Below are 86,428 nucleotides of genomic sequence, written 5' to 3'. Positions count from 1 at the left end.
GCGGGAGGCCGCGCAGGCCTCCCGGTATGATAACCACCCCGGAGATACCACATGATTAACCGTACTCCTAAGACCTCCATGTTGGCGTTGGGCCTGAGTCTGCTTGTTCTTTCAGGTTGCGACGCGGCTAGTGAATCCGCCCAGAAACTCTTCGACGACACTGTAGAGAAAACCACTGAAGCTGCCCGGCAGGTAGTGAATGATACTGTTGGTGATGTGATGGATGAGGTGAACAAGCAGGTCGATGTCGTGCAGAAGGGCATCAACGAGACCCTGGGCAAACCGGTCGAGGAGGCCGAAGCGGATCAGGGCACGACAGAGCAGGCGGCGGATGAGTCTGCGAATCTGGAAGAAAACCGGGGCTGAGCCCCGACTCAATGCATCACATTTTCTGGCGCTATCGATAACCTCGGCTATCTTTTACTGATACAAATCAGTTGTCGAGTCTGTAGATGCGGGCGATTCAGGTATTTGTTCTGGCAGTGGAAGCCATTACCCGGTTCGTGGGCCGGTGTTCGATGTACCTGATTTTCGTCATGATGGGCGTTCTGCTCTATTCCTCTCTTAGTAAATCCTTCTGGCAGCCCTCTGTCTGGACGCTGGAAACTGCTCAGTTTCTGATGGTCGCCTACTTCCTGCTCGGTGGCGGCTACTCCATGCAGCTTGACGCCCATGTGCGCATGGACCTGATCTACAGCCGCTGGGCACCACGTACCCGAGCGATGATCGATTCGGTCACCATCCTGCTGCTGATCTTCTTTCTCGTTTTTCTTCTCTATGGGGGCATTTCATCGACCAGCTATGCGCTGGAATACGGTGAGACCAGCTATTCTGCCTGGTCGCCGCCAATGGCTCCGATCAAGATCCTGATGTGTGTTGGTATCGGTCTGATGCTGTTGCAAACCCTCGCTACGCTCTGCCGCGACGTGGCTCAGGCCGTCGGGAGACCGTTGCGATGAGTCATAACGCCATCGCGTTGCTGATGTTCTCCAGCATGATGGTGTTGCTGCTGACCGGTAAACGGGTATTCGGCGCCATAGGTTTCGTCGCCGTGGCGTCGGCGTTGCTGTTGTGGGGCGATGGCGGTTCGGAGATGGCGTTCAGCGCGGCGATGAAGCTGATGAAGTGGTACCCACTGCTGACGCTGCCGCTGTTTATCTACATGGGTTACATGCTGTCCGAATCCGGCCTGGCTGAAGACCTGTATCGCATGTTCCATGTCTGGATGGGGCCGGTACATGGCGGCCTGGCGATTGGCACTATCGCGCTGATGGTTGCCATCTCGGCAATGAACGGCCTGAGTGTCGCCGGTATGGCGATCGGCGCGAGCATTGCGTTACCCGAGTTGCTGCGCCGTGGTTACGACAAGATCATGGTCACCGGCGTGATTCAGGCCGGAAGCTCCCTGGGTATTCTGATTCCGCCCAGCGTGGTGCTGGTGCTCTACGGCATGATTGCGCGCCAGCCGGTTGGCCAGTTGTGGCTGGCCGGTGTGTTCCCCGGCCTGCTTATGGCCGGGCTTTTCATACTCTATATCGCCGTACGCTGCAGGCTGCAGCCCGAACTCGGGCCGCCGTTACCGGAGGAGGAGCGCCGCCAGATCACCTGGGTGGAGAAACTGCGACTGCTGCAGGCGGGCGTCATTCCGCTGTTCATCTTCTTCGCCATGACGGGCCTGTTTCTGCTCGGTTATACCAGCCTGGTCGAGAGCTCTGCTGTGGGTGCCGCCGCCGCGACGTTTGCGGCGCTGGTCAAGGGACGATTGTCGCGCAAGGTATTCGAGGAGACGCTGCGCCGCACCCTGGCGATCAGTTGCATGTTCATGTGGATCATCCTGGCTGCCCTGTGTTTCGGCGCGGTATTCGATGGTCTGGGCGCGGTGCGCGCAATCGAAACCTTCTTTCTGGAAAATCTCGGGCTCGGCCCCTGGCAGGTACTGATTCTGATGCAGCTCTCGTTCATCGTTATGGGCATGTTCCTGGACGATACCGCGATGCTGGTAATCGTTGCGCCGCTGTATATACCGCTGGTGGCGGCTCTGGGTTTCGACCTGATCTGGTATGGCGTGCTCTATACCATCACCTGCCAGATCGCCTACATGACGCCACCCTTTGGCTACAACCTGTTCCTGATGCGCGCGATGGCGCCGCCGGAGGTGAGCCTGCGGGATATCTACGTCTCGGTGACGCCCTTCGTCTTGATAATGATGCTGGCACTGGTGCTGGTGATGGCTTTTCCGCAGATCGCGCTCTGGTTGCCCGAGTGGCACTACGGCGACTGATCTGATGCCTCTCGGGCGCCTTTCGGGGCAAGCCTGCGACGCTTATGTTGGATGAATTTGCGGCAGCGCAGGGCGTTGCCTGGCAAGGACACTGCATCGACCGTGCTGGCCGTTGCAGCGCAATGCGGTAGTACGACGTGGTTGTACGATCCCAAGACATCAATGGAGAGACCAGCATGACTTCGAGACGCAGTTTTCTGAAGAACGCAGCAATTGCCACCGGCGCCGTGGGCGCTTCCACCCTGGGCAGCGCCCACATCTATGCCCAGGAGCGCAAGAAAATTACCTGGCGCCTGCAGACCTACGCGGGGCCCGCCCTGGCGGAGCATGTGATCAAGCCGTCAATCGATGCCTTCAACAAGGCGGCCAACGGCGAGATGGAGATCGAGCTGTATTACGCGGATCAGCTGGTACCCACTGGCGAGTTGTTCCGGGCCATGCAACGCGGCACCATCGATGCGGTGCAGAGTGACGATGACTCGATCGCCGCGCCGGTCGATGTCTCGGTATTTGGCGGCTACTTCCCGTTTGCTTCGCGCTACAGCCTGGATGTGCCGACACTGTTCGAGCGCTACGGTCTGAACGAGATATGGGAGGAAGCCTATAGCGAGGTCAAGGGCGTTACCTGGTTGGGTGCGGGGGCCTGGGACCCGTGCAACTTCTCCACGGTCAAACCGATCAACTCGCTGGAGGATCTGAAGGGCAAGCGCATCTTTACCTTCCCGACTGCGGGCAAGTTCCTGACCCGTTTCGGCGTGGTACCAGTCACGCTGCCCTGGGAAGATGTGGAAGTGGCATTGCAGACCGGCGAACTGGACGGCATCGCCTGGTCTGGCATTACCGAGGCCTATACTGTTGGCTGGGCCGATGTGACCAACTATTTTCTGACCAACAATATTTCCGGTGCCTGGTGCGGTTCCTATTTCGCCAACGAGGAGAAATGGAACGAGGTGCCGGAGCATCTGAAGACATTGTTCAAGCTGTGCATGGACAGCTCCAACTATTATCGCCAGCACTGGTACTGGGGTGGCGAGGCGCAGTTGCGGGTAGAGGGCAGCAAATTGCAGCTGACCACTATTCCGGATGCCGAGTGGGCTACAGTCGAAGCAGAGGCGATGAAGTTCTGGGATGAGATCGCCAAGACCAGCCCGCGCTGCGCCAAGGTGGTGAATATCTTCAAGGAGTACAACGCGCTGATGGCCAAGGCGGGGACGCCATATCGTTGTTGAGAAAGATGCACTAGGCCATGCGCGGCCGTTGAAGCCGTGCGTGGCCATTGGATTGGAAAATGGATTCCCGCGTGCGCGGGAATGACGGTGTGGGTAGGGGGTGAATATGCTCGAGCCTAGGAATGTAAAAACGGCTGACGATGCCCGGCGCATCGTTGAGGAGCGTGGCATAAGCCATGTGAAGGTCGGTCTGTTTGATAACGATGGCGTCATGCGCGGCAAATACATGAGCCGCGAAAAGTTTTTCTCGTCGCTGGAGCATGGTTTTGCGTTTTGCGACGTGGTGCTGGGTTGGGATGTGAAGGACCAGCTGTATGACAATGCGCAGTACACCGGCTGGCATACGGGCTATCCAGATGCGCCGGTAAGGATCCTGCCGCACAGTTGTCGCGACATACCCTTTGAGGAGGGCATGCTGCTGTTTCTGGCCGAGTTCGACCACCAGGCCGAAGCGATTTGCCCACGCGGCACGCTGCGCCGGGTAATCGAGCGCTGCCAGGGGATGGGGTTCGAGCCCTTTGCCGCACTCGAGTACGAATTCTTCATGTTCAACGAAACACCCGAATCGGCCCGCGCCAAGGGCTACCGTGATCTGGTGCCCTTTACCCCGGACTGGTTCGGTTACTCGATGATTCGCAACTCGGTACATGCCGAGCTCTATCACGATATTCTCGCCATGGGCGAAACCATGGATTTTCCAATCGAGGGGCTGCATACCGAAACCGGCCCCGGGGTGCTGGAGGCAGCGATTGGTGTGGACGGTGCCGAGGCGGCTGCCGACAAGGCGGCGTTGTTCAAGACCTTCATGAAGGTGCTGGCCCAGCGCCGTGGCCTGATGGCTACCTTCATGGCCAAGTGGTCTGGCAAATACCCCGGCCAGAGCGGCCATATTCACGTTTCATTACGCGATATAAAGACTGAAAAATCAGCGTTTTATGACGCAAATGAGAAGTACTGTATGAGCAAGGTTCAGCGGCACTTTCTGGCCGGCCAGCAGCGCTTGATGCCGGAAATGCTGTGTATGGTGGCGCCTACCTTGAACAGTTATCGGAGGATGATTCCGGGGTTCTGGGCGCCGACGGATGCCACCTGGGGAGTAGAGAATCGTACCGCGGCGCTGCGGGTGATTCCCGGTAGTGATAAATCCCAGCGGCAGGAATACCGTTTGGGTTCGGCCGATGGCAACCCCTATCTGGCATTGTCGGTTGCCCTGGCCTCGGGTGTGTACGGGATCATGCAGGAGTGGGAGCCGAGCGATCCGGTGGAGGGCAATGCCTACGGCATGACCCACGCCCCGGAGCTCGCCCTGCCGCGCACGCTGTGGGATGCGGCACAACGATTGCGCCAGTCCGAGGCCGCGCGGGAGCTGTTTGGTGATGCCTTTGTCGAGCACTTCGCCGCCAGCCGCGAGTGGGAAGAGCGCGAATACCGGAGGCACGTGAGCGACTGGGAGCTCGACCGTTACTTTGAAATAATCTAGGAAAATCATCCAGGAGCCGAAGATGACCAAACATCTGCAAACCGTGTCGCCGATCGATGGCTCGGTATATGTCGAACGTGAACTGGCAACCGCGGAGGAAATCCATACCGCGCTGAATCTGGCGGTCAGTGCCCAGCGGCGCTGGCGCCGCGTACCTGTCGCCGAACGTGTGGCTATTGCCCGCCAGGCAGTGGATATCTTCAGTTCCTGGGAGACGGATCTGGCGACCGAGCTCAGCTGGATGATGGGCCGACCCATTCGCTTTGCCGCGGGTGAGATCAAGGGCTTTGTCGAGCGGGCGACCTACATGGCCGATATTGCCGAGCAGAGCCTGGCCGACATCCAGCTGCCGGAGAAACCTGGCTTCCGGCGTTTCATTCGCCGCGAGCCATTGGGCGTGTCACTGGTCATCGCGCCCTGGAATTTCCCCTACCTCACGGCAGTCAATGCGGTGGTGCCGGCGCTGCTGGCGGGCAACGCGGTGCTGCTCAAGCATTCAGCGCAGACGCCGCTGTGCGCAGAGCGCATGGTGGCGGCCTTTGACCAGGCAGGCCTGCCGAGGGGCGTATTCCAGTTTCTGCACATGGATCACGACGATACCGAGGTTCTGATCCAGTCGCCCAGGCTGGCACACGTTGCCTTCACCGGTTCGGTGGGCGGCGGCGAGAAGATCGAACGGGCGATGGCCGGGCGTTTTCTGTCCAGCGGCCTGGAGCTCGGCGGCAAGGACGCGGCCTATGTGCGTGCGGACGCCGACGTTAAACATGCGGTGGAAACCGCGATGGACGGTGCCTTTTTCAACTCCGGACAGTCCTGTTGCGGGATCGAGCGGATCTATGTGCACGATGATGTCTACGATGCGTTTCTCGAGCAGTCAATCGCTCTGGTCAATCAGTATCGCCTGGGGCGCTCGGATGATCCGGAAACCACTTTGGGGCCGGTAGTGCGACCCGAGTCGGCCGCATTCATCCGCAACCAGATAGCCGATGCGGTAGCTCAGGGCGCGACGCCACAGATCGACGAGGCGGATTTCCCGCTGGACGAGGCGGGCAGCGCCTATCTTGCTCCGCAGATTCTCACCGAGGTAAACCACGGCATGCGAATCATGACCGAGGAGTCTTTCGGTCCGGTGGTCGGAATCCAGCGGGTGAGCAGCGACGAAGAGGCCATCGCGCTGATGAACGACAGCGAATACGGGCTGACCGCCGCCATTTTCAGCCAGGACGTGGATACCGCATTGGCGCTTGCGGATCAGATTGATACCGGTACGGTGTTTCTCAACCGCTGCGATTATCTGGATCCGGCACTGGCCTGGACCGGTGTAAAGAACTCAGGTCGTGGCTGCACCCTGTCGAGTGTCGGCTATGAACATCTGACCCGACCGAAATCCTTCCACTTCAAGATACTTCCGTGAGGCGCGCGATGGACATGCAACAGTACAAGATGAACTGGAACTATCCGACCGCAATGCGTGTGGGTGCCGGGCGCGTTGCCGAGCTTGCCGATGCATGCCGTGGACTCGGTATGACGGCACCTTTACTGGTAACCGATCCCGGCCTGGCAGCGCTGCCGATGGTTGCCTCAACGCTGGAGCAATGCCGTGATGGCGGCATGAAAGTCGAGGTGTTTTCGAGGATCAAGGGCAACCCCACCGGCCAGAATGTGATGGATGGGGTGGTGGCCTATCGTCTGGGGCAGCACGATGGTGTAATCGCCTTTGGCGGCGGCTCGGCTCTGGATGCGGCCAAGGCAATCGCGCTGATGGCGGGACAAGATCGTCCATTGTGGGATTTCGAGGACGTCGGTGACAACTACCAGCGGGTAAACGTGGCTGGCATGGCACCGCTGATTGCGATACCGACGACCGCCGGCACCGGCTCGGAGGTCGGTCGTGCCTCGGTGATTACCGATGAGGCAGCCCAGCTCAAGCGCATCATCTTTCATCCGAAAATGCTTCCAGCGCTGGTTATCCTGGATCCGCAGCTGACTACCGGGTTGCCACCGGGCATTACTGCTGCCACCGGCATGGATGCGCTCTCGCATAATCTGGAAGCTTTCTGTTCGCCGCTGTTTCATCCCATGGCGGAGGCCATTGCGCTGGAGGGCATGCGTCTGATCAAGGAATATCTGCCAAGGGCTGTGGCCGATGGCAAGGATCTTGATGCGCGGCTCAAGATGCTGGTGGCGTCGAGCATGGGGGCTACCGCTTTCCAGCGCGGCCTGGGCGCAATGCACGCGCTGGCGCATCCGCTGGGCGCACTCTATGATGCGCACCACGGCACCCTCAATGCGGTGCTGATGCCTTACGTGCTGGTGGCCAACCGGCCGAGCATCGAAGGCCAGATGGATGTGCTGGCGCGCTATCTGCAACTGCCGACAGCGGGCTTTGACGGCGTGCTGAAGTGGGTGCTCAAGCTGCGCAGCGAGATGGGCATAGTGCATACGCTTGCCGAGCTGGAGATCGACGAAAGCCGCGCCGATCTGATCGCGCAGATGGCAATTGTCGATGGCGCTTCGGGGACCAATCCGATTGCGCATGACGAGAAAAAATACCGTGAAATATTCATAAACGCCGTGAGAGGTGAGTTGTAAGTACATGAAAATAGGTCTTTTACAGTGCGATGATGTGGCGCAGGATCTGCAACCTGTCCATGGTAATTACCCACAGATGTTCGAGGATCTGCTGCGCGCACAGGTGCCGGATCTGCAGATGGTCACATACCGCTGCATGGACGGTGAATACCCGTCGCAAGCGGACGAGTGTGAGGCCTATCTGACCACCGGCAGCAAGTTCGGAGTGAACGACGGCCTGGCCTGGGTCGATGTGCTCGAAGGCTTCGTACGCCAGTTATGGGAGCAACGTATTCCCCTGGTAGGCGTGTGTTTTGGTCATCAGCTGATGGCCAGGGCGCTTGGCGGTGAGGTCGGCAAATCAGAAAAAGGCTGGGGAGTCGGGGTGTCCTTCAACCAGGTAGTCTCGCGCAAGAGCTGGATGGAGCCTTGGCAGGACAAGCTTGATCTGGTCGTCAGCCATCAGGACCAGGTGATACGTCTGCCGGTCGACGTCAACGCCGATGTGCTGGTCAGCAGCATCTTCTGCCCCTACTACGTGGTGCAGTACGAGAGCCATTTTCTGAGCGTGCAGGGGCATCCGGAGTTCTGCAAGAGCTACTCGCGCGACCTGATGGAGATGCGCAAGGGCACGATACCGGACGCACGGCTGCGTGAGGGGCATGTTTCGCTCAACGCCGAGGTGGATGCCGATCTGATGATGCGCTGGATCCTGAATTTCATCAATCAGGCTGCAGGACAGGCGCCTACTGAATGAAATGCCTTGGCATCGGGCTGTGAGCCGTTAAACTTGAGGGATGATCAATTTAAGCCACGATGTTCAATTGGGTGACTGGGAGGTGGATATAACCGCCATCCGGTCCCAGGGCGCGGGCGGCCAGAACGTAAACAAGGTCGCCAGTGCCATTCACCTGCGGTTCGATATCAATACGTCCAGCCTGCCGCCCTTTTTCAAAGAGCGGCTTCTGGCGCTGTCGGATCAACGGATCACCAAGGAAGGGGTCATCATTATCAAGGCCCAGTCCTATCGTACTCAGGAGATGAACCGCGAGGATGCGATCAAGCGTTTGCAGGAACTGATCAACGGGGCGGTGGCGGTGCAGAAACGGCGTCGACCGACCCGACCTACCCGCGGCTCCCAGGAAAGACGCATCGAGGGCAAGAAAATCCGCGGCAAGGCCAAATCACTGCGGGGCAAGGTGGACCTCTAGCAGCGCCCGAGGTCACCAGCCTGCCTGGGTAGTCAGTCCTGCTCGTCTGCCTCGCGCAGACGCTCGCGCCGTTCCTGTTCTTCTTCCATTACCGCCTTGATTTCCTGCACCACGGAATCGACGTCGGCTTCTTCGTCGCTTTCCTCGAAGTAGCCGGTCAGTTCGGTGTCGGGGGTCAGTTCGCCTTCCTCGTAGAGCGCCCACATTTCCTTTGCATAGCGGGTTGCAAGCAGGTCCGGTGCGTATTGACCGTAATACTGGGTCATGTTGTTGACGTCGCGATCGAGCATGGATTGGGCGTTGTTGTTTGCCGCGGCGTCCACCGCCTGGGGCAGATCGATAATCACCGGGCCGTAGGCATCCACCAGTACATTGAACTCGGACAGATCGCCGTGCACCAGTCCGGTGCAGAGCATCAGCTTGACGTACTCCATCACCACTGCGTGATCTTCGCGGGCCTGCTCGGCGTCCATCGATACATCGTTCAGACGCGGGGCCACGCCGCCCTCGTCATCGGTGACCAGTTCCATGAGCAAGACGCCCTCGAAACAGCCATAGGGCTTGGGTACCCGCACTCCGGCGGCATCAAGTTTGTAGAGCGCATCGACCTCGGCGTTCTGCCAGGCTTCTTCCTGCTGGCCACGGCCGAACTTGGAGCCCTTTTCCATGGCTCGCGAGCGACGCGAATTGCGGACCTTGCGGCCCTCCTGATAAAGCACGGCCTGCTTGAAGCTGCGTTTGGCGGCCTCCTTGTAGACTTTCGCGCAGCGGATCTCCGAACCGCAACGCACGAGAAAGACCGCCGCTTCCTTGCCGCTCATCAGCGGACGGATCACTTCGTCGATCAGGCCATCTTCAACCAGGGGTTCTAAACGTTTTGGGATTTTCATAGCGCCCTTATACCTCAAATTGGCGGTCCTTGGGTACTCCGGGTGCTACTAGACGGACCATTTATACGAACCATTCGGCGATCGCTGCCTGGGTAATGGCATCGCGCTGGGCTGGGCGGGGCACCCAGTTGCGCCAGGATTGGCTGGCGGTGAGCAGGAACTCGAACAGCGGCAGATGTTGACGCAGTACCCGGCGCTTGCGGTGGGTGATGACCGGATTGAAGTAGCCGAAATAGTCGAGCATTTGCCGAGGGTTCTTGCGCACCCAGAGCCAGGAGCCCATCTCCAGCGTGAAAGGCAGGAATATGTTGTCAGGGTGCTGTTCGACCGATTCGTCGTACAGGTAGTCCCACAGGTCGCCGTGGGTGGTGTAATGCACCGACTGTGGCTCGATAATATACGGGTGGTGGTTTGGATAGGTGCTCTGGTACAGACGCTTGAGCGCAAGCACTTCGGCAATGTGCTGAATCGGCCGGTGGCTGCGTGCGTAGCTGCACCACAGCCGGTCCTGACGGCCAAAGCCGCTGTGGCAATCGACACTCATCGAGAAGGGCGCGCTGAGCAGCCGTTCGCGCACGGCGGTGACCAGTGCGGCAGACTCGGCCTGCATCGACTCGCCCTGTTTACCTCGATACCAGGGCAGGTGAGGGCTGATCCGGTGGCCACTGACCAGCCAGGGAGCCGGACCCTTGGCGTCGATAGGCGCATTGCGCATCAGGTCGACACCATTGAGGTTGCTGCGCTGACGATGCCAGATGCCACCGGGATTGATCATCGGCATGAACACCAGGCGCACCCGCTCAAGCTGGCGTCTCAGCTGGTCATCCCAGTCCAGGCGGTGAATCAGGCTGTGCAGCCAGGACAGCAAGACCTGGGTACCGATGCGCTCGACGCCATGCACACCGCCGAAGAAACCGATCACCGGCGCCTGCGGTGACCTGCTGCCCATTTCGATGACCCTGATCGGGATTTTGATTCCGTCGATATCCACCTGGTGCACGCTCTGCCAACGCAGATGCCTTGCGCCCAGCTGCAACAGGTTTTCCAGTTGCACATGTTCGGGCAGGTGACGCTGGATTTGCTGCTGAACCGACTCGGCTGTCTGTCTGGGCATGAATAACCGGTTACCACGGCGGATTGTGACCGCAGGATGACATTCGTGCGTTGCAGGCATATGACAGTTCTGCGCGCGATTGGCACCGGCACTTTTCTGAACCTGATAATGGATCCCGGCGTTTGCGAGGATGACGTTTGCAGAGAGTGCCGCACCCATCCCAGGAACGCCGAATCCTTCAGGAAACTCGTCATTCCCGCGCACGCGGGAATCCATTATGACTTTACGCTAAAGGCACCGGCGTTGGCCGAAAGCAAAACCGGGCTGCGCGTCAGATCAGTCGACAATCGCACCATTGATGATCGCGCGTAGCTCCTGACGGATCTGGTAGCTGGAGGAGGGGACGAGTTGGGTCATGAAAATCATCATCAGATCCTCTACCGGATCGATGAAGAAATTGGTGCTGGCCATGCCGCCCCAGCCGAACTCACCTACCGAGCCATTGGTGTGTGACTTGGCGACGTCGGTCTTGACCGAAAAGCCCAGTCCGAAACCGGAGCCCTCATAGGGCGTTTCGCTGAACGCACCCACGGATACGGCGGGGAGGTCCTGATTGTCCGGCAGATGGTTGAGCCGCATGAACTCCAATGTCTTGCGCCCGATGATGCGCGCCCCCTGATACTCGCCACCACTGGCCAGCGCTTGGGCGAAACGGTAATAGTCATCGACGGTCGACACCAGGCCGCCGCCGCCAGAAAGGTAGCCATGCTTTCTGGTGAACGAGGATTGCTCTGGATCATCCTGCAGGCTGAACTTGTCGCCGCTCTGGTACTGGTAACAGGCGGCAAAGCGTTCGATCTTGTCGGCGGGTACGGTGAAGAAGGTGTCCCGCATACCCAGCGGCTTGAAGATATGCTCGGAAAAATAGTCTTTCAGGCTCAGTCCAGAGAGCAATTGCACCAGATAGCCGACCACGTCGGTGGAGACCGAATAATTCCAGGCGGTGCCCGGAGAGAACTCCAGCGGCAGGCGCGAGAGCTCGTCTACCAGGCGCTCCAGGGTCAGGCCGGCGCCGCCATCGAGTTTCAGTTCACGGTAGGCGGCATCCACGTTGGTGCGATTCATGAAGCCATAGGTCAGTCCGGACTGGTGGGTGAGCAGGTCGCGGATGGTCATTGGCCGCTCGGTCGGCGTGGTCATGAACTGCGGATGCACACCCGCCTTGTAGACCCGCAGGTTGCGCCACGCGGGAATGTACTTGTGCACCGGATCGTCGAGCAGCAAACGCCCCTGCTCATACAACTGCATCAGCGCGATGGAGGTCATCGGTTTGGTCATCGAATAGACGCGAAACAGCGTATCGCGCTGTACCGGCTTGTTGCGCTCCACGTCCATCAGGCCCTGCGCCTGCAGCCAGCAGATTTCGCCCCGGCGGGCTACCAGTGTCAGGGCGCCGGGCAGCTTGCCGGTCTGAATGTAGGCCTGGTCGATATGGGTCGCGATACGGTTCAGGCGCTCGGTATGCATACCGGCGATGACAGCTGAATCAGACATGCGGATATCCGTTGGGTCACGTGGAAAGAGGAGTCGATGTTACCTTTTATCAGGCAGTTTTGGAGTAGGGACGTCATCGTGAATGACGTGGCAGAGGAGAAAATGATCTGTCTTTGACACGGGGCTGAAAAATACTTGCGAAACCGACCGCAGCCCCCTTGTGCTGTGGGCTGGGTACACTGTACAAATCGCACACCGAAGCCATATGAGTATTGCAATGTCATGAACACCCCCTCGCCCTGTCTGAATTGCGGCGCCTGTTGTGCCACTTTCAGGGTTTCCTTCTACTGGGGAGAGACCGACGCCACCGAAGGCGGTCTGGTACCCCAGCATCTGACGGAACAGATTTCCCCCCATCTCAGCTGTATGCAGGGCACCAATCAGCCCGAGCCCCGTTGTACCGCGTTGATGGGTACGGTGGGTGAGGGCGTGCGCTGCAATATCTACGAGCACCGTTCTTCAAGCTGCCGGGATTTTGCCTGGCATGGTGAGAACGGCCATGCCAACGCCGACTGTCAACGTGCCCGCGCCAAACATGGCTTACCGCCGCTGCCCGAGATACCGCTAGCGCCGGAGCGCATTCCGATCATCGCCGCCTGATCAGATCGGATTGGTGTGGTCAGCAACGACGCTGTGCACCATGTACAACTTGCGCAGGCTCGGCACGGTCAGCACGAAAGGATAGATATCCGACTGGCCCATGCTGCGCGCCAGTACATTGAGCACGCTGCTCAATTGCACCCAGCGGTTGATGAACGAGAGGAAGGCTTTCTGGTCGTCGTTGCCCCGGGCACAGCCATCGAGCTGGCTGGTGTTGAACTGGTCGGGTCTGAGTTCGAGTGTGTCGAGCTTGATGCCGAAATCCAGCGCTACATTGAGCGTGTCGGTCATGTGCAGGTAATGTGCCCAGGTTTCGGCCCAGTCTTCCCAAGGGTGGGAGGCGGCATAGCTGCTGATAAAGGCATTGTTCCAGTCGGCCGGAGGGCCTTCCTGGTAATGCCTCTGCAGTGATTGTTTGTAATCCTGACGCTCGTCGCCAAACAGGTCGCGAAAGGTCTGCAGCCATGGGCCACCCTGGACCAGTCGATCCCAGTAATAGTGTCCCGACTCATGGCGGAAATGACCGAGCAGTGTGCGGTAGGGCTCGTGCATGTTCTGCCGCACGCGTTCGCGGTATGCCGGATCAGCCTCGATGACATCAAGGGTGATCACGCCATCCATATGTCCGGTCATTACCGGTGGCCCGCCCTGCATCTGGCGTAGCAGCTTGAACCCCAGGCCCTGCTCCGGATCGAGCTCCCGGGAAACCGTCGGCAACCCGAGCATGATCAGTTGGGCAATCAGCCGACGTTTGGCTTCTTCGGTGCGGTGCCAGTATTCGGCGTTCTCCAGCAGGCTCAGGTCGGGCACGACCAGATTGAGTGAGCAGGCAGTGCAGTAGGGGGCAGTCTGCCGGTCGGTGACCAGCCAATTGCATTGGGCGGCGCTGGCCAGGTTCTGGCAGCGGTCAAACACCTTGCCCTTGAGGGGGCCGGCGGATTCCACTCGCCATTGCTGACTGTCCTTCTTGGCACCCAGCGCACAGAGCATACCCTGCTCGGGGTGGTAGCCGAGTTCTGCACCGCAGCGCAGGCAATGGATATTGTCGAAGAAGATTGCCTGGCCACATTGGCACCGCTGTACGTGGCCGTTTGGGTGGTAGTCAAAGAGCTGGTGCCCTTCGCTACGCCTGACCAACTGATCAAAATAGCTCATTGCGCTGCTGCTTCCGTATGGTCCGAGCTCTATCTGGACTGGCTCTGGGACTGGCTCTGGCCCGATGCTTGGGTCTGAGACTGACCGGCTTCGTCCTGCTGGTCGAAATAGGTCTTGCGGATTGCTTCGTGCAGTTCGTCAAAGTCGATCTGTATCTCATCGACGAACTCATGGAGCAGGTCAGGCTCGGCCGCCATGCGGATAATTTCCGCGTTGGCAATATGCGTCCTGCAGGTTTCGACTTCCTCCAGCGCGGCTTCATGCATTGGCAGACTTTTCAGGGCAATCGCCAGCCGCTCCAGACTGCAGGCCACGGCACGCGGGAAGCGCCGGTCCTGAAGCAGAAACTGCAGAACATCCGGGCCGCGTATACGCAGGCGCACATGCTGACGATACATCTGGAAGCCACTCAGGGATTTGAGCACGCTCATCCATTGCAGATTCTCGAATGGAGTCAGGTCGTCCGGGCTGCGAGGCAGCAGATTGGCCGAGCGCACATCGATGATTCGGGTGGTCATGTCTGCCCGTTCGAGCTGGCGCCCGAGCATCAGGAAGGTGCGTGCCTGGGTGTAGCTGAGCATTCCCTCGACCAGGCCGTTTACAGTCTGGCAGCTGCGGATGACCCGGCTAAGGAATGCGTCCCGACGACGTGGCGTGATGCCCGCTTCGACCTGTTCCTTGACGTTCAGATAGAGCTGATTGATCTCTTCCCAGATTTCCCGCGGAATGATCTCGCGTGTGGTGCGCAGGTTCTCACGGGCTGCAGCCAGGGAGCTGAGAATTGAACCGGAGTAGCGCACATCGCCACACATGAAAGAGAGTACATTGGCTTCGTCACGGGAGTCGTAGAGCTCATCGAACAACTCGTCGTTACCCGTTATCGCGATGATTTCGGACCAGCCCAGCTTGGTCGGCCGGGGGAGGTCGAGCAACAGATGACTGTTGACGCTCAGCAGGCGGGCGGTATCTTCGGCACGCTCGATATAGCGCGCCAGCCAGTAGATGTTTTCAGCCACTCTTGAAAGCATAATCAGTTCCCCGCCAGGTCGACGATCCAGGTGTCCTTGCTGCCGCCACCCTGAGATGAATTCACCACCAGGGAGCCCTTGGTCAGAGCAACCCGGGTGAGGCCGCCGGTAGTGACCCATGGACTTTCGCCGGACAGAATGAATGGCCGCAGATCAACGTGCCGCGGTTCCATGCCCTCGGCGCAGAGGGTGGGTGACGTCGACAGGCTCAGCGTTGGTTGTGCCATGTAATTGCGCGGGTCGGCCTTGATCAGTTCAGCGAACTTGTCGCGCTCCTTTTTGGTCGAGTGCGGGCCGATCAACATGCCGTAGCCGCCGGACTCGTTGGCGGGCTTGACCACCAGCTTGTCCAGGTTGGCCAATACGTATTCGCGATCCTTGTCGAACATGCACAGATGGCTGGGCACGTTTGGTAGTAGCGGCTCCTGGTCCAGATAGTATTTGATAATGGCCGGTACGAACGCATACACCACCTTGTCGTCTGCCACCCCAGCACCCGGGGCGTTGGCCAGCGCCACGTTGCCCTTGCGCCAGGCGCGCATCAGGCCGCGCACACCGAGCATCGACTCGGGATTGAAGACCTCGGGATCAATGAACATGTCGTCGACCCGGCGGTAGATCACATCGACACGGCTCAGTCCGTCGATACGCCGCATATACACGCAGTCGTCTTCGCCCACTACCAGGTCCGGTCCCTCGACGACTTCAATGCCCATCTGCTGCGCCAGATAGGCATGCTCGTAATAGGCCGAGTTGTAGATGCCCGGCGTGAGTATGACGATGCAGGGATCGTCACCGGGCCGCGGCGACATGGAAGCGAGCATGTCATAGAGTTGAGATGTGTAGTCGTCGACCGGTTGAATGCGACCGGTGGCGAACAGATCAGGCATGACCCGTTTGGTGACATTGCGATTTTCCAGCATGTATGACACGCCGGACGGGACACGCAGGTTGTCTTCGAGCACATAGAGGGTGCCGTCGTTGTCGCGAACCAGGTCCGAGCCGCAGATATGCGCCCAGACGTTATGCGGCGGATGCACGCCAACGCATTGCGGTCTGAAATTGACCGATTTGGCCAGTATTTCCGCCGGGAATACCTTGTCCTTGATGATCTTCTGGTCGTGATACAGATCATCAATGAACATGTTCAGCGCCTGGACTCGCTGCTTGAGCCCCGCCTCGGTCTTCTGCCATTCGCTCAGCGCGATGATCCGCGGCACGATATCGAAGGGCCAGGCCCGGTCGATCATGCTGCCTTCGGTATAGACGGTGAAGGTGATCCCCATCAGCTGGATGGCCACCTCGGCAGCCGTCTTGTGTTCGGTAATCTCGCGTGCGTCCAGCTCCGCCAGATATTGGCACAGCATGGCTGCTTCTGGTCGAGGTTTTCCAGGCGCAGCAATCAGCTCGTCGAAAAAGCCCTTGGAGGTATAGTTTTCCCAGTTAACTTTGCTCATTCGGCTACTCTGTCCGCTCCGGTGATTTTAGGTACAGAAGATGCAATTGCTATACCAGCGAGTGACCGGTAACGCCTGACGATCTTCCGACAGATACAGAAACGGTAACCTCTGGTTGATATCAGACTAGCACTGGTTCGCAACTTGCGTCCGGCATTCCTAATGCAAACAGGTTTTATCAGGCATTTGGCACAGGGGTTGCTATGCTTGAAGGGATAATTAATTCTGATTCGGGAAGCGATTCATGACCATCCGCGTTGCACTCAAGCACTCGACCCGTTATGACTTTGACAAGAAGGTTGCTGTTGCGCCACACCAGATCCGTCTGATGCCCGCGCCGCACTGCCGCACGCCGGTGGATGCTTACAGTCTAAAGATCAGCGGCGGTGAGCACTTCATCAACTGGCAACAGGATCCCTTTGGCAATCATGTTGCGCGGGTGGTTTTCCCGGACAAGATTGATCATCTGTACGTTGATGTTGAACTGATCGTGCCGATGACGGTGGTCAATCCATTTGACTTCTTCGTCGAGGAGTATGCCGAGGATTTTCCGTTCAAGTATCCCGAGGCGCTGCGCAAGGAGCTGGGCCCCTACCTCGAGAAAGAGCCCCCGGGCCCGCTGCTGAAGGCGTGGATGGAAACGCTTTCTATGGAAAAGCGACCGATCACCGATTTTCTGGTATCGATCAACCAGCGCCTGTCCGAGGATGTGGAGTACCTGATTCGCATGGAGCCCGGTGTGCAGACGGCAGAGGAAACGTTGCAGTTGAAGCGCGGCTCATGTCGGGATTCATCCTGGTTACTGGTTGAGATCTTCCGCCAACTGGGGCTCGCTGCGCGCTTTGTCTCAGGCTATCTGATCCAGCTCACCGCAGACGTCAAGGCGCTGGATGGTCCCTCGGGTACCGAGGTCGACTTCACCGACCTGCATGCCTGGACCGAGGTGTTCATTCCCGGTGCGGGCTGGGTGGGACTGGATCCCACCTCCGGTCTCTTCGCCGGAGAGGGCCATATCCCGTTGGCTGCGACCCCGGAACCTTCCAGCGCAGCGCCGATCACCGGTGCTTCGGAGCCCTGCGAGGTGTCCTTCGACTTCAAGATGAGCGTCACGCGCGTGCACGAAGACCCTCGTGTCACCAAGCCCTACAGTGACGAGCAATGGCAACGGATCGTATCGTTGGGTGACCAGGTCGATGAGCAGCTCAACGATCAGGATGTGCGTCTGACCATGGGTGGAGAGCCCACTTTTGTTGCAATCGACGACATGGACGCACCGGAATGGACCATTGCCGCGCAGGGTCCGACCAAGCGGGGTTTTGCCGAAAAGCTGCTTATGCGGCTGCGGCCACATTATGCACCGCAATCGCTTATTCATTACCAGCAGGGCAAGTGGTACCCGGGCGAGCCGTTGCCGCGCTGGGCGCTTGCCTGTTACTGGCGGCGGGACGGCAAGCCGATGTGGCAGGACGATCGCTGGTTGGCTGACGTCAATGCCGATTACAAGGTGGACGACAAGCAGACACAGGCCTTTGCCAGGGAGCTGGTCAAACGGCTCGGGCTGGACCAGCGCTATCTGATTCCCTGCTACGAGGATGCCTATTATTACCTCTGGCTGGAGCAGCAGCAGCCAAGCGATGTGGCACTCGCCGACAACGACCTCAAGGATGATGAAGCCCGCGCCCGTCTGGTGCGCCTGCTCGAGCGGGGGCTGGACGAGATGACCGGGCTGGCGCTTCCCCTGGCGCGCGATCCCAAAACCGACAAATGGCAGACCAGCAAATGGCCGGTACGCCGCGAGAATCTGTACCTGGTGCCGGGCGACTCGCCCATGGGGCTGCGTCTGCCACTCTCGGCGTTGCCGCTACGCAAACTCGAGGAGCCGCAGCCGCGCTCGCTGTTTGAGGCGCCGCCGGCGCTGGCTGATATCCACGGAGAGGTTGCCAGTCGCTATAGCGAGTCCCAGGCCGCAATGGTCGACAGCGATGGCCTGCATCACCAGGGACAGGGCCAGGACTGGCAGGAACAGATGCCGGAGCTGACAGAGCTGACGGAAGAGGAGGGCGTGATCGGGACCGCGTTATGTCTGGAGCCCCGCGATGGCAAGCTCTTCGTGTTTCTGCCGCCATTGACCCAGCTCGAGGAATACCTGCAGTTGCTGGCGACCATCGAACAGACCGCAGCCCATCTGGAGTTGCCGGTATGTATCGAGGGCTATGCACCGCCCGCCGACACACGTATCGAGAAGTTCATGATCACGCCTGATCCGGGTGTGATCGAAGTCAACGTGATGCCGGCGACCCACTGGCAGGACCTGGTGAAAAACACCCAGGTACTCTATGAAGAGGCCAGACTGACCCGGCTTGGCAGCGAAAAATTCATGCTCGACGGCCGACATACCGGCACCGGTGGCGGCAATCACGTGACTCTCGGCGGCAGCACGCCCACCGACTCACCGTTTCTGCGCCGCCCGGATCTGCTGGCCAGCATGTTGATCTTCTGGCAGCATCACCCGAGTCTTTCCTATCTGTTCTCAGGTCTGTTCATTGGCCCGACCAGCCAGGCGCCGCGGGTCGACGAAGCGCGGCACGAGGCTCTCTACGAGCTGGAAATCGCATTGTCGCAGATGCCCGAGGGCGAGGTGCCGCAGCCCTGGATTGTCGACCGTCTGTTGCGCCACCTGCTCACTGACATCACTGGCAATACCCACCGCGCCGAGTTCTGTATCGACAAGCTGTATTCGCCGGACACTTCGACCGGCCGCCTGGGACTGCTGGAATTGCGCGGCTTTGAAATGCCGCCGCATCCGCAAATGAGCCTGATGCAACAATTGCTGATCCGGGCGCTGGTTACGCGGTTCTGGGCCAAGCCCTATCGCAAACCGCTGGTACGCTGGGGTACCGCACTGCACGACCGCTGGATGATGCCGCATTTCATCTGGGAGGACTTGTGCGAGGTGCTGGCTGATCTCAACGATCATGGCTTTGCGTTCGAGCAGGAGTGGTTTGCGCCATTCCTCGAGTTTCGTTTTCCCCGTGTCGGAGAGGTCCGTTACCAGGGCGTGGGTATCGAGCTGCGCCAGGCCATCGAGCCTTGGCATGTGCTGGGCGAGGAGGTCAGCGGCGGCGGTACCGCGCGTTATGTGGATTCTTCCGTCGAGCGCATGGAAGTCCGGGTGCAGGATTTCAACCCGGCCCGGCATGTACTTACCTGCAATGGCTTCCAGGTGCCGCTGCAATCGACCGGCAAGCCCGGCGAAGCCGTGGCGGCTGTGCGCTATCGTGCCTGGCAGCCACCATCGGCGATGCATCCAATGATCCAGGTGCACGCGCCGCTGGTCTTCGACCTGGTGGACAGCTGGAACAACCGCTCGCTCGGTGGCTGCACCTACCATGTGGTGCATCCAGCGGGCCGCAATTACGAAACCTTCCCGGTGAACGCCAATGAGGCCGAGGCCCGGCGCATGACGCGTTTCTGGTCGCACGGTCATACCCAGGGCACCTTTGGTCGCATCGTGCAGGCGCCTGGCCAGGAATACCCGCATACTCTCGATCTACGCCGTGCCCGAGTACCCGCCACTGGTTTATAATCCCGGCGGACGGCGGCATGGAACCCGCACTATCTCTTCAGGAGGTGCCTGAGCCTGGCTCATGTGCGCCTCTGCTCAGCCGATACAGGGATGTTCGCTTGAGGAACTCTTTCAGGAAGCAGTCATGCAGCTATCGGGCAGTCTTGATCACGCATTGAAATCGCTGCTCGGCGACTATCCGGGTCATCCGGAGCATGACGAGTTACTCGATCGTGACAGGCAGCCCCGTGCCCACTGGCAGGGGCTGATGGACGAGTTCGCCGCGCTGGGTATCGAATCGCTGGTGGCACGCAGCGAGGAGGCCCAGAGTCTGCTGCACGAAAACGGCGTGACCTTCAATCCATATGAAGACGATCCGGGTCAGCTGCGCTCCTGGCAGCTTGATTGCCTGCCCTGGGTGATCGACACTGCTGAATGGGATGTGCTCGAAGCTGGTTTGAAACAGCGTAGCCGCCTGCTTGAGCATCTGTTGGATGATCTTTACGGCGAGCGCAAGGTGATCAACGAAGGACTGTTGCCGCCGGAGCTGGTGTTTACCCACCCAGGCTACCTGTTTGCTGCCGCCGACACGCCGACCCACCTCGACCGCCCATTACTGATATTTCATGGCACCGACGTGGTGCGTGATGAGAATGGTCGTTGGCAGGTTCTGGGTGACTCGACGCAATCGCCCGCGGGCGCCGGTTATGCGCTGGAAAACCGTATTACCCTGAGTCGCGCCTTACCCAGCATCTATCGTGATGCACCGATCAAGCGCCTGGCTGGATTCCTGCAGGCTCAGCACCGGTGTCTGGCGGGCATGGCCAGTGCCCAGAAAGAGCAGCCCAACATAGTACTGCTATCACCCGGCCCAGGAAGTTCCGGTTATTTCGAGCATGCCTGGCTGGCCAATTACATGAACTTTTCACTGGTCGAAGGGGACGACCTGGTTGTACGTGACGGCCAGGTGTCGATGCGCACACTCGGCGGCTTGACGCAGGTTGATGTGATTGTCAGACAGATCAACGATCCCTGGTGCGACCCACTGGAACTGCGCCCCGACTCCCTGTTGGGCGTTCCCGGGCTGCTGCAGGCCGCGCGCAACGGCGAGGTGCGTATCGCCAACGCCCTGGGTGCCGGCGTACTCGAACACCCGGCGCTGGCGGTATTTCTGCCTGGCCTGTGTCAGCGTCTACTGGGCGAAACGCTGCTGCTCCCGTGCCGGGAAACGCTGTGGTGTGGTGATCGTACGGCGCTGTATCAGGTCAACGGGTCGTTGGATGAGTGGATTCTGCGAGACATCTCCCAGCCGGGCAAACTGATCCGTGCGGACCAGATGTCGCTCAAGGATGTGCAGAGCCTGCGGCATGATCTCGAGCGTCGGCCCTATCTTTTTACCGCCCAACGACCTGTTGTTTCGGGTGTGACGCCAGGGTTCAATTCCGATGCCCGGGAAGTACAGCGCCAACATACAACGCTGCGGTTTTTCAGTCTGATCGAACCGGATGATCTCGCCAAACCAGTGTATGAACGCAGCTACCGCATCATGCCCGGCGGTCTGGCATGGGTGGGGGAGCCCGGCTCCCCCCTGATGCAGAGCCGCACAGTGAAGGACGTATGGGTGCTGGCACCGGTACCTCAGCCGCATATCAGCACCTTGCGCCAGGCGTCGGGCCCGATTGTGGTCACCCGCGATGGCAAGGACCTGCCATGTCGGGTTGCGGAAAGCATGTTCTGGCTGGGTCGTTACGGTGAGCGCCTGGATGCACGTGGCCGCCTGCTCCGCGAGGCGCTAGGCCGGCTGCTGCAGAATGACAGACAGGAGCATGGTGCCAATGTGCTGCCTGATTTGCTGTTGGCCCTGGGTGTCGCCCCCGATCCAGAAACGGAGCAAGCCGAACTGGCGGCGCTGGCGGACCACAAGCGGTTCTCCGCGGAATACCTGCTGGCGCGGGAGCGTCTGATGCAGCTGTTCGGTGAAGATCAGCCGGATGGCATGCCGGCTCTGTTCGGCCACTTTGTTCGTAACAGCAGAGCAGTACGCGATCATCTGGGAGACGACAGTTGGCGCGCAATCAACAGCATGCGGCAGCGGTTCAACAGCATGTCCCGGGCCAGGGGCATTGTTGCAGGGCAGCGACACCTGGAAGCCACGGTATTGGACCTGTCGGCCTTCTTTGGTTTGTGCAACGAGACCATGCCGCACCATTATGGCTGGCGTTTTCTCGATATGGGTCGTTTTATCGAGCGTACGCTGAGCAGTCTGGAACTGCTCAAGCTGGCCCTTCTGACGGCTGCGCAGCCGGGCATACCTCTATGGGAGGTGGTCCTGGCCACTACCGACAACTTCACCGTATACCGGCGTCGTTACCGCTCTCAGCTGCATCCGGCGGCGATTCTGGATCTGTTGCTGTTCGACGAAGCCAATCCGCGGTCGATCGGTTTCATGCTCAAGCGCCTGGAGCGGCAGGTGGAAAAGTTGCCATCGCCCGGCACCTCACCCTACCGCAACCTGGAGAAGCGACTCATTATTCAGGCAACCAGCCAGCTGCATCTGGTCGATATCGACATGCTGGCGGATCTGGAGCATTCGGAGACGGCCCGTGATGCATTGACCACGCTGCTCGATCAGTTGATCGAGCCCATGGCCGAATTGTCCAATGCGGTCTCACACAGTCATTTCAGCCATGTCGAGGCGCCTCGCCAGCTGGTAACCATGCATCACGGCAAAAATACCCGAATAGAGTAACGGTTCCATGAGATTTCAGCTGCGCCACACTACCCGCTATGAATACAGCAGCTCTGCCAGCCTGAGCCATAACGAGGCGCGCATTCTGCCACGCAACCTGCCGTGGCAGCACTGCAGCAATTCACAGGTGGAAATTGCGCCTGCGCCGGTGCGTATGCGCGAACGTACTGACTTCTTCGGCAACCGGGTTGTATATTTTTCGCTCGAGTCATTGCATGACGAGCTACAGGTAAGCGTCACCAGCGAGATAGAAACGCGTCCGCGCCCGACGCAGGATTTCTTCTCCACCATAGCCTGGGAACAGGCGGTAAAAGACACTACGGCGGATGCGCGCTTCAGCAACCGGGACACTCTGGATGCTCGCTTGTACGTGCTCGATTCACCCTTCGTACGCCAGCACGACAGTCTGGCGAATTATGCCCTCGGCAGTTTTCAGCCAGGTCGTAATCTGCTCGATGCTGTTCTGGATCTGAATCAGCGAATATTCAGCGAATTTTCCTACGATCCGGACTCCACCACTGTAGCCACACCGCTGAGCCACGTGCTCGCCAACCGCCGTGGCGTCTGCCAGGATTTTGCCCACCTGGCGATTGGCTGTCTGCGTTCACTGGGACTGGCTGCACGTTACGTCAGCGGCTATATGGAAACCCTGCCTCCACCCGGGCAGGAAAAACTGGTCGGCGCCGACGCCACCCACGCCTGGATCGCGGTATTCATTCCGGGTTGGGGCTGGCTCGAGATCGATCCCACCAATGGTTGCACGCCGGATGAGCGTTACATCATTCTCGGTTGGGGCCGCGATTTTGCCGACGTCACCCCGCTCAAGGGCGTGATGACCGGCGGTGGGGAGCACAAGCTGACGGTTGCGGTGGACGTGATTGCATTGAAGGATGAGCCCGAGCCGGTAGCGACCGGGTTTTGATTAGAGCACTGACACAACAAAAACCCGGCCATGGCCGGGTTTTTGTTGGTTCCTGAGACGCTTAACGCGGCTTACATATTGGGGTAGTTCGGGCCGCCGGTACCTTCGGGTGCTACCCAGTTGATGTTCTGCGAAGGGTCCTTGATGTCACAGGTCTTGCAGTGCACACAGTTCTGGGCGTTGATCTGGAAGCGCTTCTCACCATCGTCCTGGGTGACCACCTCGTACACGCCAGCAGGGCAGTAACGCTGCGCTGGCTCGTCGTATAACGGCAGGTTGGTGCCGATCGGGATGCTTGGATCCTTCAGGGTCAGGTGAACAGGCTGGTCTTCTTCGTGGTTGGTGTTGGAGATGAACACCGAGGACAGCTTGTCGAAGCTCAACACACCATCAGGCTTGGGATAGTTGATCTTTGGCGCTTCGGAGGCTTTCTTCATACATGCGTAATCGGGCGTCTTGTCGCGCAGGGTCATCGGGATCTTGCCACCGAAGATATTCTGGTCGACAAAGTTGAATGCACCACCCATCAGCGCGCCGAACTTGTGGATCGCCGGGCCGAAGTTACGTGAGCCAAACAGCTCTTCATACAACCAGCTGGACTTGAACTTCTCGGGGTAAGCAGTCAGTTCATCTCCGCCTTCACGACCGGACTTCAGCGCCTCAACGATGGCGTCAGCAGCGAGCATGCCGGACTTCATCGCGGTATGGTTGCCCTTGATCTTGGCAAAGTTCAGCGTGCCCAGGTCGCAACCGATCAGCGCACCACCGGGGAAGACCATCTTTGGCAGCGAGTTCAGGCCACCCTTGCAGATGGCGCGAGCGCCGTAGGAAACACGCTTGCCGCCCTCCAGATACTGCTTGACCACGGGGTGGTGCTTGAGACGCTGGAACTCGTCGAAGGGCGAGAGGTGCGGGTTGCTGTAGGAAAGATCGACAATCAAACCGACCAGCACCTGGTTGTTCTCTGTGTGATACAGGAACGAGCCGCCGGTGTTTTCGCTGCCGGTGACTTCCAGCGGCCAGCCGGCGGTATGCACGACGAGGCCTTCCTGATGCTTGGCCGGATCGATATCCCAGATTTCCTTGATACCGATGCCGTAATGCTGGGCATCGGCGTCGGAGTTCAGATCGTAGCGCTTGATCAGCTGCTTGCCGATGTGGCCACGGCAGCCTTCAGCGAACAGGGTGTATTTGGCACGCAGTTCCATACCAGGGGTATAGAAGCCTTCCTTCGGGTTACCTTCGCGATCAACGCCCAGGTCACCGGTCAGGATGCCGCGGACAACGCCATTTTCATCGATCAGCGCTTCCTGCGCGGCAAACCCGGGATACACTTCCACTCCCAGATTCTCGGCCTGCTCGGCCATCCAGCGGCACAGGTTGCCCAGGGAAATGATGTAGTTCCCTTCGTTGTGCATGGTCTTGGGCACCAGCATGTTCGGCAGCTTGACTGACTTTTCGGCGCTGGTGAGCATGTAGATGTCATCACCGGTGACTGGGACGTTCAGCGGCGCGCCAAGCTCTTTCCAGTCGGGGAACAGTTCGTTGAGCGCACGCGGCTCGAATACCGCGCCAGAGAGGATGTGAGCCCCCACTTCGGAACCCTTTTCTACTACGCACACGCTGACTTCCTGGCCGGTTTCGGCTGCTTGCTGCTTGATGCGACAAGCGGCGGCAAGGCCCGAAGGTCCTGCGCCCACGATGACAACGTCAAACTCCATGAATTCGCGTTCCACTATGTATCTCCTACTCTAGGCCAGATCTGAAATCGATTATGTGAGTGATCTTCCATGATCGGTTAGCCGAAAAGTATAACAGCCTGCCGTACCTGCTCCAAATGTGGAGTAAAGAGGGCCACTGTTAGGCAATACGACCTTCGGGTCATGTCAGAGGAAAAGACTCCAGGCGGTAGCCCTGTTCGTCGACTTCCAGCAGCCAGCCATCGCAATCCCAGTCGCCCAGCACGATACGCTGCGCTGGCTCACTGTCGATTACCAGTTGATGAATGGCGGGGCGGTGGGTGTGGCCGTGAATCAGAGTCCGCACATTATGCTCACGCATGGTCTCGGCTACCTGGCCGAGGTTTACGTCGGTGATATCGCCGGGTTTTTGTCTGGTTTGCTCACGACTTTCATTGCGCAGTTTGCGCCCGATTTTCCGGCGCTGGTTCAGTGAAAGGCTGCGCAGGATGAACAGGCTGAGCGGGTTGCGCAGCAGCCTGCGCATCTTCATGTAGGCCAGATCGTCGGTGCACAGACTGTCGCCGTGCATCAATAACACCCGCTCACCATTGAGTTTGACGACAGTGGGATCGGGCAGCAGTGTGCAGCCGGCAGCACGGCAAAAGCGCTTGCCCAGCAGGAAATCGCGGTTGCCATGCATCAGATAAATGCGGGTGCCGGCTGCCGAAAGCTCGGCAAGGGCAGTGATGACTTCGCTTGCCAGTGGGCTCTGTTCGTCGTCGCCTAGCCACACTTCGAAAAAATCGCCCAGAATGTATAGCTCATCCACTTGGCGAGCATGGGTGTTCAAGCAATACAGAAACGCCCGGGTGATATCCGGGCGTTCGGGCTGCAGGTGCAGGTCTGAAATGAACAGATAGCGCATCCAGGCGTTTACTCGACCAGTTCTGCGCGCTCGATGATCACGTCTTCGGCAGGCACGTCCTGGTGACCAGCACGCATCGTGGTTGGGACGGCCTTGATCTTCTCGACCACGTCCATGCCTTCGCTGACCTTGCCGAATACCGCGTAACCCCAGCCCTGAACGGTTTCGGCGCTGTGATTGAGGAAGTCGTTATCGGCCACATTGATGAAGAACTGGGCGCTGGCCGAGTGTGGCTCCATGGTGCGTGCCATCGCGACGGTACCGGCGTTGTTGCTGACGCCGTTATTAGCCTCGTTCTTGATCTGCGAGCGGGTGTCCTTCTGCTTCATTCCGGGTTCGAAACCGCCACCCTGGACCATGAAGTTGGGGATGACGCGATGGAAGATGGTGTTGTCGTAATGGCCTTCGCGGACATATTGCTTGAAGTTCTCGACTGTTTTCGGCGCCTTGTCTTCAAACAGTTCCAGGGTGATGACGCCGTAATTGGTGTGCAGCTTGACCATATGCTCAGTCCTCGGGCTAGATTTGCATTCTGCCTTGCGCCAACACGCATACTGCGTTCAGGCGCTTGACACTTTGCGGTATGATAAGCGTTTTGGCCGACATGGCCTAGCCAAAATCCGTGAAGCCCCGGCGGCTTCACCCGTATCGAGTCTTGCAAACCCTATGAACAAACCGGAAACCACCGCACCCGCACACTTCCTGCGCCAGCTTGTCCGCGCCGATCTGGAGAGCGGCAAACACGACAGGATCGTCACCCGTTTCCCGCCCGAGCCCAACGGCTACCTGCATATAGGCCACGCCAAGTCGATCTGTCTGAACTTCGGGCTGGCCGAAGAGTTTGGCGGCGACTGTCATCTGCGATTTGACGACACCAATCCGGCCAAGGAAGAGCAGGAATATATCGACGCGATCAAGCAGGACGTCGAGTGGCTGGGCTTTCAATGGAAGGGCAAGGTTCGTTACGCCTCGGACTACTTCGACCAGCTGCACGCCTGGGCTATCGAGCTTGTCCGTGCCGGCAAGGCCTATGTATGCGACCTGACACCCGAGCAGGCCCGCGAGTACCGCGGCAATCTGACCGAGCCGGGCAAGAACAGCCCGTTCCGCGACCGCAGCATTGAAGAGAATCTTGACCTTTTCGCGCGCATGACTGCCGGTGAGTTTCCCGATGGCGCCAAGGCGTTGCGGGCGAAGATCGACATGGCTGCGCCGAACATGAACCTGCGCGACCCGATCCTTTACCGTATTCGCCATGCCCACCATCACCAGACGGGCGACAAGTGGTGCGTGTATCCGAGCTACGACTTTACCCACGGCCAGTCCGATGCGATCGAGGGCGTAACCCACTCGATCTGTACCCTGGAGTTCGAGGATCATCGGCCGCTGTACGAATGGTTCCTGAACAACCTGCCGATCCAGGCGTTGCCCCGTCAGTACGAGTTCGCGCGGCTGAACCTCAATTACACGATCACCAGCAAGCGCAAGCTCAAGCAACTGGTCGACGAGGGGCACGTGGACGGCTGGGATGATCCTCGTATGTCCACGCTCAGCGCCTTCCGCCGCCGCGGTTATACCCCCGGCTCATTGCGTGATTTCTGTGAGCGGATCGGCGTGACCCGTTCCGATGCGGTGGTTGACATGGGCGTGCTCGAATTCTGTATCCGTGACGATCTGGACGCCAATGCGCCGCGGGCAATGTGCGTGCTGCGCCCACTCAAGGTGACCATCACCAACTACCCGGAAAATCAGACCGAAGAATTGCATCTGCCGCGGCATCCCAAGGCCGATATCGGTACCCGCAAGCTGCCCTTCAGCCGCGAAATCTATATCGACCAGGATGATTTCATGGTCGAGCCACCCAAGGGTTACAAACGCCTGGTTCCGGGCGGTGAAGTGCGCCTGCGCGGCAGTTACGTGATCCGCGCGGATGAAGCAGTAACCGATGCCGAGGGCAACATTGTCGAACTGCTGTGTTCCTACGATCCGGAAACATTGGGCAAGAACCCCGAAGGCCGGAAGGTCAAGGGTGTGGTTCACTGGGTGCCGGCGGCGCAGAGCCTGGAGTGCGAAGTGCGCCTGTACGATCGCCTGTTCCGCGCGCCCAATCCGGACAAGAGCGAGGAGGGCGGTACTTTCCTGGAGAACATCAATCCCGAATCCCTGGTTGTGCTGAACGGCTGCCGTGCGGAGCCGTCGCTAGCAACGGCAACAGCCGAGGAGCGCTTCCAGTTTGAGCGCGAAGGTTATTTCTGCGTCGACAGCAAGGATTCACGACCCGATCACCTGGTGTTCAACCGTACTGTGACTCTGCGCGATTCCTGGGGGCAATAATGGGGCTGTCGATCTACAACACGCTGACCAAGACCAAGGCGCCGCTCACGCCACTGGAAGAGAATCATGTGCGGCTGTACGTGTGCGGCATGACCGTGTACGACTACTGCCATATTGGCCATGCGCGGGTGATGGTGGCCTTTGATGTGGTCGCCCGCTGGTTACGTTTTCGCGGCTACAAGCTGACCTACGTGCGCAACATCACCGATATCGACGACAAGATCATCCGCCGCGCCAACGATAATGGTGAGACCTTCCAGGTGCTGACCAATCGTATGATCGACGCGATGCACGAAGACGAGACCCGGCTGAACGTGCTGCGCCCGGACATGGAGCCGCGTGCCAGCGACCACGTGCCGGGCATGCATGCGATGATCCAGACGCTGATCGACAAGGGTTATGCCTATGCGCCGGGCAATGGCGACGTGTATTACCGCGTTGGCAAGTTTGATGGCTACGGCAAGCTCTCGCGCAAGAAGATTGAAGATCTGCGATCCGGCGCTCGGGTAGAAGTGGATGAGGCCAAGGAAGATCCCCTGGATTTCGTGCTCTGGAAGGCGGTCAAACCGGGTGAGCCCAGCTGGCAGTCGCCCTGGGGCGAAGGTCGTCCCGGCTGGCATATCGAGTGTTCGGTGATGTCCAACTGTTGCCTGGGTGACACCTTTGACATCCATGGCGGCGGGCCGGACCTGGTTTTTCCGCACCATGAGAATGAGATAGCGCAGAGCGAAGCGGCCAATGAAAAGCCCTACGCGATGGCCTGGATGCATGCCGGTGCGGTGCGCGTTGATGGCGAGAAGATGTCCAAGTCACTGGGCAACTTCTTCACCATCCGTGAGGTGCTGGAAAAATATCACCCGGAGGTAGTGCGCTATTTGCTGGTGTCCAGCCAGTATCGCAGCGCGATCAACTATTCCGAGGAGAATCTCAAGGAAGCCCGGGGTGCGCTTGAGCGTTTCTATCATGCGCTCAAGGGGTTGCCGGAAACCGCTGCTGCCGGCGGCGATGAGTTTGTCGGGCGCTTTGGCGCAGCGATGGATGACGACTTCAATACTCCAGAAGCCTGCGCCGTACTGTTTGATATGGTGCGCGAGATCAATCGTCTGAAAGATAGCGATGTTGAGGCTGCCGCAGCGTTGGCTGCGCGCCTGCGCCAGCTTGCGGACAATCTGGGTCTGCTGCAGCTGGACCCCGACATGTTTCTGCAGGCTGGCGGCAGTGGCAAGGTAGACGCTGCAGAGGTAGATACCCTGATCAAGGCGCGCCTGCAGGCCCGTGCGGACAAGAACTGGGCCGAGTCCGATCGCATACGCGATGAGCTGACAGCGATGGGCGTGGTGCTGGAAGATGGCAAGGGTGGCACTACCTGGCGTTTCAAGGACTGAAAGCACGCTTCCGAGAGTCTTGTGTGAAAAAAACGGCGGCCTGATGGCCGCCGTTTCTATTTCCTGAACAGGTTGGTTCGCAAGGGTTACTTTCTTACCCTGGTCTGCGAGTTGCAAAGGGCCAGCCGCGCGCAACTTTTCTTCGATTAGCGCCATTTACGCCATCGCAAATGGCTGTATCCGACCTGTTTTTTGACAATCTGTCAGCCTAATATTGGTATACACCAAGAAAAGGGCATGGAGCCCTTCCAGCACCAGGAGTTGTCATGAGCCTTACGCCCGCCAATCTGCACATTCGCCCGCGCCGCATGGATTTCGGTCTGCCCGATCCCCTGCCACGCCACTGGCATGACAATGACCCGTTCAAGACGCATTTCTTTAATGCGATGTCGGTGCTTTTTCCCGATGGGGAACGTTATTTCATCGACTCGGTGCGGCAGTTCCGTGACCGCATCTCCGATCCGGCGCTATTGGAGCAGATCCGCGGTTTTATCGGCCAGGAAGGCCATCACAGCCGGGAACATATCGATTACAACAACCGGCTGCGTGCGCTTGGCTACGACATCGACCGTCTGGAAATGCCGGTCAAGCGCCGCATCCGGTTTGTGCAGAAGCAGTTCTCGCCAGAGCGCCAGCTTGCCGGGACCGTCGCGATGGAGCATTTCACCGCGATTCTGGCCAACGCGCTGCTCAGTGAGCCGGAATGGATAGACGGGGCCGATCCGGAAATGCAGAGGCTCTGGCGCTGGCATGCGCTGGAAGAAACCGAGCACAAGGCCGTGGCATTCGATGTCTACATGCAGGTATCTGGCGACAGAAAGATACTGCGCAAGGCTATGCGACAGGCGACATTCTTTTTTCTCAAGGATGTCACCAAGGGCACACTGCACATGCTCAGGAAGGACGGCAAGCTCACTCCGGCCACCTGGTGGAATGGCATGCTCTGGTTATGGGGGCCAAAAGGACTCTTTACCCGGCTGATCCCGGCTTACCGGGACTTCTACAAGGATGATTTTCATCCATGGCAGCATGACAATGCGCAGCTGATGGAACAGGTTGCCCGTGAATTCGAGCTGCAGCCCGCCTGAAACGGGCTTTGTTCCGTAACAGTGCAGTCTCTCGCAAACAACCCTGACGATGGTCTATGATGTGCCATCTTTTGTTGCGAAGGGTCTGTCATGACTGTTCAGCTATTTGTACCCGGGGAAACCCGACTGCACGAAAAGCGCGTTGCCCTGGTTCCAGTGGTGGCCGAGAAACTTAACAAGCTCGGAATCGAGATCAGTTTGCAGCCGGGCGCCGGCGAAGCTGCGCGGATCCCGGACATGGCCTACGAGCGCGCGGGCGTCAAAGTCGCCGAGCCGCCGTCGGGTGTTGATCTGGTGTTCCGCGTTCAGCCCCCTTCCATTGCTGAAATAGAGCAGATGAAGCCGGGCACCGTCCTGTGCTGCTTTGTCTATGCTCACCGCGAAGCATCTATCGTCCAGGCCCTGCGCGACCGCAAGATCACCTGTTTTGCGATGGAACTGGTTCCCCGTATCACCCGTGCCCAGGCGATGGACGCACTATCTTCCCAGGCAGCGCTGGCTGGCTACTATGCCGCGTTGCTTGCCGCGACCAATCTCAATCGTATCCTGCCGATGATGACAACCGCCGTGGGCTCGTTGCGTCCGGCGCGGATATTGGTAATGGGTGCTGGCGTAGCCGGTTTGCAGGCGCTGGCAACCGCCAAACGTCTGGGTGCGATCGTTGAGGGTTACGACGTGCGTCCGGAAGTTAAAGAGCAGGTCGAGTCGGTGGGCGGCAAGTTCGTCGACACCGGTGTATCTGCCAGCGGCACCGGCGGTTACGCCCGTGAACTGACAGCGGAAGAGCAGGCGAAGGTCGACGAGGTCTTGACCCGCCACATCCAGAGCGCTGATGCGGTGATTACCACTGCCTCGATTCCTGGTCGCCCCAGCCCGAAAATCATCAGTGAATCCCAGATTCGCGGCATGAAACCCGGCGCCGTTATTGTCGATCTGGCGGCGGAAGGCGGCGGTAACACGCCTCTTACCCAGCCTGGCGACACGGTCGAAGTCGGACCGGCGACCATCGTTGCACCCCTGAATATCCCCAGTCACCTCGCCGAGCACGCCTCCGAGTTGTACTCGCGCAACCTGCTTGCGCTGATCGGGTTGATGGTCAAGGACGGTGAGCTGAATATTGACTGGGAAGACGAGGTCCTTGCCGGAGCGGTACTGACGCACGACGGCGAAATCAAGAACGAGGCTGCCAGAAAGGTAGTCGAGACCACTACGGGGGAATGACCATGGATGCTACAACCACCATTACGGGGTTCGTTGCCCTGTATATCTTCATGCTTGCAGCCTTTACCGGTTACGAGATCATCGGCCGGGTACCTGCGATCCTGCACACCCCGCTGATGTCGGGCTCCAACTTCATTCACGGTATTGTCGTGGTGGGCGCCATGTGGGCGCTGCTGAACGCGGCGACTCCGCTGGAACAGGTGATCGGCTTCTTTGGCGTGCTTCTGGGAGCGGGCAATGCTGCCGGCGGTTACGTTGTGACCGAGCGCATGTTGCAGATGTTCAAGGCCAGCGACAAACGTGCTGACAAAGCTCCGTCCTCGGATAAGGAATAGGTCATGGATACAACGCTGATTATCGAAGCGGCTTATTTCATCGCGGCCCTGCTGTTCATCTACGGACTCAAGCGCATGGCGAGTCCGGTAACTGCCCGCTCGGGCATCGTTGTTGCCGGCTGGGGCATGGTTATCGCTGTGGCGGTTGCCTTCCTCTACGGTCTGGATGTCAATGAAAAAGCCCAGCCCCATGTCTGGGTGAATCTCGTGCTCGTCGTGATCGCGCTGTCCATAGGTATCGGCTGGGCGTGGTATAGCGGAAAGAAAGTTGCGATGACCGACATGCCGCAGATGGTGGCGCTGTATAACGGCATGGGTGGCGGTGCGGCCGCAGCCATTGCAGCCATCGAGCTGTTTTCCGGCAATGCGCAATCCCACGGTGTGGTAGTAACCATCCTGGCAGTACTCGGTGGTCTGATCGGTGCTGTCGCGTTGTCGGGCTCGCTAATTGCCTGGGCCAAGCTGGACGGGCGGATCAACAAGACTATCCGTCTGCCAGGTCAGCAGGCGATCAACGCGGTGCTGTTCTTCCTGGCGCTGGCAGCTGGCGCTGCTATCACCACTGCCGGCCTGGCGGGCGAGGTGTCCATCACGCTGGTGTCGATCTTCTTCATCCTGTCGCTGGTATTGGGCGTGATGCTGACCAACCCGATCGGCGGGGCCGACATGCCAGTGGTGATCTCGCTGTACAACGCCTTTACCGGTCTGGCTGTGGCCTTCGAGGGTTTTGTGCTGCAGAACCCGGCGATGATCATTGCCGGTACCGTGGTTGGCTCAGCGGGTACGCTGCTGACCCTGATGATGGCGAAGGCGATGAACCGCCCGGTGTCCAATGTGATCTTCAGTCAGTTCGGCGAGACAGCCGACGACGGCGATACCGAAATGGAAGGCAGCATGAAGGCGGCCGAGCCGTCCGATGCGGCTATCTCGATGTACTACGCCAACAAGGTCATCATCGTCCCGGGTTACGGTCTGGCAGTAGCCCAGGCCCAGCACAAGCTGTACGAGTTCGTGAAGCTCCTGCAGAAGCAGGGTGTCGATGTGCGTTTTGCGATACACCCGGTTGCCGGACGCATGCCAGGCCACATGAACGTGTTGCTCGCCGAGGCGGGTGTACCCTATGACATCATCTTCGACCTGGAAGACATCAACGAGGACTTCGCCCAGGCAGATGTGGCTATTGTTCTGGGTGCCAATGACGTGGTGAACCCGGCAGCGCGAACCAAGAAGTCAAGCCCGATCTACGGCATGCCGATCCTCAACGTGGATATGGCTCAGACGGCTTACGTGGTCAAACGTGGACAAGGCAAGGGCTATTCCGGTGTGGAGAACGAGTTGTTCTACGCCGACAATACCTCGATGGTCTATGGCGATGCGCAAAAAGTGATGGCGCAGATGATCGAAGCGATCAAGTCGCTTGGATAATGGGTGGCTCTCTTCAGCCGCCAGCGCGGCTGGAAGACTTCATCCTCGCGAACGCGGGGATCCATTCCGGGTTTAGGTCTGAACACAAAAAAGCCAGCGCAAGCTGGCTTTTTTGTTTGCCTGAGAGATTGGCCGGAAATCCCCGGCCATCCGCTTACTTGGCAGCGACGTTGTAACCAAAGATCGATTTGACCTCCAGGAAGTCCTCGAAACCGTAGTGACCCCATTCGCGGCCTATCCCCGATTCCTTGTAACCGCCGAAGGGCGCCTTGTTGTCCAGCGGGGCGCCGTTGAGGTGCACCATGCCGGTACGGATGCGGCGAGCCACGTTACGTGCGCGGTCCAGATTCGACGATGATACATAGCCCGACAGGCCGTAGACCGTATCATTGGCAATGCGTACGGCGTCATCTTCATCTTCGTAGCCGATGATCGAGAGCACGGGCCCGAAGATTTCTTCGCGGGCAATATGCATATCGTTGGTAACGTGGCTGAACACGGTTGGCTTGACGTAGAAGCCGGTTTCCAGGCCTTCGGGGCGATCGGGGCCGCCAGTTACCAGCTTGGCGCCTTCCTCGATGCCGTCCTTGATCATGCCCTGGATCTTCTTCCACTGGGTTTCCGACGCTACCGGACCGATTACCGTGTCGCTGGCGTTCGGATCGCCGGCCTTGACCTTGGCGGCCACTGCGTTGGCGATGGCGGCCACTTCATCCATCCGGCTGTTGGGGACCAGCAGACGGGTAGGGGCGTTGCAGGACTGCCCGGTATTATTCATGCACGACATGACCGCGTGGCCTACCATCTTCTCGAAATCTACATCGTCGAGAAGGATGTTGGCCGACTTGCCGCCGAGTTCCAGGGCTACACGCTTGATGGTGTCTGCGCCGGACTTCATGACCATACGACCGGCAGCAGTCGAGCCGGTGAACGACATCATGTCGATACCGGGGTGGGCGGACATTGCTGCACCGACCGTCGGTCCGTCACCATTGACTAGGTTGAACACGCCAGCCGGTACCCCTGCTTCCTCAAGGATTTCAGCCAGAATAAGAGCGGACAGGGGAGCAACTTCGGAAGGCTTGAGCACCATGGTGCAACCGGTTGCCAGCGCAGGGGCGACCTTGCAGGTCATCTGGTTCATGGGCCAGTTCCATGGGGTGATCAGGCCGCAGACGCCGATAGGCTCCTTGACGACCAGCGTGGTGCCCATTTCTTCTTCGAACTTGAATTCCTTCAACGCATCCAGGGCGGCAGAAAAATGTCCGATGCCCGAAGGGGCCTGTGCGGTCTTGGCCAGTTTGGCCGGCGCGCCCATCTCGATCGAAATGGCCTCGGCGACGTCGGGCAGGCGCTTCATGAATACTTCCATGACCTTTTCCAGCAACGCGATACGCTCTTCCCGTGTGGTCTGGGAGAAGGTGGTAAAGGCATTCCTGGCGGCCTCGACGGCCAGATCGACATCTTCCTTGTTACCCAGCGCGATGGTGGCCGCGACTTGCTCGGTAGCCGGATTGATTACGTCCAGGGTTCTGTCGCCCTTGGGCTGGACCCATTCGCCGTTAATGAAGAATTCGTGGTGGTGACTCATTGATGGACTCCTTTTTATGCTTTTCGAATATCCCCGTGACGATAGCATTGTCCGAGCCCCTCTATCAGCCCCTTTGTGCGCTATCTGTTTGCCATTGATGACAGAGCATCTTCTGTGCTGATGCAATTGGTCCACAAGCTGTCGGCGCGAGTCACCGGTTCGACACGCGGCGATACGCTGCGGCGCCTTCTGAATACAGGGAAATAGCCTTATAATGCGCTGCTTGAAGCCTCCGGGGGAGTCGGCTAATACTTGACTAAATCGCTTGGCTATTGCATCATGCGGGCATGTCCAACCGGCTCGGAATTGCTAATGCGACTGACAACGAAAGGCCGCTACGCGGTAACTGCCATGCTCGATCTTGCCCTGCATGAAGCCCAGGGGCCGATCACGCTGGCGGATATTTCACAGCGCCAGGGTGTCTCCATTTCCTACCTGGAACAGCTGTTTGCCAAGTTGCGCCGTTGCCGGCTGGTCGAAAGCGTGCGCGGGCCGGGGGGAGGTTATCGCCTGGCCGGTGGTCCGGCAGCGATCAGTGTGGCGCAGATTGTCGAGGCGGTTAACGATTCGATGGACGCGACCCGCTGTCTCGGACGCGGTGATTGCCAACAGGGTGAAGTCTGCCTGACCCACCATTTGTGGTCGGATCTCAGCGAGAGGCTGCACGATTTTCTCAGCGATATCAGCCTCGCTGACCTGGTTTCACGTGAAGACATTCAGCGTGTGCGGGTACGCCAGGATCAGAGCGGTTGTGCCGGCGCCGCAACGCAGAAAGCATCAACGCTGGAACGTATTATCTGAAACGGTCACCAGAACCGTCCGATTCATGCAGTGCCCACCGCAACCGTGTGCGGCATTGCTGCCTGAAATAAGCAGCAATCGATGGTATCGACCATCCGTTGCCTGACTGAGGTGATACCGTGACTGAACAAGTCGAAAGCCTTATCAAGAATGATTACGCGGCTGGATTTCATTCCAGCATCGAATCAGACACTCTGCCTCCTGGTCTCGATGAGAGCGTTGTGCGCTTCATTTCCGAGACGAAGGGCGAGCCCGAGTGGCTGCTTGAATGGCGCCTGAAAGCGTTTCGCGCCTGGCAGGAGATGGAAGAGCCCACCTGGGCCCATGTGCATTATCCAGAGATCGACTTCCAGTCGATTTCATACTTCTCTTCGCCCAAGAGCATGGCCGACAAGCCCAAGAGCCTCTCGGAAGTCGATCCCGAACTGATCGCCACCTACGAAAAGCTCGGCATTCCGCTGCACGAACAGGAAATGCTCGCTGGCGTGGCGGTCGATGCGGTATTTGATTCGGTTTCCGTGGTGACCACCTTCCGCGCCAAGCTGGAAGAAGCCGGGGTGATTTTCTGCCCGATCAGCGAAGCGGTGCATCGCTGCCCCGAACTGGTGAAGAAATACCTGGGTAGTGTGGTCCCGCAGAAGGACAACTATTACGCGGCGCTGAACTCAGCGGTGTTCTCCGATGGCTCCTTCGTCTACATTCCCAAGGGTGTGCGGTGTCCGATGGAGCTGTCTACCTACTTCCGCATCAACGAGATGAACACCGGGCAGTTCGAGCGTACGTTGATTATCGCCGAGGAAGGCTCGCACGTTAGCTATCTCGAGGGCTGTACCGCGCCGATGCGCGACGAAAATCAACTGCATGCTGCGGTTGTCGAGCTGGTGGCACTGGACGATGCGACCATCAAGTATTCGACGGTGCAGAACTGGTATCCGGGTAACGCCGAAGGCAAGGGCGGGATCTACAACTTCGTGACCAAGCGCGGTATCTGCCATACCAATGCGAAGATCTCCTGGACGCAGGTGGAAACCGGCTCGGCGGTTACCTGGAAATACCCCAGCTGTATCCTCAAGGGTGACAACAGCGTCGGCGAGTTCTATTCGGTCGCGCTGACCAACAATTTCCAGCAGGCCGATACCGGCACCAAGATGATCCATCTGGGCAAGAATACCAAGTCCACGATCATCGCCAAGGGTATCTCCGCCGGTCAGAGCAACAGCTCCTATCGCGGTCTGGTGCGCTTCAATCCGGGCGCCGATGGAGCACGAAACTTTACCCAGTGTGACTCGCTGTTGATTGGTGACCGTTGCGGTGCTCACACCTTCCCCTATATAGAAAGCCGCAATCCGACCGCAGTAGTCGAACACGAAGCCACTACCTCCAAGGTGAGTGATGACCAGATGTTCCTCTGCCAGCAGCGTGGGCTTGACGCCGAGAAGGCGATCTCGATGATCGTCAACGGTTTCTGCCGCGAGGTATTCAAGGAGCTGCCGATGGAGTTCGCGGTCGAGGCAGGCAAATTGCTCGAGGTTAGCCTGGAAGGCTCGGTGGGTTGATCCCGACTTCCAGTCCGCTTCGAACGTATAAATTTCACACAGTTATTGGGCATCAAATATGTTATCAGTCAAAGGGTTGCACGCTAAAGTTGAGCAAATAGATATCCTCAAAGGCCTGGATATCGAAATCAAGCCGGGCGAGATACATGCGATCATGGGGCCCAACGGCTCCGGCAAGAGCACGCTTGGCAACGTTCTGGCGGGCCGTCCGGGCTACGAAGCAACTGCCGGCTCGATAACCTACAAGGGCCATGACCTGCTTGAGATGGATACCGAGGAGCGCGCCCGCGAGGGGCTGTTTCTGGCATTTCAGTATCCGGTGGAAATTCCGGGTGTCAGCAACATGGAGTTTCTAAAGGTCTCCCTCGACGCCCGGCGCAAGCACGCCGGCCTGCCCGAACTTTCCGCAGTCGACTTCATGAAACTGGCGCGTGAAACCAGCAAGCGTGTGGACCTCCCGGCCAGCTTTCTCAAGCGTGGCGTCAACGAAGGGTTCTCCGGCGGCGAGAAGAAGCGCAACGAGTTGATGCAGATGATGATGCTCGAGCCGGATCTGTGCATTCTCGACGAGACCGACTCCGGGCTGGATATCGACGCCCTGCAACTGGTTGCCGACGGCGTCAACAGCCTGCGCGACGGCAAGCGCAGCTTTATCGTGGTTACCCACTACCAGCGTCTGCTCGACTACATCGTGCCTGATTATGTGCATGTGCTGGCCGGTGGCCGGATCGTCAAGTCCGGTGACAAGAGCCTGGCTCTGGAGCTCGAAGCCAAGGGCTATGCCTGGCTTGAAGAAGAGGTAGCCTGATAACCATGACGGATTTTCAGAACAGGGCGCTCGAACTCGCTGCCCAGCAAAAAAGCCCCGAGTGGTTGAACAGCCTGCGGCGCAAGGGCGCAGACAGCTGGTCCGCCGCTCCCTGGCCCGGCCGCAAGACCGAACACTGGAAGTACACTCCATTGACTCCGCTGCAAACTGCAGCCGCAGGTAGCTGGGGTTCCTCCGAAGGCGTCGAGTGGAAGCAGGATATCGAACCTATCGAGGATATGGACGCGACCCGGCTGGTTTTCGTCAACGGCCAGTTTGTGCCTGCCGAGTCCAGTCCGCTACCCGTCGGCGTCGTTCAGTTTGCCGACACCGATGCCGACCAGCAGGCGCTGGTGCAGCAGCACCTGGGCGCCGTAGTTGATTCTGGCCGACACCTGTTTGCAGCCCTGAGCAATGCCTGGACTACAGACGGCCTGCTTATCCATGTACCGCGCGGCGAGAAACTGGCCAAACCGGTCTACGTTATCAACGTAGCCACTCCCGGCGCCGAGCCGGCCATCAGCAACCAGCGGGTGTTGGTGGTGCTGGAAGAAAACAGCCAGGCGGAAGTGATTGAGCATTACGTATCCAGTGACGCGAAGCAGAATGGCTTTGTCAATTGCCTCACCGAAGTGGTGGTGGGCAACAACGCCCAGGTTCAGCATTACCGTATAAACCTGGAGCAGGAAGACCTGCTGCACGTCGGTGGCGTGCATGTGGATCTGCACCGGGCGGCGCGCTTCTATGGTTTCACGATTGCCCAGGGCAGCCGGCTGAAGCGCATTGATTACCAGGTCAACCACCGTGGCGAAGGTGCTCATCTGGAGCTGCATGGCGTTTATCTGCCGCGCAACAAGCAGTTGATCGACTACCACACCAATGTTGAGCACTGCGTACCGCATTGCACCACCAACGAAGTGTTTCGCGGCATCGTCGGTGATTCGTCCAAGGCTGTGTTCAACGGGCGTATTCATATTCATCCCCATGCCCAGAAGACTCTGGCCGAGCTGAGCAACAAGAACCTGCTCACCTCGCACAATGCCGAGATCAATACCAAGCCTGAACTGGAGATCTACGCCGATGACGTGCGCTGCGCCCATGGCGCGACCATTAGCCAGCTGAACGAAACGTCCCTGTTCTATCTGCAGAGCCGTGGTGTATCGCATGCGGAGGCGATGAGCATGCTCAGTTTCGGTTTCATCAACGAGCTGCTCAACGAAGTGCCGGAGCCGGCGATCCAGCATTATCTGCGACCGCGCCTGGCCGAACTTTTTGGCCGCAAGAGCGGCAAGATAGGACAATTGGCCTATGACTGATTCGGCGCTGAAGACAGCTACAGCCTTTGATGCCGAGCGTGTGCGGGCGGATTTTCCGATCCTGCATCAGGAGGTCAACGGTCATCCGCTGGTCTATCTGGATAATGCGGCGACCACGCAGAAGCCCCGGGCGGTTATTCAGGCGATCGTCGATTATTATCAGCAAGACAACAGCAATGTACACCGCGGTGCCCACGCACTGGCCGAGCGCGCTACGGAGAAATTCGAAGCGGCGCGCAGCAAGGTAGCGAAGTTCATCAATGCGCCGGAAGCACGCCAGATAATCTGGACGCGCGGCACCACCGAAAGCATTAATCTGGTGGCTGCCAGCTGGGGCAGGGCAAACCTGGGAAAGGGCGACCGGATACTGGTATCGGCGATGGAGCACCATTCCAATATCGTGCCCTGGCAGATGGTTGCTGCCGAGGTTGGGGCCACGGTTGAAGCGATACCAGTGGATAGCACCGGCACAATTGATATGCAGGCTTTTGCCGCAATGCTCGACGATCGCGTGCGGATGGTTGCCTGTGGGCACGTATCCAACGCCTTCGGCAGCATCAATCCGGTCGAGGATATCGTCAAACTTGCCCATGAGCATGGCGCGCTCTGTCTTCTCGACGGCGCCCAGGCGATAAGTCACTGGCCGGTCGACGTACAGGCACTGGATTGTGATTTTTATGTATTCTCGGCGCATAAACTCTTTGGCCCTACGGGCCTCGGCGTGCTCTATGGTCGCCTGGAGTTGCTTGAGAACATGAGTCCGTATCAGGGTGGTGGTGAGATGATCGAGTCGGTCAGTTTTGATGGGACCACTTACAACCAGCTGCCCTACAAGTTCGAAGCCGGTACGCCGGATATTGCCAGTGTGATCGGCCTCGGCGCCGCGGTGGATTATGTCCAGGCGCTGGACCGCGAGGGCGCCGCAGCCCATGAGGATGCATTGCTCGCCTATGCCCAACAGCGCGCGCTGGATACACCCGGTTTGCAACTGGTGGGCACGGCAAAGAACAAGACCGCGGTGATGAGCTTTCTGCTAGAGGGCGCGCACCCACACGATGTGGGCACGCTGCTTGATCAGCAAGGCGTCGCGGTTCGCACCGGCAACCATTGTGCCCAGCCGATCATGGACCAGTTCGGCATTCCGGGCACCGTGCGCGCCAGTTTCAGTATCTACAATACCTTCGCCGATGTTGATCGCTTGTTCGAGGCATTGGCCAAGGTCAGACAGTTCCTATAGGAGTCATGCATGAGCGTTGAATCCTTCAATCCCGGCAGCCAGGTGGTAACAGTGACGCCTGCTGCACTGGAGCATTTCCGCCGCCAGCTGGTGAGCCAGCCCGGGCGCTCGGTTCGACTGAGTGTCAAGAAAAGTGGTTGCACCGGTTTCATGTACGTCATCGACATGGTCGAGACGGGCGCCGAAACCGATCTGCATTACCAGCTTGATGACGAGATCGAGCTCTTCGTCGACAGCGAGAGCCTGTCAATTCTCAGCGGCACGCAAATAGATCTGGTCAAGGAAGGGATCAACAAGCAGATCCGTTTCGTCAATCCCAACGTCATCGACCAGTGTGGTTGCGGCGAAAGCTTCAGCGTGAATTAAGGCAGACCCAGACATGGAAAGACGTATGGTGGTTGCGCAGGCAGATTGTCCTGCGCGCCGGGTTCCGGACGGCACGCCGCTGACCATTCCCAAGGATACATTCGTGACCATCACCCAGGCGCTGGGTGGCAATTATACCGTGACGTATAACGGCCAGATGGTCCGCGTGGACGGCACCGATGCCGACAAGCTGGGCCTCGAGCCGGAGCTGTTGAGCTTTCCCGAGCCGACTGATGACCAGATTTGCGAGGAGCAGGTGTGGGAAGCACTGAAAACGGTGTACGACCCTGAAATCCCGGTGGATCTGGTCAACCTGGGGCTGATATACGATGTTGCTATCAACCAGGAAAAGCGTCATGTGGACATCCGCATGACGCTGACTGCTCCGGCCTGTGGCATGGGACCTGTGCTGGTCGGTGACGTGGAGTATCGCGTACGCCGCGTGCCCAACGTCGATACGGTCAAGGTTGATCTGGTGTTCGATCCGCCGTGGTGCCGCGAGATGATGAGCGAAGAAGCGCAGCTCGCCACCGGTATGTTCTTTTGAGGAAACGCAACCCATGAGTCAGTTTGGTACTGAAATCACCAGCGATGACATCGTCGACACGCTGTCGTTCTTTGACACCTGGGAGGATCGGTACAAGTACATTATCGACCTGGGGCGTGAGCTGCCGGCGCTGGATGAAGCGCAGCGCACGGATGAGCATATTGTGCGCGGTTGCCAGAGTCAGGTATGGCTGGTCAGTCGGGAAAAAGACGGTCGCTTGTATTTCGATGCCGACAGTGATGCCTTTATCGTCAAGGGGCTGCTAGCGGTGGTGCTCGCAGCGTACAACGGCAAGACTCCGCAGGACATAATGGATTTTGATATTGAGGGGTACTTTGCGGAGTTGAACCTGCTCAAGCACCTGAGCATGACCCGTGGAAATGGCCTGAAGGCGATGGTCAAGCGGGTTCAGCAGACGGCCGAAGCCCTGGTCTGAATTGCATATCGAAGCCTGTCTCGCTACGAGGCAGGGTCGAGTGTCGGGTATGTGGCTCTTGCCCGAGACAGTATATGGTTGTAATGTCCGCACTGTGGAACAGTCCGGCCAATATCGGATAACACAATAAAAAAGCAGGCATGAGCCATATGCATAATATCTGGATGCGTCTGAAGGACGACTTTCAGTTATCCATCATTACTCTGGTAGGGCTCTGCTCCCTGATCGGCATTACACCCTATACCGTTTACCGGCTGCTCGAAGGCAATATGCTGGTCGGCCTGGTTGATGCCTTCATAGTATGCAGCACCGCACTGGCTGTTCTCTACGCATGGAAAACCGGCAACACCTTGCGGCCCGGCCAGTTTCTTGCTGTGGTCTATTCGATGGGCACTTTTCTGGTTGCGACCAAGCTCGGCGTCAATGGTCTGTTCTGGTTTTATACTCTGATCCTGTTCAACTTTTTCGTCGTCCCGCCACTGCAGAGTGCCGTGGCGACTTTCTGTTCGCTGCTGGCTATCTGCGCGTACGGTTACCTGAATCCCGAGGCCGTGTTTGAAAGCCACTACCAGATGACGTCATTCATCGTCACCTGTCTGATCGCCAGCTTTTTTGCCTTTGTGTTTGCCTACCGAGGCCGACGCCAACGGTTGCAACTCGTGGAGCTAGCCACTCTGGATCCGCTCACCCTTGTGGGTAACCGCCGGGCGATGGACTCGGAGCTGGAAATTGCTCTGGGTGAGCATCAGAGGTATGGCACGCGTTTCGGCATTCTGGTGCTGGATCTGGACCTGTTCAAGGATGTCAATGATTGCCACGGACACAAGGCGGGTGACCGGATTCTGATCGATTTTACCGGCATCATCAAACAGAGCTGTCGCCAGTCCGACAGGTTGTTTCGTATGGGTGGCGAAGAGTTCGTTCTGTTGCTGCCCAAGTTATCGCGATCGGGGCTGGAAAAGGCCGCCAGGCATGTCAGAACGAGCGTGGCGGAGCAGTTGAAAAGTCCGGGCGGGCCGGTGACAGTCTCGATTGGGGGCTGCATGCTCGACCAGCATCCAAGCGTGGATGCCTGGATGCACGAGGCTGATATATGTCTGTATCAGGCGAAGGAGGGCGGGCGCAACCAATACGTTATCAGCCCGCAACATGAGCTGGCCCATGAGCCCCAGCAATGTCCTGAGCCCATTGCGGTCGCTCCAGGTCAGGGATAGTTACTGAAAGTCTCTTGCTCGCCATCGGACTCCACAGCCACGACATCATACGCATCGACCCGATCACCTACTTCCATGCCGGGTGAGCCAGCGGGCATGCCCGGTACCGCAAGACCCAGCAGATCCGGCTTCTGCTGCATGCGCAAAATATCCCTCGCCGGCACATGGCCTTCCACAAAGCGACCGTCAATCACGCCGGTATGGCAGGATCCGAGTTCCGGGGGTACGCCGAACTGCTGCTTGATCTGGCCCATATCGCTTTCCAGGTGGTCGTTCACCGCGAATCCGTTCTCTTCAAGATGCTTGATCCAGGCAGAACAGCAACCGCAATTCGGATCGCGGTAAACATCAATCGCAACCGGGTCGGCAGCATGCAGCCAGTTTGCTCCCAGCATGCCGCCGGCCAGTGCGGCGGTCAGAATTATTGATTTCATGGGATTCTCCAGTAAATTTGTACTAGATTACGGTCTCCATTCGGCCCTGACAATGACTGAGATCAGGAGGACTCCTGATTTCGACAGGCTCAACTGTTACCCGCTTTTACCGCTTGGCTATGATCCACACTGCATGGACGATGCCCGGTATGTAGCCAAGCAGGGTAAGAAGGATGTTCAGCCAGAAGGCGCCACCCAGCCCAACCTGTAGAAAAACGCCCAGTGGCGGCAACAGGATGGCGATGAGTACTCGAATCAGATCCATTGTTTTGCTCCATTTGCAGAATGATGCGGCTTTGACCTATTCAAGGTGCCTTTGGTTCCTCGACTACCGTTGCGGCGGGCGAAGCAATTTGCCTCGGCAGTATCATCCAGGCGACCAGGCCGGCAACCAGGCCCCAGAACGCCGCGCCAATCGAAAACAGGGTGAAGCCCGAAGCAGTCACCAGGAATACGATCAGTGCAGCTTCCCGCTCGCCCGGATTTTCCATCGCCCTGGCCAGCCCGCCGGCAATCGAGCCGAGCAGTGCCAGGGCTGCAATGCTGATAACCAGCGCTGCGGGGAGTGCCATGAACAGCACCGACAGAGTGCCGGCGAAAAGCGCTATGCCAGCAAAGAACAGGCCACACCACAAGGCGGCGGTGTAGCGCCGCGCCGGATCGGAATGGGCTTCCCTGCCGGTACATACAGCAGCGCTGATGGCTGCCATGTTCAGACCGTGTGAGCCAAGGGGCGCGAGTACTATCGAGGCGAGTCCGGTGAGCGACAGCAGCGGCGCAGGGTCGGGCTCGTAGCCATCGGTCTTGAGTATTGCCAGGCCGGGCAGATTCTGCGAAGTCATGGCCACGATATAGAGCGGCAAGCTGATGCTGATGATGGTGCCGACCGACCAGCTTGGTGTGGTCCAGACCGGAGCGGTCAGGTGCCATTGCACTTCTGGCATCGCGAGCATCCCGGCGAACCAGGCCACCACCGTTCCGGTCAGCAGTGCCAAGAGTACAGCGTAACGGGCGAGCCAGCGTTTACCCAGCAGATAGCTGGCAAGCATGATGAGTACCAGCGCGGTGTGTTCGTCGGCGGCCTCAAGCATCTGACTGCCGATCCGAAACAGAATGCCAGCCAGCAGTGCCGCCGCCAGGGAGCCGGGAAGCCAGCGCATCAGCCGAGCGATCGTGCTGCTGACGCCACTGAGCAGCAGGAGCAGACCACATACGATAAAAGCGCCTATGGCATCGCTGTAAGCCACCCCCGGCAGGCTGGTAATCAACAGCGCTGCGCCGGGTGTGGACCAGACCACGACCAGGGGCATGCGGTAGCGCAGGGACAATGCAATGGTGCACACCGCCATGCCGATCGACAACGCCAATAGCCAGGAAGCAATCTGGGCTGGTGTCAATTCTGCAGCCTGGCCGGCCTGGATCATCAACACCACGGAACTGGTGTAGCCGGTCAGCATGGCGATAAACCCGGCGGCAACGGAAGACAGGCTGCTGTCGCGCCACGGCCGCAGCAAAGGCGCTAAAAGGGATGTTCTGCTATCACGGGACGACATGGAAACGGACCTGGCAACGCTATGATTTTCACAGCATACGGCAGCAGTGCTTCAGCACTGCGATACAGCGAGTCGTAGAGCGATCAAAACAGTTATACCGGTTCTCTCATCCAACCGTCAGGCCTCCGGGCGCGGTTGCGCCGGAGCCAGCCAACAGCGCCTGTTGTTCCGGCACTCCAACCAGATGGTGCCCACCGAAGCCGGCAAGCTGTTCTACAGCTGTTGCCGGCAGCTAATGGACCTGGCGGCGCAGAGCCAGCAATCACTGGAGGATCTGCGCCAGGAAGTCAGCGGCCAACTGGTGTTGCATGTGCACAATGCATTCGAGCGGGGCTGGTTGCCGGCCGTGGCGGATCGGTTTCTGGATGCCCATCCCGGTGTGCGGCTGGAGATTACGGTGGGTGCCATGCCGCCTGATGCCGAACAGGGGAGCGTAGGTGATCTCTGGCTATGGCTGGGTCCGGAGCAGTCCTCGAGCTTGCGCTGCGAGCGAATGGGTCGATGGGAGACTGGCCTGTTTGCCAGCCCCGGTTACGTCGGCAAGCAGGGCATGCCTGAAAGCCCCGAGCAGCTGAACCGCCATCATTGGGTGAATCTGCTGGAAACGGGTTCGCGTCCGGTGCTGCTGGAACACAGCGATGGCAGGGAGCACCTGTTCACGCCAGCGCCCTCGCGCCTGAAAGTCGATACGCTAGTCTTGCAGGCAGATTCCCTGGTTCGCGGGCAGGGCGTCGGCATGCTGCCGGTCTGGTACGCCGATCGTTACGAGCGCGCCCATCCCGGCAGTTTTTTGGCTTGCTTGCCAGACTGGAAACCCGAGGCATTGCAGGTCAACCTGCATCACAGTTTTGGTCGTCCTGCGCGCCAGGTGTCGGCGCTTGCCGATTGGCTGCGCCAGGAGATGCCGTAGGAATGGAAGGCCTGATCAAGCTGGCCTGCCTTACTTCAATCGACGCTCGATACCCATTTCGACGAGAATCTTTGCCGAGATCTCCTCAATGGAGAAGGTGGTGGTGTTGACGAACGGGATGTTCTCCCGACGGAACAGGCTTTCAACTTCGCGCACCTCAAACTCGCACTGGCCGAAACTGGCATAACGGCTGTTTGGCCGGCGTTCGTTGCGGATGCTGGTCAGTCGATCAGGGTCGATGGTCAGACCAAACAGCTTGTGTTTGTGGGCCTTGAGGGGCGCGGGTAGCTGGAGCCGTTCCATGTCCTCTTCGGTCAGCGGATAGTTGGCTGCGCGGATACCTGATTGCAGGGCCAGGTAAAGTGAGGTGGGCGTCTTGCCACAACGCGATACGCCCACCAGGATGATGTCGGCACGGTCATAGTGTTCAGTGCGGGCGCCATCATCATTATCCATGGCATAGTGCACGGCATCGATGCGGTCCTTGTAGAGACCGCCGTGCTGGATCGAATGCGATTTGCCGACGGAGTAGGACGATCCATCGCCGATTTCCTGTTCCAGCGGGGCCAGAAACGTGGAAAATATATCGATAAGATAGCCGTTCGACGCGGCCAGTTCATTGCGGATATCGCTGTTGACCACGGTGTCGAATATGATCGGCCTTATGCCGTCTCGCTCGGCAGCTGCATTGATTTGTTGTACCATGTCCCGCGCTTTTTCCACGGTGTCTATATAGGGCCGGAGCAGTTTGGTGAACTCGACGTTCTCGAACTGTGAAAGCAGGCTTTGACCCAGCGTTTCTGCGGTGATGCCGGTACCATCGGAGATGAAAAAAGCGGTACGTTTCATGCGCGAGGCCTTAAGATGTAGGTGTCTGAGCGTGGAGGTCGGCAATAGCCAGCCTCTGTCTCGGTGACCACATTGTGGCGCATTTGCGAGAGTCCGGCCAGATACCAGCGCACTAGCGCTGCCAATTCATTGATTTACGGAGAGATCACCTTGTTAGAGTACGTAGTGTCCTTCGAGCAACTGGGTGTTGATGATGTTGAACGGGTTGGCGGCAAGAATGCCTCCCTGGGTGAAATGATCAGCAACCTGGCTCACGCCGGCGTCTCCGTCCCCGGAGGCTTTGCCACCACCGCGCAGGCCTATCGCGACTTTCTGGAACAAAGTGGTCTGAATGATCGGATCAATGCGGCGCTGGATGCGCTGGACGTTGACGATGTCAACGAGTTGGCCCGGGTGGGCGCCCAGATTCGCCAATGGATCATGAGCGCATCTTTCCCCGAGGCGCTTGATGCGGCCATTCGCGAGGCCTTTGCCAAGCTGTCCGGTGATAACGACAATCTGGCGGTGGCCGTGCGTTCGTCTGCAACTGCCGAGGACCTGCCTGACGCGTCCTTTGCCGGTCAGCAGGAAACCTTCCTGAATATCCGCGGTGTGGACAATGTCATCCGTGCAGCGAAAGAGGTTTTTGCCTCACTGTTCAACGACCGGGCCATTTCCTATCGGGTTCACCAGGGCTTTGATCACAAGCTGGTCGCCCTGTCAGCCGGTGTGCAACGCATGGTGCGCTCGGAAACCGGCACAGCCGGGGTCATGTTCACCCTGGATACCGAGTCCGGATTCCGCGACGTAGTATTCATCACCGGGGCCTACGGCCTTGGGGAGACGGTAGTGCAGGGTGCGGTCAATCCGGATGAGTTCTACGTGCACAAGCCCACGCTGGAAGCGGGGCGACCGGCTATCCTGCGCCGGAACCTGGGCAGCAAGGCAATCAAGATGATCTACGGCGCCGAAGCCAGTGCCGGACGCTCGGTACAGACGGTGGATGTCGACAAGGCCGAACGCGCACGGTTCTGCCTCAGCGATGAGGAAGTGACCAACCTGTCCAAGCAGGCGCTGATTATCGAGAAGCATTATGGCCGCCCGATGGACATCGAGTGGGCGAAGGATGGCGATGACGGTCAGCTGTACATCGTTCAGGCCCGCCCGGAAACGGTCAAGAGCCGCAACAACGTCAATGTGATGGAGCGCTATCTGCTGAAGGAGAAAGGCAACGTTCTGGTCGAGGGTCGTGCGATCGGCCAGCGTATCGGCGCCGGCCGTGTGCGCATCATTCATAACGTAACGGAAATGGACAAGGTCCAGCCAGGAGACGTACTGGTTTCGGATATGACCGACCCGGATTGGGAGCCGGTCATGAAGCGCGCCAGTGCGATCATCACCAATCGCGGCGGGCGGACCTGTCATGCGGCGATCATTGCCCGCGAGCTGGGTATTCCGGCGGTGGTCGGTACCGGCAACGCGACCACGCAGCTGCACGATGGCCAGCAGGTGACAGTGTCCTGCGCCGAGGGCGACACGGGGATGATCTACGAGGGCCAGCTGTCCTTTGATATCCGCACCAACAGTGTGGATGCCATGCCGGCCATACCGTTCAAGATCATGATGAACGTGGGTAACCCCGATCGTGCTTTCGATTTCGCCAACCTGCCCAATGAAGGTGTGGGCCTGGCGCGTCTGGAGTTCATCATCAACCGCATGATTGGTGTGCATCCCAAGGCGCTGTTGAATTTCTCCAGCCTGCCTTCGGACGTGAAGGACAGCGTGGAGAAGCGTATTGCCGGTTACGCCGATCCGGTCAGCTTCTATATAGACAAGCTGGTCGAGGGTGTCAGCACCTTGGCTGCAGCCTTCTGGCCAAAAAAGGTCATCGTCCGGTTGTCAGATTTCAAGTCAAATGAATACGCCAACCTGATCGGTGGCCGGCTTTACGAGCCGGAAGAAGAGAACCCGATGCTGGGTTTCCGCGGTGCCTCGCGTTACATCAGCGAATCTTTCCGCGACTGCTTCGAGCTGGAATGCCGCGCGATGAAGCGCGTGCGTGATGAAATGGGCCTGACCAACGTCGAGATCATGGTGCCGTTTGTGCGTACCGTAGGTGAGGCCCAGCAAGTAGTCGAGCTGCTGGCCGAGAATGGTCTCAAGCGTGGCGAAAATGGCCTGCGACTGATCATGATGTGCGAGCTGCCGGCCAACGCCCTGCTGGCCGAAGAGTTCCTCGAGCATTTCGATGGCTTCTCCATCGGCTCCAACGACCTGACCCAGCTTACCCTGGGCCTGGATCGGGATTCCGGCATCATCGCGCACCTGTTCGATGAGCGTAACGCAGCGGTCAAGAAGCTCCTCAGCATGGCGATCTCAGCCTGTATTGCAGCGGACAAGTATATCGGTATCTGCGGGCAGGGCCCGTCGGATCATCCGGATCTTGCACGCTGGTTGATGGAGCAGAAGATCGAGAGCGTGTCGCTCAATCCCGATTCGGTAATGGATACCTGGTTCTTCCTCGCCGAAGACCAGAAGTAACCCATTGTCCGATCACGGCTGACTGAAGGAGAGTAGCAATGCACTATGTAACCCCGGATCTGTGTGACGCCTATCCCGATGTACAGGTGTTGGAGCCGATGTTCAGCAACTTTGGCGGCCACGACTCCTTCGGCGGCGAGATTGTCACGGTCAAGTGCTTCGAGGACAACTCTGTCGTCAAGGAGCAGGTAGGGCTTGATGGCCGCGGCAAGGTCATGGTGGTGGACGGAGGCGGTTCAATGCGTCGGGCACTGCTGGGCGACATGCTCGCGGAAAACGCGGCAAAGAACGGCTGGGAAGGCATTATCGTCTACGGTTGCGTGCGCGACGTCGACGTGCTGGCGCAGACGCCGCTGGGTATCCAGGCCCTGGCCAGCCACCCGATGAAAACCGACAAGCGCGGTATCGGCGATCTCAACGTGCCGGTCACTTTTGCCGGGGTTACTTTCCGTCCAGGCGAATACGTCTATGCCGATAATAACGGCATAATCGTATCGCCCGGCGAATTGAAAATGCCCGACTGAAGCATTGACCCGCTCGTTCCGGGCGGGTAATTGGCTCGCGCTCGCGTGCGTCCAGGCGAGCCAGAGTTCACCGGAGGTAGCCGTGGAAGATCCAATCGAGCAGCGTCTGCGTGAGCTGATGCAGGGCGATCAGGCCGAGGATGCCGGAAATGTCGACGATGACCGCATGGAGCGGGTGCTGCACAAGGTGCACCTGCGAGGCGGCATTGTCGACCTGATCGGACTGTTCACACGTTGGGGCTGGGTCGTTTCCGAAGGGGGAGCCCGCGGCCTGCGGCACGCCCGTCCGACGCGGCGCGACGATACTTCTGAACCGCGTTCCGAGTCTTCAAACAAAAAGAGAACCTAGTATGCAACTGGATACCTGGGGCCAGAGCTTCATGGCCAGCATGGCGGCCCTGTGGGCCAATATCGCCGCGTTCATTCCCAATCTGATCGCGGCCCTGTTCATTGTTCTGCTGGGCTTCCTGGTAGCCAAAGTGGTGGATACCGTGCTCAGCAAGGGTCTGGCCCGGCTCGGCCTGGACCGGTTGATGGCCGGCGCGGGCGTCAGCAAGCTACTGGGCAGAGTCGGTATAGCCATGCCGGTTTCAGCGCTGGTGGGCAAGATTCTCTACTGGTTTATTGTCCTCATGTTCGTCGTTTCGGCCTCGGAAACACTGGGGCTTGCACGGGTTTCCTCAACCCTTGATGCATTCACTCTCTACCTGCCCAAGGTCTTCGGCGCCGCGCTGATTCTGCTCGCTGGCCTGCTCCTGTCTCACCTGGCCAACGGGTTGGTGCGCGGCGCTGCCCAGGGAATCGGAATAGATTATGCGAATGGGTTGGGTCGACTGGCCCAGGGCCTGCTACTGATTATTACAGTGTCACTGGCGATCGGTCAGTTGCAGATTGAAACCCAGCTGCTGAACATGGTCATAGCTATTGTGCTGGTGTCATTCGGATTCGCTGCCGCGCTCGCTCTGGGCCTGGGCAGCCGCTCGGTGGTCAGCCAGATAATTGCCGGAATCTATGTGCGCGAGCTCTACCAGGTGGGAGACCGGATAAGCATGGACGGGCTGGAAGGAGTGGTAGAGGAGATCGGTACCGTCAAGACGCAGATAATGGATGATGAGGGCCAACTGGTGTCTGTGGCCAACCGTTCATTGATCGAGCAGCGGGTGTCGCGCTGACCTATCCGACCGACTCACTCACTGTGGTGAAAGCGTATTTTGACTAGTCAGAATCAGACCGCGCGCTACAATCCGCTCGAACTTACGGATGAGGAGCTGGTGTTGCGAGCGAATCGTGAACTATTTCATACCACTGTTGCCTATGAAGAGCTGATGCGCCGCTACCAGCGCACGTTGTTCAACGTGTGTGCCCGGTATCTGGGCAACGAGCGGGACGCTGACGACGTTTGCCAGGAGGTCATGCTCAAGGTGCTGCACGGTTTGCGTCAGTTCGAGGGGAAAGCAAAGTTCAAAACGTGGCTTTACAGTATTACGTACAACGAATGCATCACGCAGTATCGCAAGGAAAAGCGAAAGCGTCGGCTGCTCGATGCGCTCAGTCTGGACCCGCAAGAGGAAGCAGTTCCGGAGCCGGATGTTGCGCAGGTAACCGACCGGGTCAGCCTGGATCGCTGGCTGGTACATGTAAATCAGGTTGACCGGGAGATTCTCGTATTGCGTTTTGTCGCCGAATTGGAGTTCCAGGAAATAGCAGACATCATGCGGATGGGGCTTAGTGCAACTAAGATGCGATATAAAAGAGCATTAGAGAAACTCAGGTCACACCTTGAAAATCCTTTTTGAACGGTTTTTATTTGCTTTTCATTATTTCTGTTATACTCCGATGTGAGTTTTGCGCAAGTTAACGTCCTAAACGGTTTGATGGGGATTTAATAATGAAATTGAAAAACACTCTGGGTATCGTTGTTGGTGCCGCGATCGCTGCTTCTGTAATGCCTGCCATGGCTCAAAGCGCCGGCTCAGTTGAAGTTGAAGCGTTCGCCAAGCGCTACTTCACAGATAGCTATCGCGACATGAGCGACGGCACTCTGGTGGGCGGCGGTATTGGTACGTTCCTTACCGATGACGTTTTGCTGAACGTTAACCTGGGCACCTATCGTGACACGCTTGAAGCTGACGCCACTGGCGAAGACATCGATGGTCGTTTGATGACGCTGGAAGCGATCTACCACTTTGGTGAAGGCGCAATCCGTCCGTACCTGTCCGGTGGTCTGGGCCATCAGGAGCTTGACGGTATCGGTGGTCGCTCCGACGACCGCACCACTATGGCCCTGGTCGGTGCCGGCGTGAAAAACTATCTGAGCGATCACTTCTACGTGAAAGCCGGTGTTGATGCCATGTACGGTTTTGACAGCAAGAATACTGAGTGGATGGCCGGCGTTGGCATGGGTCTGAACTTCGGCGGCGCAGCTCCTGCTCCGGTTGCACAGGCTCCTGCGCCCGCACCGGCTCCTGCACCGGCTCCTGCACCAGAGATGCAGAACGTGCGCGTTGAGCTGGACGTCAAGTTCGATTTCGACAAGTCGAGCATCCGTCCAGAGTATCGTGACGACATCAACAGCCTGGCCGAGTTCATGAAGACCTATCCTTCGGTTACCACTACTGTTGAAGGTCACACTGACTCAATCGGTACTGATGCCTATAACAAGGATTTGTCCCAGCGTCGTGCTGCTTCGGTTCGTCAAGCTCTGATCAATCAGGGTGTTGACGCTTCGCGTATCGACTCTGTCGGTTACGGTGAAGAGCGTCCGATCGCTGACAACTCTACTGACGAAGGTCGTCAGATGAACCGTCGCGTTGAAGCTGACGTTGAAACACAGGTTCAAGTTCGCTAAGAACTGATCCTGCAGCAGAAAAAACCCGGCTTCGGCCGGGTTTTTTTGTGCCCGGTCGTAACGCGGGCCGGTTTGCTGAAGATGGAGCGATGAATGTCAGATGTAATTGACCCCGGGAAAGCGCAGGCGAAAATCGTCCGGCATGGGGCTGACCTTTGACGTGGTGAAATCGTAGAAGACGAAGCCTGATTTGGCCAGAGCGACGAGCTCCCCACCGATCGCCTTGGTAATGCGGAAGATGATGTCGCCACCATACTTGTTCAGGTCCATCATGCCTACTTCGAAGATCAGCGCATCACGGGCGAAAGCCTCACGCTTGTAGGTGGTGGCGAGGTCGGTGACGATGATGCCGGTGTCCTTGTCGCTGACTTCCTCGATGCCAAACTGATAGAGAAAACGAGCGCGTGCTTCGGAAATCATCGATACCATCGAATCGTTGGCAAGGTGCTTGCCGGCGTTAATATCGGTGATGCGCACTGTCAGTTGGGTGGTGAAATAGAACTGATTGTCGGGGAATTCAAGGGTAAGGCGTGCCATGCGGTGAGAACCTTTAACGTCGGGGAGGGCAGGGGCGAAAAGCAGCGCGCATTGTACTCAAGATGGTCCGGCTCAGACACCGGAAGTAGATGTGCGGCAAAAAAAGGCCACCCGAAGGTGGCCTTTCTCTTAACACCGGGCCGAAGCCAGATCAGTCGGTTATCAACCGAACTGATTCATGGTGTTGTCCTTGCCACCAGCCTTCAGAGCAGCTTCGCCAGCGAAGTACTCTTTGTGGTTGTCACCGAGGTCGGAGCCAGCCATGTTCTGGTGCTTGACGCAGGCGATGCCTTGGCGCAGTTCCTGACGCTGTACGCCTTTCACATAAGCCAGCATGCCTTGCTCTGCGAAGTACCCTTTGGCCAGGTTGTCAGTAGACAGCGCGGCAGTGTGGTAAGTCGGCAGAGTGATCAGGTGGTGGAAGATACCGGCTTCACGAGCGGCATCTGCCTGGAAGGTACGGATCTTCTCGTCAGCAACCTGGGCCAGCTCGGTTTCGTCGTATTCGACGCTCATCAGCTTGGCGCGATCGTAGGCGGATACATCCTTGCCTTCTTCAACCATGTTGTCGAACACCTGCTGGCGGAAGTTCAGGGTCCAGTTGAAGGACGGGCTGTTGTTGTAGACCAGCTTGGCATTGGGTACCACTTCGCGAATACGGTTGACCATGTTGGCGATCTGGCCAACGTGCGGCTTCTCGGTCTCGATCCACAGCAGATCTGCACCGTTTTGCAGCGAGGTGATGCAGTCCAGGATGACACGGTCTTCACCGGAGCCAGCCTTGAACTGGAACAGGCCGGAAGCCAGACGCTTGGGCTTGAGCAGCTTGCCGTTGGCCTTGACGACAATATCACCGTTGGAGATGTCGGATGCGTCTTCGATGTAGTCACCATCCAGGAAGCTGTTGTACTTGTCGCCCAGATCGCCTGGCTCGTTGGTTACAGCGATCTGCTTGGTCAGGCCTGCGCCCAGCGAGTCAGTACGGGCAACGATCACACCATCGTCAACACCCAGCTCAAGAAACGCGTAACGTACGGCGTTGATCTTGGCCAGGAAGTCCTCATGGGGAACGGTTACCTTGCCATCCTGGTGACCGCACTGCTTCTCGTCGGATACCTGGTTTTCGATCTGGATGCAGCAGGCGCCGGCTTCGATCATTTTCTTGGAAAGCAGGTAGGTAGCTTCAGCGTTGCCGAAACCGGCATCGATGTCGGCAATGATCGGCACAACGTGAGTTTCGTAGTTGTCGATCTTGGCCTGGACTTCGGCTTGCTTGGACTTGTCACCGGCTTCGCGTGCGGCGTCCAGATCCATGAACAGCAGATCCAGTTCACGGGCGTCAGCCTGGCGCAGGAAGGTATACAGTTCTTCGATCAGATCGGAAACAGCAGTCTTCTCGTGCATGGACTGGTCAGGCAGCGGGCCGAATTCGGAGCGCAGGGCAGCAACCATCCAGCCGGACAGGTACAGGTAACGCTTGTTGGTGGTCTTCAGGTGCTTCTTGATCGAGATCAGCTTCTGCTGTCCGATGAAGCCGTGCCAGCAGCCCAGGGACTGGGTGTAGGCGGAAGTGTCTGCGTCGTACTCGGCCATGTCTTTGCGCATGATGGCGGCAGTGTACTTGGCGATGTCCAGGCCGGTCTTGAAGCGGTTCTGGGCGCGCATGCGAGCCACGGATTCTGGGTTGATAGCGCTCCAGCTGTTACCGGCAGAGTCTTTCAGCGCGGCTACGGCCTTGATGTCGTTTTCATAAGCTGACATGGTCAATCCTTCAAGTTTGCGTTTGGTTGAGCACGAAAATTCCACCCAATACCCACATGCTAAAGGTCGTGTATGGGCGGTGCACCGCTGCGCGTCTGAACAGGACTGAAAGAAATAGAACCGAGAGGAGGGGTATGAGCAGGTGAATGATCGCTACTGCTGCCGCAAACGTGGTCGCGATTGCCAGGGGACAAGGATGTATCCGCAGGGCAGAGCAGTGGACTTGAAATCATTCAGACTGACGCTAAATCGCTTCCCCGTCCCTCAGGACAACTTCGTTCCAGTCGCAACCTCGTCGAACTGCCTTGTGGGCTGTTGAGACACTGACCGATCCAATGGTTATGGATACGGTCCGGAGGATCCTTTCGGTACCTCTGGCTAGCGGGAGCGACGCAATGATGCGACTTGGTTGGCAATAAGTCAATCGCATGTAGTGATTTTTTCGACCAACTACACGCGTCCGGGGGCGTTGACAGGGCCCGTTACAGGCGCTCGACCATCAGTCGGATGCTTCCTTCGTTTTCATTGCGGGTACGTAGTCGTTGTCCGATATCCTGGTTATTGCTGCGAGCGGTATCGCCCAAGGTACCTACGGTGATCCATTCACCCACACGCCCGGTGACCACGGTGTCGGCCTGCTGGACATCGATAACACGATCATCATCGCTATTGAGGCGATTATTGTTAGCGCTGAGCGTAATGGTCGCCTGATCCCCATTGAGCCTGACGGTGGCATAGAAACCCTGTGTCACATCCTGGTACTGGGTCTGTTGCAGGATCCGGCCGTACGCGTCTGTCGTTGTAGTGGTCAGTGGAACGCTCTTGCCTGACTGGATCAGAACCGGATAGCCCTCATTGGCGGTAATCTGCCGCACACCGTCGTTCCGGCCACGGGTTTCCCGGCGGATGATACGTGCCTGGTTGGTCACGCCAGGGTCGCCGACGATGATATCGCCGGCTCCGGTACTGAAGCGTCCATCGACTCCAAAGCCACGCTCGCTGCTAGTGGAGCTGCCGCTGTTGACTACGCTGATTCTCAACTGGGCCGGCTGACGATCGATGTCGGCCAGCAGGGCGCGTATTTCCTCGATGCGTTCCGGTTCGGCGCGTACGATGAGCTGATTGCCGAAGGCAGAGACGCGCTCATCTTCCCCGAGCATGGGCTTGATAGCCGGGATCAGGCTGTCAGCCATGTTATAGCCAAGGGTAAATACTTCGGTCTGGGGTGCGGCTTGCACAGGACCTGTTACCAGCAGGGCGAGGGTCATGACGAGGGGATACATCCGGTGCAGAAAAGCTGTTTTCATAGCAGGAATCTCCTGATGGCCGGATCGCTCTGGCTGCTGGACCACAGATCGTCGAATGCGCTGGACCAGCGCCTGACCTGATCTGGGCTGTTATACCGCACAAACCCGTCGTGACTTATCGATTTCGGCAGCATCAATATGCCGCTGTCATCAGCCAGCATATACACTTGCGGCGCTCTGGTCCGCTCCGGATGTTGTCTGCGGATTTCCAGCAGGCTGGGAAAGCGATGCATCAGATTCAGCAGACTGTGGCCCTGCAGGAATGGTTTGCTTGCCTCATGCAGCAATATGCGGAGGCGGGCTTTGGGTTGGCGGGCGATAAACTGCTCGATCGCGGCGATAACCTCCCGGCGATTGAATAGCCATGTGGCCTGATCGGCTGCGTATACGAGAACGCGTCGGCGCGTCTGGCCGAGCATCCAGAGCAGATGATCTGCGGCCTGATGCTCATCGATTTCGATCAGTTCCCGTTGCTCACCCAGTTGCCACGGCAGATCCAGCTCGCGTGGGGCAGTCTCTGGCTCTTGCGGATTGTGGATGCTGAATCGGCCCGGAGATTGAAATTCGATCAGCGGCAGACTGACTGCGTCTGCGTCTGCGTCTGCGTCTGCGTCGCGGCGCATGGCGAAATGCGGGATGCCTGCTTCGAGGTATTCTGCGGAGCACACCTGAAAGCCCAGGCGGCGGTAGAAATCCAGTGCATAGCTTTGTGCCGAGAGCAGCAGGGTGCGCATGCCGCGCTCATGTGCGTGATCCATGACAGCTTGCATCAGCTGTTCGCCCAGCCCGCGGCCGCGCCATGCGGGCAGTATGGCTACCCGGCCGATGTGCCCATCTTCCAGTAGGCGTGCTGTGCCGACAGGCTCGGCCGCGCAGTTCATCAGGAAGTGGGTGGAAACCGGATCGTCCGCATCCCACTCCAGGGATTCGGCAATCTGCTGCTCTTCGATGAATACATGCCTGCGGATGTCCCGCAGAGCTTCGGTGCCTTCCCAGTCGACTAGTCGGACACTAATCTCATTCATCATCTCCCTCCAGCAGGAGGTCTCCCTTGGCCAGCAACTGCTCGATCAGCGTCCAGGCCTCCCCGTTGTTCTTCCAGCCAAGCAGTGCTTCGCAATCAAGATAGTCGTTGTTACAGACTAGTTGAACGATGGGCAAGAGGGTAGCCGGCAGGACACAGTGTTCGCCGCTGGCAAAAAGCAGTAGATGCTCCTCGTTCTCCAGACGATAGGCCAGTCGCGAGCTGGGATTGCGCATGAGCCCATAGCCGTTCTGCAGCTCCTCGTGCAGGGTTCCGGCTGGCAGCTCCTGGGGCTCGATCAGCTCCGGATACCGCGGCTCCGTCATATGCCGGCCAAACCAGGTGGCGAGCGCCGCCTTGTCCTGGACAAGCTCGAGCACGATGCGCTGCAACCGCTCGATGCTCTGGTCATCAATGGCCGAGGGATCATTGGCCGCTCGCATATCGCTGTCGCTGTAACGCTGACCATCGCCAAGGTGCTGACTCAGAAAATCGGTGTAGTGCAGCAGAATTTCCGAGTGGCTGGGCGCCCTGAAGCCGACGGAGCAGGTCATGCAGTCATCTTCAGCGATGCCGTGGTGCGCTATGCCTGGCGGAATGTACAACATGTCACCGGGTTCGAGCACCCATTCCTGCTCCTCGTCGAAATCACGCAGGATGCGCAGGTCGGGGTGATCCAGCAATGGACTCTGATCGTCGCAATGCTGGCCGATCTTCCAGCGACGCCGGCCGTGGCTTTGCAGCAGAAAGACATCGTAATTGTCGAAGTGCGGTCCGACGCTTCCGCCAGGAGCGGCGTAGCTGATCATCACGTCGTCGATACGCCAGGTCGGCAGGAAGCTGAACGCTCTGGTCAGCTCGGCCACTTCCGGTACGAACTGGTCGACGGCCTGGACCAGCAGAGTCCAGTCGCGTTCGGGCAGTGTCTTGAAATCATCTTCGCTGAACGGTCCACGTCGCAATTCCCAGGGCGTCACACCCTGGGTCAGAACAATGCGCGACTCGACTTCCTCTTCCAGGGCCAGACCAGCCAGCTCGTCAGGCGAAAGCGGGTTGTCCAGGTCCGGGAACGCCCGGCGAATCAGCAGCGGTTTCTTCTGCCAGTAGTCGCGCAGGAATACGTCCGGGCTGATGCCGCCTAGCAGGACGGCGGGTTGCGGCAGTGTCATGTGGAGCACCTTGTATTGGGTTGAGGCCTCAGATCCGTTTGGCCTGGGTCACGGCGCTGCCAATGTAGTTCGCCGGAGTCAGCGCCTTGAGGTCCGCCTTGGCCTGATCGGGGATCTCCAGCGTGTCGACGAACTCCAGCAATGCCTGCGGCGTAATGCCCTTGCCGCGGGTCAGTTCCTTGAGCTTTTCGTAGGCGTCCGGTACCGCATAACGGCGCATTACTGTCTGGATAGGTTCGGCGAGGACTTCCCAGGTGCTGTCCAGATCATCAGAAATACGTTGAGCATTAAGCTCCAACTTGCTGATTCCCTTGAGAGTTGACTCATACGCAATCAGGCTGTGGGCGAAACCGACGCCCAGGTTACGCAGTACTGTGGAGTCGGTCAGATCACGCTGCCAGCGCGAGATCGGCAGCTTGCTGGCCAGATGCTGGAGTATCGCATTGGCGATGCCCAGGTTGCCTTCGGAGTTTTCGAAATCGATCGGATTGACCTTGTGTGGCATGGTCGAGGAGCCAATCTCGCCAGCAATCGTTTTCTGCTTGAAATAACCCAGGGAGATGTAGCCCCAGATGTCGCGGTCGAAGTCGATCAGAATGGTATTGAACCGTGCCGCTGCATCGTAAAGTTCGGCAATATAGTCATGCGGCTCGATCTGGGTGGTGTAAGGATTGAAATCCAGGCCCAGCGTACCTTCGACGAAGCTCTTCGCGTTGGCTTCCCAGTCAATTTCCGGGTAGGCCGACAGGTGGGCGTTGTAGTTACCCACCGCGCCGTTGATCTTGCCGAGCAGTGGCACTGCGGCAATCTGCTTGATCTGGCGTTCCAGACGATAAACGACGTTCGCCAGCTCCTTGCCCATGGTGGTGGGGGAGGCGGGCTGGCCGTGGGTGCGCGAGAGCAGTGGTACGTCGGCATGGGCCACAGCGAGAGCGCGGATCTCATCGGCAATGCGCTGCATCAGCGGTAGCATGACCTCGTCGCGACCGGCGCGGAGCATCAGCGCGTGGGACAGGTTGTTGATGTCCTCGGAGGTGCAGGCAAAGTGAATGAATTCGTTTACGGCCTTGAGTTCGGGCAGGCTTTCCACCTGCTCCTTGAGCAGATACTCCACAGCCTTCACATCGTGATTGGTAGTGCGCTCGATTTCCTTGATGCGCTCGGCGTGTTCGAGCTGGAAGTCGTCTACCAGCCGGTCGAGCAGTGCGTTTGCTTCATCCGAAAAGGGCCCGATCTCCGGGATCTGTGGATGGGCTGCAAGGCATTGCAGCCATCTTACCTCGACCTGAACGCGGAAACGGATCAGACCATATTCGCTGAAAATAGTGCGCAGGCTGGCTGTTTTGCTGCCGTAGCGGCCATCAACCGGGGATACGGCGGTCAGGGAGGAAAGTTGCATAGGTTTTCTCGTCAAAAGATGGGGCGGAAAAACGCCAGATGATACACCAGATCAGGCGGTTTTGGCCCGGGCACCGGGCAGTAAGATGCTGATCATGGTGGAGGCAAAGATCAGCCCGGCGCCTATCCAGGAAGATAACCCGGGTAATTCACCCCAGAGAAACCAGGCGAATAATCCGGAGAAGACGATGGCCAGATAGCTCAACGGTCCGATCTTGCCGGGTGGTGCCAGGCTGTAGGCGCGTGACATGAGCAGTTGGCTCACGGTGGCTATCAGGCCGATGGCAATCAGCATGCCCAGCTGCGTGGCGTCTAGCGGCTGCCAGGCCCACAGCAGCGGGATCGCCGACAACAGCGAGGAGAACAGCGCAAAATAGAACACGATACGCGTGGCGGGCTCGGTATTGCTCATTGCGCGGATCGAGACGAAAGCGCATGCAGCGAGCAGACTGGCACCGACGCCAGCCAGTGCGTTGGGATCGAACAGTGCACCGGACGGCTTGGCAACCAGCAGCACCCCTGCAAAACCCAGCAGCACCATGAAGATCATGCGCAATGTCAGTGATTCGCGTAGCCACCACCAGGCCAGCAGCGGCGTAAAAACCGGCGCGGCGTAGGTGAACAACATCGCATCGGCAAGTGGCAGATGAGCAATGGCGTAGAAAAAACAGTACATGGCGCCGAGGCCGAAGAAGGTGCGCAAAAAATGACTGCGCAAATGGCTGGTGCGGAAAGGGCCGAAACCCTTGGCCAGAATCATCGGCAGAAAGAACACCACGCCCAGCAGATTGCGAAAGAACACCACGTTTTCGTTGTTCACGGTGGTGGATACTTCGCGAATCAGAATGCCCATGACAGCAAAGAGCAAGGCCGAGCAGGCGAGAAAGAGGGCGCCCTTGCGGGGATGGTCGAGCCTGACCAGTTCAACCATTGAGCACCGAGTGGGTGGCTTCCAGCAGTTTCTTGCGGGTAAACAGCAGTTGCCAGCGATGTCCGCCCAACTGGCGCCACAACCTGGCCGAGCGGATACCCGCGAGCAGCAGGGCGCGGATCCGGTTGGCTATGTCGGGTTGCTGCAGATGACGCATATCACCGTGGACCTGGATGCGCAGCCGCAGGGTGCTGAGCGTGTCCTGGTAGATGCTGCCGAGCGAGGCTGCGACATTGTCATGCAGGATCCCGAAATGCTCTACCTGCGAACTGGTCTGCTCGAGACGCTGGCCGAGTACGCTGAGCATGTCATCACGTTTGCTCAACTGCCGCTCGAGCGTCAGCAGGTTCATGCTGTAGCGCAATGCGTCACGTTGCAGCGCGGCAGTGTCGCGCTCAAGCATGGCCTGCAGTGCCTGAATGCCATGTCGGATGTTGTGATGCGACCCACCGTATATCTCCATCACATCATCGGGGGAGCGCTCGAGGATGCTGCCCAGCAGGCAGGAGACCGAGCCTTCGCCGTACTGGCCGGTGCGGGCCAGCTTGTCGACCTGGATGGCTGCTTCGAAAATTGCGCCGAGCGCAATTACCTGTTCTTCGGCGTTGGTCATGCAGCGTCCTTATCGAATGCGGGTATAGCCGTTTCAATCACGCCGCCGCCCAGGCACACGTCGCCGTCATACAAGACGACGGACTGGCCTGGAGTGACCGCTCGTTGCGGGTCATCGAAGCGGATCAGAAAACCCTCGGCGGACCGCTCGAGCGTGCAGTCCTGATCGGGCTGACGGTAGCGTACCTTGGCAGTGAGGCGCAGGGGCGCAGAGACCTCGAGTTCATTGACCCAGTAGATGGTCGAGCAGCCCAGCGCGCCGGAGAAGAGCCAGGGGTGATCGTTACCCTGGCCGACCACCAGAACGTTGCGGTCCAGGTTCTTGTCCAGCACATACCAGGGTTCATCGCCTGCGCCCTGCAGGCCGCCGATGCCAAGGCCCTGCCGCTGGCCTATCGTGTGGTACATCAACCCGTGATGCCGGCCAATGATCTTGCCTTCGGTGGTTTCGATGTCGCCGGGCTGGGCCGGCAGATATTGCTTGAGGAAATCACTGAAGCGCCGCTCACCGATAAAGCAGATGCCGGTTGAATCCTTCTTGCGAGCAGTAGCCAGCTGATATTTCTCCGCGATGCGGCGCACCTCGGGTTTTTCCAGCTCACCTACGGGGAACAGCGTTCGGGCAATCTGTTCGGCTCCGACCGCATGCAGAAAGTAACTCTGGTCCTTGTTACTGTCCAGACCGCGCAGCAGCACGGTCTGGCCGTTACGTTGGTCACGGCGCACGTAATGGCCCGTCGCAATCAGGTCTGCCCCGAGCATCAATGCGTAATCGAGAAACGCCTTGAACTTGATTTCACGGTTGCACAGGATGTCCGGATTGGGGGTGCGTCCGGCCTTGTACTCCTCGAGAAAATGCTCGAACACGTGGTCCCAGTACTCGGCGGCGAAGTTGGCTGTGTGCAGTTTGATGCCCAGACGATCACTGACGGCCTGGGCGTCTGCCAGATCCTCGCGCGCCGTGCAGTATTCGGTACCGTCGTCTTCGTCCCAGTTCTTCATGAACAGGCCTTCAACCTGATAACCCTGCTCGAGCAGGAGAGCTGCGGAAACCGAAGAGTCGACACCGCCAGACATGCCGACGATGACGCGGGTCCGACCGGGGTCTTTGGTGATAGCTGTTGTCATCTTAGCGAAACAGATCCAGTGAGTAGTGGGGCTTGTTCAGGTAGTCGACGATACAGTCCAACACCAGATGGCTGCGCAAATCGCCACTGCGGGCGCGAATATCTTCGAGACTCATCCATGGCGCACGGACGATTCCCTCGTCCAGCTTCATGTCGGTATGCTGCTGCAGCAGTTGACCAACAAAGCAGCTACGCTGATAGCTGACGCCGTTGTCAGCCTTGAACAGATAGACGCCGACCACACCGGTAATCTTTACCGTGCAGCCAGTTTCCTCGAGAACCTCACGTCTGGCGGCCTGGATAAGACTTTCGTCTTCTTCCAGGTGACCCGCTGGCTGGTTTAAAACTAGTCGCCCGTCGCGGTACTCTTCGACCATCAGAAATTGGCCTTGTTCTTCAACTATGGTGGCAACAGTCACGTGGGGTATGAAACGCATGCAGGACTCCTGAACAGGCTGCATAGGTTAGCCTAAATCGGTGCCAGGGGTGAACTGTCAGGCCGCCGGAGAGTGTCAACTGACTGGATTTGATGGTAAAAACAGCTAGGATGCTGATAGGCGGCTATGTAGCAGCAATGTAGTGATACTACATATTTCTGCTCCGACAGCGATTTAACTGATAGGTTCGGTTTTATATTACCAAGATTGCCATTTATACGAGCACAGGCTTTGAAAAGACGTGACATTTTGTAGGAAAACTACAACAATATGCGCCATCAGTAACACGTATTCTCTGGTCCCGGTTTACCCCGCGGGACCATTCATGACAACGACAACATCACGGAGTCAACAATGGGATACCAAAAGATCCAGGTGCCGGCGAACGGCGACAAAATTTCCGTAAATGCCGACCAGTCCCTGAACGTGCCGGACAACCCGGTCATTCCCTACATCGAAGGTGACGGGATCGGCGTGGACATTTCACCAGTAATGATGAAAGTGGTCGACGCGGCTGTGGAGAAGGCCTACAGCGGCAAGCGCAAGATTTCCTGGATGGAAGTATATGCCGGCGAAAAGGCAACTCAGGTTTATGACCAGGACACCTGGCTTCCTGAAGAAACCCTGCACGCAGTGAAGGATTACGTTGTTTCCATCAAGGGGCCTCTGACTACGCCTGTTGGCGGCGGCATCCGCTCGCTGAACGTTGCGCTGCGCCAGCAGCTGGACCTCTTCGTCTGTCAGCGTCCAGTGCGCTGGTTTACCGGTGTACCCAGCCCGGTCAAGAAGCCGGGTGATGTGGATATGGTGATTTTCCGCGAGAACTCCGAAGACATCTACGCCGGAGTCGAATTCAAGGCCGGTACCCCCGAAGCCAAGAAGGTCATCAAGTTCCTGCAGGAAGAAATGGGCGTTACCAAGATCCGTTTCACCGATATGTGCGGTATCGGCGTCAAGCCGGTTTCCCAGGAAGGTACCAAGCGTCTGGTGCAGAAGGCGCTGCAATATGCCGTCGACAATGACCGCAAGTCGGTCACTATCGTGCACAAAGGCAACATCATGAAGTTCACCGAAGGTGCCTTCAAGGAATGGGGCTATGAAGTGGCGCGTGACGAGTTCGGTGCCGAGCTTCTGGATGGCGGTCCATGGATGCAGTTCAAGAATCCGAAGACCGGTCGCAACATTGTGGTCAAGGATGTTATCGCCGATGCGATGCTTCAGCAGATTCTGTTGCGTCCGGCCGATTACGACGTGATCGCTACCCTGAACCTGAACGGTGACTACCTCTCCGACGCCCTGGCGGCGGAAGTTGGCGGTATCGGTATCGCCCCGGGTGCCAACCTGTCCGATTCGGTAGCCATGTTCGAGGCGACTCACGGGACTGCACCCAAGTACGCTGGTCAGGACAAGGTGAACCCCGGTTCGCTGATTCTGTCTGCCGAGATGATGCTGCGTCACATGGGCTGGGTCGAAGCCGCGGATCTGATTATCAAGGGCACCGAAGGCGCGATTGCCAACAAGACAGTCACCTATGACTTCGAGCGTCTGATGGACGGAGCAACACTGCGTTCATGCTCCGAGTTTGGCGACGACATGATTGCCAGCATGGGCTGAAACGCCAAGCAGGTAATAGGCAGTAAAGACAAGGCCGGCTAATGCCGGCCTTGTTGTTCCGGTAGGACCGGTAGGTTAATGATGTCAGTGAGGCGCCGCATGGACCTCTTGGGCCTGACCTTTAGTTTCGGGAGCGGAATCAGGCCCTGCCATGTCATGGGACTGTATGTTGACCGCATGCAATCCCTTTGGCCCCTGGATTATCTCGAAACGCACTGGCTGCCCCGCCTTCAGCGTCCGGTAACCGTCCATCTGAATTGCCGAATAATGTGCAAAGAGATCTTCATCGCGGCCTTCGGCTATAATGAAGCCAAATCCCTTGGCATTGTTGAACCATTTGACCTTGCCGTATTGCATGCCACATCCCTCGTGCTGCCCCAAGGTTTGGGGGGTGTATTCATGGTGTGGAGCTGCATGGCGCAATGATCGAAACAGGTGACCGCCAGGCAATGCTCGTTTACACTTTTTAACACTGAATCAAAGTAAGTCAAGCCAGCCTCTGGCAAGCTGAGGAACAGCTCACAGTTTGCCTTCGGGCTTTTATCCAATAGCCTGTAATCAGCGATGCTTCTCATGTTTGCAATGACCAATTTTCAGCTAACCTTGAATCAGAGTCCGGACGATCCAGAACACGAGGATGATTCCGGTCTGGCGGTGGAGACCAGCAAGCCTGAGCTCAAGCCGCCATCACGTTACAAGGTCGTCATGCTGAATGATGACTACACCCCGATGGACTTTGTTGTAGAGGTGCTTGAGACGTTTTTCTCTATGAATCGCGAAGCCGCTACACAGATCATGCTGAGGGTCCATACTGAAGGAAAAGCGGTTTGTGGTGTCTTCACGCGCGACATCGCGGAAACCAAGGCCGAACAGGTCAATGAATATGCCAGGGAATGCCAGCACCCGTTGATATGTCAGATTGAACGGGAAGCGTAACCAAGCGGCAATAGCCGCATGACGAGGTGGCACCATGCTCAATAGAGATCTCGAGATCACCCTGAATCTGGCGTTCAAGGAAGCACGCAACAAGCGGCATGAATTCATGACCGTGGAGCACCTGCTCCTTGCATTGCTGGACAATCATGCAGCGATAGATGTGCTGCGTGCCTGTGGCGCCGATATCGAGCGCCTGCGCCGTGAACTGGTGGAGTTCATCGACTCCACCACGCCGCTGATTCCAAAACAGGACCACGAGCGCGAAACCCAGCCAACCTTGGGCTTCCAGCGGGTGCTGCAACGCGCAGTATTCCACGTGCAGAGCTCCGGCAAGGGCGAAGTCAGTGGGGCGAATGTACTGGTAGCGATTTTCAGCGAGCAGGAAAGCCAGGCGGTTTTCTTTCTCAAGCAGCAGCAGATCGCCCGCATCGACATCGTCAACTTTATTTCCCACGGTATTTCCAAGGTGGGCGGGGAGGCTGATCAGATACCCCCCGAGAGTGAAAACATCGATGAAGAGGCGGGTGAGTCTGTGGGCTCGGCCAATCCGTTGGACGCCTATGCCACCAACCTCAACGAGCAGGCACGTCTGGGCCGGATAGACCCGCTGGTGGGCAGAGCACACGAAGTCGAGCGCGTTGCCCAGATCCTCGTGCGTCGGCGCAAGAACAATCCGCTCCTGGTGGGCGAGGCAGGCGTGGGTAAGACCGCCATCGCCGAGGGGCTGGCCAAGCGCATTGTGGACGGTGAAGTACCGGACATTCTGTCCGAGGCAGTGGTTTATTCCCTGGATCTGGGCGCCTTGCTGGCCGGAACCAAATACCGTGGTGACTTCGAGAAGCGATTCAAAGCCTTGCTAAAGGCTCTCAAGAAGCGCCCGCAAGCCATTCTTTTCATTGACGAAATTCACACCATAATTGGTGCTGGTGCAGCCTCCGGCGGCGTCATGGATGCCTCCAATCTGCTCAAGCCACTGCTGACCTCCGGTGAAATGCGCTGTATCGGCTCAACTACCTATCAGGAGTTCCGTGGCATCTTCGAGAAGGACCGGGCGCTGGCACGGCGCTTCCAGAAGGTTGACGTGATCGAGCCGTCGGTGGAAGACACTATCCAGATCCTCAAGGGGCTCAAGAGCCGCTTCGAGGAGCACCATGGTATCGGCTACACCGACGATGCTCTCAGATCCGCTGCGGAGCTTGCCTCGCGTTATATCAACGACAGACATATGCCTGACAAGGCGATTGACGTGATAGACGAGGCGGGTGCCTATCAGCGACTCAAGCCTGTTTCCGAACGGCCAGCATTCATCGACGTGGCGGAGGTTGAGGCCATCGTTGCGAAGATCGCGCGCATTCCGCCCAAGCACGTGTCTTCCAGTGACAAGGAACTGCTCAAGAATCTGGAGCGCGACCTTAAGTTGGTTGTTTTCGGCCAGGACGAGGCTATCGATTCTCTCGCTTCGGCAATCAAGTTGTCGCGGGCAGGTCTGAAGTCAGCAGACAAGCCGGTTGGCTCATTCCTGTTCTCCGGCCCGACCGGCGTGGGCAAGACAGAGGTCACACGTCAGTTGGCAAAGAGTCTGGGAGTCGAATTGCTGCGCTTCGATATGTCGGAGTACATGGAACGGCATACCGTATCGCGTCTGATTGGTGCGCCCCCGGGGTATGTTGGTTTCGACCAGGGCGGCTTGCTCACCGAGGCAGTGACCAAGAATCCGCATTGTGTGTTGCTGCTTGACGAGATTGAAAAAGCGCACCCTGAAGTCTTCAACCTGCTGCTGCAGGTAATGGACCACGGTACTCTGACCGACAACAACGGTCGCAAGGCGGATTTCCGCAATGTGATTATCGTTCTGACCACCAATGCCGGCGCGGAGTCCATGGCTCGTGCTTCAATCGGCTTCACCCAGCAGGACCACAGCACCGATGCCTCCGAGGTGATCAAGAAAACTTTCACTCCGGAGTTCCGCAATCGGCTGGATACGATTATCCAGTTCGGCCGTCTTACTCACGAAAGCATCAAGTTCGTGGTCGACAAGTTCCTGACCGAACTGCAGGCCCAGCTGGAGGACAAGCATGTTCTTCTTGATGTGGATGAAAGAGCTCGTAACTGGCTGGCCGAACATGGCTATGATCCATTGATGGGAGCGCGGCCCATGGCTCGCCTGATCCAGGACAAGATCAAGCGACCGCTGGCCGAGGCGATTCTGTTTGGTGAACTGGCTGATCATGGCGGTACGGTCAACATCAGTTGCCGTGATGACGAGTTGGTGCTGGATGTACTGGAAGAGGAAATGGCCTGAGCCCGATAGCGGCATCTGGCAAGAAAAGGCCCCGCTCCGGCGGGGCCTTTTTGTTTCAGGTTACAGGCAATCAGTTGCTCAATCCCTGAATTCAGCCCATACCGGGGCGTGGTCAGAAGGCTTTTCCATCGCGCGGATGTCATAGTCGACACCGGCATCAACGCACTGTTCTATCAGACCCTTGCTGGCCATGATCAGGTCGATGCGCAGGCCGCGACGGGGTTCTGCCTCGAAACCGCGACTACGATAATCAAACCAGCTGAAGCGGTCGTTCAGCTCCGGATTGAGATGGCGAAAGGTGTCCACCAGCCCCCAATTCTTCAACGTGTTCAGCCATTCGCGCTCTTCGGGCAGAAAGCTGCATTTGCCGGTGCGCAACCAGCGCTTTGCATTTTCGGCGCCGATACCGATGTCGATATCTTCTGGCGAGATGTTGACGTCACCCATAACCACCACGCGCTGATCGGGGGTGAATTGCTGTTCCAGATGGGCCTGGAGATCGGCATAGAACCGCGTCTTGGCCGGGAACTTTAGCGGGTGATCACGGCTCTCACCTTGAGGGAAATAGCCGTTGAACACGACGGTCTGTTCGCCATCCTTTCCGGTTATCGCCGCGCTGATCATGCGTTTTTGCGCATCTTCACCATCATCCGGGAAACCCTTGCGAACCCAGTCGGGCTTTTCTCTGGTCAGCAGGGCAACGCCGTAGTGGCCTTTCTGACCATGGTAGTGAACGTGGTAACCCAAGGACTCGACGTCCTTCAGTGGAAACATCGAATCGTCGACCTTGGTTTCCTGTAAACCAATTACATCTGGCGCGTGCCGTTCGACGAGTTCCTTCAGCTGATGGGGTCTGGCTCTAAGTCCGTTGATATTGAAGGAAACGAATTTCATCACTCATCCTGTTTCAGGTTGGACCCGGTTTCGGTCTGTAAGAAGATGTATCTGTTGCCGGTCATATGGGTTTGGCATGTTAGCATCACTTTTGGCACTTTTGTCGCTGGAAAAAACACATGGCTCGTCCGTTACTGCTGATTTTGCTGACTTTTTTTGCCGTGGCGGCACGTGCTGGCCTTGAGGTAAACATTGAGCCGGCCAACGAGCAGGTTAAAGACAATATCGAAGCGTTTGTCGGTGATATCGACGCTGCCAATCGCAGGGATATCGAGCGGATAGCAAAGCACAGCAAGCAGCAGGCCGCCGACGCGGCTCGGGCGCTTGGTTACTATCAAACCAATATTGAGCATCGTGTTGCCGGCAGTCGCAACGACCCCGTGCTGGTACTGGATGTCCAGCTTGGTGAGCCGGTAAGACTGGACGAGGTGAATATCCGCGTCGAGGGCCCTGGCCAGGGTACCGAGCCCTTCGACCTTGGAGCCGCTCAGCGCGGGCGCCTGCAACCGGGCGATATTCTCCACCACGGCCACTATGAAGCGATCAAGAGTTACATAGGCAATCAGGCCCTGCGCTATGGATACTTTTCCGGGGAATTCAGCCAGCAACGGATTGTGGTCAATGTAGAGACCAATGAGGCTGACATCGCGTTGGTATATCAGACAGGCCAGCGCTTCCGCCTGGGCGACGTAATCTTCTCCGAAACGCCCTTCACCGACAATCTGCTACAACGCATGGTGACCTTCAACACCGGTCGGCCCTACGACGCGGATGCGATTGCCAAACTGAACCGGGACTTGTTGGCCAGCGGCTATTTCGAAACGGTACAGGTCTCTGCCCCGGCCTCCGAAGCCGAGGACGGTCTGATACCTGTGAGAGTTAACATTACCGAGCGCAAGCCTCACTCACTGGGTTTTGGTGCGGGTTATTCGACTGACGTGGGCGCACGCGGACGCGTGAGCTGGACCGAGCACTGGGTCAATCCCCAAGGTCACAAACGCGGCGCCGATCTTGAGCTCTCCCTGCCCCGACAGGAGATTACCGGCTACTACCAGGTTCCGCTGACACCTCCGCAAACCAGTTCGCTTCGGTTTTTTGGTGGCTGGCAAAACGAGGATATCGATGATATCGAGAGTCAGAGCCTGACGATCGGTGCGCAGCACGAGACACTGCTCGACAGCGGCTGGGAGCGCGTTACGGGCCTGCGCCTGGAGCATGAACGCTTCAGCCTGGGTAATGATTCGGGGCAAAGTACACTTCTTATTCCGGGGATTTCCTTCCAGCGTACAAAAAGTGTCGGAGGTATTGATCCGAGCAGGGGATACAGCCTGATGCTGGACTTGCAGGCGGCCAAGAAGGGCATTGTTTCTGATGTCGACTTCGCGCGCATATTCACTACTGCAAAGGGGCTGTATACGGTTGAGGAAAACCATCGATTTCTTGCGCGAGTGGGTCTGGGCGCAGTGTTCACCGATGAGCTCGCACAGATTCCTCCCTCGCTGCGCTTCTTTGCCGGTGGTGATCAGTCAGTGCGCGGCTACGATTATCGAACCCTGTCTCCGACCGACAGCTCCGGAGAGCGCGTTGGCGGACGCTATTTACTTGATAGCGCTCTGGAGTACCAGTACGAATTCATCGACAACTGGCGCGCAGCCACTTTTGTAGACCACGGTAACGCAATGGATTCATTCACCGCTGCGCGAGAGACCAGCATAGGCCTGGGTATACGCTGGGTTTCTCCGGTGGGTCCGATTCGAGTGGATGTAGCACGCTCGGTCAGTGATCCTGACGAGGGCTTTCGCATCCACTTTTCCATGGGTCCGGAACTATGACGGTTTTCATTCTGAAAGCCATTGCCCGGGGGCTGCTTGTCCTGCTTCTGATTCCCCTGATCCTGGCCCTGCTATTGCTGAGCGAGAATCTGAATCGCTGGTTGTTCGAGCGCATAGAGGGCTTCGAGCCGAGGTTGGAGCTGGGAGTAGAAGAGGGGCACCTGTGGCGCGGATGGGACTTTGATCGCATTGTCTGGCGCGGCGAAGGTGTCGAGGTTGTGATTCAGGACGTGCGCTTTGCCTGGTCACCCGATTGTCTGTTTGCTGGTCGTTTGTGTATCGACGAACTGGACGTGGAGAGCATCCAGATAGTAACCGGGACGACGGACGAGGAGACCGGCGAACGGGAGCAGATAAGCCTGCCCGATATCCGCCTGCCGATAGGTATCCAGGTTGAGCAGTTGCGCATTGGCGCTCTGAAGCTGAATTCCGAAGAGCCCTTGCTCAGCGATGTCGAGATGTCCGCCCATCTGCGCGATTCGCAGCTTGTCATCCAGCGGTTCACCGGATCCGGCCCGGAACTCGACTGGGAGATGTCGGGAGATATCAGATTGGTCAATGGCTGGCCATTGAGACTGGATGCGCAGCTCAATTTGCCGCCGGTGGATGATCAGCCCTGGTCGCTGGACCTGCGTCTGGGCGGCAGCGCCGCGGAGCTCGATGTCGAGGCTCTCAGTCAGGGGTTTCTTACCGGGCGCCTGAATGCACAGCTGCAGCCCCTGGCGCCGCAATTGCCGGCAACGCTGCAGTGGCAGGGCGAGCGTTTTGTTGTACCAGCAGAGCTGCCAAGAACGCTGGTTATTTCCCGGTCCTCGCTTGAGGCCCGGGGCAACCTGAAGGACGGTTATCTGGTCAACGCAGACGCTGTATTGCCGGGCGAGGGCGGCGATATAGAACTGGATCTCTCAACCAGGGTGAGTACGACCAGAATGAACGATCTGATTCTTGAGCTGTACGTGGCCGAACAGCCGTCGCGGCAGCTTGTCCTGGAAGGGGATGCCTCTTGGGAAGATGAGCTTGTAGCCGAGGCAGAGCTGGAGATGAAGGCGTTTCCCTGGCAATGGCTGTATCCGCAGGACACCGGCGAAGTTGAATTGGAGGAACTATCGCTGACTGCAACACTTAAGGGCACGCAGGGCCAGGGCAGTGTGGAGGCCCGTCTTGCCGGAGTAGCAGGACAAAGTCTTGACCTGAGCATGGACGTGGCGGGCAATCCAGACGAAATCAATATCGCGTCACTGGCACTGGACACCGAGGCCGGTTCGGCAACCGGAGAGGCCACTTTGCGACTGACCGAGGGCCTGGCATGGAATGCCTCCCTGCTCCTGGATGGTCTTGATCCGGGTGCTTTCGTAGCAGATCTGCCGGGTAACCTGAATGGAACAGTGACCAGCTCTGGCAGCCTCGTCGAAGAGCAGCTTGAAATCGATGCGCAGTGGGCCCTGGAGGGCACATTGCGTGACCAACCGCTGCAGCTTGCCGGTTCAGTGGACAAGGACGGAGAGGCATGGCAATTGAGTGACCTGCTCCTGCGCCAGGGCCCGAATCGTATTACCGGGAGCGGACGCATCAGCGAAGAGATCAAAGCCGAGCTGAACCTGCGCATGCCCGAGCTGGCAACGTTATGGCCGGGGCTGAGCGGTTCGCTGACCGGTGATATTAATACCAGTGGTTCGCGGGCGGCTCCGGTAATCGATGCTGACCTGCGTGGTGAGCGCCTCGCATTCGAGCAACTGAGCATCGGCAACCTGGCGTTGCAGGGCAGGGTAACGCTGTCAGAGGAAACTCCAGGCAACCTCACACTGGATGCGCAGCAGGTACGCAGCGGCGAGAACCAGATCGGTGACTTGCGCCTGACCTTGCGTGGCAACCGTCCGGACCATCGCCTGACTCTGCAGGTGGAAGATGGAATCGCTGATCTGGAAGCCCGGATTCAGGGCAGCCTGCTCGCCGATCGCTGGCAAGGTCAACTGAGCGAAGCTGAGATCAAATATGGTGCTCTTGACTGGCAACTGGTCGATCCCGCGCGCCTGACCTACCGGCTTGATCCAGGACAGCTGCGCATGGCCGAGCATTGCTGGCGGCACGATCGGGCACGGCTCTGCTTTGAAGGGGAGCAGCGCCTGCTGCCGGACCGCCAGTTGGACCTGGCGCTCACTGACTTTCCGTTGGCGTCACTTGAGGGTTTTCTACCGGAAAACGTTGCCTGGAATGCCGACCTTAACGCGGATGTCGAAATTCAGCAGGCAGTAGGCGAAGAGCCTGTCATCAATCTCAACGTATCCAGCCTCGACGGCATGATCGCCGTCACCGAAGCAGATCAGACCCTGGCTTTTCCCTATGATTTGCTGGAAATCAATACCGAGATGCAGGCGGGTACCGCGCGCAGCCGCATCCAACTATCCAGCGAGGGTTTCGGCAATCTGGATATCCAGGCCAATATCGAGGATCCGGCGGGGGCTCAGGCTCTGACCGGTCAATACGAAATAGAAGGTCTGAAACTCAACATCCTCCGGCCTTTCCTGCCCCAGGTCGATACCCTGCGCGGCGACTTGAGCGGCAATGGCAGGCTGGCCGGCACGCTGCGCGAGCCTGAGATAGTTGGCACCGTGCAGCTGGCTGACGGGCACATAAGCGGTCCGGAACTGCCGGTGAGCCTCGAAGAACTGGAGGTCGAGGTTGATATCAACGGTCAACGCGCCATCGTGGATGGGCAATGGAGCAGCGGTGCACAAGGCGAAGGTAGCCTGACCGGCACGATTGTATGGGCTCCCGAACTCGATGTTAATCTCGCCCTCGAGGGTAGCCAGCTACCAGTGGTTGTCGAGCCCTATGCCGACCTGCGCGTCAGTCCGGACCTGCAGGTCACGCTGGCCAATAACCAGCTGCGTATCCGGGGAAAAATTGCCGTTCCCGAGGGAGATATCACCGTTCGCGAGCTGCCCGAGCAGGCGGTCAGGCAGTCGCCGGACGTAGTCATCGTCGGTGAAGAGACCGAGGACGAAGGACCGCCGCTGGATGTCGATGCCAGGGTGCAACTGGTCATCGGCGATCAGCTCCGGTTCTCTGCATTCGGCCTTTCCGGGCGGTTGAATGGCCGCATCATGGTCGAGGAGGATATGAGCGCCACCGGGGATCTGAATATTCTCGATGGTCGTTTCCGCCGGTACGGGCAGCGGCTCACTTTGCGCCGTGCACAGATCCTGTTTGCCGGTCCCATATCCCAGCCGTTCCTGAACATTGAGGCTATTCGCAAGGTCGACGACGTGATTGCCGGCCTGCGCCTGACCGGACGCGCCGAAGCGCCACAAACCGAGGTCTTCTCCGAGCCGGGCATGCCTCAAGAGCAGGCGCTGGCCTACCTTATACTTGGCAGACCCCTGGGGGCCGACGGTGGAGACAGCAACCTGGTGGGCCAGGCAGCTCTTGCGTTGGGAATGGCTGGCGGGGCGCCGCTGGCAAAGAACATCGCGGGTACGCTAGGGATCGAGGATTTTCAGCTCGAAACAGAAGGCTCGGGCATTTCGACACAAGTTGTCGCAGCAGGCTACATTACGGAAAAGCTCAGCCTGCGTTATGGTGTTGGCGTATTTGATCAGGCCAACCAGTTGGCGGTGCGCTATGATTTGACTCGCAGGTTGTATCTGGAGGCAGTCAGCGGCTTTGCCAGCTCTCTGGATTTTTTCTACCGTATCGATTTCTAGGGCCGTAAGGCACTTGCCGGACGGTTAATCCGCTGCGTGGGTTTTGCGCAGCATTTACAAGTACAAAGGAGTTTTTATGTCGAGCGTCACTATGCGTGGTAATCCCGTTCTCGTCGGCGGTACCTTTCCCAAGGCGGGCGATAAGGCCCCGGCATTCAGCCTGGTAGGCAAGGACCTGTCGGACGTTGAGCTGTCCAGCCTGGCCGGCAAGCGCAAGATACTGAACATATTCCCGAGTGTCGATACGCCGACCTGCGCCACCTCTGTGCGCACCTTCAACGCCAAGGCCAACGACGTGGAAAACACCGTGGTCGTATGCATCTCGGCTGACCTGCCATTCGCCCAGGCGCGTTTCTGCGGCGGCGAAGGCCTGGATAACGTGATCAACCTGTCGACCATGCGTGGTCGCGAGTTTGCTCACAACTATGGCGTGGAAATAGAGAACGGCCCTCTGGCTGGTTTGACCGCCAGGGCTGTGGTTGTGCTGGATGAAAACGATCAGGTGATCTACAGCGAGCTGGTGCCGGAGATCGGCGAGGAGCCGAACTACGAGAGAGCACTAGGGGCACTGTCCAAATAAGAAGCCGCGGGTGCAACGTGCATCTAGCTTTTTGCTGAACAAAAAGAGTCGGGAGCCACGAGCCCCGACTCTTTTTTATTTGCGCTAGTTCTTCAGCTTGGCGGTGATTTTAGCAACATGCTCGCCCTGGAAACGGGCGATACTCAGTTCGCGCTCATCCGGCTGTCGCGAGCCGTCGCCGCCTGCCAGTGTCGATGCGCCATAAGGTGTGCCGCCGCTAACCTGGGAAATATCGAACAGCTCCTTGGCGCCATAACCGATCGGCACGATAGTCATGCCGTGGTGGGCGAGGGTGGTCCATACCGAGGTGATGGTCATTTCTTCGCCACCGCCGGTACCGGTGGAGGTGAATACACTGGCAACCTTGCCAAAAAGGGCATTTTTCGCCCAGAGTCCACCGGTCTGATCGAAGAAATTGCGCATCTGACCGGACATGTTGCCGAAGCGGGTTGGGGTGCCGACGATGATTGCGTCGTAATCGGCCAGCTCGGCCGGCTTGGCCACATCACCTGACAAGTCGGTCTTGCCACCGGCATTCTTGAAAGCTTCCTGATCCATGGTCTCTGGCACGTGCTTGAGGGTGACTTCGACGCCTTCTACCCGACGTGCGCCTTCGGCTACGGCTTTTGCCATGGTTTCGATGTGTCCGTACATGGAATGGTATAGAACGAGTACTTTGGCCATCGTTTGCTCCTTTCGTGTTAATTGACTGGAACATAATGCATCGGATTAGTGGCGGTTAAAAATCAAAAATAGGCGCTGAATAATCAATTTATTAGATATTTCAGGATGGTAATAACCGCAAGAGTGCGTGCTTACCGGGCCAGGCTACTGAATATTTCCACCCTGACCTGTAATCCGCCGGCACGTGCTGGCAGGAAGCTGACCTGCCCGCCATAGCGGTCAACCACCTCGCTGACGATGGCGAGGCCCAGACCGTGCCCGGGCGTCTGTTCATCCAGCCGTAATCCTCGCTGACCGAGTTTGGCGAATTCGTCGTCTTCCACGCCTGCGCCGTCATCGCTGACGGTTACCCTTAGCATTTGGTTGTCCTGTTCCAATGATAGCTCAACGCATCCGGTGGACCATTTGCCTGCATTGTCGAGCAGGTTTCCCAGTATTTCGTTAAGGTCATGCTCTTCAACTGGCCAGCGGCTTTCCTCGAGCAGTGAGGTCGATAGCTCGAATGACTTCTCCGGATACAGGCGCCCCAGCATCCACAGCAGATCCCGCGCCTGCTTCACCGGACAGGCGCTCTTGCCGACCTGGGGGCCCGCAAAGCGACTGCGCCGCATTTCTGCCTCCAGTTGCCTGTCGATGTCAGCCAGTCTGTCTGCCATCTGGAGCCTGAGCTGGTTGTCCAGTGGCCGGCTGGTGTCTTCCAGCATCTGTCGGACGGCAGCAATGGGTGTCTTGACGCTATGAGACAGGTTCGCCAGTGCATTGCGGGAGCGTTCCAGCCGCTGATCCAGCGAATCGAGCAATTGGTTGAGCTGCTGCACAAGCGGCTTGAATTCCTCCGGTGCCTGCACATTGATGCGTGATATTTCTCCGGTCTGCAGTTGCTTCAGGGCAGCCTGCAGGGAGACAGCAGGCCGCATGGAGAAGTTGATGCCGAGCCAGATCACGCCGGCGAGCAGCAGGATCAGCAACAATGAGACGATTGCTGTCCACGCATGCAGTTCCGCCTGGCTTTGCTTCAGGGCTCCCATATCCTCGGATACGATTACTACCAAGGGTGCGCCTTCAATCAGGAATGACCGGCGATAAGCGAGAATATCCGCCGGAGCATCGTTTCCCTCCCTGTTCTGTACGCGGATGCTTCCCTGCTGCTGCGAAGTAATAAGTGGTTCCAGCAGGGAGGCCCAGGATTGCGGAGAAATGATTGTTTTGGCGGGTGAGTGGACGGCAAAGGCGTGATGGAAGACTTCCTGGAAATAGTCGCCGGTCTGCAGTTCATCCACATCTCCGTTGGATGCTCGCAATTGGTGCTCCAGAAAAGCCACCTCGTCCATCAGTCGGTTCTCGATAAAATCCCGGGACATCCGGTCCAGCAGAAAACCATGGACCAGCCAGGCTAGCGCCATAAGGCCAATGCCGGCAGGTAACAACATGGCCAGCAATGCGCCCTTTACCGAGGCCGGCCGCTTAAACAGTGTCATTGAACAGATACCCCTGGCCACGGCGCGTTGATATCGTTTCCGTGCCCACGAGTTTGCGCAACCGCCGGATATAGGCCTCGATGACGTTATCGCTGGGATTTTCATTGAGGTTGTAGAGCTGCTCTATCAGGTGCTCCTTGGAAAAGACATGGCCGGGCTGGCTCATCAGACAGCGCAGCAGGCGAAACTCGGTGCCGGTCAGGCTGTGTTCCGTGCTGTCTCCGATTTTCAGGCTCTGACGGTTCTCGTCCAGCTCGAAACGGCCCGCCTTTATCAGCGAACGTACTCTTCCCTCGCTGCGTCTTACGATCGCATTGAGCCGGGCGATGAGCTCTTCAGTCTGGAACGGTTTTGCCAGGTAGTCATCAGCTCCAGCCTTGAGACCATTGACCTTGTCCTGCCAGTCGCTCCTTGCGGTCAAAATCAGTACCGGGAAATCAATATGGGTCAGACGCCACTCCTTCAACACGTCCAGGCCATTGCCATCGGGCAAACCCAGGTCCAGCACGACGGCTCGATATTCCTCCTGCTTACCCAGAATGGCTGCTTCCCGGGCAGTGTGGGCAATGTCTACGCTGAACCCCGCCTTGGCCAGTTGGCTTGCAAGTCCATCTGCAAGCAGGTGATCATCTTCGACGAGCAATAGGCGCATAGGTGCTGTGTTCTCGGCAATGGTAGTGAAATTGATTGTCGCTGACCCATCTGAATTCAGACTGAACGAAAAATAAGTTGATGTTTTTCAGAAAGAATTCAGGTTCATGCGCGATGGTGTTGGTCATTGCTGGACCAATATGGTTTCCGGCATCTATCCAGCATTGCTCTAGGGCACATCGCTTCACAGGAGAAGGTCGCATGAATTTATCAGGATTTGTAGTTGCAGCAGCAGCTTTGTCTTTATCAGCGTCTGTTTTCGCGGCAGGTGCCCATGAGGGCATGCACGGGCAGGGCGCCAACTTTGGAGAGCCTGGCAAGGCTTCAGAGGCCAGCCGGACCATCACGGTGGAGATGCACGACAACTATTACGAGCCCGAGTCGATAGCGGTGAGTCCGGGCGAAACCGTGCGGTTCCTGGTCGAAAACAAGGGTAACCTCGTTCACGAATTCAACATCGGCACCGCCGCGATGCATGAAGCCCATCAGGAAGAAATGGCGATGATGATGGAGCATGGCGTGATAGAGGGCGGCAAGATCAATCATCACATGATGGAAATGGACATGGGTGATGGCCACTCCATGAAGCACGACGATCCCAATAGCGTTCTGCTCGAGCCGGGACAAAGCAAAGAAATCGTCTGGACGTTCTCGAACAAAAGCAACATCGAATTTGCCTGTAACGTCCCCGGTCATTATCAGGCCGGCATGTATGGCGATGTGAATTTCGACTGATCCGGGATCTGTTCCGTCAGGATTTCAGGATTGGCGCACCGGCAGGTGTGATTGTGAATGTATTAAGTCTGGAGTGAAGCAATGAAGATGGCCCTGGTGGCAGGTTTTTTCAGTTTTTTTGCACCGGTTCTGGCGATAGCCGCGGAGTATAATCTGACAGTGGATCGGGTCGAGATTGATACCGGCGATTTCGTCAAGGAAGGAATCGGTTACAACGGAGCGTCGCCTGGTCCGGTCATGCGCTTCAAGGAAGGCGAAAACGTCAAAATCAATGTGACCAATAATCTGGATGAAATGACGTCCATTCATTGGCACGGCCTGATACTGCCCTTTACCCAGGACGGGGTTCCTGGTTTCAGCTTTCCTGGCATCAGGCCAGGGGAAACGTTTACTTATGAGTTCCCCATCGTTCAGTCCGGGACCTACTGGTACCACAGCCATTCGGCTTTTCAAGAGCCCGATGGCGCGTTCGGCGCCATCATCATCGAGCCCGAGGGCCGCGAGCCTTTCCGCTATGACCGTGAGTATGTGGTCCAGTTGACGGACAAGCATCCTCACACAGGTGACCGCATCATGCGGAACCTGAAAATGATGCCCGATTATTACAACCGCGAGCAGCAGACGGTGCCTGAGTTTTTCTCGGATGTCTCCGAGAACGGTCTGATGAGCACCATCCGGGATCGCCTCGACTGGGGCGATATGCGGATGATGAAGGCCGATGTGGAAGACGTTCAGGGCTTTACTGGCATGATCAACGGCAAGGGGCCGGAGCAAAACTGGACCGGTGTATTCGAGCCAGGGGAGCGTGTCCGCCTGAGGTTCATCAACTCCTCGGCAATGACCTATTTCGACGTCCGCATCCCTGGCATGGAAATGACCGTGGTGCAGGCGGACGGCAATAACGTGCGTCCGGTGACAGTCGATGAGTTCCGGATTGGCGTCGCGGAAACCTACGATGTGATTGTCCGCCCGAAGGACGCGCAGGCGTATACCATTTTTGCGGAATCGATGGGACGTTCAGGCTATGCCAGGGCGACGCTGGCCCCGGAGGAGGGCATGCATGGTCCCATACCGCAGATGCGCGAACCGGCTCGGCTGACCATGGCAGATATGGGCGCAATGCCCGGCATGGACCATGGCGACATGGGCCACGGCGCGGGCGATGACATGGATCATGGAAATATGAGTGCCCAGGATGACATGTCTGGAATGGACCACTCCAGCATGGACGGGATGGATCACTCCACCATGGGCGCCATGGATCACAGCAGCATGGGCAGTGCAGCAGGGCTTCCCAGCGATCCCTTCTATGCGGCGGGTAGCGGGATAACCCCCGTAGCTGCCAACGGCGGCAAGTTCCTTTCATATGCTGACCTGAAGGCCCAAAAACCGCTGTATGCAGACCGCGAAGCCACCCGCGAAATCGAATTGCGCCTGACCGGTAATATGGAGCGCTACATCTGGAGCATCAACGGCGTCAAATACGAAGATGCCGATCCCATTAGATTGCAGTACGGGGAACGCGTGCGCTTCAAATTTGTCAACGAAACCATGATGACGCATCCCATGCACCTGCATGGCATGTGGTCGATTCTGGATGTCGGAGCAGGGGAGTGGGATCCGATCAAACACACCGTCAGCGTGCAGCCAGGCACGACCGTTTACATGGAGACGGAAGTGGATGCGCCCGGGCAGTGGGCATTTCATTGCCACCTGTCCTACCACGCGGCGGCTGGCATGTTCCGCAAGGTGATTGTCGAAGGCGCGCCTGAACCGGTGCAGGTGGAGCAGGTCAAGACTGACGTTGGAGGTGATGCATGAACCCTATCCGAACCTTGATGAGCATAAGTTTGGCAGGCTTTGCATTGCTGTCCGGGACTCTCGGTGCACAGGAGCTGCTTGCCGACAAAACCCAGCGTAAGGACCCGCTAGATATATGGGGTGTCCAGTTCGAGGAGCTCGAGTATCGTTACAGCGATGATGGCGAAGAGGTCGGCGTCTGGGATGCCGATGTTTTCTATGGCACCGATGCGCTCAAGGTCCGCTGGCTGACCTCTGGCGAATATGCCATCGAAGAGCGGGTATATGAGGGCTTGGAGAACCAGTTCGTCGCGCAAGTGCCGATCTCGACGTTCTTTGATGCCAAGGCTGGCGTGCGGTTTGACACGCCCGAGGGTCCGGACCGCACCTACGCCGTGCTGGGTATAACCGGACTGGCGCCCCAATGGCTTGAAATTGATGCGAACCTGTATCAGAGCAACAAAGGCAAAACCTCTGCCGAGCTCGATGCCGAGTATGAGCTGCTGCTGAGCAACTACTGGATCCTGGCGGCCACATTCGACGCTACCGTCGCGTTCAACCAGGATCGAGAGATCGGTGTCGGCACTGGGCTGGTTTCAACTGAAACCGGACTTCGGCTGAGTTACGACCTGATCGACCGTTCGCTCTCACCGTATGTGGGCGTGGTGCATGAGAAGAAGTACGGCGATAGTGCAGATCTCGCCAGGGCCGATGGTCATGGAACCGAAGACTGGTTTGCAGTTATCGGGGTCCGTCTGATCTTCTAAAACAGTTCTCATGGGGCGTGGGCGCCCGTCGGCCGCCCCGGTTTCCTCACAAGGAAGTTTCATGGGCAAGAAGCAGGATAGAACAACCCACAAGTGAGGGTAGCAGCATGATGCAACACGACATGATGGGTAGCGTCATGTGGGCTGGACACTGGATTTGGATGCTGGCCATAGCCATCCTGATGGTCATTCCGGTCTGGCGCATCTGCCAGCGTGCGGGTTATCCCGGCTGGTTAGGTATCCTGATACTTATACCTGTCGCCAACCTGGTTCTACTTTACTTTATTGCGTTTGCATCCTGGCCCGCGGAAAAAGCAAGCCGCGGCGATTAAGCGCAATTGCTGCTATTAACACCGCCCTGATACATGCGGCCGAAACCTTCGTGTCACCTACCATCAAATTCGCGGAACAGAACTCTTTGCCCGGCGTCCCAATAATGTCATTTAAGTCAGACGCGATCGTTTAGCCCACGCTCCTGTGAATGGAGACGATGCACGCCGAAGGTCTTCACGTAGTGATGATTCGGCGATAACGAGCGAGCAGCACGTGCGGTGGCTCATGAATTCGGCATCGACGAAGTCCGCGCCGACGTTATCGGAAAGAGCAGCAATAGGGGTTCAGCAAGCAATTAGAGGGGTGAAAATCGTTTATGCAAATCAAGACCTTCGGTGAATTGATCGACTGGACTCGCGATCTGCATCAGAATCTGGCGCGGTGTCTTGCCCATTGTTCCACACTTCACGATGAGGAAAGAGCGAGGGCGCTGCTCGATTACCTTTCATCCCATGAGGCGGAGCTGGCCCGGATTATTGACGGTTTTGAGCACCAGAGTGTGCCACGCGCCCTTGAGACAAGAGTCTATGATTATCTGAAACATAGCCCCATTAAAACCCATGAGACTTGTGATGGGGCGTTCTCCAGAAAGGACTCCCAGGAGATTTTCCGGGAAGTAATAGACTTTCATGAACAAGTGATGGACCTCTATAAAATACTGTCGGAAAAAGCTGAAATTCCGGAAGCGCGAGAACTGCTCGAACAGTTATTAGAGATGGAAAAGAATGAAACCATGCGTCTGGCCCGACAGGTAGGCCGAATGGACGACCTATAATGGCAGGTGCGCCGCCGGCAGAGCTCGGCCAGGCTGCTTCAGAGATAACGAAATGACATGGATAATCACCAAGTACGCAATAACGGCGGCACTGATTGTGCTGATCTCCGAGGTGGCCAAGCGCAGCGATAAGCTGGGCGCTCTGATTGCCGCGTTGCCGTTGGTCACCGTGCTTGCAATGATCTGGCTTTACCTGGAACAGCAGCCGGCGGAAAAGATCAGCAACCATGCCTGGTATACCTTTTGGTACGTGTTACCAACATTACCGATGTTTCTGGTATTTCCGTTTCTGCACCAGCGTTGGGGCTTCTGGTTGGCGCTCGGTGCCAGCGCGATCATTACTGTTTGCTGTTTTGCTGCAGTGGCCGTTGTCGCCCGTCGCTTTGGCATCGTGTTGTGGTGAAAGCCGCAGATCTGTCCTTTGCTTCAATTCGCCGCTTAACACGCTCATATCCTGAATCAATGCCCCAGGAACTACTGATCGGGATACCGTGTCAGTTGTGGCAGTGTATTCATCCACAGATACTGACGGAGTAACCATGTCGACCATCACCACAATCAATCCCGCAACCGAAGAAGAGCTTCAGAGCTACGATGTCATGTCCGAACAGGAAGCAACGGACCGCGTTGAGGCCTGTCATGCAGCCTTTCTGGACTGGCGCGAGCTGACCCATCAGGATCGGGCTCCTTATCTCAAGAAAATCGCGCAGAAACTGCGGGACAACGCCGATGAACTGGCGGCTTTGATGACCAGCGAAACCGGCAAACTTTTGAAGGACGGGCGGGTTGAGGTCGAGCTCTGCGCGGCGCTGTTTGATTACAGCGCGAAAAACGGACCGCAAATGCTGGCCGATGAAGAGCGTGAGCAGGGACTGAACGGAAAACGCGGCATCGTCAGCTATCAGCCAATTGGCGTGATCTATTCGATCCAGCCCTGGAACTTTCCCTGCTATCAGGTTGTTCGCGTATTGGCAGCCAACCTGATGGCAGGCAATGGCTGCGTTCTCAAGCACGCCAGCATCTGCACTGGCTCCGGGCTGCGGCTGCGGGAGCTGTGCATTGAAGCAGGCCTGCCGGAAAACCTCTTTCAGGTTATCGTGATCGACCACGCCACCAGCGACAGATTGATTGCCCATCCCAAGGTGCGTGGCGTCACCCTGACCGGTAGTGATGGCGCGGGACGACACGTTGGCGCGGTGGCTGCCAAGGCCTTGAAAAAGACGGTTCTCGAGCTCGGTTCGAATGACGCCTATCTCGTACTGGAGGATGCCGACATTGATACGGCGGTGAAGTTTTCGGTCATGGGCCGGCTTTACAACAACGGCGAGACCTGTGTTTCGGCCAAGCGTTTTATTGTGACCGACAAAGTGTATGACGCTTTTGTCGATGCGTTCGCAAGCCGGATGAAAGCCATAACAATGGGTGATCCCACAAGCAAGGATACGCAGCTTGGTCCGCTTTCCAGCCAGGGCCAGTTCGATACGGTCAAAGAGCAGGTAGAAGCCAGCGTAGCCAAAGGGGCAAAAATCCGTTGTGGCGGAGTAATACCTGAGCGCAAGGGCGCCTATTATCCCGCCACCGTATTAACCGACGTTGCCCCCGGTATGCCAGCCTACGACGACGAAATATTCGGGCCTGTGGCGTCGATTATCCGCGCCAAAGATGACGAAGACGCCATGCGACTGGCCAACGATAGTCGCTACGGACTGGGTGGCGGCATCTTCTGCAAGGATGAGGAGCGCGCCATCAAGCTGGCTCGTGATCACTTTGACACCGGCATGATCCGCATCAATTCGTTCGGCGCGGCTGATCCGAACATGCCCTTCGGCGGAGTCAAGGATTCTGGATACGGACGCGAACACGGCGGTTTCGGAATGAAGGAGTTCGTCAACGTGAAGGCGATTTTCCTGCCGTGATCATTTCAAGATAGAAGGATTTCTCTATGAGTATGAACATACTTGTTGCCGGTGCTACCGGCAAAACGGGCCGCCAGACGGTCCAGTACCTGATTGATCAAGGGCACAAACCAACAGCGCTGGTTCGAGAAAGCTCCGACACCAGTGTGCTGCCCAAGGGCACTGAACTACGCTACGGTGACCTGACCGATATGAAGGCTGATGTCTGTGATGGTATGGACGCGGTGATTTTTGCGGCGGGCTCTGGCTCCGCCACAGGCCCCGAGATGACCAAAAAGGTAGATCGGGACGGTGCCAAGCGTCTGGTCGATCTGGCCAGCAAATCAGGTGTAAAACGCTTTGTCATGTTGAGCTCGATCGGCGCGGACCAGTCCAATCCCTCCGGCAAGATAGCCCATTACCTCAGCGCCAAGCATGAAGCTGACGAGCATCTTAAAAACTCCGGATTGACCTACGCAATTTTGCGCCCTGTGGCGTTGACCAACGAGGGGCGAAGCGAAAACGTGATATTGGGCGAGGGCGTGGATAAATCCGCCAAGGCCTCACGCGCTGACGTTGCTTATGTGCTGGCGGAAGCGGCTACCACAGGCCGTTACGATGGCCAGGCGCAGGATATGCAGTCCGCCTCATAGCTACTTCGCACTTTCCATACATTCACAGGAGAAGAATTCATGTCAGAGATCCATGGCAAAGTCGTCATCATAACCGGTGCCAGCAGTGGCCTCGGTGAAGCTACTGCCCATCGCCTGGCAAAAGGTGGCGCCAAGGTGGTACTCGCGGCTCGCCGCGAGGATCGTCTTGTAGCGCTTCGTGACGCTATAGTCGAACAGGGCGGTGATGCCATTTACCAGGTGACGGACGTTACCAAGCGCGAGCAGATGGAAGCGTTGGCCCAGGCGACCAAGGATACCTACGGTCGCATCGACGTGCTGGTCAACAACGCAGGCCTGATGCCATTGTCACCGCTGGACAAGCTCAAGGTCGACGAATGGGACACAATGATTGATGTCAACATCAGAGGGGTGCTTTACGGCATTGCCGCGGTTTTGCCGACCATGCGAGAGCAACATGCCGGTCACATTATCAATATCTCATCTGTAGCCGGGCATAAGGTCTTTCCGTCGTCAGCTGTCTATTCCGCAACCAAATACGCAGTCAAGGCCATATCAGAAGGTTTGCGTCAGGAAGGCGGCGGCGAAATCCGCTCCACCAATATATCGCCGGGTGCTGTAGCGACTGAGTTGCCCAACACCATCAGCGATAATGATACCGCCAAGAATGTGGATGAACTCTACGATATGGCCATCGACGCCGATGCAATTGCCCGCGCTATTGCATTCGCTATCGAGCAGCCGGCCGATGTGGATGTCAACGAACTGATCATCCGGCCTACGAAGCAGCCGCTTTGATCGTGTGATCAGAGAGGAGGTTTGACTCAGGACTCAGGAGGAACCCGAGCTCCTGGGTTGGGCT

79 protein-coding genes are annotated in these 86,428 nt (G+C 57.9%); 50 read left to right on the top strand and 29 right to left on the bottom strand.

Annotated elements, in window-relative coordinates; translation table 11 throughout:
• Positions 1-51: 51 nt before the first annotated feature.
• From ABYA88_RS01880 to arfB, 9 genes are all read left to right on the top strand, one after another.
• On the top strand, positions 52-366 hold the full coding sequence (locus ABYA88_RS01880; RefSeq protein WP_373184956.1) for a hypothetical protein: 315 nt from the start codon (positions 52-54) through the stop codon (positions 364-366).
• Positions 367-452: 86 nt separating this feature from the next.
• Positions 453-959, top strand: a complete 507-nt coding sequence (locus tag ABYA88_RS01875; RefSeq protein ID WP_373184954.1) for a TRAP transporter small permease subunit — start codon at positions 453-455, stop codon at positions 957-959.
• Complete coding sequence (locus ABYA88_RS01870) at positions 956-2,281, top strand: TRAP transporter large permease subunit (protein WP_373184952.1); 1,326 nt, start codon at positions 956-958, stop codon at positions 2,279-2,281. The genes ABYA88_RS01875 and ABYA88_RS01870 overlap by 4 nt, the downstream gene beginning before the upstream one ends.
• 176 nt (positions 2,282-2,457) lie before the next feature.
• On the top strand, positions 2,458-3,510 hold the full coding sequence (gene dctP, locus ABYA88_RS01865) for a TRAP transporter substrate-binding protein DctP (protein WP_373184950.1): 1,053 nt from the start codon (positions 2,458-2,460) through the stop codon (positions 3,508-3,510).
• A 106-nt stretch (positions 3,511-3,616) separates the two neighbouring features.
• Positions 3,617-4,990: a glutamine synthetase family protein gene (locus ABYA88_RS01860; RefSeq protein WP_373184948.1), complete on the top strand. Its 1,374-nt coding sequence runs from the start codon at positions 3,617-3,619 to the stop codon at positions 4,988-4,990.
• A gap of 22 nt (positions 4,991-5,012) precedes the next feature.
• A complete protein-coding gene (locus tag ABYA88_RS01855) occupies positions 5,013-6,404 on the top strand; it encodes an aldehyde dehydrogenase family protein (protein ID WP_373184946.1) in 1,392 nt (463 codons plus the stop codon).
• 8 nt (positions 6,405-6,412) lie between these two features.
• Positions 6,413-7,582 carry an iron-containing alcohol dehydrogenase gene (locus ABYA88_RS01850; RefSeq protein WP_373184944.1) on the top strand — a complete coding sequence of 390 codons (1,170 nt, stop codon included), beginning with the start codon at positions 6,413-6,415 and terminating at the stop codon, positions 7,580-7,582.
• A gap of 4 nt (positions 7,583-7,586) precedes the next feature.
• Positions 7,587-8,318 carry a hypothetical protein gene (locus ABYA88_RS01845; protein WP_373184942.1) on the top strand — a complete coding sequence of 244 codons (732 nt, stop codon included), beginning with the start codon at positions 7,587-7,589 and terminating at the stop codon, positions 8,316-8,318.
• 40 nt (positions 8,319-8,358) lie between these two features.
• Entirely contained in the window at positions 8,359-8,772 is a 414-nt protein-coding gene (arfB, locus tag ABYA88_RS01840) for an alternative ribosome rescue aminoacyl-tRNA hydrolase ArfB (RefSeq protein ID WP_373184940.1), read from the top strand.
• Positions 8,773-8,804: 32 nt separating this feature from the next.
• Here the strand turns inward: arfB and ABYA88_RS01835 are convergent, their stop codons facing one another.
• The 3 genes from ABYA88_RS01835 to ABYA88_RS01825 form a co-directional block, all read right to left on the bottom strand.
• Complete coding sequence (locus ABYA88_RS01835; RefSeq protein ID WP_373184938.1) at positions 8,805-9,662, bottom strand: PA4780 family RIO1-like protein kinase; 858 nt, start codon at positions 9,660-9,662, stop codon at positions 8,805-8,807.
• Between the two features lie 61 nt (positions 9,663-9,723).
• Complete coding sequence (locus ABYA88_RS01830; protein ID WP_373184936.1) at positions 9,724-10,776, bottom strand: M14 family zinc carboxypeptidase; 1,053 nt, start codon at positions 10,774-10,776, stop codon at positions 9,724-9,726.
• 276 nt (positions 10,777-11,052) lie between these two features.
• Positions 11,053-12,270 (bottom strand): serine hydrolase domain-containing protein, encoded by a 1,218-nt coding sequence (locus ABYA88_RS01825; protein WP_373184934.1) that lies wholly within the window; start codon positions 12,268-12,270, stop codon positions 11,053-11,055.
• Positions 12,271-12,492: 222 nt separating this feature from the next.
• Here ABYA88_RS01825 and ABYA88_RS01820 point away from each other — a divergent pair, with 222 nt between their 5' ends.
• Positions 12,493-12,870 (top strand): YkgJ family cysteine cluster protein, encoded by a 378-nt coding sequence (locus tag ABYA88_RS01820; RefSeq protein WP_373184932.1) that lies wholly within the window; start codon positions 12,493-12,495, stop codon positions 12,868-12,870.
• On the opposite strand, the gene ABYA88_RS01815 is transcribed toward ABYA88_RS01820, so the two are convergent.
• From ABYA88_RS01815 to ABYA88_RS01805, 3 genes are read right to left on the bottom strand one after another with little or no spacing between them, the layout of a single operon-like run.
• Positions 12,871-14,025, bottom strand: a complete 1,155-nt coding sequence (locus ABYA88_RS01815; RefSeq protein WP_373184930.1) for a putative zinc-binding metallopeptidase — start codon at positions 14,023-14,025, stop codon at positions 12,871-12,873.
• A gap of 29 nt (positions 14,026-14,054) precedes the next feature.
• Positions 14,055-15,053 carry an alpha-E domain-containing protein gene (locus tag ABYA88_RS01810; protein WP_373184928.1) on the bottom strand — a complete coding sequence of 333 codons (999 nt, stop codon included), beginning with the start codon at positions 15,051-15,053 and terminating at the stop codon, positions 14,055-14,057.
• 2 nt (positions 15,054-15,055) lie between these two features.
• Positions 15,056-16,510 carry a circularly permuted type 2 ATP-grasp protein gene (locus ABYA88_RS01805; protein ID WP_373184926.1) on the bottom strand — a complete coding sequence of 485 codons (1,455 nt, stop codon included), beginning with the start codon at positions 16,508-16,510 and terminating at the stop codon, positions 15,056-15,058.
• A gap of 244 nt (positions 16,511-16,754) precedes the next feature.
• Here ABYA88_RS01805 and ABYA88_RS01800 point away from each other — a divergent pair, with 244 nt between their 5' ends.
• The 3 genes from ABYA88_RS01800 to ABYA88_RS01790 all read left to right on the top strand — a co-directional run bounded on the left by ABYA88_RS01800 (position 16,755) and on the right by ABYA88_RS01790 (position 23,746).
• Positions 16,755-20,096, top strand: coding sequence for a DUF2126 domain-containing protein (locus ABYA88_RS01800; protein WP_373184924.1), 3,342 nt, complete (start codon positions 16,755-16,757; stop codon positions 20,094-20,096).
• A 124-nt stretch (positions 20,097-20,220) separates the two neighbouring features.
• Positions 20,221-22,824, top strand: coding sequence for a circularly permuted type 2 ATP-grasp protein (locus ABYA88_RS01795; RefSeq protein WP_373184922.1), 2,604 nt, complete (start codon positions 20,221-20,223; stop codon positions 22,822-22,824).
• 7 nt (positions 22,825-22,831) lie between these two features.
• On the top strand, positions 22,832-23,746 hold the full coding sequence (locus ABYA88_RS01790) for a transglutaminase N-terminal domain-containing protein (RefSeq protein ID WP_373184920.1): 915 nt from the start codon (positions 22,832-22,834) through the stop codon (positions 23,744-23,746).
• Between the two features lie 71 nt (positions 23,747-23,817).
• On the opposite strand, the gene ABYA88_RS01785 is transcribed toward ABYA88_RS01790, so the two are convergent.
• From ABYA88_RS01785 to ABYA88_RS01775, 3 genes are all read right to left on the bottom strand, one after another.
• Complete coding sequence (locus ABYA88_RS01785) at positions 23,818-25,482, bottom strand: electron transfer flavoprotein-ubiquinone oxidoreductase (protein WP_373184918.1); 1,665 nt, start codon at positions 25,480-25,482, stop codon at positions 23,818-23,820.
• Between the two features lie 145 nt (positions 25,483-25,627).
• Entirely contained in the window at positions 25,628-26,353 is a 726-nt protein-coding gene (locus ABYA88_RS01780) for a UDP-2,3-diacylglucosamine diphosphatase (RefSeq protein ID WP_373184916.1), read from the bottom strand.
• Positions 26,354-26,361: 8 nt separating this feature from the next.
• The gene (locus ABYA88_RS01775) at positions 26,362-26,856 is read right to left on the bottom strand and encodes a peptidylprolyl isomerase (protein ID WP_373184914.1); all 495 of its coding nucleotides are present in this window, start codon (positions 26,854-26,856) and stop codon (positions 26,362-26,364) included.
• Between the two features lie 163 nt (positions 26,857-27,019).
• Here ABYA88_RS01775 and ABYA88_RS01770 point away from each other — a divergent pair, with 163 nt between their 5' ends.
• From ABYA88_RS01770 to ABYA88_RS01745, 6 genes are all read left to right on the top strand, one after another.
• Positions 27,020-28,687: a glutamine--tRNA ligase/YqeY domain fusion protein gene (locus tag ABYA88_RS01770; protein WP_373184912.1), complete on the top strand. Its 1,668-nt coding sequence runs from the start codon at positions 27,020-27,022 to the stop codon at positions 28,685-28,687.
• A complete protein-coding gene (gene cysS / locus ABYA88_RS01765) occupies positions 28,687-30,072 on the top strand; it encodes a cysteine--tRNA ligase (protein ID WP_373184910.1) in 1,386 nt (461 codons plus the stop codon). Before ABYA88_RS01770 ends, cysS begins: the two co-directional genes overlap by 1 nt.
• A gap of 266 nt (positions 30,073-30,338) precedes the next feature.
• On the top strand, positions 30,339-31,160 hold the full coding sequence (locus tag ABYA88_RS01760; RefSeq protein WP_373184909.1) for a metal-dependent hydrolase: 822 nt from the start codon (positions 30,339-30,341) through the stop codon (positions 31,158-31,160).
• A gap of 90 nt (positions 31,161-31,250) precedes the next feature.
• On the top strand, positions 31,251-32,381 hold the full coding sequence (locus ABYA88_RS01755) for an NAD(P) transhydrogenase subunit alpha (RefSeq protein WP_373184907.1): 1,131 nt from the start codon (positions 31,251-31,253) through the stop codon (positions 32,379-32,381).
• Positions 32,382-32,383: 2 nt separating this feature from the next.
• The gene (locus ABYA88_RS01750; RefSeq protein ID WP_373184906.1) at positions 32,384-32,716 is read left to right on the top strand and encodes an NAD(P) transhydrogenase subunit alpha; all 333 of its coding nucleotides are present in this window, start codon (positions 32,384-32,386) and stop codon (positions 32,714-32,716) included.
• Between the two features lie 3 nt (positions 32,717-32,719).
• Positions 32,720-34,141 carry an NAD(P)(+) transhydrogenase (Re/Si-specific) subunit beta gene (locus ABYA88_RS01745; protein ID WP_373184904.1) on the top strand — a complete coding sequence of 474 codons (1,422 nt, stop codon included), beginning with the start codon at positions 32,720-32,722 and terminating at the stop codon, positions 34,139-34,141.
• 154 nt (positions 34,142-34,295) lie between these two features.
• On the opposite strand, the gene ABYA88_RS01740 is transcribed toward ABYA88_RS01745, so the two are convergent.
• Positions 34,296-35,732 carry an aldehyde dehydrogenase family protein gene (locus ABYA88_RS01740; protein WP_373184902.1) on the bottom strand — a complete coding sequence of 479 codons (1,437 nt, stop codon included), beginning with the start codon at positions 35,730-35,732 and terminating at the stop codon, positions 34,296-34,298.
• A 312-nt stretch (positions 35,733-36,044) separates the two neighbouring features.
• Here ABYA88_RS01740 and ABYA88_RS01735 point away from each other — a divergent pair, with 312 nt between their 5' ends.
• The 9 genes from ABYA88_RS01735 to ABYA88_RS01695 all read left to right on the top strand — a co-directional run bounded on the left by ABYA88_RS01735 (position 36,045) and on the right by ABYA88_RS01695 (position 44,013).
• Positions 36,045-36,533 carry a Fe-S cluster assembly transcription factor gene (locus tag ABYA88_RS01735; protein ID WP_373184900.1) on the top strand — a complete coding sequence of 163 codons (489 nt, stop codon included), beginning with the start codon at positions 36,045-36,047 and terminating at the stop codon, positions 36,531-36,533.
• 119 nt (positions 36,534-36,652) lie between these two features.
• Complete coding sequence (gene sufB, locus ABYA88_RS01730; RefSeq protein WP_373184898.1) at positions 36,653-38,089, top strand: Fe-S cluster assembly protein SufB; 1,437 nt, start codon at positions 36,653-36,655, stop codon at positions 38,087-38,089.
• 58 nt (positions 38,090-38,147) lie between these two features.
• The gene (gene sufC, locus ABYA88_RS01725) at positions 38,148-38,897 is read left to right on the top strand and encodes a Fe-S cluster assembly ATPase SufC (RefSeq protein WP_373184896.1); all 750 of its coding nucleotides are present in this window, start codon (positions 38,148-38,150) and stop codon (positions 38,895-38,897) included.
• 5 nt (positions 38,898-38,902) lie between these two features.
• Positions 38,903-40,213, top strand: a complete 1,311-nt coding sequence (gene sufD / locus ABYA88_RS01720; protein ID WP_373184894.1) for a Fe-S cluster assembly protein SufD — start codon at positions 38,903-38,905, stop codon at positions 40,211-40,213.
• The gene (locus ABYA88_RS01715; RefSeq protein ID WP_373184892.1) at positions 40,206-41,450 is read left to right on the top strand and encodes an aminotransferase class V-fold PLP-dependent enzyme; all 1,245 of its coding nucleotides are present in this window, start codon (positions 40,206-40,208) and stop codon (positions 41,448-41,450) included. The genes sufD and ABYA88_RS01715 overlap by 8 nt, the downstream gene beginning before the upstream one ends.
• Before the next feature lie 9 nt (positions 41,451-41,459).
• On the top strand, positions 41,460-41,816 hold the full coding sequence (locus ABYA88_RS01710) for a HesB/IscA family protein (RefSeq protein WP_373184890.1): 357 nt from the start codon (positions 41,460-41,462) through the stop codon (positions 41,814-41,816).
• A 13-nt stretch (positions 41,817-41,829) separates the two neighbouring features.
• On the top strand, positions 41,830-42,363 hold the full coding sequence (gene sufT / locus ABYA88_RS01705; RefSeq protein WP_373184888.1) for a putative Fe-S cluster assembly protein SufT: 534 nt from the start codon (positions 41,830-41,832) through the stop codon (positions 42,361-42,363).
• Between the two features lie 13 nt (positions 42,364-42,376).
• On the top strand, positions 42,377-42,799 hold the full coding sequence (locus tag ABYA88_RS01700) for a SufE family protein (RefSeq protein WP_373184886.1): 423 nt from the start codon (positions 42,377-42,379) through the stop codon (positions 42,797-42,799).
• Positions 42,800-42,939: 140 nt separating this feature from the next.
• On the top strand, positions 42,940-44,013 hold the full coding sequence (locus ABYA88_RS01695; protein WP_373184884.1) for a GGDEF domain-containing protein: 1,074 nt from the start codon (positions 42,940-42,942) through the stop codon (positions 44,011-44,013).
• Here ABYA88_RS01695 and ABYA88_RS01690 read toward each other — a convergent pair.
• The 3 genes from ABYA88_RS01690 to ABYA88_RS01680 form a co-directional block, all read right to left on the bottom strand.
• On the bottom strand, positions 44,004-44,447 hold the full coding sequence (locus tag ABYA88_RS01690) for a DUF411 domain-containing protein (RefSeq protein WP_373184882.1): 444 nt from the start codon (positions 44,445-44,447) through the stop codon (positions 44,004-44,006). The two genes, ABYA88_RS01695 and ABYA88_RS01690, sit on opposite strands and share 10 nt — an antisense overlap.
• A 106-nt stretch (positions 44,448-44,553) precedes the next feature.
• Complete coding sequence (locus ABYA88_RS01685; protein WP_292441256.1) at positions 44,554-44,712, bottom strand: YqaE/Pmp3 family membrane protein; 159 nt, start codon at positions 44,710-44,712, stop codon at positions 44,554-44,556.
• 40 nt (positions 44,713-44,752) lie between these two features.
• A complete protein-coding gene (locus ABYA88_RS01680; protein ID WP_373184880.1) occupies positions 44,753-46,000 on the bottom strand; it encodes a benzoate/H(+) symporter BenE family transporter in 1,248 nt (415 codons plus the stop codon).
• A gap of 184 nt (positions 46,001-46,184) precedes the next feature.
• On the opposite strand from ABYA88_RS01680, the gene ABYA88_RS01675 reads away from it, so the two are divergent.
• Complete coding sequence (locus ABYA88_RS01675; RefSeq protein ID WP_373184878.1) at positions 46,185-46,910, top strand: LysR substrate-binding domain-containing protein; 726 nt, start codon at positions 46,185-46,187, stop codon at positions 46,908-46,910.
• A 30-nt stretch (positions 46,911-46,940) separates the two neighbouring features.
• Here ABYA88_RS01675 and ABYA88_RS01670 read toward each other — a convergent pair whose 3' ends face one another.
• Positions 46,941-47,759 (bottom strand): pyruvate, water dikinase regulatory protein, encoded by an 819-nt coding sequence (locus ABYA88_RS01670; RefSeq protein ID WP_373184876.1) that lies wholly within the window; start codon positions 47,757-47,759, stop codon positions 46,941-46,943.
• A 150-nt stretch (positions 47,760-47,909) separates the two neighbouring features.
• On the opposite strand from ABYA88_RS01670, the gene ppsA reads away from it, so the two are divergent.
• From ppsA to ABYA88_RS01640, 6 genes are all read left to right on the top strand, one after another.
• Positions 47,910-50,279, top strand: coding sequence for a phosphoenolpyruvate synthase (gene ppsA, locus ABYA88_RS01665; protein WP_373184874.1), 2,370 nt, complete (start codon positions 47,910-47,912; stop codon positions 50,277-50,279).
• A 38-nt stretch (positions 50,280-50,317) separates the two neighbouring features.
• The gene (gene rraA, locus ABYA88_RS01660; RefSeq protein ID WP_373184872.1) at positions 50,318-50,803 is read left to right on the top strand and encodes a ribonuclease E activity regulator RraA; all 486 of its coding nucleotides are present in this window, start codon (positions 50,318-50,320) and stop codon (positions 50,801-50,803) included.
• 82 nt (positions 50,804-50,885) lie between these two features.
• Positions 50,886-51,152: a hypothetical protein gene (locus ABYA88_RS01655; protein WP_373184870.1), complete on the top strand. Its 267-nt coding sequence runs from the start codon at positions 50,886-50,888 to the stop codon at positions 51,150-51,152.
• Between the two features lies 1 nt (position 51,153).
• A complete protein-coding gene (locus ABYA88_RS01650) occupies positions 51,154-51,975 on the top strand; it encodes a mechanosensitive ion channel domain-containing protein (RefSeq protein WP_373184868.1) in 822 nt (273 codons plus the stop codon).
• A 39-nt stretch (positions 51,976-52,014) separates the two neighbouring features.
• Entirely contained in the window at positions 52,015-52,599 is a 585-nt protein-coding gene (gene sigX / locus ABYA88_RS01645; protein ID WP_373184866.1) for an RNA polymerase sigma factor SigX, read from the top strand.
• Between the two features lie 92 nt (positions 52,600-52,691).
• Positions 52,692-53,651, top strand: a complete 960-nt coding sequence (locus ABYA88_RS01640) for an OmpA family protein (protein WP_373184864.1) — start codon at positions 52,692-52,694, stop codon at positions 53,649-53,651.
• Between the two features lie 96 nt (positions 53,652-53,747).
• On the opposite strand, the gene ABYA88_RS01635 is transcribed toward ABYA88_RS01640, so the two are convergent.
• From ABYA88_RS01635 to ABYA88_RS01590, 10 genes are all read right to left on the bottom strand, one after another.
• The gene (locus tag ABYA88_RS01635; RefSeq protein ID WP_373184862.1) at positions 53,748-54,188 is read right to left on the bottom strand and encodes a thioesterase family protein; all 441 of its coding nucleotides are present in this window, start codon (positions 54,186-54,188) and stop codon (positions 53,748-53,750) included.
• A gap of 162 nt (positions 54,189-54,350) precedes the next feature.
• Positions 54,351-55,949: an isocitrate lyase gene (locus tag ABYA88_RS01630; protein WP_373184860.1), complete on the bottom strand. Its 1,599-nt coding sequence runs from the start codon at positions 55,947-55,949 to the stop codon at positions 54,351-54,353.
• Between the two features lie 482 nt (positions 55,950-56,431).
• Complete coding sequence (locus ABYA88_RS01625) at positions 56,432-57,256, bottom strand: secretin N-terminal domain-containing protein (protein WP_373184858.1); 825 nt, start codon at positions 57,254-57,256, stop codon at positions 56,432-56,434.
• Positions 57,253-58,281 carry a GNAT family N-acetyltransferase gene (locus ABYA88_RS01620; protein ID WP_373184856.1) on the bottom strand — a complete coding sequence of 343 codons (1,029 nt, stop codon included), beginning with the start codon at positions 58,279-58,281 and terminating at the stop codon, positions 57,253-57,255. Before ABYA88_RS01620 ends, ABYA88_RS01625 begins: the two co-directional genes overlap by 4 nt.
• Entirely contained in the window at positions 58,274-59,449 is a 1,176-nt protein-coding gene (locus tag ABYA88_RS01615) for a JmjC domain-containing protein (RefSeq protein ID WP_373184854.1), read from the bottom strand. Before ABYA88_RS01615 ends, ABYA88_RS01620 begins: the two co-directional genes overlap by 8 nt.
• A 28-nt stretch (positions 59,450-59,477) precedes the next feature.
• Positions 59,478-60,848 carry an adenylosuccinate lyase gene (purB, locus tag ABYA88_RS01610; protein ID WP_373184852.1) on the bottom strand — a complete coding sequence of 457 codons (1,371 nt, stop codon included), beginning with the start codon at positions 60,846-60,848 and terminating at the stop codon, positions 59,478-59,480.
• 51 nt (positions 60,849-60,899) lie between these two features.
• Complete coding sequence (locus ABYA88_RS01605; RefSeq protein ID WP_373184850.1) at positions 60,900-61,778, bottom strand: DMT family transporter; 879 nt, start codon at positions 61,776-61,778, stop codon at positions 60,900-60,902.
• Complete coding sequence (hflD, locus tag ABYA88_RS01600) at positions 61,771-62,391, bottom strand: high frequency lysogenization protein HflD (protein ID WP_373184848.1); 621 nt, start codon at positions 62,389-62,391, stop codon at positions 61,771-61,773. Before hflD ends, ABYA88_RS01605 begins: the two co-directional genes overlap by 8 nt.
• Entirely contained in the window at positions 62,388-63,518 is a 1,131-nt protein-coding gene (gene mnmA, locus ABYA88_RS01595; RefSeq protein ID WP_373184846.1) for a tRNA 2-thiouridine(34) synthase MnmA, read from the bottom strand. The genes hflD and mnmA overlap by 4 nt, the downstream gene beginning before the upstream one ends.
• Position 63,519: 1 nt before the next feature.
• Positions 63,520-63,954, bottom strand: coding sequence for an NUDIX hydrolase (locus tag ABYA88_RS01590; protein WP_373184844.1), 435 nt, complete (start codon positions 63,952-63,954; stop codon positions 63,520-63,522).
• A gap of 354 nt (positions 63,955-64,308) precedes the next feature.
• Here ABYA88_RS01590 and icd point away from each other — a divergent pair, with 354 nt between their 5' ends.
• A complete protein-coding gene (gene icd / locus ABYA88_RS01585) occupies positions 64,309-65,568 on the top strand; it encodes an NADP-dependent isocitrate dehydrogenase (RefSeq protein ID WP_373184843.1) in 1,260 nt (419 codons plus the stop codon).
• Between the two features lie 84 nt (positions 65,569-65,652).
• Here icd and cspD read toward each other — a convergent pair whose 3' ends face one another.
• Positions 65,653-65,925, bottom strand: coding sequence for a cold shock domain-containing protein CspD (gene cspD / locus ABYA88_RS01580; protein WP_373184841.1), 273 nt, complete (start codon positions 65,923-65,925; stop codon positions 65,653-65,655).
• 216 nt (positions 65,926-66,141) lie between these two features.
• On the opposite strand from cspD, the gene clpS reads away from it, so the two are divergent.
• Positions 66,142-66,504 (top strand): ATP-dependent Clp protease adapter ClpS, encoded by a 363-nt coding sequence (gene clpS, locus ABYA88_RS01575; RefSeq protein WP_373184839.1) that lies wholly within the window; start codon positions 66,142-66,144, stop codon positions 66,502-66,504.
• Between the two features lie 34 nt (positions 66,505-66,538).
• Entirely contained in the window at positions 66,539-68,806 is a 2,268-nt protein-coding gene (gene clpA / locus ABYA88_RS01570) for an ATP-dependent Clp protease ATP-binding subunit ClpA (protein WP_373184837.1), read from the top strand.
• A gap of 78 nt (positions 68,807-68,884) precedes the next feature.
• Here the strand turns inward: clpA and xthA are convergent, their stop codons facing one another.
• Positions 68,885-69,700, bottom strand: coding sequence for an exodeoxyribonuclease III (gene xthA / locus ABYA88_RS01565; RefSeq protein WP_373184835.1), 816 nt, complete (start codon positions 69,698-69,700; stop codon positions 68,885-68,887).
• 119 nt (positions 69,701-69,819) lie between these two features.
• Between xthA and ABYA88_RS01560 the strand changes: the two genes are divergently transcribed.
• The 3 genes from ABYA88_RS01560 to tpx all read left to right on the top strand — a co-directional run bounded on the left by ABYA88_RS01560 (position 69,820) and on the right by tpx (position 75,816).
• Positions 69,820-71,532, top strand: coding sequence for an autotransporter assembly complex family protein (locus ABYA88_RS01560; RefSeq protein WP_373184833.1), 1,713 nt, complete (start codon positions 69,820-69,822; stop codon positions 71,530-71,532).
• Positions 71,529-75,236, top strand: a complete 3,708-nt coding sequence (locus ABYA88_RS01555; protein ID WP_373184831.1) for a translocation/assembly module TamB domain-containing protein — start codon at positions 71,529-71,531, stop codon at positions 75,234-75,236. Before ABYA88_RS01560 ends, ABYA88_RS01555 begins: the two co-directional genes overlap by 4 nt.
• 76 nt (positions 75,237-75,312) lie before the next feature.
• A complete protein-coding gene (gene tpx, locus ABYA88_RS01550) occupies positions 75,313-75,816 on the top strand; it encodes a thiol peroxidase (RefSeq protein ID WP_373184829.1) in 504 nt (167 codons plus the stop codon).
• 84 nt (positions 75,817-75,900) lie between these two features.
• Here tpx and wrbA read toward each other — a convergent pair whose 3' ends face one another.
• From wrbA to ABYA88_RS01535, 3 genes are all read right to left on the bottom strand, one after another.
• Positions 75,901-76,500, bottom strand: coding sequence for an NAD(P)H:quinone oxidoreductase (gene wrbA / locus ABYA88_RS01545; protein ID WP_373184827.1), 600 nt, complete (start codon positions 76,498-76,500; stop codon positions 75,901-75,903).
• Between the two features lie 131 nt (positions 76,501-76,631).
• On the bottom strand, positions 76,632-77,978 hold the full coding sequence (locus ABYA88_RS01540; RefSeq protein WP_373184825.1) for a sensor histidine kinase: 1,347 nt from the start codon (positions 77,976-77,978) through the stop codon (positions 76,632-76,634).
• On the bottom strand, positions 77,965-78,630 hold the full coding sequence (locus ABYA88_RS01535) for a response regulator (protein WP_373184823.1): 666 nt from the start codon (positions 78,628-78,630) through the stop codon (positions 77,965-77,967). Before ABYA88_RS01535 ends, ABYA88_RS01540 begins: the two co-directional genes overlap by 14 nt.
• Before the next feature lie 200 nt (positions 78,631-78,830).
• Here ABYA88_RS01535 and ABYA88_RS01530 point away from each other — a divergent pair, with 200 nt between their 5' ends.
• The 9 genes from ABYA88_RS01530 to ABYA88_RS01490 all read left to right on the top strand — a co-directional run bounded on the left by ABYA88_RS01530 (position 78,831) and on the right by ABYA88_RS01490 (position 86,364).
• Positions 78,831-79,364: a cupredoxin domain-containing protein gene (locus tag ABYA88_RS01530; protein WP_373184821.1), complete on the top strand. Its 534-nt coding sequence runs from the start codon at positions 78,831-78,833 to the stop codon at positions 79,362-79,364.
• Between the two features lie 81 nt (positions 79,365-79,445).
• A complete protein-coding gene (locus ABYA88_RS01525; RefSeq protein ID WP_373184820.1) occupies positions 79,446-81,185 on the top strand; it encodes a copper resistance system multicopper oxidase in 1,740 nt (579 codons plus the stop codon).
• A 17-nt stretch (positions 81,186-81,202) separates the two neighbouring features.
• Positions 81,203-81,931: a copper resistance protein B gene (locus ABYA88_RS01520; RefSeq protein WP_373184958.1), complete on the top strand. Its 729-nt coding sequence runs from the start codon at positions 81,203-81,205 to the stop codon at positions 81,929-81,931.
• 107 nt (positions 81,932-82,038) lie between these two features.
• Positions 82,039-82,263, top strand: a complete 225-nt coding sequence (locus ABYA88_RS01515) for a hypothetical protein (protein ID WP_373184818.1) — start codon at positions 82,039-82,041, stop codon at positions 82,261-82,263.
• A 317-nt stretch (positions 82,264-82,580) separates the two neighbouring features.
• Positions 82,581-83,039, top strand: coding sequence for an ATPase (locus ABYA88_RS01510; protein ID WP_373184816.1), 459 nt, complete (start codon positions 82,581-82,583; stop codon positions 83,037-83,039).
• Positions 83,040-83,091: 52 nt separating this feature from the next.
• Positions 83,092-83,442 carry a DUF3147 family protein gene (locus tag ABYA88_RS01505; RefSeq protein ID WP_373184814.1) on the top strand — a complete coding sequence of 117 codons (351 nt, stop codon included), beginning with the start codon at positions 83,092-83,094 and terminating at the stop codon, positions 83,440-83,442.
• A gap of 136 nt (positions 83,443-83,578) precedes the next feature.
• Positions 83,579-84,955 (top strand): NAD-dependent succinate-semialdehyde dehydrogenase, encoded by a 1,377-nt coding sequence (locus ABYA88_RS01500; RefSeq protein ID WP_373184812.1) that lies wholly within the window; start codon positions 83,579-83,581, stop codon positions 84,953-84,955.
• A gap of 26 nt (positions 84,956-84,981) precedes the next feature.
• The gene (locus ABYA88_RS01495; protein ID WP_373184810.1) at positions 84,982-85,587 is read left to right on the top strand and encodes an SDR family oxidoreductase; all 606 of its coding nucleotides are present in this window, start codon (positions 84,982-84,984) and stop codon (positions 85,585-85,587) included.
• 39 nt (positions 85,588-85,626) lie between these two features.
• Positions 85,627-86,364 carry an SDR family oxidoreductase gene (locus ABYA88_RS01490; protein WP_373184809.1) on the top strand — a complete coding sequence of 246 codons (738 nt, stop codon included), beginning with the start codon at positions 85,627-85,629 and terminating at the stop codon, positions 86,362-86,364.
• The last annotated feature ends 64 nt before the right edge of the window (positions 86,365-86,428 follow it).

The organism is Halopseudomonas sp., assembly GCF_041579695.1.
Taxonomy (GTDB): domain Bacteria; phylum Pseudomonadota; class Gammaproteobacteria; order Pseudomonadales; family Pseudomonadaceae; genus Halopseudomonas.
This window is presented reverse-complemented; position numbering and strand designations above follow the sequence as displayed.

Coding starts and splice junctions, on each gene's coding strand:
- ABYA88_RS01820 (WP_373184932.1), top strand. CDS start 12,493: ATGAACACCCCCTCGCCCTGTCTGAATTGCGGCGCCTGTTGTGCCACT.
- tpx (WP_373184829.1), top strand. CDS start 75,313: ATGTCGAGCGTCACTATGCGTGGTAATCCCGTTCTCGTCGGCGGTACC.
- ABYA88_RS01495 (WP_373184810.1), top strand. CDS start 84,982: ATGAGTATGAACATACTTGTTGCCGGTGCTACCGGCAAAACGGGCCGC.
- ABYA88_RS01690 (WP_373184882.1), bottom strand. CDS start 44,447: ATGAAATCAATAATTCTGACCGCCGCACTGGCCGGCGGCATGCTGGGA.
- ABYA88_RS01630 (WP_373184860.1), bottom strand. CDS start 55,949: ATGTCAGCTTATGAAAACGACATCAAGGCCGTAGCCGCGCTGAAAGAC.
- ABYA88_RS01850 (WP_373184944.1), top strand. CDS start 6,413: ATGGACATGCAACAGTACAAGATGAACTGGAACTATCCGACCGCAATG.
- ABYA88_RS01515 (WP_373184818.1), top strand. CDS start 82,039: ATGATGCAACACGACATGATGGGTAGCGTCATGTGGGCTGGACACTGG.
- ABYA88_RS01715 (WP_373184892.1), top strand. CDS start 40,206: ATGACTGATTCGGCGCTGAAGACAGCTACAGCCTTTGATGCCGAGCGT.
- ABYA88_RS01800 (WP_373184924.1), top strand. CDS start 16,755: ATGACCATCCGCGTTGCACTCAAGCACTCGACCCGTTATGACTTTGAC.
- ABYA88_RS01505 (WP_373184814.1), top strand. CDS start 83,092: ATGACATGGATAATCACCAAGTACGCAATAACGGCGGCACTGATTGTG.
- ABYA88_RS01635 (WP_373184862.1), bottom strand. CDS start 54,188: ATGGCACGCCTTACCCTTGAATTCCCCGACAATCAGTTCTATTTCACC.
- ABYA88_RS01750 (WP_373184906.1), top strand. CDS start 32,384: ATGGATGCTACAACCACCATTACGGGGTTCGTTGCCCTGTATATCTTC.
- clpS (WP_373184839.1), top strand. CDS start 66,142: ATGTTTGCAATGACCAATTTTCAGCTAACCTTGAATCAGAGTCCGGAC.
- ABYA88_RS01540 (WP_373184825.1), bottom strand. CDS start 77,978: ATGACACTGTTTAAGCGGCCGGCCTCGGTAAAGGGCGCATTGCTGGCC.
- ABYA88_RS01520 (WP_373184958.1), top strand. CDS start 81,203: ATGAGCATAAGTTTGGCAGGCTTTGCATTGCTGTCCGGGACTCTCGGT.
- ABYA88_RS01860 (WP_373184948.1), top strand. CDS start 3,617: ATGCTCGAGCCTAGGAATGTAAAAACGGCTGACGATGCCCGGCGCATC.
- ABYA88_RS01530 (WP_373184821.1), top strand. CDS start 78,831: ATGAATTTATCAGGATTTGTAGTTGCAGCAGCAGCTTTGTCTTTATCA.
- ABYA88_RS01790 (WP_373184920.1), top strand. CDS start 22,832: ATGAGATTTCAGCTGCGCCACACTACCCGCTATGAATACAGCAGCTCT.
- ABYA88_RS01640 (WP_373184864.1), top strand. CDS start 52,692: ATGAAATTGAAAAACACTCTGGGTATCGTTGTTGGTGCCGCGATCGCT.
- clpA (WP_373184837.1), top strand. CDS start 66,539: ATGCTCAATAGAGATCTCGAGATCACCCTGAATCTGGCGTTCAAGGAA.
- arfB (WP_373184940.1), top strand. CDS start 8,359: ATGATCAATTTAAGCCACGATGTTCAATTGGGTGACTGGGAGGTGGAT.
- ABYA88_RS01555 (WP_373184831.1), top strand. CDS start 71,529: ATGACGGTTTTCATTCTGAAAGCCATTGCCCGGGGGCTGCTTGTCCTG.
- ABYA88_RS01870 (WP_373184952.1), top strand. CDS start 956: ATGAGTCATAACGCCATCGCGTTGCTGATGTTCTCCAGCATGATGGTG.
- cspD (WP_373184841.1), bottom strand. CDS start 65,925: ATGCAATACGGCAAGGTCAAATGGTTCAACAATGCCAAGGGATTTGGC.
- ABYA88_RS01615 (WP_373184854.1), bottom strand. CDS start 59,449: ATGACACTGCCGCAACCCGCCGTCCTGCTAGGCGGCATCAGCCCGGAC.
- sufC (WP_373184896.1), top strand. CDS start 38,148: ATGTTATCAGTCAAAGGGTTGCACGCTAAAGTTGAGCAAATAGATATC.
- ABYA88_RS01605 (WP_373184850.1), bottom strand. CDS start 61,778: ATGGTTGAACTGGTCAGGCTCGACCATCCCCGCAAGGGCGCCCTCTTT.
- ABYA88_RS01880 (WP_373184956.1), top strand. CDS start 52: ATGATTAACCGTACTCCTAAGACCTCCATGTTGGCGTTGGGCCTGAGT.
- rraA (WP_373184872.1), top strand. CDS start 50,318: ATGCACTATGTAACCCCGGATCTGTGTGACGCCTATCCCGATGTACAG.
- ABYA88_RS01650 (WP_373184868.1), top strand. CDS start 51,154: ATGCAACTGGATACCTGGGGCCAGAGCTTCATGGCCAGCATGGCGGCC.
- ABYA88_RS01500 (WP_373184812.1), top strand. CDS start 83,579: ATGTCGACCATCACCACAATCAATCCCGCAACCGAAGAAGAGCTTCAG.
- dctP (WP_373184950.1), top strand. CDS start 2,458: ATGACTTCGAGACGCAGTTTTCTGAAGAACGCAGCAATTGCCACCGGC.
- ABYA88_RS01735 (WP_373184900.1), top strand. CDS start 36,045: ATGCGACTGACAACGAAAGGCCGCTACGCGGTAACTGCCATGCTCGAT.
- ABYA88_RS01625 (WP_373184858.1), bottom strand. CDS start 57,256: ATGAAAACAGCTTTTCTGCACCGGATGTATCCCCTCGTCATGACCCTC.
- ABYA88_RS01845 (WP_373184942.1), top strand. CDS start 7,587: ATGAAAATAGGTCTTTTACAGTGCGATGATGTGGCGCAGGATCTGCAA.
- cysS (WP_373184910.1), top strand. CDS start 28,687: ATGGGGCTGTCGATCTACAACACGCTGACCAAGACCAAGGCGCCGCTC.
- ABYA88_RS01855 (WP_373184946.1), top strand. CDS start 5,013: ATGACCAAACATCTGCAAACCGTGTCGCCGATCGATGGCTCGGTATAT.
- ABYA88_RS01590 (WP_373184844.1), bottom strand. CDS start 63,954: ATGCGTTTCATACCCCACGTGACTGTTGCCACCATAGTTGAAGAACAA.
- hflD (WP_373184848.1), bottom strand. CDS start 62,391: ATGACCAACGCCGAAGAACAGGTAATTGCGCTCGGCGCAATTTTCGAA.
- ABYA88_RS01535 (WP_373184823.1), bottom strand. CDS start 78,630: ATGCGCCTATTGCTCGTCGAAGATGATCACCTGCTTGCAGATGGACTT.
- ABYA88_RS01685 (WP_292441256.1), bottom strand. CDS start 44,712: ATGGATCTGATTCGAGTACTCATCGCCATCCTGTTGCCGCCACTGGGC.
- ABYA88_RS01805 (WP_373184926.1), bottom strand. CDS start 16,510: ATGAGCAAAGTTAACTGGGAAAACTATACCTCCAAGGGCTTTTTCGAC.
- ABYA88_RS01560 (WP_373184833.1), top strand. CDS start 69,820: ATGGCTCGTCCGTTACTGCTGATTTTGCTGACTTTTTTTGCCGTGGCG.
- ABYA88_RS01680 (WP_373184880.1), bottom strand. CDS start 46,000: ATGTCGTCCCGTGATAGCAGAACATCCCTTTTAGCGCCTTTGCTGCGG.
- mnmA (WP_373184846.1), bottom strand. CDS start 63,518: ATGACAACAGCTATCACCAAAGACCCCGGTCGGACCCGCGTCATCGTC.
- ABYA88_RS01810 (WP_373184928.1), bottom strand. CDS start 15,053: ATGCTTTCAAGAGTGGCTGAAAACATCTACTGGCTGGCGCGCTATATC.
- ABYA88_RS01875 (WP_373184954.1), top strand. CDS start 453: ATGCGGGCGATTCAGGTATTTGTTCTGGCAGTGGAAGCCATTACCCGG.
- ABYA88_RS01770 (WP_373184912.1), top strand. CDS start 27,020: ATGAACAAACCGGAAACCACCGCACCCGCACACTTCCTGCGCCAGCTT.
- ABYA88_RS01525 (WP_373184820.1), top strand. CDS start 79,446: ATGAAGATGGCCCTGGTGGCAGGTTTTTTCAGTTTTTTTGCACCGGTT.
- ABYA88_RS01815 (WP_373184930.1), bottom strand. CDS start 14,025: ATGAGCTATTTTGATCAGTTGGTCAGGCGTAGCGAAGGGCACCAGCTC.
- ABYA88_RS01835 (WP_373184938.1), bottom strand. CDS start 9,662: ATGAAAATCCCAAAACGTTTAGAACCCCTGGTTGAAGATGGCCTGATC.
- sufD (WP_373184894.1), top strand. CDS start 38,903: ATGACGGATTTTCAGAACAGGGCGCTCGAACTCGCTGCCCAGCAAAAA.
- ABYA88_RS01710 (WP_373184890.1), top strand. CDS start 41,460: ATGAGCGTTGAATCCTTCAATCCCGGCAGCCAGGTGGTAACAGTGACG.
- ABYA88_RS01695 (WP_373184884.1), top strand. CDS start 42,940: ATGAGCCATATGCATAATATCTGGATGCGTCTGAAGGACGACTTTCAG.
- ABYA88_RS01795 (WP_373184922.1), top strand. CDS start 20,221: ATGCAGCTATCGGGCAGTCTTGATCACGCATTGAAATCGCTGCTCGGC.
- ABYA88_RS01775 (WP_373184914.1), bottom strand. CDS start 26,856: ATGGTCAAGCTGCACACCAATTACGGCGTCATCACCCTGGAACTGTTT.
- ABYA88_RS01675 (WP_373184878.1), top strand. CDS start 46,185: ATGGTGCCCACCGAAGCCGGCAAGCTGTTCTACAGCTGTTGCCGGCAG.
- wrbA (WP_373184827.1), bottom strand. CDS start 76,500: ATGGCCAAAGTACTCGTTCTATACCATTCCATGTACGGACACATCGAA.
- purB (WP_373184852.1), bottom strand. CDS start 60,848: ATGCAACTTTCCTCCCTGACCGCCGTATCCCCGGTTGATGGCCGCTAC.
- xthA (WP_373184835.1), bottom strand. CDS start 69,700: ATGAAATTCGTTTCCTTCAATATCAACGGACTTAGAGCCAGACCCCAT.
- sufT (WP_373184888.1), top strand. CDS start 41,830: ATGGAAAGACGTATGGTGGTTGCGCAGGCAGATTGTCCTGCGCGCCGG.
- icd (WP_373184843.1), top strand. CDS start 64,309: ATGGGATACCAAAAGATCCAGGTGCCGGCGAACGGCGACAAAATTTCC.
- ABYA88_RS01670 (WP_373184876.1), bottom strand. CDS start 47,759: ATGAAACGTACCGCTTTTTTCATCTCCGATGGTACCGGCATCACCGCA.
- ABYA88_RS01700 (WP_373184886.1), top strand. CDS start 42,377: ATGAGTCAGTTTGGTACTGAAATCACCAGCGATGACATCGTCGACACG.
- ABYA88_RS01755 (WP_373184907.1), top strand. CDS start 31,251: ATGACTGTTCAGCTATTTGTACCCGGGGAAACCCGACTGCACGAAAAG.
- ABYA88_RS01510 (WP_373184816.1), top strand. CDS start 82,581: ATGCAAATCAAGACCTTCGGTGAATTGATCGACTGGACTCGCGATCTG.
- ABYA88_RS01830 (WP_373184936.1), bottom strand. CDS start 10,776: ATGCCCAGACAGACAGCCGAGTCGGTTCAGCAGCAAATCCAGCGTCAC.
- ABYA88_RS01825 (WP_373184934.1), bottom strand. CDS start 12,270: ATGTCTGATTCAGCTGTCATCGCCGGTATGCATACCGAGCGCCTGAAC.
- ABYA88_RS01620 (WP_373184856.1), bottom strand. CDS start 58,281: ATGAATGAGATTAGTGTCCGACTAGTCGACTGGGAAGGCACCGAAGCT.
- ABYA88_RS01745 (WP_373184904.1), top strand. CDS start 32,720: ATGGATACAACGCTGATTATCGAAGCGGCTTATTTCATCGCGGCCCTG.
- ABYA88_RS01760 (WP_373184909.1), top strand. CDS start 30,339: ATGAGCCTTACGCCCGCCAATCTGCACATTCGCCCGCGCCGCATGGAT.
- ABYA88_RS01780 (WP_373184916.1), bottom strand. CDS start 26,353: ATGCGCTATCTGTTCATTTCAGACCTGCACCTGCAGCCCGAACGCCCG.
- ABYA88_RS01490 (WP_373184809.1), top strand. CDS start 85,627: ATGTCAGAGATCCATGGCAAAGTCGTCATCATAACCGGTGCCAGCAGT.
- ABYA88_RS01740 (WP_373184902.1), bottom strand. CDS start 35,732: ATGAGTCACCACCACGAATTCTTCATTAACGGCGAATGGGTCCAGCCC.